Source organism: Streptomyces sp. NPDC059788 (assembly GCF_042732265.1).
In the GTDB taxonomy this organism is placed as follows: domain Bacteria; phylum Actinomycetota; class Actinomycetes; order Streptomycetales; family Streptomycetaceae; genus Streptomyces.
Map to the genome: position 1 here is coordinate 57,672 of NZ_JBHWHY010000017.1, position 111,695 is coordinate 169,366.

Genomic DNA, 111,695 nt, shown 5'->3' on the forward strand with positions numbered 1-111,695 from the left:
ATCGGGCAGGGAGCAGGACGGCAGCAGGCCGGCCAGGTCGAGCATCGTGCCGCCGGGGTCGCGGGCCTCGGCGAGGCCGTCGGTGTAGAGCAGCAGGCGGTCGCCGGGTGTCAGCTCCACCTCCTGGACGCGGGGCAGCGGGAGCAGCCCGATGGGGGTGGTCGGCTCGGAGGGGTGGAGTAAGACGGGCGGGCCGGCGGCGGGCATGTGCAGGGGCGGGTGGTGGCCGCAGTTGACCAGCCGGAGCCGGCCGGGGGATATCTCGGCGATCACGGCGGTGATGAAGTCCTCCGGACCGAGGTCGTCGATCAGCCGCCGGTCGACCTCCTCGGCCACCTCGGCGAGGTTGCTGCGGGTGTAGGCGCAGTCGCGGAAGTGCCCTATGGCCGCGGCGGACAGGCGGACGGCCTCCAGGCCCTTGCCGCGCACGTCGCCGATCAGCACCCGCAGTCCGCTCGGGGTGTCGGCGAAGGCGTAGAGGTCGCCGCCGATGACGGCGCGGGGCGCCGCGGAGCGGTAGCGGGCGCAGACCGAGGCCCCGCTGACCCGGAACGAGGTCGGCCGCAGGATGGCGCGCTGGGCGGCGGCCGCGACCCCGGCGAGCTGGCTGTCCAGGGCGGCCTGCCGGTCGGAGGCCCAGGTCGCGTAGGCCGCGGCGGCGGCCAGCACGGTCAGGGACAGCAGCTGGTCGGTGCGGCCCAGGGTGTGCTCGTGTCCGGCGACGGCCACGCCCAGGAGCAGTGAGGCGAACGAGACCAGGGCCGTGCACCCGCCTTCGAGTCTCGTGGCGGCCACCAGCGGGCCGGTCAGCAGCAGCCCGGTCAGGCTGACCTCCGGTCCCAGTGCCAGGTCGCAGACCGCGACGGCGGCTCCGGCCAAGGCCGTGAGCAGCAGCAGGGCGCCCTGTCGGACTTCGCGCATGTCCTCCCCTTCCCCCACGGCCGAGGCGGCTTCGCCCGGCCCGGCCGGTCGCTACCGCGCGTCGCGGTTACTGTATGTATTCAGATGCGAGGTGATCCCCCGGGCTCTCGGTGGCCCGGCGGTCGCCCCGGATCGACACCCGAAGCGGCCTGTACACGGTTTTACCCAGCTGCTGGCCAGCGAGAACCTCCCGTCCCGTCATATGGTCACATCGGCGTCGAACCGCAGGTGACCGGCCATCCCGAGCGTCGAAGACCGGCCACTTCGATTACAGAGAGTAACAGAAAGATGATCCGCGAGGAAGCGCTCCGTGGCGTCCGGCGGCACCGGGAAAAGGGGCGGGCGGGAGCGGGAGGGGGAACACCGGTTCGCCCCGAGCCGTACTCATCAGGGATGATGTCCTAGGAGCCGCATCCTGACCGGTGCCGGTTCGGAGCTGACTCCCCACCCGCCCGAGCAGTGAATCCGCAGGTGAGAGAGCCAGTATGAAGTTTCTGAACGATGCCAAGCCGCCGTACGACCTGACGTACGACGATGTGTTCATGGTGCCCGGCCGCTCCGCGGTGGGCTCCCGTCAGGGCGTGGACCTGGCGGCGCCGGACGGCACCGGCACGACCATCCCGCTGGTGGTCGCCAACATGACCGCGATCGCCGGCCGCCGGATGGCCGAGACGGTCGCCCGCCGCGGTGGCATGGTCGTCATCCCGCAGGACATCCCGATCGAGGTCATCACCGACGTCGTGGGCTGGGTCAAGCGCCGCCACCTGGTCCTGGACACGCCGATCGTGCTGTCCCCGGTCGCCACCGTCGCCGACGCCCTGTCGCTGCTGCCCAAGCGGGCGCACGGCGCCGGGATCGTCGTCGAGGGCGGCCGCCCCGTCGGCATCGTCACCGAGCACGACCTGGCCGGCGTGGACCGCTTCACCCAGGTCTCCGAGGTCATGTCCAAGGACCTGCTGGTCCTGGACGCGGACATCGACCCGCGCGAGGCGTTCAACCAGCTCGACGCCGCCAACCGCAAGCTGGCCCCGGCGGTCGACGCGGACGGGATGCTGGCCGGCATCCTGACCCGCAAGGGCGCCCTGCGCGCGACCCTCTACACGCCCGCCACCGACGCCGACGGCAAGCTGCGCATCGCCGCGGCCGTGGGCATCAACGGCGACGTGGCGGGCAAGGCCAAGGCGCTGCTGGCGGCCGGCGTGGACACGCTCGTCGTGGACACCGCGCACGGCCACCAGGAGTCGATGATCAGCGCGGTCAAGGCCGTACGGGCGCTGGACCCGCAGGTGCCGATCGTGGCCGGCAACATCGTCGCCGCCGCGGGTGTGCGCGACCTGATCGAGGCCGGCGCGGACATCATCAAGGTCGGTGTGGGTCCGGGCGCCATGTGCACCACCCGCATGATGACCGGTGTGGGCCGCCCGCAGTTCTCCGCCGTCCTGGAGTGCGCCGCCGAGGCGAAGAAGTACGGCAAGCACGTCTGGGCGGACGGCGGCGTGCGCCACCCGCGCGACGTGGCGATGGCGCTGGCCGCCGGCGCGTCCAACGTCATGATCGGCTCGTGGTTCGCCGGTACGTACGAGTCGCCCGGCGACCTCCAGCACACCGCCGACGGCCGCCCGTACAAGGAGAGCTTCGGCATGGCCTCGGCGCGTGCGGTCCGCAACCGTACGAGTGAGGAGTCGGCGTACGACCGGGCGCGCAAGGGCCTGTTCGAGGAGGGCATCTCCACCTCGCGGATGTTCGTCGACCCGGCCCGCCCCGGCGTCGAGGACCTGATCGACTCGATCATCGCGGGCGTCCGCAGCTCCTGCACGTACGCGGGCGCCGCCTCGCTGGCGGAGTTCGCGGACAAGGCCGTCGTCGGCGTGCAGAGCGCCGCCGGCTACGCGGAGGGCAAGCCGCTGCACGCCAGCTGGAGCTGATTCGCCGCCCGGCAGGGCGACCATGCGTCCGGCCCCGTACCGAAACGTTTCGGTACGGGGCCGGACGCGTTTGCGGGCCAGGTGGGCGAGAACGCCCAACCGGTGAGATTTGTCGTTTGTGCGCAACGAACGACCGAACCGGGACCAGGCGCGCAACAAAAGTTCACGGTTGCGCAAGGAACCTGCATTACGGCAGCTCACACGCGCCCCGTACAGTCATGCGCTGTACGTGGAGTGGCGGAGACCGCCTGCTCGGCGGTCTCCCCTTCCTTTGACGCGGGTTGTTTCGGCCTACCCGCGCACGGGGACCGCTGTCGGTCGTCCGCCCACCTTGACCGGCAGCGATGAAGGAGCCACCCCTGTGTTGGAGCACGGCGCAGCACCGCCCTCGGCGGGCAGCGATCCCCGGCCCCCCTCTTCCTCGGTGGGCCTCGGCGCCCGGCTGATGCGGCGCAAGCCCGTCGAGCGGCTGGTGGCCGAGGGCGGCCAGGGCGAGGGCGGTACCCTCCGCCGCTCGCTGGGCATGTGGCAGCTGACCATGATCAGCATCGGGGCGACGCTGGGCACCGGCATCTTCGTCATCCTCGGCGAGGCCGTGCCCAAGGCCGGCCCGGCCGTGATCATCTCGTTCGTCATCGCCGGCGTCACCGCCCTGTTCTCCGCGCTGTCCTACGCGGAGCTGGCGGGCTCCATCCCGGTCGCCGGCTCGTCGTACTCCTACGCCTACGCCACCCTCGGCGAGCTGGTCGCCTGGGTCTGCGGCTGGTGTCTGATCCTGGAGTACGGCGTCTCGGTCGCGGCGGTCGCCGTCGGCTGGGGCCAGTACCTCAACGAGCTGCTGTCCGGCACGATCGGCGTCACCATCCCGGCCGCGCTGTCCGCGCCGCCCGGCGACGGCGGGATCTTCAACCTCCCGGCGCTGATCGTCGTGCTGCTCGCCATGGTCTTCCTGCTGGGCGGCGCCAAGGAGAGCGCCCGCGCCAACGCCATCATGGTGACCATCAAGATCATCGCGCTGCTGCTGTTCTGCGGCGTCGCCATCCAGGGCATCTCCTCCGGCAACTACTCCAACTTCATGCCGCTGGGCATCGCCGGCGTCAGCGGCGCCGGAGCCACCCTCTTCTTCTCCTACATCGGCTTCGACGCCGCCTCCACCGCGGGCGAGGAGGCCAAGAACCCGCAGCGCGACCTGCCGCGCGCGATCATGCTGTCGCTGATCATCGTCACCACGCTGTACTGCCTGGTCGCGGCGGTCGCCGTGGGCGCCAAACCGTGGCAGAACTTCGAGGGCTCGGAGGCCGCGCTCGCCGGGATCATGAAGGAGGTCACCGGCCAGAGCTTCTGGGCCGTGCTGCTGGCCGCCGGTGCCGTCATCGCCATCGCCAGTGTCGTGCTGACGGTGCTGTACGGGCAGACCCGCATCCTGTTCGCGATGTCCCGCGACGGCCTGGTGCCGAAGGTGTTCTCCAAGGTCCACCCGAAGACCGGCGCCCCGCGCGCCAACACCGTGATCGTCTCGCTGTTCTGCGGCATCCTGGCCGCCGCCGTCCCGCTCGGCCAGCTCGCCGACGCGACCAGCATCGGCACGCTCTTCGCCTTCGGGCTGGTCAACATCGCGGTGATCGTGCTGCGCTTCACCAAGCCGGACATGCCGCGCACCTTCCGTACGCCGCTGGCGCCGGTCTTCCCGGCGATCGGTTTCCTGCTCTGCCTGTACATGATGAGCAGCCTCGGCCCGGTCACCTGGGTGGTCTTCGGTGTCTGGATGGCCGTCGGGCTCGTGGTCTACTTCGTCTACGGCTTGCGCCGCTCCCGATTGGCCACCGCAGAGAAGTGATCCACCCGCAGTGCGACAGATGAACGAACTCGACCAGCGCATCGTGCACGCCCTGGCGCAGGACGCCCGGCGCTCCTACGCCGACATCGGGACGGAGGTCGGGCTCTCCGCCCCGGCGGTCAAACGCCGGGTGGACCGGCTGCGTGCCGAGGGCGCCATCACCGGGTTCACGGTACGGGTCGACCCGGCGGCGCTGGGCTGGGAGACCGAGGGGTTCATCGAGTTGTTCTGCCGCCGCAACACCTCGCCGGACTCCATCCACCGGGGTCTGTCGCGTTATCCGGAAGTGGCGTCCGCCTCCACCGTCACCGGTGAGGCGGACGCCATCGTCCAGGTCTTCGCCTCCGACATGCGGCACTTCGAACGGGTGCTGGAGCGCATCGCGGGCGAGCCGTTCGTGGAACGCACGAAGTCGGTCCTGGTCCTCTCGCCGCTGCTGCGGCGCTTCAGCTCGGGGTCACCGGGCTGAAGCGGTCACCGGTCTGGGGCCGTCACCGGACCGATGCGGTCACCGGGCCGGGGCGGGCCGCCCGCCGTCAGCCGTTCAGCCAGGCCAGCGTGCCGCCCAGGACGAACAGGGCGCAGATGCCGAGGTTGACGAGCTTGTAGGAGAGGAAGACCGCGGCGAACTCCCGGATGGTGGCGCTCGGCCAGAAGTAGGCGGCCGTGGGGGCGCCGACGACCTGGCCGTCGACGCCCGCGCGGCGGGCCAGGATGGCGGCGCGCAGCACGTGGTAGTTGTTCGTGACGATCACGCAGCGGTGGCCCGGCACCGCCCGCTCCATGATCTTCTTGCTGAACGCCAGGTTCTCCTCCGTGGTCCCGGACTCCTCCTCGCACACGATCCGGTCCTCGGGGAATCCCCGCTCGACCAGGTACGCGGCCATCGCCCGGGACTCCGGGAGCTGTTCGTCCGGGCCCTGGCCGCCGGAGGCCAGCAGCACCGGCGGGTTGCCGCGCCGCGCCTGGCGCTCGTACACCGCACGGCCCCGCTCCAGCCGGCTTGCCAGCAGCGGCGGTACGCGTGTGCCGCCGATCAGCCCGGAGCCCAGCACCACCACGAAGTCGGCGTCGCGGCGCACCCGCAGCCGCCCGTAGAGGAACGCGTAGCCGACGAAGCACAGGAAGAGGAAGGACACGTAGCCGACGAGCAGCATCGTCGTGCCGGCGATCACGATCAGGGTGCGCGATCCGGTGCCGACGGCCGCGATCAGCAGCGCGATGACCGCGAAGACCCCGAGCCCGGCCAGCAGTGACAGCAGGTTCGCCAGGCTCCGGCCCTCCTTGCGGACCATCTTCACGCCGTTGAGGATCAGGAAGACCCCGAGGACGAGGACGCCGAGCGTGGGCAGCAGCAGGATGAGCACGGTGACCGCGACGGCAGCCGACGTCGGCATCCGTTGCACCTGCATGAGCAGGGCCGGAACCAGGAAGACGGCGGTCAGGCCCAGGTAGACGGCGTTGCTGAAGCGGCGCCGGTCGCGCAGCACACCAATGGCGAACAGGACGAAGAACAGGGCCGGTAGGGCGTACGCGAGCATGGGCACATCGTAGAGACAAGGCGATCATGCGTCCGGAGCCGCCTGTGAATGACCCGCCCGCCGCCGTGCCTGGCCGCGGGCCGGTGTGCGAAGAGCGACCGAGGCGTCAGCTCACCGGCCGGTCCCACGGGACGACCGTGAAGTCACCGCTTTCCACGGTCTCGAACGGCGCCGAACTGGCGCAGCGGGGCAGTTCCTTCGTGGACGCCGGGCCCGGTGTCGCGGCCCAGCTGTAGCCCAGGCGGTCGGTGCGGGCCCGGTCGTGGACGGAGAACCCGGGCGTCTCGTCCTTGCGGAAGCGCGCGTCGAAGGAGAAGCGGACGTCGTCGCCGTCCGCGCGGCGGAGCTTCGCCGACCCGTTCAGCCAGGGGTCCTCCTGGGGCCGCGCGGCGGCGCTCTGCGCGGCGGTGGCGCGGCCCGCCGGGTGGGCCGCGTCGGGCGGCGGCGCGGCGAGCGCGGGGCCGACCGCCCCCGCCGCCAGCAGGACCGCCACCGAGACGGCGAGGAGGCGGAGGCGTCTGCGGGCGGTGGTGCGGGTGCCGATGGCGCTGAGGTTGCGGACAGAACGGTTCATGGCGGACCTTCCCCGACCAAAATCGTGAGCGTTCACCCGGCCTTCCCGGGCGCCTCATACGATGCCGCCCGGCCGTGCGCGCCACATCGCGCCCAGGGCCGACCCCCGCTCCGCCGCGCGGGGGAACACCGTGCACCCGGGACGTACCCGGGGCGCGGAGGCCGTCCGGACACGGCTCCACGCGACCCGCGCCGCCCGCCGCGCCGCTCGACGCAACGAATCGCCGCACAGTCCGTACAACACGCAACGAAATATCCGTCCGCACGCAATGGTGACGCCTTGTACGGGTGGTTCGGCGGACCGTACCGTCTAGGCGTCCCGCCGATCGCCGGGCCGCCCGCGCCGCCGCAGTGCCCGGGCAGGCCACCCGATCACCCGTCACGTCTCCTCCGAGGGGTCCCATGTCGTCGCTGCGCACCGCCCTGCTCCAGAGTTCGGGACGGCCCGGCGACGTCGCGCACAACCTGCGGGCCGTCGAGGACGCGGCGCGCGACGCGGCGGCGGGCGGCGCCGGGCTGCTGGTCTGCCCGGAGCTGTTCCTGACCGGCTACGCCATCGGCGCGGACCTGCACCGGCTCGCCGAGCCCGCCGACGGCCCGGCCGCCCGGGCGATCGCCCGGATCGCCGCCGAGCACGGCATCGCGGTGCTCTACGGCTACCCCGAGCGCGACGGCGCGGCGGTGTACAACACGGCCCAGCTGATCGACTCCGAGGGCCGGATCCTGGCGAACTACCGCAAGACCCACCTCTTCGGCTGTTTCGAGCGTGACTGGTTCACCCCCGGCGACGACCCGGTCGTCCAGGCCGAGCTGGGCGGTCTGCGCATCGGCCTGATGATCTGCTACGACGTGGAGTTCCCGGAGAACGTCCGCGCCCACGCGCTGGCCGGCACCGATCTGCTGCTGGTGCCCACCGCCCAGCTGCACCCCTTCCAGTTCGTCGCCGAGTCGCTGGTGCCGGTACGGGCCTTCGAGAGCCAGCTCTACATCGCCTACGTCAACCGGGTCGGCCCGGAAGGCGACTTCGAGTTCGTCGGGCTGAGCTGCCTGGCCGGCCCGGACGGCACCGTGCGCGCCCGCGCCGGCCGCGGCGAGGAACTGGTGCTCGCCGAGGTCGACGCGGCTCTCCTGAAGCGGTCGCGGGAGGACAACCCGTACCTCGCCGACCGGCGCCCCGGCCTCTACGGCTCGCTGACCTGACCCCCGCCTGAAGGACCCCCGCAGCGGCGCCACGGCGCCGCCCCCACGCCTGCCCGCGCGCACCCCTGCCGGCGCGCACCCGAGCCCCCCTCACGTACCGCCTGCAAGGAGCCCGAACCGATGACCGTGCCCACCGCCGCCCACCACGCGGACGCCCAGCCGCCCATCACCATGTTCGGGCCGGACTTCCCGTACGCCTACGACGACTTCCTCGCCCACCCGGCGGGGCTCGGCCAGGTGCCCGCGACCGAGCACGGCAAGGAGGTCGCCGTCATCGGCGGCGGCCTGTCCGGCATCATCACGGCCTACGAGCTGATGAAGATGGGCCTCAGGCCCGTCGTCTACGAGGCGGACCGGATCGGCGGCCGGCTGCGCACCGTCGGCTTCGAGGGCTGCGACCCGGAGCTGACCGCGGAGATGGGCGCGATGCGCTTCCCGCCGTCCTCCACCGCCCTCCAGCACTACATCGACCTCGTGGGCCTGAAGACGAAGCCCTTCCCCAACCCGCTCGCGCCGGACACCCCCTCGACGGTCGTCGACCTCAAGGGCGAGTCGCACTACGCGCGCACCGTCGAGGACCTGCCCGAGGTCTACACCCAGGTCATGGACGCCTGGAACGCCTGCCTGGAGGAGGGCGCGGACTTCTCCGACATGAACCGCGCCATCCGCGAGCGCGACGTCCCGCGCATCCGGGAGATCTGGGCGCGGCTCGTCGAGAAGCTGGACAACCAGACCTTCTACGGCTACCTCTGCGACTCCACCGCCTTCAAGTCCTTCCGGCACCGCGAGATCTTCGGCCAGGTCGGCTTCGGCACCGGCGGCTGGGACACCGACTTCCCCAACTCCATCCTGGAGATCCTGCGCGTCGTCTACACCGAGGCCGACGACCATCACCGCGGCATCGTCGGCGGCAGCCAGCAGCTGCCGCTGCGCCTGTGGGAGCGCGCGCCGGAGAAGATCGTCCACTGGGCGCCGGGCACCTCGCTGTCCGCCCTGCACGACGGCACGCCGCGCCCCGCGGTCACCCGGCTGCACCGTACGGCCGGCAACCGCATCACCGTCACCGACGCCGACGGCGACATCCGTACGTACGAGGCGGCCGTGTTCACCGCGCAGTCCTGGCTGCTGCTGTCGAAGATCGCCTGCGACGACGCGCTGTTCCCCATCGACCACTGGACGGCGATGGAGCGCACCCACTACATGGAGTCCTCCAAGCTGTTCGTGCCGGTGGACCGGCCGTTCTGGCTGGACAAGGACGAGGACACGGGGCGGGACGTGATGAGCATGACGCTCACCGACCGGATGACCCGCGGCACCTACCTGCTCGACGACGGACCCGACAAGCCGGCTGTCATCTGCCTCTCCTACACGTGGTGCGACGACAGCCTCAAGTGGCTGCCGCTGAACGCCAACGACCGTATGGAGGTCATGCTCAAGTCGCTCTCGGAGATCTATCCGAAGGTCGACATCAGGAAGCACATCATCGGCAACCCGGTGACCGTCTCCTGGGAGAACGAGCCGTACTTCATGGGCGCGTTCAAGGCCAACCTGCCCGGCCACTACCGCTACCAGCGGCGCCTGTTCACCCACTTCATGCAGGACCGGCTGCCCGAGGACAAGCGTGGCCTCTTCCTCGCCGGTGACGACATCTCCTGGACGGCCGGCTGGGCCGAGGGCGCCGTGCAGACCGCGCTGAACGCGGTGTGGGGCGTGATGACGCAGTTCGGCGGCAGCACGGACGCGGGCAACCCCGGGCCGGGCGACGTGTACGACGAGATCGCGCCGGTCGAGCTGCCGGAGGACTGACCCGGGCACATCGGGCACCCGGGCCGCGTACGGCACGCCGTACGCGGCCCGTCAGCCCAGCGGCGTCAGCAGACAGCGGCCGACCAGGCCCACGCCCGAGCCGAGCCGCTCGGCGAACTCACCGGCCGTCTCCGGCAGGCCGCGCAGGCTCCACAGCACCCGCGCCGCCGCCCAGGCGCCGTCCCTGGCCATCTCCAGGCTCCAGGAACCGGCGAGATGGGTGAGCGGGTCGGCGACGTCGAGCAGGTCGGGGCCGGGCATCAGGCTCTCCCGGATGCGCTCCTCCATGCCCTCCAGGAGGTCGCCGACGCGCTCGAAGTCCGCCGCCAGCGCGGCCGGTTCGCACTCCAGGGCGCGGCAGGTGTCCACGACGGCCAGCGCCAGGTCGTGCCCGATGTGGGCGTTGATCCCCGCCAGCGCGAACTGCAGCGGCCGTACGCCCGGGTGGCGGCGCAGCTGGAACAGCGGGCGCCAGCAGGCCGGTACGGTCAGGCCGGCGCCCGCCGCGTCCACCGCGGCGAGGTAGCGCCGGGCGAAGAGCGCGTCCAGCTCGCCCGCCGCCGACGGGTCCTGGAAGCCGCCGGCGGGGAGGCGGCGGGCGATCTCCTCGGTGACCGACAGATACACCCGGTTGAACACCGCGATGCCGTCGGCGGCGGAGAGCGTGGCGTCCAGCACGCGCATCCGGGCCAGGACCGCGGCCACGGGGGCCGACGGCTTGGGGGCCGGCCCGGCCGCGGGGACCGGCCGGAACGGGTCCGCGGCCGCCTGCGCCGCCGGGCCGTCCGGGGCCTGCTGAGTCGTCGTCATGCGCACAGCGTGACAGCAGGACACCGACCGGAGAGGCGACCCGGGGGCGGATGACCGGATCGGGGTAACGCGCGGTGCCTCCTTGCCCGTACGGCACCGGCCCGCTGATCACTGTTCAGTCAAAACACCACCACCGGTCGTCCGGATTGAATATTTTCAGCCTTCAACGAAGCGGTCCGACCTGCCGAAGGGCCGCCACGCAACGGAGGATGAAGATGTCCGGAAGACTTGCTGCCGCCCTGTCCGCCTCGGCCATGACGGTGACCGCACTGGTGGCCGCCGCCGCTCCGGCGCAGGCCGCCCCCGCGGACAAGGCCAAGGTGCTGGCCGGCTGGACGCAGACCGGTGCCGGCAGCTACGGCAACTGGGTGGCGGCCCGGGGCGACCAGGCGAAGTGGGCGGCGTACAAGTTCGACTGGAGCACCGACTACTGCTCCAAGTCGCCGGACAACCCCTTCGGCTTCCCCTTCGAGACCTCGTGCGCGCGCCACGACTTCGGCTACCGCAACTACAAGAAGGCCGGCACCTTCCCGGCGAACAAGCCGCGCCTGGACAGCGCGCTGTACGAGGACCTCAAGCGGGTCTGCGCCAAGTACAGCGGCGCGAAGAAGACTTCGTGCAACGCGCTCGCGTGGACGTACTACCAGGCGGTCAAGAAGCTCGGCTGAGCCGGGTGCTCAGCCCGTCGGCTCCGACTTCCCCGGCTTCGCCGGATTCTTCGGGGCCGACGGCTCGCCGGGCGCCGTGTCCTCGTCGTACGCGCTGGTGCCCTCGTCGAGCAGCGGCCCCTGCCGCTTCAGGTGGGCGGGGGCCAGCGCGCGCAGCACGTGGTAGCCGGAGAGCACCACGATCGTGCCGAGCGCGATGCCGCCCAGCTCGAAGTTCTCGCTGATCTTCAGGCTGACACCGCCGATGCCGATGATGACGCCCGCGGCGACGGGCACCAGGTTCAGCGGATTGCGCAGGTCCACCTTGTTGTGCACCCAGATCTGCGCGCCGAGCAGGCCGATCATGCCGTACAGGATGACGGTGATGCCGCCCAGCACGCCGCCGGGGATCGCGGCCACCACCGCGCCGAACTTCGGGCACAGGCCGAAGAGCAGCGCGAAACCGGCCGCCGCCCAGTAGGCCGCGGTGGAGTAGACGCGGGTCGCCGCCATCACGCCGATGTTCTCGGAGTAGGTGGTGTTGGGCGGGCCGCCGAGCGCGGTGGAGAGCATCGAGCCGGCGCCGTCGGCGGAGATCGCGGTGCCCAGCTTGTCGTCGAGCGGGTCGCCGGTCATCTCGCCGACCGCCTTGACGTGCCCGGCGTTCTCCGCGACCAGCGCGATCACCACGGGCAGGGCGACCAGGACCGCGGACCACTGGAAGGACGGCGCGTGGAAGGACGGCAGGCCGATCCAGTCGGCCTTGGCGACGCCCGACAGGTCCAGGCGCCAGTGGTCGGTGAGCTGCCCGGCGCCGTTCGCCGAGTGGATCTTCCCGAAGACCAGGTCGAGGACCCAGGAGATGCCGTACCCGAAGACCAGCCCCAGGAAGATCGCGATCCGCGACCAGAAGCCGCGCAGACAGACTACGGCCAGCCCGGTGAAGAGCATGGTCAGCAGCGCCACCCACTGGTCCTGCGGCCAGTACGTGCTGGCCGTCACCGGCGCCAGGTTGAAGCCGATGAGCATCACGACCGCGCCGGTGACCACCGGCGGCATCGCCGCGTGGATGATCCGCGCGCCGAACCGTCGGACCGCGAGGCCGACGAGGAAGAGCGCGGCGCCGACGACGAAGACCGCGCCGGTGACGGTGGCGCTGCTGCCGCCCTGCGCGCGGATCACGGCGGCGACGCCGACGAAGGAGAGCGAGCAGCCGAGGTAGGACGGCACCCGGCCGCGGGTCGCCAGCAGGAAGATGGCGGTCGAGACGCCCGACATCATGATGGCGAGGTTCGGGTCCAGGCCCATCAGGACCGGCGCGACGAAGCTGGCGCCGAACATGGCGACCACGTGCTGCGCGCCGAGGCCGGCGGTACGCGGCCAGGACAGCCGTTCGTCCGGTCTGACGACGGCTCCGGGGGCGGGGGTGCGCCCGTCGCCGTGCACGGTCCAGCGCACACCGAGGCCCATGAGTGCTCCACTTCTTCACATACGTCGCAGGGGGTCGGCCGGGCGGGGCGCCGGCCGGGCCATGTTAGGTCGGCCGCGGGGCCGGCCCGGGCGGCCCGTCCGTCCGGGGGCGGTGCCGACCGCCCCCGGCGGCCGGAGCATTTTAAGCAGCCGCTTACGATGGCCGTGTTCACTTCTTGAACAGTCAACAGCATCGGGCAGCGCCCGCAGCAGAACCAGGAGCACCAACCCGTGAGCGTCGAAGCCCTTGAGGCCGCCCCCGCCGTCCCCTACGGACAGCTGGTCCCCGTCACCGTGCACTTCGACGACCTCGACGCGCTCGGCATGCTCCACAACTCGCGCTACCCGCTGCTCGTCGAGCGCGCCTGGGCCGAGTTCTGGCACGGCCGCGGCTTCGGCTTCGACGGGGACTGGGCGGCGGCCGGCGACATGTGCAACGTCATCAAGGAGATGAAGGTCTCGTACGAGCAGCCGGTCACCCGGCCCGGCTACTACGCCGCCCACCTGTGGGTCGAGCGCCTGGGCCGCACGGGCCTGACGTACGGCTTCCGGCTCTGCTCCGCCGACGGCGAGCAGACCTACGCGCACGGCCACCGCGTCCTGGTGCGCGTCGACCCGCAGGCACTGCGGCCCACCCCCTGGTCGGACCACGCCCGCTCGATAGCGACGGAACTGCTGCACCCGGAGGCGCAGGCCGTCTGAGCGGGCGGGCGCCCCGGCTCAGGGGGGCCGGGCCGGAGGGGTGCCGCTCAGAAGCGCTCCAGGTCGCCGGCCGGTAGCGCGTCGCGCCCGGCGGCGCCGCGGCCCGGCACCCGCAGCACCCCCGCGCCCACGAACAGCCCGCAGGCCAGCACCGTCACCAGCACGAACGAGCCGGTCAGCGAGGTGGCCTGGGCGATGGAGCCGATCGCCGAGGGGGCGATGAGCCCCGAGGTGTACGTGATGGTGGCGACGCCCGCGATGGCCTGGCTGGGCGCCGGGCCGCTGCGGCCCGCCGCCGCGAACGCCAGCGGCACCACCACGGCGATGCCCAGCCCGATCAGCGCGAAGCCCGCCAGGGCCATCGCCGGGTGCCGGGCCAGCACGATCAGGACGCCGCCCGCCGCGGCGAGCACCCCGCTGACCCGTACGGTGCGCACCGGTCCGAAGCGCGCGACCACCCGGTCGCCCGCCAGCCGGGCGACGGCCATGGTGCACGAGAAGGCGGTGGTGGACGCCGCCGCCAGGCCCGCGTCGGTGCCCAGCACGTCCCGCAGGTAGACCGCCGACCAGTCCAGGCTGGCGCCCTCGGCGAAGACCGCGCAGAACCCGATCGCGCCGATGATCAGCGCCGACTTCGGGGGCAGCGCGAAGCGCGGCGGCGGGTGCTCGTCCGGGGTGCTGCGCAGGTCCAGTACGCCCTGGCAGGCGGCGTAGCCCAGGACGGTCGTGACCGCCGCGGCGACGGCCAGGTGCAGCCGGGCGTCGGTGGCGGCGTGTGCCGCCGCGGTGCCGGCCGCCGAGCCGAGCAGGGCGCCCACGCTCCACATGCCGTGCAGCCCCGACATGATCGGCTTGCCGAGCCGGTCCTCGGTCTCCACCCCCAGCGCGTTCATCGCCACGTCCGCCATGCCCGCGGTGGCGCCGTACACCAGCAGCGCGCCGCACAGGCCGTACAGGTTGGGAGAGAGGGCGGGAAGGGCGAGCGAGAGAGTCCACGCGGCGAGCAGCAGGCGCAGTGCGGCGCGGGCCCCGAGGCGGTGGCTGATCCGGCCGGCCAGCGGCATGGCGAGGGACGCGCCGATCGCGGGGAAGGCCAGGGCGAGGCCCAGCTGTCCCGCGCTGATCTGGGCGTGGTCCTGAATCCACGGCACGCGGGTGGCGAAGCTGCCGGTCACCGAGCCGTGGATCAGGAAGACCACCGCGACGGACCAGCGGGCACGCCGCAACCGGCCCGGAGCACCCTGCTGAGCTGCGGATTCATCGGGGGCTGGAGCGGGCGGGGGAGCCGCGTCGGGAACGCCTGTGCCATCCATGGGCGGTAAACTATCAGGAAGCCTGCCTGATAATAAGGCGTTCACATCGATCACACCGCGACGATCCCCGCACGGGGGTCTGGAAGGATTCGGGCATGGACGAGACGCGCGGAGCCGCTCCCGGCCGTACCGCCTCCCCGGCCGTACGCGCCACCCCGCGCACCGCCTCGCCGAGCACCGCGCGGGCCATCAACGACCGCCTGGCCCTGCAGCTCCTCCAGGCCGAGGGGCCGCTGACCGCCGGTGAGCTGAAGACGGGCACCGGCCTGTCCCGGCCGACCGTCGCCGACCTCGTCGAGCGCCTCCGGGCCGCCGGACTGATCACGGTGGTCGGCGAGTCGGGCGCGCGGCGGCGCGGACCCAACGCGCGGCTGTACGGCATCGTCGCCGGCCGCGCCCACCTCGCCGCGGTGGACCTGCGCACGCACAGCGCCACCCTCGCGGTCGCCGACCTGCTCGGCCGGGTGCTGGCCGAGACCGCCGTCCCGGTCGGCCCTGACGCGGACCCCAGTCAGGCGGCGGCGAACGGCGTGGCCGCGCTGGAGAAGCTGCTCGGTGAGGCCGGTGCCGCACGGCCGCACGTCGTCGCCGTCGGCGCGCCCGGCCTCGTCGATCCGGCCACCGGACGGTTCGGCGGAACAGAATGGGTGCCCGCCTGGCACGCCGCGCTCGTCACGGCGTTCGGCGACCGGCCCGCGGCGCCCGTCCTGCTGGAGAACGAGGTCAACCTCGCCGCCATCGCCGAGCAGCGCGACGGCGCCGCGCGCGACCGCGACACCTACGTCCTGCTCTGGCTCGGCCACGGCACCGGCGCCGCCGTCGTCCTGGACGGCCGGCTGCGCCGCGGCGCCTCGGGCGGCACCGGTGAGATCGGCTTCCTGCCCGTACCGGGCACGGGCGCGCTGCCCACGGCCGCGGGCTGCGACGGCGGCTTCCACTCGCTGGCGGGCTCCGCGGCGGTGTGCCGGCTGGCCGCCGAGCACGGCATCGCGGCGGGCCCGGGCCAGGACCGGCCCGGTCCGGGCGACGCCGACGAGGGCAGCGCACCCGCGGCCGAGGCGATGGTGCGTGCCGCCGTCGGTGCGGGCGAGGCCGGTGCCGCCTTCCTCGACGCGCTGGCCGCCCGGGTCGCCATCGGGGCCGCCGCGGTCTGCGCCGTACTGGACCCCGGCTGTGTCGTACTCGGCGGCGAGACCGGCCGCGCGGGCGGCGACGCGCTGGCCGGACGGGTCGCGGAGCACCTCGCGCGGATGTCCCCGCTGCGCACCGAGGTACGCGCGGGGACGGTCGGCGGCCGGGCCGTGCTGCGGGGCGCGGTGCTCGCGGCGATGGACACCGCCCAGGACGACCTGTTCGGGCCTGCTGCCTGAGCGAGGAACTGCCTGCGAAGGCTTCTCCCTACCGCCCTCCCGTCACCCTTGCCCCGCCCCGCTCCGCCAGGAAGTCCCCGTAGCCCACCGTGCCGAGCGTGCCCGTGCCGCCGGTCACCGGAATCGTCGTCATCGCGATCAGTCCTCGGACAGGGGTGAGGGTTTCGGAACGCGGGCACGGCGGGGCCCGTCACCACGGGGACGGGGCGGCGCGCCGGAGCGTGACATTCACACCGCGCCCTGTGAGCCACTCCACAGCTCGCCGCCCGCATGGCCGACGATCAGACGTGGCAGACTGAAGCCGTACTGAATTGACATACGCAGCGCACTCCGGGGTCGGTGAAAGTCCGAACCGGCGGTAACAGTCCGCGACCCGGTCGCCTCCAGCGACCGGTTGAGCAGGTGGAATTCCTGCACCGACGGTTAAAGTCCGGATGGGAGGCAGTGCGCGGCGGGCGAGCAGCGGTATACCGCCGCCGGCGGTCGTCCTCGTGTTCCACGAAGGCGGCCCTCCTTTCCGGCTTCGGTGTCCCCGTTGTTGCGTTCCCGTTTTCCTGTCCTCGTGACAGCCCCGGAGTCCGTGCCCTGAGTGGCAGGAGGACCCGGTGGCCACCCCAGCCCCCGCGCAGACCGCGGCGATGCGCCGAGCCATCCAGCTTGCCGCCCGCGGCCTCGGGCACACCAGCCCCAATCCCGTCGTCGGCTGTGTCGTCCTGGACGCCGCCGGGCACGTCGTGGGGGAGGGCTGGCACGAACGGGCCGGCGGCCCGCACGCCGAGGTCAACGCGCTGCGCGAGGCGGGCGAACGGGCCAGAGGCGGCAGCGCCTTCGTCACCCTGGAACCCTGCAACCACACCGGCCGTACCGGCCCCTGCGCCCAGGCCCTCGTCGAGGCGGGCGTCGCCCGGGTGCACTACGCCGTCCCGGACCCGACCCCCACCGCCACCGGCGGCGCCGCGACCCTCGCGGCGGCCGGTCTGGAGGTCGAGGGCGGCCTGCTCGCCGACGAGGCCGCCGCGGGCAACGAGGCCTGGCTCACCGCCGTACTGCGCCGCCGCCCCTTCGTCCTGTGGAAGTACGCCGCCACGCTCGACGGCCGGATCGCCGCCGCCGACGGCACCAGCCGCTGGATCACCTCGGCCGAGTCCCGCGCCGACGTCCACCGGCTGCGGGCCCGGGCCGACGCGGTGATCGTCGGGTCCGGCACCGCCCGCGCCGACGACCCGCACCTCGGCGCGCGGCTCGCGGGACTGGCCGACACCGAGGTCAGCCAGCCGCTGCGGGTCGTGGTCGACACCGCCGCCGCCGTCGTCAAGCCCGGCGCCCGCGTCCTGGACGGCACCGCGCCCACGCTCGTCGCGGTCGCCGACGACGCCGACGCCGGCCACCTCGAAGGACTCGCCCCGATCGTCCGGCTGCCCCGCGCCGCGGACGGCACCGGCCTGCACATCCCCGCCCTGCTCGCCGCGCTGTACGAGCGCGACGTCCGCTCGGTGCTCCTGGAAGGCGGCCCCACCCTGGCCGGGTCCTTCCTCGCCGCGCAGGCCGTCGACAAGGTCGTCGGCTATCTCGCGCCCGTCCTGCTCGGCGCCGGACCCGCCGCCCTCGGCGACGCCGGAATCGGCACGATCGACCAGGCGTTGCGCCTCGATGTGACCGACACCGCCCGGCTCGGCGCCGACCTGCGCATCACCGCCACCCCAGCCCGCCACACCCTGAACGAGGAGAACTGACGTGTTCACCGGAATCGTCGAAGAACTGGGTGAGGTCGCCGCCGTCGAGAACCTGGGCGACAGCTCCCGGTTCACCCTGCGCGGCCCGCTCGTCACCGAGGACGCGAAGCACGGCGACTCGATCGCCGTCAACGGCGTCTGCCTGACCGTCGTGGACACCGGCGAGGGCACCTTCACCGCCGATGTGATGGCCGAGACGCTGCACCGCTCCAGCCTCGGCGCGCTCGCCCCGGGCTCCCGCGTCAACCTGGAACGCCCGATGGCCCTCGGCGGGCGCCTAGGCGGCCACCTCGTGCAGGGGCACGTGGACGGCACCGGCACGATCGTTTCGCGGACACCCGGTGAGCACTGGGAGATCGTCGAGGTCGCGCTCCCCGGCCGGCTCGCCCGATACGTCGTGGAGAAAGGCTCCATCACCGTCGACGGGGTGAGCCTGACGGTCGTCGACGCGGCGGACGACCACTTCACCATCAGCCTCATCCCCACCACCCTCGCCCTGACCACCCTCGGCCTCAAGCAGCCGGGCGACCCGGTCAACCTGGAGGTCGACGTGCTGGCGAAGTACGTCGAACGGCTGCTGGGGCAGGGCCGGGGCACCGCGGCGGCCGTCGCGGCCGTGGAAGAGAGCCTGCGGTGAACCTCCTCGGCTGGCTCAACGGCCCGGCGTTCACCGCCTTCGGCCAGCAGGTCATCTGGTCCGACATGATCGGCAACAGCGTCGGGCTGGCCGCCCTCGCCTTCGGCTGGCGCCGCTCCATATGGACCTGGCCCGCCCAGTTCCTCTCCGGCCTGATCCTCGTCTCCGCGTACGCCTACGCCCACCTCAGCGGCGGCGTCGGCAAACAGCTGCTCGTCATCGGCGTCGCGCTGTGGGGCTGGCGGCAGTGGCAGCGCGGCCGGCAGCAGGCCCAGGACGGCTCCATCGCCGTGCGCTTCGCCACCTGGCGCGAGCGCGGACTCCTGATCGCCGGCACCGCCGTCGGCACCGTCGCCGTCGGCTCCTTGTTCACCCTGCTGCCGCAGCTGTCCTGGAACCCCTGGCCCGACGCGTACATCTTCGTCGGCACCCTCGCGGCGATGGTCGCCCAGGCCCGCGGCCTGGTCGAGTTCTGGTTCGCCTGGCTCCTCGTCGACATCGTGGGCGTCCCCCTCGCCTTCAGCAGCGGCCTGGCCTTCTCCGGCCTGGTCTACGTCGTCTACCTCGGCCTCGTGCTGTGGGGTATGCGCGACTGGTGGCTGCGCTCCCGCACGAACCCGCAGCCCGTCCTGGAAGGAGCGGCGGCATGACCGCACTGCAGAGCTGGTACGACCCCGACGGCGCCGTCGCACGAGACGCCCTGGCCCTGGACCCCGTCGAGCGGGCCGTCGCCGACATCGCCGCCGGCCGCCCCGTCGTGGTCGTGGACGACGAGAGCCGGGAGAACGAGGGCGACCTCGTCGTCGCCGCCGAACGGGTCACCCCCGAGATCCTCGCCTTCATGATGAGCGAGTGCCGCGGCCTGATCTGCGCCCCCATGGAGGGCGCCGAACTGGACCGCCTCGCGCTGCCGCAGATGGTCGAGCACAACACCGAGTCGATGCGCACCGCGTTCACCGTCTCGGTCGACGCCACCGCCGCGCACGGCGTCAGCACCGGCATCTCCGCCGCCGACCGCGCCACCACCTTGCGCCTGCTCGCCTCCGGCGAGGCCGCCCCCGCCGACTTCGTGCGCCCCGGCCACATCTTCCCGCTGCGCGCCCGCGACGGCGGCGTGCTGGTCCGCAACGGCCACACCGAGGCCGGCGTGGACCTCGCCCGGCTGGCCGGGCTGCGGCCCGCCGCCGCGATCGTCGAGATCGCCGGCGAGGACGGCACGATGCTGCGGCTGCCGGAGCTGGTGCCGTTCGCCCGCAAGCACGGCCTGTCGATCATCTCCATCGAGGACCTGATCGCCTACCGCCTCGGCTCCGAGCCCACCGTCCGGCGCGAGGCCGAGACCCGGCTGCCCACCCGCCACGGCGAGTTCACCGCGTACGGCTACCGCTCCACCGTCGACGGCGTCGAGCACATCGCGCTGGTCGCCGGCGAGATCGGTGACGGCGAGGACGTCCTCGTACGGGTCCACTCCGAGTGCCTGACCGGCGACATCTTCCACTCGCTGCGCTGCGACTGCGGCCCCCAGCTGGAGGAGTCGCTGCGCCGGATCTCCGAGGCCGGCCGCGGCGTGGTGATCTACCTGCGCGGCCACGAGGGACGCGGCATCGGACTGATGTCCAAGCTGCGCGCCTACGAACTCCAGGAGCGCGGCCGCGACACCCTCGACGCCAACCTGGAACTGGGCCTGCCGGCCGACGCCCGGGACTACGGCGCCGGCGCCCAGGTGCTGGCCGACCTCGGCGTGCGGTCGCTGCGCCTGATGACCAACAACCCGGAGAAGACCGACGCGCTCGTCCGGCACGGCCTCAAGGTCACCGGCCGCGAGCCGATGCCCGTACAGGCGGGCGAACACAACCTGCGGTACCTGCGCACCAAGCGGGACCGGATGGGGCACGACCTGCCCTGGCTCGACGCGGAGCGCGCGTCGGCCTGCGGCAACCAGTAGCACCGCGGCCGGACCCCGGCCGCCCCACCACGTACGTACCCGAGCACCGGACCACGAGGAGAGACGTGAGCGGCAAAGGCGCACCCGAACTGTCCGTGAAGAACTGTGGCGACCTGCGGGTGGCCGTCATCGCCGCCCAGTGGCACGAGAAGGTGATGGACGGCCTCGTGGACGGCGCCCTGCGCGCCCTGTCCGAGCTGGGCATCGACGAGCCGACGCTGCTGCGCGTGCCCGGCAGCTTCGAGCTGCCGGTGGTCGCCAAGGTGCTGGCCGGCCGCGGCTACGACGCGATCGTGGCGCTCGGCGTCGTCATCCGCGGCGGCACCCCGCACTTCGACTACGTGTGCCAGGGCGTCACCCAGGGCCTGACGCAGGTCAGCGTCGACACCGGCGTACCGATCGGGTTCGGCGTGCTGACCTGCGACACCGAGGAGCAGGCCCTGGACCGGGCCGGAATCTTCGGCTCCACCGAGGACAAGGGCCACGAGGCGGTGACCGCGGCCGTCGCCACCGCCGCGACGCTGCGCACCGTCGCCGAGCCCTGGCGCTGAGCGGGGCCGGGCGACCGCGTAGGGTGGGTCACATCATGTCCAAGAAGACGTTCGAGGAGCTCTTCGCCGAGCTCCAGCAGAAGGCCGCCACCGGCGACCCCGCCACCTCCCGCACCGCCGAACTGGTCCACTCCGGCGTCCATGCGATCGGCAAGAAGGTCGTCGAGGAGGCCGCCGAGGTCTGGATGGCCGCGGAGTACGAGTCCGACGAGGCCGCCGCCGAGGAGATCTCCCAGCTCCTGTACCACCTTCAGGTGATGATGGTCGCCAAGGGCATCTCCCTCGACGACGTCTACGCCCATCTCTGAGCCGTCGCCCGGCCCCCGTACGACCGCACCACACCACTTTTCTGTCACCCCTCGCACGAAAGAAGTCGCCCTCATGCTGCGCATCGCCGTCCCGAACAAGGGTTCACTGTCCGAGCCTGCGTCGGCGATGCTCCATGAGGCCGGCTACCGCCAGCGCAAGGACCGCAGGGAACTGGTCCTGGTCGACGCGGAGAACGAGGTCGAGTTCTTCTTCCTGCGCCCGCGCGACATCGCGGTGTACGTCGGCTCCGGCAAGCTGGACATCGGCATCACCGGCCGGGACCTGCTGCTCGACTCCGGCGCCAAGGCGGAGGAGATCATGCAGCTCGGCTTCGCCGGCTCGACCTTCCGCTACGCCACCCGTCCGGGCACGGCCAAGGAGGTCACCGACTTCGGCGGCATGACGGTCGCCACGTCCTTCTCCGGACTGGTCACCCAGCACCTCGCCGACCACGGAGTCGACGCCTCCGTCGTCCACCTGGACGGCGCCGTGGAGACCGCCATCCAGCTCGGCGTCGCCGAGATCATCGCCGATGTCGTGGAGACCGGCACCACCCTGCGCAACGCGGGGCTGGAGATCATCGGCGAGCCGATCCTGAAGTCCGAGGCGGTCGTCATCCGCGGCAAGGGCGCCCCCGAGGACGACCCGAAGGTCCGCCAGTTCCTCCGCCGTATGCAGGGCGTCCTGGTCGCCCGGCGCTACGTGATGATGGACTACGACATCCGCGTGGAGCACGTCGAGAAGGCCGTCGCCCTCACCCCGGGCCTGGAGTCGCCGACCGTCTCCCCGCTGCACCACGAGGGCTGGGTCGCGGTCCGCTCGATGGTCCCCTCCAAGGACGCCCAGCGCATCATGGACGAGCTGTACGAGCTCGGCGCACGCGCCATCCTGACCACCGGCATCCACGCCTGCCGCCTCTGACCCAGCGGCCGGCCGCCGCCGACGGGCGGCGGCCACACCCGCCGCCGGCCCGCGCCGACGGCCCGTACGAAAGAGCCCAGCGACGTGTCCGCGCCCGCCTCCGCGCCCCTGCCCGCCCTCCCGGTGACCTTCCGGCCGGCCCGTACCAGGGCCGTCCTGTACGGCGTCGGCATCGCCCAGCTCGCCGTGCTGACGGTGATCGCCTTCCTGCTGCCGAAGCTGGGCGGCGGCGAGCGGATCAGCTTCGTGTTCACCGGCCTGATCGTGCTCGGCGTGCTCCTGCTGCTCGCCCGCCCCAAGGTGGTCGCGCGGGAGGAGGGCCTGACCGTCGTCAACCTGACCACCAGGCGCGAGCTGGCCTGGGCCCAGGTGCTGCGGGTCAACCTGCGCCAGGGCGACGCCTGGGTGCACCTCGACCTCGCCGACGGCACCAGCCTGCCCGCGATGGGCATCCAGCCCGGCATCGCGCGCGACCAGGCCATCCGGGACGCCCGTACGCTGCGGGCGCTCGCCGAGAACCACGGCACCGGCAACCAACCGGCCCGGTGACCCTGCCCGCACCCCGGCCCTGCTGATTACCCTGGTGCCCAGGGCGCGCCCCGCGCCCCGCCCCACCAGCGGGCCCCTGCCACCTGAGGAGTGACTCCCTCCAGCAATGGACGGATCGTCCGGTAGTACCTGCGCCGCCCCTCCACCGGAACCCCCGCACCGCCGGGAATCCCTCTCCACGGAGGCGGCGGCATGACCGCCACACTGCTGCTGCTCGCGGCGGCACTCGTCCTCATCCTCGCCAACGGCTTCTTCGTCGCCGCCGAGTTCGGCCTGGTGACCGTGGAGAAGGCCGAGGCCGAACGGGCCGCGTCCGAAGGCGACCGGCGCGCCCGCACCGTCGTCGGCGCACTGCGCGAACTCTCCTTCCAGCTCTCCGGCACCCAGCTCGGCATCACCATCACCTCCCTGGTGGTCGGCATGCTCGCCGAGCCCGCCCTCGCCCGCCTGCTGTCCGCGCCGCTGGCCGCCACCGGGCTGCCGGCCGGCGCCGTGCCCGGCGCCGCCGTCGTGATCGGGATGCTGCTGGCCTCCGCCGTGCAGATGGTCCTCGGCGAGCTGGTGCCCAAGAACTGGGCGGTCTCCAAGCCGCTCCAGGTCGCCCGCTTCGTCGCCGGCCCGCAGGGCGCCTTCTCGCGGTTCTTCCGCCCGGTGATCTCCCTGCTGAACACCGTCGCCAACCGGCTCGTACGGGCCCTGGGCGTGGAGCCGACCGACGAGCTGGCCTCCGCCCGCACCCCCGGCGAACTGGTCTCGCTCGCCCACCACTCGGCCCGCGCCGGGGTGATCGAGCAGGACACCGCCGACCTGTTCGTGCGGACCCTGTCCCTCGGCGGGCTGACCGCGGAGAACGTGATGACCCCCCGGGTACGGGTCAGCGCCCTGCAGGCGTCCGCGACCGCCGAGGACGTCCTCAACCTCACCCGCGCCACCGGCCTGTCCCGCTTCCCCGTCTACCGCACCAGACTCGACGAGGTCGTGGGCATGGTGCACCTCAAGGACGCCCTCGCGGTGCCCGAGCACGAGCGGCTGCGCACCCCGGCGGCCCGGATCGCCGTACCGCCGCTCCTGGTTCCGGCGACGCTGGCGGTGCAGCCGCTGCTGGAGCGGCTGCGCAGCGAACAGCCGATAGCCGTCGTGGTCGACGAGTACGGCGGCACGGCCGGCGTCGTCACCCTGGAGGACATCGTCGAGGAACTGGTCGGCGAGGTCCGCGACGAGCACGACCGGATCGACCTGCCCGAGCTGGCCCAGGCGCCGCCCGAGGAGGGCCGCCCCGCCTGGGACGCCGACGGCGGCTGCCGGGTGGACACCCTGCGGCGGATCGGCCTCGACACGCCCGGCGGCCCGTACGAGACCGTGGCGGGCCTGGTGGCCCACATACTCGGGCGGGTGCCCGCCCCCGGCGACACCGCCGAGCTGGACGGCTGGCGGCTGCGGGTGCGGCTGGTGTCCCACCACCGCGCCGAGCGGGTCCGGATCATACGGACCGCGGGCGCCGCGGCGCCCGTCCCGCTGCTCGCGGAGGTGGCCCGGTGAGCTTCCTGCAACTCCTCTTCGCCGCCTTCCTGGTCCTGGTCAACGGCTTCTTCGTGGGCGCCGAGTTCGCGCTCGTCTCGGTGCGCCGCAGCCAGATCGAGCCGCTGGCCACCGCGGGCTCCAAACGGGCCCGCCGGGTCCTGCACGGCCTGGAGAACCTGCCGCAGATGATGGCGGCGGCCCAGTTCGGCATCACCGTCTGCTCCCTGACCCTCGGCGCGGTCGCCGAACCGACCGTCGCCCGCCTCCTGGAGCCCCTCTTCCACGCGGCGCACCTGCCCGGTCCGCTGATCCACCCCCTCGGCTACGTCATAGCCCTGGCCGCGGTGGTCTTCCTGCACCTCGTCATCGGCGAGATGGTCCCGAAGAACCTGGCGATGGCCGCGCCGGAGAAGACCGCGCTGTGGTTCAGCCCCGGTCTGGTCGCCTTCGCCCGGCTGTGCCGCCCGGTCACCGCGCTGCTCGGGGCCTGCGCGCGCGGTGTCCTGCGGCTGTTCCGCGTCGAGCCGAAGGACGAGGTCGAGGCGGTCTTCACGAGCGAGCAGCTCACCCACCTCGTCGAGGACTCCAAGCAGGCGGGCCTGCTGGCCCCGGCCGAGCAGGAGCGTCTGTCCGACGCGCTGGAGCTGGGCAGCCGCCCGGTCACCGACGTCCTCCTGGACCCGGCCGGGCTGGTCACCGTCGATCCGGCGGTCACCCCGCGCCGGGTCGAGGAGCTGACCGTCAAGACCGGCTACTCCCGCTTCCCGGTGTCCGCGCCCGGCGGCGCCTACATGGGCTATCTGCACGTCAAGGACGTACTGGACCTGGAGGAGGGCGACCGTGCGGTGCCGCAGCACATCTGGCACCCGATGACGACGCTGCGCGCCGAACTCCCCCTGGACGACGCGCTGACCGCCATGCGCCGGTCCGCCTCCCACCTGGCCGCCGTCGCCGACGCGACCGGGCGGGTGCTCGGGCTGGTCGCGCTGGAAGACGTCCTGGAGAAGCTGGTGGGGGAGGTGCGCGACCCGGCGCACCGCCAGGAGCTGCCGCCCGTACCGCAGTTCGGCGGCGCCCGGACGGCCGAGGTGCCGGGCGACCGGCTCTCCGGACCGCGCACCGGGCCGGACCCGGCCCGGGAGGACCGCGCGCTGGCGAGGTGAGCCGTCCGTGCCGGAAGGTGTGAGCCCGCGGTGGTCCGCGGGCTCTCGCCGTTCGCGGCCGGTTCGGGCCCGGTTGTGGCGCCGGCCGCTCTTTCCTTACGCCGAATACAGGTGACTGGCGAGTAGAATTGCCTTACGGCGTAAGGGCGGCGAGGAGGGACGGCATGGCCGAGGGGCAGAAGCGGGCGCGCGGCGCACGGGCGGGGCTGAGCCGGGAGCGGGTGCTCGACGCGGCGCTCGCGCTGATCGACCGCGACGGGCTCCCCGCCCTGTCGATGCGCCGCCTCGGCGCCGAACTGGGCGTGGAAGCCATGACGCTCTATCACTACGTCCCGAACAAGGACGCCTTGCTGGACGGCCTGGTGGAGCGGGTGTTCGAGAGCGCCGCTCCGCTCACCGCCGACGGCGGGCGCTGGCAGGCCGCGCTGGAGGAGTACGCCGGGTCCCTCCGGGACACGCTGCTGCGCCACCCCGGCGTACTGCCGCTGGCGATGAGCCGGCCCGCGGTCACACCGCAGACCCTCGGCACTGTGGAGCACGGCCTGCGGATGCTGCGGGACGCGGGCTTCCCGCTCGGCCGCGCGCTGGACGTGCTGAACGCCCTCACCGTGTTCGTCATCGGGCACACCGCCGTGGAGGCGGCCACCGCGCGCGCCGACGCACCGGGCGCGCCCGGCTCAACGGCGTATCTTGCGCAGTTGGACGTCGAGCGCTTCCCGCTGCTCGTCGAGGCCGGGCGGGGCGGCCACGGGGCGGACGACGCGGCGCGCTTCCGCTACGCCGTCCGGGCCCTGCTCGCGGGCTTCGACGCCACGCCGCGGTAGGGCGCCCGCGCCACCCGGTGCCCCGGCGGGTCAGAGCGGCGGCGGTGCCTCCGGTCCCGGACCGGTGGCCGGGCCGCGGCCGGAGAGGACCTCGCCGTACGCCTGCATCAGGTCCGGCAGCCGCAGGGTCGCCAGGTCGTCGCGGGACGGGGTGCCGGGCCAGGTGGACAGCCGCAGATCGCGGTAGGCGCAGCTCTTCTCGTACAGCGTGCGCAGGAAGCGGCCGTTGCCCAGCTCGTCGATCCAGCCCTGGTCGACGACGTGGGCGCTGATGCTGCGCAGTTCCTCCAGCGACTCCTGGTCCCAGTGGTCGCCGTTCTCGGCGGCCAGCACCTCGCCGATGGCGGTCAGCTCCAGCGGCCGGTAGCTGGGGAAGTCCACGCGGGAGGTGAAGCGGGAGGACAGGCCGGGGTTGGCGGCCAGCAGGCGGTCCATGCCCTCCGGGTAGCCGGCGAGGATGACGACGAGGCGGTCACGGTTGTCCTCGGCCCGCTTGAGGAGCACCTGGAGGGCCTCGTCGCCGTACGCGTCGCCCTTGCTGTACGCCGAGTTCGACAGGCTGTACGCCTCGTCCACGAACAGCACCCCGCCCAGCGCCGAGTCGATCAGCTCGTTCGCCTTCACGGCGGTCTGTCCCAGGAACTCGCCGACCAGGTCGGCCCGTTGCGCCTCGACGAGGTGGTCCCCGCCCAGCAGACCGAGCGCGTAAAATACCCGGCCGAGTATCCGGGCCACGGTGGTCTTGCCGGTGCCGGACGGCCCGGAGAAGACGAAGTGTCGTTTCGGCGGCTGTACCGGAAGGCCCTGGCCGGCGCGCAGCCGCGCCATCCGCAACTGCGCCGACAGCGCCCTGACCTGACGCTTCACCGGTTCCAGCCCGACCATCCGCTCCAGTTCCGCGAGCGCCTTCTCCAGCAGCACCGGATCGGACGGGCCGGCGGGCAGCTGGTCGGCGCCGCGCGGGCCGGACGTGGCCTTCTCCCGTACGGCGGGGCCCGCGTCCCCCGGTGAACCGCCCGCCAGGTCGCCGTCCGGGCCCTCCGGCTCGGTCGCGGCCAGCAGCTCCCGCCCGTCCACCGGGTCGAGCGGGGACAGCGGGTCGAGATCGCCGCCGGCCTCCTGGCCGAAGCCGGCGGCGGAGACGGCCGCGAGGTCCGTGCCCTCCTCCAGGCCGTCCCCGTCGGCTATGGCCGCGAGCCGCGCCGAGGTGTCCATGAACGCCGGGTCGACCCGGTGCACCGAGCGGTACAGCGGCAGTGCCGCGGCGCTGCGGCCGGTGCCCTCGTGGGCGCGGGCGAGCCAGTACCGCAGCTCCTTGCGCTGCGGCTGCTCGCTGCGGCAGCGCATCAGGGCGGCCGACAGCAGCGGCTCGGCCTGCCCGTACATCTCCTGGCGCACCCGCGCCATGCCGCCGAACAGCCCGGCCTCGATACCCAGCAGCGGATCGTCGAGCAGCGGCTCGGTGTGCCGTACGAGCTGGTCCCAGTCCTTGACGAGATAGGCGCGGCAGGCGTGCAGGAAGCGCACCTGCGGATCGGTGTCCACCGGCGGGCAGCCGGCCAACGCCTGGTCCAGCTCGCCGACATGGCGGCCGTCGAGCCAGTGCGAGGCGTGCGCCAGCAGCAGGTCGCGGCCGGTCTCCAGTACGGGCTGCACCCACCAGCCCAGCCAGTACCAGGAATTGAGTGTGCGTCGGTGCCGGGCGCGCTGTTCCCCGAAACGGTCGCGGTGCCGGTGCATCCGTAGCAGCGCGGTCGAGGTGTCCGCACGCAGCGCGTGCAGGCCGAGCCAGCCGTCGGCCATCGTCGGATCCATCCGCACCGCGGCCCGGAACTCCTCCTCGGCCTGCGGGTACGCGCCTACCGTGTAGGCGTCCACCGCGCGCAGCCAGGCGAGTTCGGCCGGGGCGTGTGTGCCCTGCGTGCCGAAATCCATCACGTCCCCCACAAAACGTCCCCCGTGGTGTGCCGCCGGGCGAGTGCCAGGCCGCAGCGTGTTCGATCGAACTGCCGTGCCCGCTGCGGCAGTTGCGTGTCGCCCCGGGCTCTTCGGCTGCGTCCTTCGGTGGCACGGACTCGCATCGTACCCGCGGTATCGGTGCAGGCCGAAGGGGGCGGTACGGGGGAAGGCGAGGCTCCGCGGCGCGAAGAAAGCGGTGACATAGGGTGAGGAGCGGACGGTGCGCGGCGCGCGATGAGCGCCCGGCACAGAACGAAGCCCCCGATCACGGGGGAACAACCGGGGGCTTCGCGTCTGCGGGCGGTCCGTCAGAACCGCACATTGAGAACGTAAGTCCTGTACGCCCCCCAGGTCAAGCCGAGTTGAGGCAGTCGGCGATACGCGTACGGCGACGATCTGCGTACCGCCTGTGGTTCGTCACGTACGGTGATAATTCAGGGGGTACCGGCCGTCCCACCCGGCCCCGGCAGCACCTCGTAACCCTCGGTTCCCGCACGTACCAGCAGTCCGGCGTGCGGACGCGACGGGTCCGCCGAGAAATGGGCACGCTCCGCCAAAATCCAGTCATCCCAGAACGCGTTGAGTTCCGGGCCGTCCCGCAGTCGTCCCCGTTCCCAGGAGTGACCTGCCGTCAGGTCCATCCACAGCAGGCACGCCAGATACGGGCGCAGCGCGCGGCGGCCCGCGCCGACGCCCTCCACGACGACGGCGTGCGCCGGTGCCAGCTCCCGGCGCACGGTGAACTCCCTGCGCACCCAGTCGTAGACCCGGTACCGCGCCCGCTCCCCGCGGGACAGCGGCTCCAGGACCTCGGCCCGCAGCCGCGCCGTCCAGTCGAACAGCTCCTCGTGGGTCGCGACGTCGTCCAGACGGACCACCGGCGCGCCGCCGAGCGCCGCGGCCAGGTGCCGCGCGAACGTGCTCTTGCCGGACCCGGCGTGCCCGTCCACCGCGATCAGCCGCACCGGGCCGCAGGACGGGGGCAGCGCGCGCAGCCGGTCCGCGAGGCCGCTCAGACCGCTCGGGGTGTCCGGCCCGGACGGGAACGGCCGGAACGGCTCTTGACTCACGCTGCTGCCTGTCTGACGGGACCGCTGGGACGCGGCAAGATTACCGGTACGGGGCTTTCGCGCCCGCGGCCCGGCCGGGCCGCGGGCCCCGGCCCGTGGGGCCGGGCGCGCCCGCGCACATGCCCCGGCTGCCGCAAACAGCTGATCCCTGCCGCGACGCGCGACGAACGGCTGGCCGAAGGGTGTACGCAGGGGCAATAGTTGAGCTCCACCGTTCTCCTGGCTCAATCCATCGCATCCGACTGGGGGACTCCACCATGAGCAGACCCACGCCCCGGCGCACCGTCCTGGCCGCCGCCCTCGCCGTCGCGGCGGGCACGGCCACCCCCTTGGCGCACGCCGCCTCCCCTTCCGCACCGTCCGCCGCACCGAAGGCGAAGCGTCTCGTGGACTACCGAGCCTGGCACACCGCAGCCGACTGGAACCAGGGCGTCGCGAACGGCACCCGCGTCGTCGACGGGCGCCGCCCCGGCGTGCTGCTCGACCGCCCGGCCGGCTCCGCCGACTACCGCGACCCGCACACCGGTACGACCGCCACCTGGGAGTACGCCGTCTGGACGTCCCCATCGCGCACCCTCAAGGTCCCGTCCACGGAGGCCGTCGTCTCCTGGAACGCCCAGACCCCGGCCGGCACCTGGATCGCCGTCGAGCTGCGCGGCACGTACGGCGACGGCGTCCGCACCCCGTGGTACGTGATGGGCCGCTGGGCCGCCGGCGACGGCGACATCCGCCGTACGTCCGTCGACGGCCAGAAGGACGGCCGGAGCAGCATCTCCACCGACACCTTCGCGATCGACAATCCGGCGGGCGGCCTGCGGCTGGTCTCGTACGAACTGCGGGTCACGCTCTACCGGAAGCCCGGTACGACGCTCACGCCCACGGTCTGGCGCCTGGGCCTGATGGGGTCCGACATCCCCGACCGCTTCGACGTGCCGGCCTCCAAGCCGGGGGTCGCGACCGGCCGCGAGCTGGTCGTGCCGCGGTACTCCCAGGAGACCCACAAGGGGCAGTACCCGGAGTACGACAACGGGGGCGAGGCGTGGTGCAGCCCCACCTCCTCCCAGATGATCATCGAGTACTGGGGCCGCAAGCCCACCGCCGACGACCTGGCCTGGGTCAACCCCGCCTACGCCGACCCCCAGGTCTGCCACGCCGCCCGCTTCACCTTCGACTACCAGTACGAGGGCTGCGGCAACTGGCCCTTCAACAGCGCCTACGCGGCCACGTACCGGGACATGGAGGGCGTCGTCACCCGGCTGCGCACCCTCTCCGACGCCGAGACGCTGGTCCAGGCCGGCATCCCGGTGATCACCTCGCAGTCCTTCCTGGCCCCCGAACTGACCGGCGCGGGCTACGGCACGGCCGGCCACCTGATGACCGTCATCGGCTTCACCAGGACCGGCGACGTCGTCGCCAACGACCCCAACTCGCCGACCAACGCCGCGGTCCGCCGCGTCTACAAGCGCCGGGAGTTCGAGAACATCTGGCTGCGGACCAAGCGCAAGAACGCCGAAGGCAAGGTCGTCAGCGGCACCGGCGGCATCTGCTATGTGTACTTCCCCACCGAGGTCACCGCCGCCCAGCGCCACGCCCTCGCCACGGTCGGCATCTGCTGAGCCCGCCGCCCCGCCCGGCTCCGGAGCGCCGCCCCGTTGTCCGTCCGCCGTCTACCGGTCGGGCGAAACCTGTGGCGCAATGGAACGGGCGGGGCCGACGGGGCCCCTGCTGTCAGGAGACGGGGGAGGGGTCAAGATGTCCGTCGTGGTGTGTTCGCTGCTCTGGGACGCGGCCAAGCACGGGGCCGACACGCAGAAGATCTCGTACGACAGTGACGGGTACCACCTGGTGCGCTTCCCGTACGCCGCGGACGCCGAGTCGTACGACCCGTGGAAGATGCACGACCCGGCCAACGGCGGCGGCGCGCCCTCGGTGTTCCCCGACGCGCGGTCGGGGCTGATCTGGCCCAGCCACGAGGGCTGGGGCCTGCTGTCCGCGATGGTGTTCTGGGCCGCGGACGAGCGGCCGAACGAGTACCGGGCACGCTTCGTGCGCGATCCGCTCGGGCCCGGCTACGACTCGACGGGCACCACGGACACGTGGAAGACCGGGGGCGGCCAGTACAAGACGTACCTGTGGCAGATGTTCGTGCACCCGGGGACGCCGGTCGGGCTGAAGATCTCCGCGCGCGGTTCCGGCGACACCAAGGTGCCCGCCGCGATCACGCACGCCCAGTTCAAGCTGGCCATTCACACGGAGGTGCTGCGGCCGTAGGACGGGCGGGAGGGAGCACGGGTCAGCCCACCAGCTCCAGGGCGGGGCGCAGACCGGCCGGGCGCTCGGTCACCGGCAGGTGGTCGACGGGCAGATAGCCGCAGCCCAGGGCCGTCGCGCCGCCGTCCGCCGTCCGGTCGTCGCCCACCATCAGGACATCCGTGGGGGCGAGCCCCAGCTCCTCGCACGCGATCTCGAACAGCCTCGGGTCCGGCTTCTGGACGCCGTGTTCGTACGACAGGACGTGGCTGTCCACGAAGCGGTCGAGTCCGTGCGCGCGGAGCACCGGCCGCAGGTCCCAGCCGATGTTGCTGACCACGCCGGTGCGGATGCCCCGCCGCCGCAGTTCGGCCAGGACTTCGGCGGCGTCCGGGTACGGCGCCCACGCGGCGGGTGCCATGTGGCGCGCGTACAGCGCGTCGTACAGCCGGTCGTCGGGCAGCGGCACCTGCCGGGCCAGCCCGGTGTACAGCTCGCGGTGCCGGCCGGCGCTGCGGTCCCGTTCCTCCCAGAGGGCGGCCAGGCCGGGCGGCAGGCGCACCGGCGAGGAGCCGCCGGGCAGCGCGCCGGCGCGGCTCAGCTCCGCCGCGAGCCGGACGACGTCCTCCTGCGCCAGGTCCGTCCCGGTCTCGGCCAGCACCGCCCGCAACCAGCTCTCCGGCGATTCGATCCGCATCAGCGTTCCGGAGAAGTCGAAGAGCACACCCTTGATCGTCATACCGTCATCTTGTCTTGTCGGAGGCCCGCCGTCATCGCCGCGTCCCGTACCGGCGGGCGTACGCGACCGCCGCGACCGCCACCAGGGCCCCGCCCAGCAGCCAGCCGCCGACCACGTCGGACGCCCAGTGGACCCCCAGGTAGACGCGGGTGAGGCCGACGCCCGCCGCGGACCCGCCGACCAGGGCCGCGGCGGCCCACCGCCACCGCCGGGGCGCTCCGTACAGCCGCAGCAGCCACAACGCCAGGCCGCCCGCGACCGCCGCCGTCATCGCATGGCCCGAGGGGAAGGCCGCGTAGTGCGCGGAGTCCACCGGGTCGGGCCACACCGGACGGTGGCGGCCGACCACGGCCTTCAGCACTTGCTGCAGCGCCGTGCCCACGGCCGCCGTGACCGCCACCCAGCACCCGAGCACCCACTGCCCGCGGCGCAGCAGCGCGACGACCGCGACCGCCAGAAGGGCGCGCAGGGTCCACGGGTCCCAGACCCAGTCGGAGAAGACCTTGTTGGCCTGCGTCAGGCCGGGGTCGGTGACAGCCGTGTGGTGCAGGGACGTGGCGATGGCCCCGTCGAGAGCGAGCAGAGGGCTCCAGTGGGCGGCCACAAGGGCCAGCAGGGCGGCGAAGGGGAGGAACAGGAGGAGGGAGACGGGGACGGAACAGGGCGGCGAGGGGGACTTGGGCGGCGTGGGCGAGGGTGTGGGCGTGGGCATGGGGGCATCCTCGCGGAGAGGGGCGGGGAGGAGCGGCGAAGTCTCCGTACGAGGGTGCGCTCGTACGTCCGCGCGTCCCCGACCGCGTACGCTTCCCCGGCTCGGTACGCCGTCCGCGTCAGTACGTCAGCGCGCTCAGCCCCGGCATGAACGTCACCAGCAGCGGGACCGCCGGGACCAGCGCCGCGACCGCCGTCATCCGCAGCCGCCGGCCGGGCGTGAGGCGCGGGGCGGGGGCCAGCAGCCGGTGCACCCGGTGCGGGACCTGCGCGCACTGGGCGGGGCACGGTCCGAACACCCCGCGGTCCTCGTTGAGTTCGACGAGGGCCAGCGCGATCGTCAGCCGCCCGAAGCGCCGCGAGGCCACGTCGTCGGCGGCCAACTCGACCAGCCGGTGCACCTGGTCGCGGAACGCCGCGAAGACCGGCACCTGCGGGAAGCCGGCCGCGAGCGCCGAGGCGCAGTGCAGCAGCACATCGTGGCGGGCCCGCGCATGCCCCTGCTCGTGGGCGATCAGCGCATCGAGTTGACGGCCCTTCAGGCGGCGCAACGCCGAGGTGGTGATGACCAGTTGGGCGGCGTGCCCGTGCAGCCACCACGCCTCGGGGCGGTCGCCTTCGAGGACGACCAGCCGGTCGGCGGACGGCTTCTCGCCGGGCAGCAGCGGGGAGCGCCGCAGCAGGTCGGTGCGCCGCTGCCGCCGCCGGGCGCGGGCACCGCGCACCTCGCGGGTGAGCATGACGGCCGTCCACGCGCCGCCGCCCGCGAGCAACGCGGCCAGCACGCCCGACCAGGGGCCGTACGCCTTGAGCGCGTACGCCTCGACGACGACGCGCGGCGCATGGCCGAAGAGGTGGCTGCGTACGGCCTCCCAGGCGGCGGCGCCGCAGAGCGACATCGCCAGGACGCAGCACAGCAGGACGGCGGCGACCACGCACTGCCACACCCACAGGGCGAGCACCGGTTCGCGGTCGGGCCAGTCGGCGCGGGCCATCAGGCGCGGCGCCATCGCCGCAGCCAGCGCGCCGAGCATCATCAGCGCGAGGGGGACCATCATGAGCGTCAGCCTATGAGCGCGCGGCTACCGGGAGGTACGGAACTGCGCCGGAAGTGACGTATACCACCGACGTCCGAGGCGGACGCCACTCGGGAAACCGCTGTCGCGCGCCCGCCGGTGGCTGTGCAGCCCGGTAGACGGCTGTCGCGCATCTGCCGACTGCGCTGCCGGGTGGACCGCTCCGCCAAGCCGCCCTGGCGAGCCGCTCCCGTCAAAGAGCCAGCAGCATCGCGAACATGCCGATGCCCATCGCCACCCGGCACGCGCCCACCACCTCCGGCCACGCGGCCCGCACCGGGTCCGCCGCGCCGCCGTCCGCCGCGTTCGGGGGCGCCGGTGCCAGCCGTACGCCGGCGGCGACGACGTACACGGCGTAATACGCCAGCAGCAGCGCCGTGAACACCGGCACACCGGCGGGACCCATGGAACCCGTGTCTTCCACGGACCCGGTGTGCGCCGCGTGTCCGCCGCCGGACGGCCCGCCGCCGGGGACGGACACCATCGCCAGGGACATGTAGACCATCGCCGCCGCGCCGACCGCGTGGTGGGGGTGCCTGCGCAGCAGCGCCCACAGGCCCGCCGTGCCGAAGACACCCGCGAACACCCAGGGCGCCCAGAGCGGCTGTGCCACGGCGGAGGCGGGCACCGCCATCGCCGCCATGCCCAGCCCCATCAGCGCCTCGCCGCGCGCTTCCCGCTGCTGCGCGGCCGTACCGCGCCGCACACTCGACAGGCAGTACGCGCCCGCTCCGGCACACAGCAGCACCAGCAGCCAGCCGACCCATGGCGGTCCGTGCACGGCGTCCTCCCCGAGAGCCCGTACGGCGGTCGCAGGCGGGACGCGCACACAGCGCGCTCGTCGGCGCGCGGCCCGGTACAGCGGCATCGTGCCCCGCGGGCGGGCCGCGGACGCGCGCCGGAAACTCTGCATCGGGGAGCGCACGGGCGCAAGAGGGGAGCGTGTGCGGAAGGGAAACCGCACGGGAGGTCCGGGCCGGGAGGCCGGGACCTCCGGCCGTGGGGCGGCGGCCGGGCGCCGCAGTGTTTCAGACGCCGGACCGGTCAGATTCCGGACCGGTCAGATTCCGGGCCGGTACCTCAGCGGGTGGTCGGCGGGGACCTCCGTCAGGACGATCCGGTGCCCGTCCGGGTCCGCGATCCACATCTCCACCAGGCCCCACGGCTCCTTGACCGGCGGGCGCAGGATCTCCACGCCGCGGGCCGCCAGTTCCTCGTGCGCGGCGGCGGCGTCGGGGACCTGGAGCCACAGCTGGAGCGTGGCCGTAGGGGGCTCTGGCGAGCGGCCGGAGACCTCCAGGAAGCCGCCGCCGAGAAAGAAGACCGTGCCGCGTTCCGGGCCGGTACCGAATTCGCGGTAGATCTCCAGACCCAGCGCGCGGCCGTAGAACTCCCGCGACCGCTCCGGGTCGGACGGCCGCACCAGCACCCTGCTGCTCAGTACATGCACCATGCTGCGGACCCTACGCCGCCGGGCGCCGAGGATCACGTGTGCGGGCGGGCCGGAACCCGTCCGCGTAAGCCGTTGAACGGTAAAGGGGGTCGGGTGGCGCCTCGGTCCGCCTTGTTAGCCTCCGGTACGGCCGTTTCGTGCGTGGCGTGCCCGCGCCCGCACCGCCGCGCCGCACGCCACCGGAGAGGACGCCCGCCCATGACGACCGTCGAGCTGACCTACAGAGCCGCCACCGAGGCCGATGTCCCGGCGGTCGTCGAGCTGATCGAGTCCGCCTACCGCGGCGACGCGAGCCGGGTCGGCTGGACCACCGAGGCGGACCTGCTGGAGGGGCAGCGCACCGACCCGGAGGCCGTCGTGGCCGTCGTGCGCGACGCGAACAGCCGGCTGCTGCTCGCCGAGAGCGCGGGGGAGACCGTCGCCTGCTGCCAGCTCGAACACCGCGGCGACCACGTCTACTTCGGGATGTTCGCGGTCCGGCCGAAGCTCCAGGGCGGCGGCTTCGGCAAGGTCGTCATGGCCGAGGCGGAGCGCACCGCCCGTACGGAGTGGGACGCCGCCGAGATGCGGATGACCGTCATCCGGCAGCGCGACGATCTGATCGCCTGGTACGAGCGCCGCGGGTACCGGCGTACCGGCCGGATGCTGCCGTTCCCGTACGGCGACGAGCGGTTCGGCATCCCGCAGCGCGCGGACCTGGAGTTCGAGCTGCTGGTCAAGCCGCTCGTCTAGCTCCGGCGGCTCCGGCGGCTCCGGCGGCGCGTCCGGGGCGCCGGATGGCCGCGGGGCCGGGGCAGCCGCCCGCCGCTTCGCGCCGCCCGGCTGCCCCGGCCCCGCGGACCGACCCGCTCCGGCTCAGGCCGTGAACCGCACCGCCCGCCGGATCTCCGGGAAGTCCGTCACCACCCCGTCCAGCCCGAGACCGCGGCTGAGCCGCAGCTGGTCGTGGGTGTTGACGGTCCAGCCGAGGACGCGCAGGCCCGCGCCGTGCGCCCGTTCCACCAGCTCCAGGGTGAGCCGGCGGATGTCGAGGGAGAGCGCCGAGGCGCCCACGGAGAGCGCGCGGTCCACCACATCGATGCCGTAGTGCTCGGCGACCAGCGCGGTCCGTACGCCGGGCAGCAGCTCGGTGACCGTGGCCAGCGCCTCGTCGTGGAAGGAGATCACCTCGACCCGCGCGGTCAGGTCCCGGGCGCGCACCACGTCCACCAGGGCACGGGCGGCGGCCACGTCCTTGATCTCCGCCTGGAGCGGCGCCCGCACCGCGTCCACGATCTCCTCGAACACCGGCACCCGCTCGCCGTCGCCGGCGTCCAGGTCGCGCAGCTCGGCCAGGGTGCGGTCGGCGACCGGCCCCGTCCCGTCGGTCGTGCGGTCCACGTCCGCGTCGTGCATGACCACGAGCGCGCCGTCCTTGCTCAGGTGCAGGTCCAGCTCGATGACGTCGAGACCTTCGCGTTCGGCGCGGACGAACGAGCGCAGGGTGTTCTCCGGCTCGACGCCCATCATCCCGCGGTGTCCGATGGTGAGAAAGGACAAGGCTGCCTCGTTTCTGTCGGGGGTGCCGGTGGAGCTCGGCAGAGCTGGTGGGAACTCGGCGGGGCCGGTGTCGGCCGTGGGTCACGGCCGCCGGACCCGTGCCGGGAGCGCGGGCCCACCGGCTGCTCTCTCGAAACGGCGCACAGCCTAACGGGCGGCCCGCACGGCCGATCCGATGTCGGACAGCGCCGTGAGGTGGCCGGAACGGGGGCTTGCGGGGCCCGGGGCGGGACCTGCCGGGACCGTGGGAAACCTGGGCGTTCCGGGGGCTCGTGGCGGCCCGCGGCCCGGCGCCGGGGGCGCGCCGGGGGCCTGCGTCCCGTCCGCCTGGGGTGTCCGCCCGGATGTCGGTTCACTCGCGCGTGGGCGAGTCTTCCGCACGCTGACGAGGCGGGCCGGCGGGGGTGGCCGGGGCGGTGCCCGGGGCGGGCCGCAGAGACGGGAACCGGTCAGGTGTGGTGTCCGGGTGCCGGGGAGGGGCGGGGGCGGCGCGAGGGGCCCGAGTGGCCTCCCGGCCCAGTTGGCGGGCCCGTCCGCCGTAGGTGCGTACGGCTGCGCCTGTGACCGCGGGTTACGGAAGCGGTTCGCCGAGCGGACGGATTTCGACCGGATCTCGACCGGATGTGCGCGCCTGTCGACTGGGGCCCGGCGGCCCGCCGTCATCTCCGGCCCCCGGCGGCGGCTCCCTCGCGGATGAGGGGATCGTTCCGGGGTACGAGCTGGAGGATGCGCGGCAGGCATGGACCCGCCACACAGAAACTCGCGCCTCCCCTCCGAAGGGCAGGAAAAAGATTCGTGACCATGGGGGTTTAGCCGAAGATTTTCCTCTGGAGGTCTTGAGAACGCGAAGCCCCCCTGGATACCGTGTCCGCACAACAGGATCTCCTGCCGGAGGGTAGTCATGACGGAAATTCTTTCGCCTGTGGGTGCCCAGGCGGGCGCCGCGACCGCAGAGCGTGTGGTCTCGCACCCGGCGTGGCCGGTGCTCAAGGACGCCATCGAGGCCATCCGCCCGTGGCAGTCCAAGGACGGCTCGATCGACCTCGCCGCCGAGGGCGCGCCCGCCGCCGACGCCGTCCGGCAGGAGGTCGAGCGCGCGATATCGGCCATCGGGGAGCTGGCGCCGCTCCTCCCGCACGACGCCGCCTACCACCAGGCGCTCGTCGCGGACCTGCGCCGCTGGGCCGACGGCGGCTTCGCCGTGCCGGACTTCCTCGACTCGCTGCTGGCCTTCCAGCCCGCGCAGGCGCGCGCCGACGGCCTCCAGCACCTGGTCGTCTTCCCCATGTACACGCAAAACGGCAACCCGGACCGCAACTTCGAGGCGGTCGTGCTGCGGATGGTCTGGCCCGAGTGGCTGGCCGAACTGGAGCGCACCCGCTACGACAACCCGCTGTTCTGCGGCATCACCTTCGAGGACTTCACCGGCGGCTACGACACCAACTCCGCCGTCCTGTTCCCGGAGACCATCGCCGTGCGCGAGGCGCCCGAGCGCTTCACGTGGGGCGGTATCTTCTGCGACCGCGAGGCCGCCCGCTTCCGGCGGGTCAGCGAGGCCGCCGTCGAGACGCTGGGCGTCGAACTGCCCGCCGACCTCCGCGAGATGCTCGCCGACCAGGACCGCTGCCAGCAGGCGTTCGTGCTCTGGGACATGGTCCACGACCGCACCCACAGCCACGGCGACCTGCCCTTCGACCCCTTCATGATCAAGCAGCGGCAGCCGTTCTGGATGTACGGCCTGGAGGAGCTGCGCTGCGACCTGACCGCCTTCAAGGAGGCCGTCAAGCTGGAGTCCGAGGGCTTCGGCCAGGCCCGCGACGTGCAGTACGCGGTCATCTTCGACCGGCTGTTCCGCTTCCCGGTCACCGGCGACCGGGTGCGCAACTACGACGGCCTCGGCGGCCAGCTGCTCTTCGCCTACCTGCACCGGCACGACGTCGTACGCTGGACGGACAACACCCTCCACATCGACTGGGAGCGGGCCCCGCAGGTCACCAACCAGCTGTGCGGCGAGATCGAGAAGCTCTACCGGGACGGCATCGACCGCCCCAAGCTGGTCCACTGGTTCGCCGCCTACGACCTCGTCTCGACCTATCTCGCGCCGCACCCCGGCTCCGTCTGGGCCAAGGGACCGGACGCGCTCGACCTCGACAAGCCGCCGCGCAAGCTCGTCGACGACGTCCTGCCGGACGAGTTTCCGCTCAGCATGTTCTACGAGGCCCTCGCCAAGAAACTGCGCGGCGTGATTGCCTCCACCAAGGGCATCACCGCCGACAGCGACGCGCTGGCGGCAGTGTGAGGGCCGGCGGTACCCAGAGCAGGCCGGAGCACGAGGAGACGAGGATCATGAGCACTGCGACGAACGGCCAGGGGGCACTGGAAGGCGCGGTCATCGCGGTCGCCGGGGCGGCCGGGCCGGCGGGGCGGGCGACGCTGCTGCGGCTGGCCGAGGCCGGCGCCACCGTGGTCGCGGCCGACGCGGACGCGGCGCGGCTGGCGGAGGCCGTGGACGCCGCGCGGTACGCGCACGGCGGCGCCACCGTCACCGGCGACACCGTGGACCTGCTGGACCTGGAAGCGACCCGGGGCTGGGCGGACCGCACGGAGAAGGAGTTCGGCCGCGTCGACGGCCTGGTGCACCTGGTCGGCGGCTGGCGCGGGTCCGCGTCGTTCGCGGAGACCGACCTCGCGGACTGGGACCTGCTGGAGAAACTGCTCATCCGCACGGTCCAGCACACCTCGCTCGCCTTCGAGGGCCCGCTGGGACGGTCCGGCAACGGCCGGTTCCTGCTGGTCAGCGCGGCGGGCGCGAGCAAGCCCACCGCCGGGAACGCCGCGTACGCCGCCTCCAAGGCAGCCGCCGAGGCGTGGACGCTGGCCCTCGGCGACGCCTTCCGCAAGGCCGGGGGAGAGGACGGCCCCAAGGCGGCGGCTGCCATCCTGGTGGTCAAGGCGCTCGTCAACGACCAGATGCGCGCCGAGCGCCCGAATGCCAAGTTCGCGGGCTTCACGGACGTCAAGGACCTGGCCCAGGCCGTCAGCGGCGTCTGGGAGCGGCCCGCCCAGGAAGTGAATGGACAGCGTCTGTGGCTGACCCCCGAAGCGTGACCGAACAGCAGACCGACGCCCGGCGGCGCCACGACCTGTCGGTGCGCGGCTTCGCCAGCGACAACTACGCGGGCGCCCACCCGGAGGTGCTGGCGGCCCTCGCCCTCGCCAACGGCGGCCATCAGGTCGCCTACGGCGAGGACGAGTACACCGAGCACCTCCAGCGGACCATCCGCAGCCACTTCGGGCAGACCGCCGAGGCGTTCCCGGTCTTCAACGGCACCGGCGCCAACGTCGTCGCCCTCCAGGCGCTGACCGACCGCTGGGGCGCGGTGATCTGCGCCGACAGCGCGCACATCCATGTGGACGAGTGCGGCGCGCCGGAGCGGGTCGGCGGGCTGAAGCTGCTGACCGTACCGACCGAGGACGGCAAGCTCACCCCCGAGCTGATCGACCGCGAGGCGTACGGCTGGGACGACGAGCACCGCGCCATGCCGCAGGTCGTCTCGATCACCCAGAACACCGAGCTGGGCACGGTCTACACCCCCGACGAGGTGCGGGCCATCTGCGAGCACGCCCACGAGCGCAACATGCTGGTGCACCTGGACGGGGCGCGGATCGCCAACGCGGCGGCGTCACTGGACGTACCGATGCGGGCGTTCACGAACGCGGTCGGCGTGGACCTGCTCTCCCTCGGCGGCACGAAGAACGGGGCGCTGTTCGGCGAGGCCGTGGTGGTCATCAACCCGGACGCGGTGCGGGCCCTGAAGCACATACGCAAGATGTCCATGCAGCTGGCCTCCAAGATGCGCTTCATATCCGTGCAGCTGGAGGCGCTGCTCGCACGCGACCTGTGGCTGCGCAACGCCCGCCACGCCAACACCATGGCCCAGCGGCTCGCCGCCGGCGTCCGCGAGATCGACGGCGTGGAGATCCTCTACCCCGTCCAGGCCAACGCCGTCTTCGCCCGCCTGCCGCACGACGTCACCGAGCGGCTCCAGAAGCGCTACCGCTTCTACTTCTGGGACGAGGCGGCGGGCGACGTCCGCTGGATGTGCTCCTTCGACACGACGGAGGAGGACGTGGACGGCATGCTCGCCGCCCTGCGCGAGGAGATGGGCCGCTGAGACGGCGCCCGCTCCACGGCCGGCGGCCGACCGGGTAACTGTTGAATATGTATGCGCCCGACCGGAAAAGATTGCCTTCCGGTCGGGCGTACGGCTACCCTCGCGGCTCACGGAGCTGATCTGGTACGGGGCCGCCGGGGCAACGAGCCGTCGACGCGCACTTCTTCCTCGATCCCGAGCGGCCGGCCCGGCCCGTCCGGTCGGAGTTCAATGAAGTGGACTGTCCGGTGCTGTTTGCTGAACCGTACCGGGCTGTGCTCCAATGCCTGCGGGAGGCCGCCGACCGGCCTCACCTGTGGCAGCTCCCCACCGCCCTAGCACTCCCCGAGGCACGCCGACCATGACTCTCACCCTGCACGTCTCCGACGAGGTGCGTACGCTCGCGCCCGGCTTCGGCCATGTCGCCATCGAGGCCCACGGACTGACCAACGGACCCAGCGACGAGGCCGGTTCGGCCCTGCTCGACGCCGCCACCCGGCGGCTCACGGAGCGGCTGGACGGCCGCGCCCCGCAGGACGACCCGCACATAGCCGCCTGGCGCGCCGCCTACACCGCCTTCGGCACTAAGCCGTCCCGTACCCGCAACTCCGCCGAGGCACTGGCCAAGCGCGCCCTCGCGGACGGCGGACTGCCCCGTATCAACCGCCTCGTCGACATCTACAACGCCATCAGCGTGGCCCACCTGATCCCCGTCGGCGGCGAGGACCTGGACCACATCAAGGGCGACATGCGGCTCGTACGGGCCACCGGCACGGAACCGTTCGTCACCGCGGCCGGCGGCGAACAGGTCGTCGAACACCCCGAGCCCGGCGAGGTCGTGTGGTGCGACGACGAGGGCGTGACCTGCCGCCGCTGGAACTGGCGCCAGGGCGTGCGCACGCGGCTCACCGACTCCTCCGTCAACGCGCTGTTTTTGCTGGAGCGGATGGCGCCGATGACCGCCGCCGAGCTGACGGCGGCGGGTGCCGAACTCGCCGAGGCGCTGGAGAAGGCCTGCCCCGACGCGCGCGTCGAGGTGCGGGAGCCGCGGTTCTTCGACTGAGCCGCAAGTCCGGCGGCGCGCACGGGCTCCCGGAGCCCGGCCTCCGAGGCCGCGCCGTCGCCGGGAGGCTAGGCGGTCGCCCCGGGTGCCGGAGCCGTGCCGCCGAGGTGCGCCGGGACCCACCAGGTGTCGTCCGGACCCTTGGGGCGCACCGGGTACGCGCGCTGCGCCGCCTCCAGCAGGTCCTGCACGCGGGACCGCAGCCGGTCGGTGATCTTCTCGGTGTGCTCGTCCGGCGAGGCCTCGACCGGCTCGCCGACCCGGATGGTGATGGGGAAGTGGTTGCGGCCCAGGTCCCGCTTGTGCCCCTTGGTCCACAGCCGCTGGGTGCCCCACAGCGCCATCGGCAGCAGCGGCACCCCCGCCTCCTGCGCCAGCCGGGCCGCGCCCGACTTGAACGTCTTCAGCGTGAAGGACTCCGAGATCGTCGCCTCCGGGAACACCCCGATGATCTCGCCGCCGCGCAGCGCGCTGAGCGCGTGCTTGTAGGCGTGCACACCCTGCGCGCGGTCCACGGGGATGTGCTTCATCGCGCGCATCAGCGGACCCGACACCTTGTGCCGGAAGACCGACTCCTTGGCCATGAAGCGCACCAGGCGCTTGGCGGGGCGGGCGGCCAGGCCGCAGAAGATGAAGTCCAGGTATCCGATGTGGTTGCTCACCAGCACCGCGCCGCCGCGCCGGGGGATGTTGTCCGCCCCGGCGATGTCGAACTTCAGATCGAGCGCCTTGAATGCCGCGCGGGCGGCGCCGATGACGGGCGGGTAGACGAGCTCTGCCATGTCGGGGACCCCTTTTCTGTGCCTGGGGAGGGTTCTCCCGGCGAAGAAGTTACGCAGCCGTAAGTATGCGGCTTTCGGGAGATCGTGCCCGATCAGCGGCCTTGGGGCTACCGTACGGCACCCCGCTGCCGGGAGATTCTCGTCACGTGCTGGTCGCCTCGTGCGCTTGCCCTCCCGGGCAGAAGGTACACCTGGCCCCCGTACGGCGGGAATGAATGTGCGCGGGCGGGCGCTGCACCCGTCGAGGACAGGACCGAGGACAGGACTGGTGGCGCGTGGCGCCGCGCCCGTGCGGCGGGCGCGGCCCGGTGTTCGCCCGCCCGCCGTGACGGGAGGCCGAAGGGTGCGAGGGCAGGACGTGGGGAGGCGGCTGGGTGCCGCCGAGGTGGGCGCCGAACTGGGGGAGCGGGCCACGCTCGTCCAGTTCTCCAGTGCCTTCTGCCAGCCCTGCCGGGCCACCCGGCGCACCCTGGCCGAGGTGGCGGGCATGGTGGACGGCGTGGCCCATGTGGAGATCGACGCGGAGGCACACCTGGACCTGGTGCGGACGCTGCGCGTCCGGCGCACGCCCACGGTGCTGGTGCTCGACGCGGACGGCGCGGTGGTGCGCCGCGCGGCCGGGCAGCCCCGCAAGGCCGATGTCATCGCAGCCCTGGGGGACGCCGTCCGTGACTGACCTGCCCGTGACCGGTCTGCCGGTGACCGATCCTCTCGCGACCGGCCTGCCCGTGACCGGTCCACCCGTGTTCGATCTTTCCGTGATTGATCTCCCAGAAGTCCGGCGGCACTTGACTGCCCGGCGCACGCGTCGTCAGTGTGTGACGTCATGCGGCCAGGCCTCCTTCTTCACGGACCCGTGTACGCGCACCTCCGGCGCACCGTCGGCGTGCGCTGTCCCCGCGCGTGAGCAGCGACGACCTCGACCGCGCCGGTGACGGCGCCGTTCCGGCCCGTACACCACGGCAGAAGGACACCTCCATGACGGCACCGGCCGACCTCGGTACGCCCCGATCCGCCACTCCCGACCTCCTGCGCTCCGTCTTCCGGCAGCACGCCGCCGGCGTCGCCGTGATCACCGCGCCCGGCATCCGCCCCGTGGGCTTCACCGCCACCTCGCTGACCTCGGTGGCCGCCGAGCCGCCGCTGATCTCGTTCGGCATCAGCACCGGCTCCTCCAGCTGGCCGGCGGTCTCCTCGGCCGGGCACATCGGCGTCCACATACTCGGCGAGCACCAGGAAGAGCTGGCCGCCACCTTCGCGCGCAGCGGCGCCGACCGCTTCGCGCCGCCGACCTCCTGGCGTCCCGGCCCGCACGGCGTGCCGCTGCTGGACGGTGTGCTGGCCTGGCTGGTCTGCGAGGTGGTGGCCCGGGTGCCCGCCGGCGACCACCGCCTCGTACTGGGTCAGGTCGTCGACGGCGACCCGGAGGGCTACGCCGGGACCGCCGGCCGCAGCCGCCCGCTCCTGTACCACGAGGGCCGCTTCAACGCGCTGCGCGACTGAGCCCGCTCCGGGGCGGCGCGCGGTGCTCTCAACGCTCCGCGCGGCCCGCCGGTTCCGCTGTCGACGCTCTTCGGCCCCACCCGTATCCGTTGGCAACGTCACAGTTCAACGGCCTTGATATCGGGGAATGTGGTGGGTGTACTGGCGAGTAATATTTCGGTCGGCGCGGGGAACCCATCCGGCCGGAAGCTGCCCCAACAGGCGCCTATGCTGCCAGCACAAGGCAGTTCTGAAGAGTCGAAGCAGGTAGGAGAGCCGGCGTGAGCCTGAGGATCGTTGTCTGTGTGAAGTACGTGCCCGACGCCACCGGCGACCGGCACTTCGCCGAGGACCTGACCGTCGACCGCGACGACGTGGACGGCCTGCTCTCGGAGCTCGACGAGTACGCGGTCGAGCAGGCCCTGCAGATCAAGGAAGCCGCCGACGACGCGGAGATCACGGTCCTGACCGTCGGCCCCGAGGACGCCAACGACGCGCTGCGCAAGGCCCTGTCGATGGGCGCCGACAAGGCCGTGCACGTCGAGGACGACGATCTGCACGGCACCGACGCGCTCGGCACCTCCCTCGTGCTCGCCAAGGCCGTCGAGAAGACCGGCTACGACCTGGTCGTCTGCGGCATGGCCTCCACCGACGGCACCATGGGCGTGCTGCCCGCGCTGCTCGCCGAGCGCCTGGGCGTACCGCAGGTGACCCAGCTGTCCGAGGTCTCCGTCGAGGACGGCGTCGTCAAGGGCCGCCGGGACGGTGACACCGCCACCGAGCAGCTGGAGGCGTCGCTGCCCGCCGTCGTGTCGGTCACCGACCAGTCCGGCGAGGCGCGTTACCCGTCCTTCAAGGGCATCATGGCCGCCAAGAAGAAGCCGGTGGAGTCCCTGGACCTGGACGACCTGGACATCGAGGCGGACGAGGTCGGCCTGGCGGGCGCCTGGACCAAGGTCGACGAGGCGGCCGAGCGTCCGGCCCGCACCGCGGGCACGATCGTCAAGGACGAGGGCGAGGGCGGCAAGCAGCTCGCCGAGTTCCTCGCGGGCCAGAAGTTCATCTGAGCCCCCGGAACCCCGTCCTCCCCACCGCCCGCACTTTTCCCGCAGGAGAGCAATCCCATGGCTGAAGTCCTTGTCTACGTCGACCACGTGGACGGCGCCGTCCGCAAGCCCACCCTCGAACTGCTCACCCTCGCCCGCCGCATCGGCGAGCCGGTGGCCGTGCACCTCGGCCCCGGTGCCGACACCGCCGCCGCCACGCTCGCCGAGCACGGCGCGGTGAAGGTCCTGGCCGCCGACGCGCCGGAATTCGCCGACTACCTGGTCGCGCCGAAGGTCGACGCGCTCCAGGCCGCCTACGAGGCCGTCTCCCCGGCCGCCGTGCTGCTGCCGTCCTCCGCCGAGGGCAAGGAGATCGGTGCCCGCCTCGCGGTCCGCATCGGCTCCGGCATCATCACCGACGCCGTCGACCTGGAGGCCGGCGACGAGGGCCCGGTGGCCACCCAGTCCGTCTTCGCGGCCTCGTACACCACCAAGTCCCGCATCACCAAGGGCACCCCGGTCATCACCGTCAAGCCCAACTCCGCCGCCCCGGAGGCCGCGCCGGCCGCCGGTACGGTCGAGCAGCTCGCGGTGACCGTCGCCGAGACCTCCAAGGGCACCAAGGTCGTCTCGCGCACCCCGCGCGAGTCCACCGGCCGCCCGGACCTGACCGAGGCCGCGATCGTGGTCTCCGGTGGCCGCGGCGTCAACGGCGCCGAGAACTTCCCGGTCATCGAGGCGCTCGCCGACTCGCTCGGCGCGGCCGTCGGCGCCTCGCGCGCCGCGGTGGACGCGGGCTGGTACCCGCACACCAACCAGGTCGGCCAGACCGGCAAGTCCGTCTCGCCGCAGCTGTACATCGCGGCGGGCATCTCCGGCGCGATCCAGCACCGCGCCGGTATGCAGACCTCGAAGACCATCGTCGCCATCAACAAGGACGCCGAGGCGCCGATCTTCGACCTGGTCGACTACGGCGTAGTCGGCGACCTGTTCGAGGTCGTCCCCGCGCTCACCGACGAGGTCAAGACCCGCAAGGGCTGATCCGGCGGGGCACGGTGGGGCCGCGCCACGCCGGTGACGAGCCCAGGGCCCGTACGCACCCGCGTACGGGCCCTGGGCCTTTCGCGTACGGGGTCTGCGTCGGGTGCGCGGGGGCGCCGGCTGTTCATCGATCAATCAGTCGGTCGATGGTGGAGGGGAGCCGGCGGATGACGTCCCGCTGCTATTCGTCCGTCACCCCGTCGATCCGTTCGCGCAGCAGGTCCGCGTGGCCGTTGTGGCGGGCGTATTCCTCGATCATGTGGACGTATACCCACCGGAGGCTGATCGTCCGGCCGTCCGGCATGGGGAAGGTGTCGTCGAGTTTGCGGTGGGCCACGGCCAGGTCGGCGGCCTCGTACTCGGCGCGGAGTGTGGTCAGTGCCTGCTCGGCTCCGGCGGGCTCGATTACCTCGAAGTCGGCGTCCGGCTGTTCCTCGGTGAAGTAGAGGTTGCCGATCTTCTGGCCCGCGGCGCGCTGCCGGAACCAGGCGCGTTCCACGTCGGCCATGTGCCGGACGAGGCCGAGCAGGGTCAGGTTCGACGGTTCGGCGCTCGCCAGGGTGAGCTGTTCAGGTGTGAGGCCTGCGCACTTGCTGAGCAGGGTGTCGCGGTGCCGGTCCAGCCAGCCCTGGAGCATCGCGCGCTCGTCGGCCACGTACGGCTCGGAACGGCGGGCGACGTGTGGTGCGGTCCATGTCATGCCGGAGAGTTTCACCCGGCATGGGCGGGGGATGCCACGGGTTTATCCCGTTGATCCAGCGCGTTGATCCCATGCGTTCATGGCGCCGCTGGGGAAACCGCTGTGGTTGTTGTGGTTTCAGGGGGCGCAGAGGGGATCGTAGGGGACGTCGGGCAGCAGTTCGCGCCAGCGCCCGGGTCCGGCCCTGCCCACCAGCGGGCAGATGCTCCTGGCCACCCGGCCCGCGTCCAGGTCCCACAGGCGTACGGAGCCGTCCGCGCCGGTGCTCGCCAGTGTCCTGCCGTCCGGCGCGTAGGCCACCGACCACACCACGTCGGTGTGCCCGGTCAGCGTGGCGACCTGCGTACGGGCGGCCGTGTCCCAGAGCCGTACGGTGCCGTCGAAGCCGACCGTGGCCAACTGCCGCCCGCGCGGCGCGAAGGCGATGTCGCGCACCGACCCCGTGTGGCCGCGCAGTACCCCGGCGCCGCGGTGCCGCCGCAGGTCCCACAGGCGGACCGTACGGTCGTTGCCCGCTGAGGCGAGCGTGCGCCCGTCGGCACTGAAGGCCACTGCCCACACCGCGCCCGTGTGCCCGCGCAGAACGGCGAGCGGGCGGCGTGTAACGGTGTCCCAGAGCCGTACCGTGCAGTCGTCGCTCGCGCTGGCCAGCAGCCGCCCGTCCGGGCTGAACGCCACGCCGTTGACGAAGTCCTCATGGCCGGTCAGGACAGTGGAGCCGCCCCGTGCGAGGTCCCACAGCCGGACCGTGCCGTCCTCGCTGGCCCCCGCAAGCAGCCGCCCGTCGGGGGAGGGGGCCACGCCGAACACCGATCCGCGCGACCCCGTGAGGAGCCTTCTCAGGGCGCCGCTCGCCGCGTCCCACAGTCGTACGGTCCCGTCGGCGCCGGCGGTCGCGTACGTCCGGCCGTCGCGGCTGTAGGCCAGACCCCGCACCGGTCCGTGGTGGGCGCGCAGCGGTGGCCCGAGCTGTGTACGGGACCGTACGTCCCACCGCTGGACCGAGCCGTCGGCGCCCGCCGCGGCCAGCTGCCGTCCGCCCGGTGCGAAGGCGACCGCGGACCGGCCCGAGACGGGCCGGGCGGTCAGCGCCGCGCCGACCGGGTCCCACAGGGTCAGCGTCCGGTCGAAGCTGCCGGTGGCGAGCGTGCGGCCGTCCGGGGAGAAGGCGGCGGTGAGCACGTAGTCGCTGTGGCCGGTGAAGGCGGCGACGGGGCGCTGGGTGGCGACCTCCCACAGGCGGGTGGACCCGTCCCCGGAGGCGGACGCGAGGGTGTTGCCGTCGGGGCAGAACGCCAGCGCGTTGATGTCGTCGTTGTGGCCGGTGAGCCGTCCGGTGACGGTCATCCGGCGGGTGTCGTACAGCGTGACCGTGCGGTCCGTGCCGCCGACGGCCAGCGTCGCGCTGTCGGGGCTGAAGGCCACGGCGACGGCACCGTCGCCGTGCCCGGCGCGGTCGGCCAGGACGGTGGGGGAGGCGGGGCGGTCGGCGTCGGACCGGGCACTGCCGGGGGCGGACGCGGTCACCGAGGGCGGCAGCCGCCACACCCGCACTCGGCCGTTGCCGTCCCCGCGGGCCAGCAGCCGCCCGTCCGGGCTGAACGCCACCTTGCCGGTCGCGGCGCCCCCGAGGCCGGGCAGACGGATCGTCGGCCGCATCCGGGGGGCGTCCCACAGGGTCACGCTGCCGCCGGGGCCGGTGGCCGCGAGGAGGTGCCGGCGGGGGGTTCCTGCCGGGGTCGACGGCCTTGACGGGCCTGCCGTCCCTGACGGGCCCGACGAGTCCGACGGACCCGCCGCCCCTCCCGGACCCGCCGGGGCGAAGGCCACCTCGCCGCCCGGTCCGTCGCCGGGCACCGTGATGGCCGGGGTGCGGCGGTCGGCGTCCCGTACTCGTACCGAGCCGTCCGCGGCGCCCGCCGCCAGCAGGTGGCCGTCCGGGCTGAAGGCCACTCCGCGGATACGCGCCGAACCCGCCCGGATCGCGGTGCCCAGCGCGCGGCGGGTGCGCGGGTCCCACAGCCGGACCGTCCCGTCCGTACTGCCGGCGGCCAGCAGCCGCCCGGCGGGGCTGAACGCGGCGGCGTTCACCGGTCCCCGATGCCCCGTCAGACGGCCCGAGAACGGCCGGGCCTGGGTGCTCAGCAGCGCGCTGCGGGAGGCGGGGGAGGGGCGCAGCCGGTACGCCTCGGCGGCGAGCAGTATGGCCGCCTCGGGCTGGCCGGTGGCCACCTGGCCGGAGCGCGCGGCCAGTTCACCGGCGTACGCGTCGCGGCGGCCCGATTCCGCCGTACGCCACTGCTGGACCGCCAGCACGCCCGCGCACACGGCGAGGACGAGCAGTACGGCCAGGGTGCCCGCGAGCCTGCGGCGGCGGCGCACCCGGCGGCGACCGGCCTGCGCGGCGGCCGCCTCGCACGCCAGCGAGGCGTGCAGGAACTCCTCCTCCAGCGGGCTGAGTCCGGCGTTCTCCCCTTGCTGTCCGGCCCATTCGCGGGCCACCGCCAGCCGCGTGCCCCGGTACAGCCCCGCCGTTTCGCGCCCCTCCCGCTTCCATGCCGCGGCCGCCTCCGAGAGCCGCTGGTGGACGACGAGCCCGGCCCGGTCGGCCCGGATCCAGCCGCGCAGCCGCGGCCAGGCCCGCAGCAGCGCCTCGTGGGTGATCTCCACGGTGTCCGCGTCGAGGGTCAGCAGCCGGGCGCGTACGAAGACGTCGATGACGGCGGCGGTCTTCTCCGGGGCCGGCAGGTGCTCCAGCAGGCGCTCGTGCGGGACGCGTCGGCGCGTCTCGCCCGCGATCTCGCCGACCTGCACCAGCCGCAGCAGCACCTGTCGTGCCGCCCGCCGCTCGGCCGGGTCCAGTCCGGCGTGCACCCGCTCGGCGGTGGTGGCGACGGCGCCGTGCAGGCCGCCGGTCAGGCGGTACCCGGCGACGGTGAGGGTGCGGCCGCTGCGCTGCTGCCAGGTGGCGAGCAGGGCGTGCGCCAGCAGGGGCAGCGCTCCGCCGGCCACCGGTCCGTCGTCCTCGTGGATGCCGAGGTCGGACAGGAGCAGTTCTTCGAGCCCCGGTTCGAGCTCCAGCGCGGCCTCCCGCGCGGGCCGGGTGATGGCCGCGCGTACCTCCGGTACGGACATGGGGCGCAGCGCGAAGATCCCGGCGGAGAGGGCCGGGGCGAGCGGGGGGTGGTCCAGGCACGCTCCGTAGAAGTCGGCGCGTACGCAGAGGACCACGGCGCACGGGGCGTGCCGGGCGGCCGCGCACAGGGCCGCGACGAAGGCGCGCCGCTCGTGGGGGTCCTCGCAGGCGGTGAACACCTCCTCGAACTGGTCGACGACGAGGACCAGACGCGGGTGGGGGCCGAGGGCGGCGCGGACGGCGGCGGCGCACCGTTCGGGTGCCTCGGCCAGTTGCCCGGCCAGTGCCTCTTCCTCGGCCAGTTGCTCGGCCGTGTTGTCGGGGGCGGTGGGCCTGTTGGGGAGGGTGGTGGCGGTGTCGGGCAGGGCCAGCGCCGAGGCCAGTTCGGTGAGGGGGTGCGCGCCGGGCGTCAGGACGCGGACCGGCCAGTGCCGGGAGCCGGGCAGGGCGCCCGCGCGCAGGGCGGGCAGCAGGCCGGCCCGGAGCAGGGAGGACTTGCCGGCGCCGGACGGGGCCGCCAGGACCAGCGGCCCCGCGGCGTCCAAGCGCTCGGCGAGGCGGCCGACGAGCGCGGCGGTGGCGCGTTCCCTGCCGAAGAACCAGGGGGCGTCCTCGGCGGTGTAGGCGGCCAGCCCCGGATACGGGCAGTGGTCGCCGGGCGTGCGGTTGGCCAGCAGCCGGGTGAGCTCGCCCCGCGCGCTCAGGGCCGCGTCGCAGCGACGGGCGACGTCCTCGGTCGGCGGCTTCTCACCGTTCTCGATCTTGCTGAGATAGCCCTTGCTGTAGTGCACCAGCTGCGCCAGGGTCCGGAGGGAGACCTCCTTCTCCTGCCGCAGCCGTCGCAGCGCGTTCCCGAACTCCTGCGGCATACACGTCCCCCACGCCTAGTGCGGGCGGCCGGGTCGCCCGGGCCGCCCGCACCGCGACGGTGATGCTACGCACGGGCGTTCCGGTCCGGCCGGTGAAGCCGGGGAGAACAACCGAAAGGGGTGAAACGGAATGACCCGCCGCGCGGGCGCACGGCGCACGCCACGGGGAAAGCTCCCCTTCGAGCGAGTGTCCCGGTGGTCCCGTATGTCTCCGCGGCCCGTACCGGAGGGGTGTTGACCTGCGATCTCGGCCCGGATAGCTTCGCTCTACGGATTGTTGATTCCGTAAAGCGGAAAAATGGGCAGCCCATGGGATGGGCGCGAGCGCTGGGAGGGTGCCGGATGGGGCAGCACGAGACGGTGGCGACGAGTCTCGCGGACACCGTACGCGAGGAGATCGGAGCCGCTCTCGCGGCGGTCGACGCGGACCTCGCGCAGCGCTACCCGGGCGACCCCGGCACCCGCCAGCCGGTCCACACGGTCTACGTCCCCGGTGACGCGTTCACCGCCGGCACCATCCGCGCATGGGGCGACGCCGCCCTCGCCGCGCTCGACGAACACGCCCCGGACGCCGAGGCGTTCGCCGGAGTCCTGGGCATCCCGGACGACCTCGCCGTCCCGGTGTACGAGCGGATACGGGCCAAACTGGAGCGCGAGCCCGTCGAGGATCTGCGCATCGACTTCGAGGACGGTTACGGCCCACGCCCGGACGCCGAGGAGGACGCGGCCGCCGCCCGCGCCGCCGCCCTCGTCGCGGCCGCCTACCGGGACGGCACCGCCGCGCCCTGCATGGGCATCCGCATGAAGTGCATGGAGGCCGCCGTCCGCGACCGCGGCATCCGCACCCTCGACATCTTCCTGACCGGCCTGCTGGCGGCCGGCGGCCTCCCGGACGGCCTGGTGCTGACCCTGCCCAAGGTCACCTACCCCGAGCAGGTCACCGCGATGGTGCGGCTGCTGGAGGCGTTCGAGGAGACGCACGGCCTGCCCGCCGGGCGGATCGGCTTCGAGATCCAGATCGAGACCACCCAGTCCATCCTGGGTGCCGACGGCCGCGCCACCGTCGCCCGCATGATCGAGGCCGCCGAGGGCCGCGCCACCTCCCTGCACTACGGAACCTTCGACTACAGCGCCTCCTGCGGCGTCAGCGCCGCCCACCAGTCCCTCGACCACCCGGTGGCCGACCACGCCAAGGCCGTCATGCAGGTCGCCGCCGCCGGCACCGGCGTCCGTCTCTCCGACGGCTCGACCAACGTCCTCCCGGTCGGCGCGACCACCCGGGTCCACGACGCCTGGCGGCTGCACCACGGCCTCGTGCGCCGCTCCCTGGCCCGCGCGTACTACCAGGGCTGGGACATGCACCCGGCCCACCTGCCCACCCGCTACGCCGCCGTCTACGCCTTCTACCGCGAGGGCCTGGAGCAGGCCGCGGCCCGGCTGGCCGCGTACGTGGCCAAGGCGGGCGGCGACGTGATGGACGAGCCCGCGACCGCCAAGGCGCTCAGCGGCTACCTGCTGCGCGGCCTGGACTGCGGCGCCGTCGACATCGCCGAGGTCGCCCGCCTGACCGGCCTCACCCGCGCCGACATCGACGGCCTGGCGGGCCGGCCGACGCGGACCGCCTGACCTCGGGCCTCAGGGCGGGGCACTTCGCCACGCGGCGTACGCACACGGCGTGCGCCGCGTCGCCGTATCCGCCCCGTCCGGCTTGCGACTGCCCGTCGACGACTGCCGGTTGGCGGAAAAACAAAAGGCAAGGAGTCTCCCACTCCCTGCCACTCTCAACTTATAGCGCACAGGGGGGCTTGCGGCAAGGCCCCGGTCGTACCGCAGAATCTCTGGCCTAGGCCAGAACCTGCGGAAATGGGGGATACACGACGTGCGTGTGTTGTTGTCGGTGTATGGGGTGTGCGGTGACGGCGAGGAGGCGCAGGGGCCCGCACTGCGGTCGCGAGCGCCCGGCACCGGGCCGCGGGCAGCCACCCGGCAGACCTCCGCAGGCGCGGCCCAGGATCGGAGCTGACGCCATGAACCCCCTCACCACCACCAGCGTGTTCGACCTTTCCGACCGCCTGGCAGCCAAGGCCGACCCGAAGCTGACGGCGGCCGACGAGCGGCACTTCGCGGCCATCGCGGAGAGCCTGGACCGGACGATCACCGAACTGTCCGAGCAGCTCGACGCCGAACTCAAGGCGCCCGGCGGCATCGGCCGACAGGCGATGGACCGCGACGTGGAGGTCCGCCGGCTGACCGGACGGCTGCGCGCCCTGCGCCGTTTCGGCCTCGACCTGTGCCTCGGCCGCATGGTCGGCGAGGACGGCACCGAGCCCGTGTACGTCGGACGGCTCGGCCTCACCGACAGCTCGGGCCGCCGGCTGCTCGTCGACTGGCGGACGCCCGCGGCCGAGCCGTTCTTCGGCGCCACCCACGCCGACCCGATGGGGCTGACCAGCCGCCGCCGGTACCGCTGGACCCGCGGCCGGATCGGCGACTACTGGGACGAGGTCTTCACCGCCGACGGGCTCGAAGGGCACGCCGCGCTGGACGACCACTCCGCCTTCATCGCCAGCCTGGGCGGCACCCGCTCGGCACGGATGCGGGACGTGCTCGGCACCATCCAGGCCGACCAGGACGCCATCATCCGGGCGGGGTCCCGCGGCGCCCTCGTCGTCGACGGCGGACCGGGCACGGGCAAGACCGTCGTCGCCCTGCACCGCTCCGCCTACCTCCTCCACTCCGACCCCCGCCTCGGGCACCGACGCGGCGGTGTGCTGGTCGTCGGCCCGCACCGGCCCTACCTGGCCTACGTGGACGACGTCCTGCCCAGCCTCGGCGAGGAAGGCGTGCAGACCTGCGTCGTACGGGACCTCGTCGCCGAGGGGGCCGAAGCGGCGGACGAGAGCGACCCGGAGGTGGCCCGCCTGAAGTCGTCCGCGGACATGGTGAAGGCCGTCGAGAAGGCCGTCGGGATCTACGAGGAACCGCCCACCAGGGGGATGACGGTCTCGACCGACTGGGGCGACGTGCGGCTGAGCGCCGACGACTGGGCCGAGGCGTTCGATGCGCCGGACCCCGGCACGCCGCACAACGAGGCACGCGAGCAGATATGGGAAGAGCTCGCCGCGATCCTGCTGGACAAGCTCGACGGCGACGTCCCGGGCCAGGCCTTCCAGCGGTCGCTGCGCCACGACGCGGAACTCGTCACGGCCCTGCACCGCGCGTGGCCGCTGCTCGAAGCCGCCGACCTGGTCTCGGACCTGTGGACGGTCCCCGCCTACCTGCGGCTGTGCGCTCCCTGGCTCGGTGCCGACGAGGTGCGCAGGCTCCAGCGCAAGGACGCGCCGCAGGCCTGGACGGTGTCCGACCTGCCGCTCCTGGACGCGGCACGGCAGCGGCTCGGCGACCCGGAGGCGGCCCGGCGCAAGCGCCGGCACGCGGCCGTCCTCGCCGCCCAGCGCGAGCGCATGACGCAGGTCGTCGACAACCTGATCGAGGCCGCGTCCGCCTCCGGCGCCGACCTCGACGACGGCGAGGGCCTGGTGACGATGTTGCGCGGCCAGGACGCCCAGGTCAGCCTGGTCGACGAGGCCGAACTGAGCACCGTGGAACCGGACCTGCTCGCCGGCCCGTTCGCACACATCGTCGTGGACGAGGCACAGGAACTGACCGACGCGGAGTGGCAGATGCTGCTGCTGCGCTGCCCGTCCCGGAGCTTCACCGTCGTCGGCGACCGCGCCCAGGCCCGGCACGGGTTCACCGAGTCGTGGCGCGAACGCCTCGAACGGGTCGGGCTGGACCGGATCGGCCTGGCCTCGCTGAGCATCAACTACCGGACGCCGGAAGAGGTCATGGCGGAGGCCGAGCCGGTCATCAGGGCCGCCCTCCCGGACGCCAACGTGCCGACCTCGATCCGCGGCAGCGGCATCCCGGTCGTCCACGGCTCCGTCACCGAACGGGACACGGTCCTCGACGACTGGCTCGCCGCGCACGACGACGGCATCGCCTGCGTCATCGGCGACCCCACATTCCGGGCGACGCCCCGCGTCCGCTCGCTCTCCCCGGAACTGGCGAAGGGGCTGGAGTTCGACCTGGTCGTTCTCGTCGATCCGGAGGACTTCGGCGAGGGCGTCCAGGGCGCGGTGGACCGCTATGTGGCGATGTCCCGGGCGACGCGGCAACTCGTGATTCTCACCAGCTCGTAGGGCGGCAGGGGTGGGAGCCTCGGTTCGAGCGTGCCGGGCCGGTGCCGGAGGGCGCCAACGGCGCGTACGACGTATAGGCGCGCCGTTCCGCCCTCCGGACACGCCGTTACGCGCCGTACCGCGGCGGACGCGACGCATTGCCCGGCCGCGCCCTACCACCCCAGCTGTGCCGTAGCCCTCAGCCGTCCGAGGGCGGCGGCAGTTCGCCCGAGCCGCGGGGGATGAGGCGGGTCGGGATGTTCTGGCGCTGCGGGGGGAGTTCGGCGCCGTCGAGGCGGCGGAAGAGCATCGTGGCGGCGGTACGGCCGAGGCGCGCGGCGTCCTGGGCGACGACCGTGATCGCGGGGGAGACCAGGTCGGCGAGTTCGAAGTCGTCGAAGCCCACCAGGGCGACCGGGCGCGGGCGTTCGGCGAGCACCCGTACCGCGGTGACCGTGACCCGGTTGTTGCCCGCGAACAGGGCCGTGACCGGTCGCGGCCCGTCCAGCATCGCGGTGGCCGCGAAGCGTACCCGGTCCGGGGCGGTCGACCCGAGGGAGACCCACGACTCGTCGACGTCCAGCCCGGCGCCGGCCATCGCCGTACGGTAGCCGCGCAGCCGCTCCACGGCGGTGTGGATGCGCGGCTGGTCGCCGATGAAGCCGATGCGGCGGTGGCCGTGCGCGATCAGGTGGGCCACCGCGTCGCGGGCGCCGCCGAAGCTGTCGGACAGCACCGTGTCCGCCTCGATCCGGCCCGCCGGGCGGTCCACGAAGACGGTGGCGACGCCCGCCGCGATCTCCGGCTCCAGATAGCGGTGGTCGTCCCCGGCCGGGATGATCACCAGGCCGTCCACCCGGCGCGCGCACAGGGCGAGCACCAGCTCCTGTTCGCGCACCGGGTCCTCGGCGCTGGACCCGTTGATCAGCAGCGCGCCGTGGTCCCGGGCGACCTCTTCGACGGCGCGGCTGAGCGGCCCGTAGAAGGGGTCGGCGAGGTCCTCCAGGACCAGACCGATGCTGGCGGTGCGGCCCTTGCGCAGAATGCGCGCGGAGTCGTTGCGGCGGAAGCCGAGGGCGGTGATGGCGTCCTGGACGCGGCGTTCGGTGTCGGGTGTGACGCCGGGCTCGCCGTTGACCACCCGGGAGACCGTCTTCAGGCCGACGCCCGCCCGGGCCGCGACGTCCTTCATCGTCGGCCGGCTGCCGTAGCGGCGGGAGGTGCCCCGGGCGGTGTCGGTCACGGTGCGCGGTCCTGATTCTGTCGGCTGTGGTGGGTGCCGGCGGGGCGGCGGCCGGGTGGTCCTGGTGCGGCCTCGGCTGCGGTCCCCGCTCCGGTTGTTGCTGGAGAGACGGACGAGGTGGGTGTGGCGGTTCCCGGTCCGGTACGCGGATGATGGACGTGGCGGTGTCCGAGCGGCCGGTGCGTGGGGCCGGCCGGGCGGTGCCGTCCGCCGGTGCCGTGCGGCGGTGCGCGGTACGGCGTCGAGCATAACCTCTGGACAACGTTGTCAAATGACACGAGACTGGCGTTCCCGCGCCGGGGCCACGCACCCCGGCCCATGCGCCCACCAGGAGATTCGACACCGATGCAGACGGACCTGAGCGCAGCGCTGGACATCGGCGGCACCAAGATCGCCGGAGCGCTGGTGGACGAGCGCGGCAGCCTGCTCGTCCGCACCACCCGGCCCACCCCTGCCGACGGGGACGGCGCCACGGTGCTGGGCGCGCTGGCGGAGGTCGTGGGCGAGCTGACCGCGCGCCCCGAGTGGGCCAGGGTGGCGGCCGTCGGCATCGGCAGCGCGGGCCCGGTGGACGTCCGGCGCGGCACGGTCAGCCCGGTCAACATCCCAGGCTGGCGGGACTTCCCGGTGGTCGCAGAGGTGCGGGCGCTGGTCGGCGCGCGCCCGGTCGTGCTGGTGGGCGACGGCGCGGCCATGACCGCCGCCGAACACTGGCAGGGCGCCGCCCGCGGCTACGCGAACGCCCTGTGCATGGTGGTCTCCACGGGTGTCGGGGGCGGCCTGGTCCTCAACGGCCAGTTGCACCCGGGCCTCACCGGAAACGCCGGCCACATCGGCCACATCAGCGTGGACCTCGACGGCGACCCGTGCCCGTGCGGCGCCCGCGGCTGCGTCGAGCGCCTCGCCAGCGGCCCCAATATCGCCCGCCGCGCCCTCGAAAACGGCTGGCGGCCCGGCCCCGACGGGGACACCAGCGCCGCCGCCGTGGCCGTGGCGGCCCGTGCGGGTGACCCGGTGGCCCGTCACTCGTTCGAGCGGGCCGCCCAGGCCCTGGCCGCCGGCATCGCGGCCACCGCCGCGCTGGTCGAGATCGAGATCGTGGTGATCGGCGGCGGCGTGGCGGGCGCCGGTGACACCCTCTTCGTCCCCCTGCGCCGCGCCCTGCGCGACTACGCGACGCTGTCCTTCGTCCGGGATATCGCGGTCGTACCGGCCCAGATGGGGACGGACGCCGGCGTGGTGGGCGCCGCGGCCGCCGCCGCGCAACAGTCCCGTCTCGATGCCTTCGCCCCCACGGTCTGAGGGGGTCCGACGGGCTGCCCGCCCCCTTAGGCTGGCGCCGACCATGACAGGGGACGAGTGGGGCGAACGGGGCGAGTGGCGTGGACGGCGGGAACGGGCCCGGGGGCGTGGGCGACGGCAAGGACGGTGGCGGTGCGCGTGAAGGGGGCTCCGGGGCAGGGGAGTTGACCGGGCGGCTGCTCGGCGGGCGCTACCGGGTCACCGGGCAGATCGGCCGCGGCGGCATGGGCGTCGTCTGCCGGGCGGTGGACGAGGTGCTGGGCCGGGAGGTCGCCGTCAAGGTGCTGCGCGCCTACACCGACGCGTCCGCGCCGGAACTGGCCGACCTGCGCACCCGGATGCAGCGCGAGGCGCGGGCCGCGGCCCGCATCCGGCACTCCGGCGTGGTCACCGTGCACGACGTGATCGACGAGGACGGCCGGCCGGTCATCGTCATGGAACTGGTCGACGGGCCGTCGCTGGACGACGCGCTCGACCGGGGCGGCCCCATCGATCCGCGCGAGATCGCCGCCATCGGCGCCAAGGTGATGGACGCGCTGGACGCCGCCCACCAGGTGGGCGTGCTGCACCGCGACGTCAAGCCCGGCAACGTCCTGCTGGAGGGCTGGGAGCGGCGTGCGGGCCGCCCGGACGCCGGGGTGGGCCGTGTGGTGCTCACCGACTTCGGTATCGCCAGCATCGAGGCGCCGGACGACGGGGCGAGCACCCACCTCACCCGCAGCGGCGAACTCGTCGGCTCGCTCGACTACCTGCCGCCCGAGCGGGCCCAGGGGCAGCCGCCCTCCCCGGCCTCGGACATCTGGTCGCTGGGCATGACGCTGTACGCGGCGGTGGAGGGCGGCGGCGTGCCGTTCCGCCGTACGTCGGTGTGGTCGACCCTGACGGCGATCGTCTCCGAACCACTGCCCGAGCCGCGCCGCGCCGGGCCGCTGACGCCGGTGCTGCACGCGCTGATGGCCAAGGACCCGGCCGCCCGGCCGAGCGCGGCCGAGGCGCGGGCGCTGCTGGCGGCGGTCGCCGACGGGCGCGACACCATGCGGCTGGGCACGCCGCGGACGCCGACCGCGCCGGACGTGTGGGCGTCACCGCCGCCCGCCCCGGGAACCGCGGGCGGGGCGGCCGGCCCCGCGCCTACCGGGCCGGTCGGCGGGCAGCCTCCCGCCGGGCCGGTCCCCGCGGGTGACCTGGGGGAGCGGGAGACCAACGCCGTACCGGTAGCGGGTGCCGCCGCGCCCCCGGCGGGCCGCGGGCGCCGTACCACCGTCCTCGCCGCCGCCGCTGTGGCCGCCGTCCTGCTGGCCGGTGGCGGAGTGACGTACGGGCTGATGGCCCGGGACTCCGGCGGTACGGTCGCGCAGCGGCTGCCCACCGCGCCCTCGGAGGAGCAGGCCGCGAAGGCGGGCGCGTCGGGCGCGCCGAAGGAGATTGGGGACGCGAAGGCGGGCGGGAAGGCGACGGGGGACGGCGCGGGGGAGCGGAGCTCGGCTTCCGCCACCCCTGGCGCGCCGTCGCGGGGAACCGGGTCAGGGAAGCCCGAGCGGGGCGGCGGTGACACCGGCAGGACGGGGGGCGGCGGTGCGGCGGTCGGCGGTACGGGAGGCGACGGCGGGCACGGCGGCACGGGCGGCTCCGCGTCCGGTGGCACCTCCGGCCCGGGGGGCGGCGGTGCCACCGGTGGCAGCGGCGGCGACCAGGGGCCCAGCTCCTGCGCGCCGATCGGCGGCGGCAAGGTCAACTGCGAGGTGTGGCGCGGCGCCGCCTCGTACACCAGCTCGTTCCAGCACGTCGGCACCTTGAACATGGGCACCAACTACTTCTTCTGCCAGGCGAATCTGGGCCGCCGGGAGACGTACGGCCGCTGGACGAACACCTGGTGGGCGAAGACGGACGACGACAGCGGCAATTCCGGGGTCTACGTCAGCGTCGTCTACCTCAAGGGCGGCAAGAACGACGCGCCCGTCCCCGGCCTGCCGACCTGCTGACCCGCACCGGGCCGGTCGGCAGGCCGGGGGACCGGGCGGGTCCGGCGGCCTCCCGCCCGGCCGGTGCGCGGCGCTTCGGCTCTCAGCAGGTGAACTTGGCGTCGGCCCAGTCGGCGTGGTCGTAGAAGAAGCCGTCACCGGCGTCCTGGACGACCAGCCGTACGGTGCCCGCCCCGGACACCGCGGCGTCGAGGGCCTTCGCCGGGTCCTTGCCGGTCAGCTTGCCGCTCTCGGCGACCCGCTGCCCGTCGGCCCACACCTCGAAGGTGACCGACCCCTGGTCGCCCGTCTCGTCGTCGACGCCGACCTGTGCGCCGAACGCCGAGCACCGGCCGCCCGTGTAGTACGTGATCTCGCTGTTCGCGTGGGCGCCCAGCCCCTTGGCGTACGGCACGCCGCCGATGCGGATCGGTGTGCCGTCACCGGCCTGGGGGCCGCCCACGCTCGTGTCCTTCTCCACCGGCCCGTACCCGTTGGTGGCGGTGATCCAGGTCAGGTCGCTGGCGTACGAGGTCCCGGCGGGCGGCGGCTGGACGGCGGCGACCGGGAGCGGCAGCGTCTGGGTGACCCGCTGCCCGCGCGGTGAGCGGTAGTCGGTGGTCAGCGTCAGCTCGTGGGTACCGGGTTTCGTCCCCGCCAGCGGTGAGATCTTCCAGGCGGTGGCCAGTTCCCTGCCCGGCGGCAGGGAGTGCGTCCCGGTGGGCGTGAGCGGCTCGACGCGCCAGCCCTGCGGGCCCTTGAGGTCGATCCGTACGTCCAGTGCGGGGGTCCGGCCCAGGTTGCGGGTGAGGGTGGCGACGCGGGCCTCCTTGCCGACCTCTATCGGGGCGACGGGGCCGGTGCCGCTGTCGAGGGCCGGCGGGAGGTGCGGCCACTGGCGGTCGGCGGCGACGCGGTACAGCAGCGTGCCGTGCGCCGGTACGGTCGCGGCGATCTCGCCCGCGGTGTGGGTGTCCTCGCCCTTCCACAAGTCGCGCAGCCGGTAGCCGTTCGCCTTCGGCAGGCCCGCCTCCTCGGCCGTCGTGGAGACGGACTGCGGCTGGTCGGACTCGTTGAACAGCGCCACGGCCCGGTCGCCGTTCGCCAGCGGCTTGCTCAGCACCCAGCGGCCGCCCTCGGACTTCAGGACCTGGGCCTGCTTGCCCAGCGGGTCCTGGTCGAGCGCGACGACCTCGCGGTTGTCGAGGATGTCGAACGTCGCCTGGGAGGCCTTGCGCAGGTCGGTGCCGATCAGCAGCGGCGCGGCCATCATCGACCACAGGGAGAAGTGGCTGCGGTACTCGGTGTCCGTCATGCCGCCGTTGCCGACCTCCAGCATGTCCGGGTCGTTCCAGTGGCCGGGACCGGCGTACGGCGCCAGCGGCGCGTTCGCCTTGAAGATCGAGACCATGCTGTCCCATGCGTCGCTGATGTCACCGGTGGTGCGCCACAGGTGCCCGACGTCCGCCGCCCACTCCCACGGCTTGTTCTCGCCCCACTCGCAGATGCTGTAGACGATGGGGCGGCCCGTCGCCTTCAGGGCGTCGCGCATGGTGATGTAGCGCTTCTTCGCGTCCACTCCCTGGTTGTTGCAGTTGTCGTATTTCAGGTAGTCCACTCCCCAGTCGGCGAACTGCCGGGCGTCGGAGTACTCATGGCCCAGCGCGCCGGGCATCGCCTGTGCACACGTCGTGGTGCCGGCGCTGGTGTAGACGCCGAACTTCAGGCCCTTGGAGTGGATGTAGTCGGCCAGGGCCTTGAGGCCGTTGGGGAAGCGGGCGGTGTCCGGGACCAGTTTGCCGTCGGCGTCGCGGTCCTTCTTGGCCCAGCAGTCGTCGAGGTTCACGTACTCGTAGCCGGCGGCCTTGAGGCCCTTCGAGACGAAGAGGTCGGCGATCGACTTGATCATCGTCTCGTTGAAGTCGGCCCCGCAGCGGGTGGAGTTCCAGTTGTTGAAGCCCATCGGAGGCGTCCTGGCCAGGCCGTCGGGCAGGCGCGGGGCAGGGGAAGCGGGTGTTCCGGCGGCGGGTGCGGTGGCGGGCGGGGCGTCGGCGGTGTCGGCTGTACGGGCCGTGGCGGGCAGGGCCGTCACCCCTGCCGCGCACAGGAACGCCGCGGACAGCGCTCCTACGACTCTTCGCCGGGCGCGGCGGGGGGTGAGGGGGGTGTGCGGGCGCATGATTCGCGTCCTCCGTTCTCGGAGAGTGCAGTGAAGTCATGTACCAGTCAATTGCGAGTGTTTACGGTAAGGCTTGTTGGACTGTGTTGGAAGGCAAAAGGCGGCGGTCCGGGAGCGGCCCGCAAAAAGCCTTGACTGGCCACCCCGTTGGGAGTGAGATCCCAGCACTCGCGTTCGGTTCTGTTCGGTTCCATCGCCGAGAAGGGGGAGACATGGTCCAGTCATCGGGCAACGGTCCGGGCGGGTGCGCGCACCGGGCGGTACGCGGGGTGACCCGGCGGTCCCTGCTGCGGGGCGCGGCGGCCGGCGCGGGGGCGGTCGCGGTGCCGGCGCTGCTCACCGCGTGCGGCGACGGGCCGGGCGACGGCGTCACCCTGGGATCCAACGCCTCCGACGCCGTGCCCAAACGCGCGTACGCCGACGCCTTCGCCGCGTACGAGAAGAAGTCGAAGAAGCCGGTGAAGGTCAACACCGTCAACCACGAGAACTTCCAGGAGAACATCAACCGCTACCTCCAGGGCAGGCCCGACGACGTCTTCACATGGTTCGCCGGCTACCGGATGCAGTACTTCGCGCGAAAGGGCCTGCTCGCCGACATCAGTGATCTCTGGAGGAAGTTCGACGGGTTCTCCGACGCGGTGCGGAAACAGTCCACGGGCGAGGACGGCAAGCAGTACTTCGTGCCGTACTACTACTACCCGTGGGCGGTCTTCCACCGGAAGAGCGTTTTCCGGACGCGGGGTTACGAGATCCCGGAGAACTTCGATCAATACCGCGCGCTCGCCCGGCAGATGCAGAAGGACGGCCTCACCCCATTCGCCTTCGGCGACAAGGAGGGCTGGCCCGCCATGGGCACCTTCGACTACCTCGACATGCGGGCCAACGGTTACGACTTCCACATCGCCCTGATGCGCGGCGAGAAATCCTGGACGAGCCCGCAGGTACGGCAGGTCTTCGATCTGTGGCGGGGCCTGCTGCCGTACCACCAAAAAGGCGCGAACGGCCGGACGTGGCAGGAGGCGGCCCAGTCCCTCCAGCGCAAGCAGAGCGGTATGACGGTGCTCGGACTGCCGCACCCCGGCCAGCAGTTCACCGCCGAGAACCGCGCGGACCTGGACTTCTTCCCCTTCCCCGAGATCGATCCGGCATTCGGGCGGCAAGCGGTCGAGGCGCCGGTGGACGGGTTCCTGATGGCGAGGAAGGCCCGGAACCGGGAGGCGGCCGGGGACCTGCTGGCATTCCTCGCCACACCACAGGCCGAGCTGGCCTATCTGAAGCGGGACCCGAACAACGTCGCGGTGAACAGCGGGGCCGGCACACAGACGTACGACGCCCTGCAGAAGAAGGCCGTCCGGCTGGTGGCCGGCGCACGGCAGATATCGCAGTTCATGGACCGCGACACCCGCCCCGATTTCGCCTCGACCGTACTGATCCAGGCGATCCAGCAGTTCATCGGCGACCCCGACGACATCGACGGCCTGGTGAACGGCATCGAACGGCAGAAGAAGCGGATATTCGCCGCGGACTGACGCCGTGACCACCACGACCCGTACGAGCGACGGGAAACCGCGAACCATGCCCGAGACCGTGGCCCGCCGCGCCGGGCGCCGGGGCCCGCGCCGCCACACCCGGCGCGACCTGGTCGTCCTGTGCCTGCTGCTCGGCCTGCCGATCCTCCTCGACCTCGCCCTGGTCTGGGGCCCCACGCTGGCCTCCGTCGGCCTGTCCTTCACCACCTGGGACGGCGTCGGCGACATCGAATGGGCCGGCCTGGGCAACTACGCGCACCTCTTCTCCGACTACCCGCCGTTCTGGCCGGCGGTCCGCAACAACCTCCTGTGGCTCGCCGCCCTCGGCCTGCTCGCCACGCCGTTCGGCCTGCTGCTCGCCGTCCTCATCGACCGCGGCGTGCGGTTCGGCCGCTTCTACCAGTCCACGCTGTACATGCCGGTGGTGCTCTCGCTCGCCGTCGTCGGCTTCATCGCCCAGCTGATCCTCTCCCGGGACCAGGGCGCCCTGAACGCCCTGCTGGGCAACGCCGACCGGCCGGTGGACTGGCTCGGCGACCCGGACCTCAACATCTGGATGATCCTGCTCGCCGCCTGCTGGCGGCACACCGGATACGTGATGATCCTCTACCTCGCCGGGCTGAAGTCCGTGGACCCGACGCTCAAGGAGGCCGCGGCCATCGACGGGGCCACCGAGCGGCAGGCGTTCTTCCGGGTCGTGCTGCCGGCGCTGCGCCCGGTGAACGTCATCGTCGGCGTCATCACCGTCATCGAGGCCCTGCGCGCCTTCGACATCGTCTACGCCGTCAACAAGGGCCGCAACGGACTGGAACTGCTGTCCGTGCTGGTGACGGACAACATCGTGGGGGAGGCGAGCCGGATCGGCTTCGGGTCGGCCATCGCCGTCGTCCTGCTGCTGGTCTCCCTCGGGTTCATCGTCACCTATCTCGTCCAGGAACTGCGGGGGGAGGAGCGTCGATGACCGTGCCCGCCGTACGGGCTGTGCGACCCCCGGCAGGCCCCGCGGGACCGGCGGGCGGCGCGGGGCGCGCCCGGCGCCGTGGCGGCCGCTGGGGCGTGCACGTCTTTCTGCTCGCCGTCTCGCTGGCCTTCCTCGCACCGCTGCTGCTGGCCGTCTACGCGTCGCTGCGCCCGTACGAGGAGACCGCCAGGGACGGCTATTTCTCCCTGCCGGGCCGGCTGTCCTTCGACTATTACCGTCAGGCGTTCACCGACTCCGGCATGGGCCGGTATTTCCTGAACACGCTGGTGATCGCGGTGCCGGGCGTGCTGATCACGCTCTTCCTGGCGTCCTTCACGGCCTTCGCGGTGGCCCGGCTGCGGCTGCGCGGCTCCATGCTCCTGCTCATGGTCTTCACGGCCGGCAACCTGCTGCCGCAACAGGTCATCGTCACCCCGCTCTACGTGCTCTTCACCAAGGTGCCGCTGCCGTACTGGATGTCCGAATCGCTGACGCTGTACGACTCGCTCTGGGCCGTGCTCGCCGTACAGGTCGCCTTCCAGCTCGGCTTCTGCGTCTTCGTGCTGGCGAATTTCATGCGGACCCTGCCGCCGGAAATCCTGGAGGCCGCGATCGTCGACGGCGCCGGGGTGTGGACGCGCTACCGGCATGTGACACTGCCGCTGTGCAGGCCCGCCCTCGCCGCCCTGGGCACCCTGCAATTCACCTGGATGTACAACGACTTCCTGTGGGGCCTGGTCTTCCTCTCCGACGGGGACAAACTCCCGGTCACCTCGGCCCTGAACAATCTGCGCGGGCAGTTCTTCACCGACTACAACCTGCTGGCGGCGGGCTCCGTCCTCGTCGCCCTGCCCACCATCATCGTCTTCCTGCTCCTGCAACGGCACTTCATCGCGGGCCTGACCCTCGGTGCGAACAAGGGGTGACGGGCGGGGCCGCGCCCCCGTGCGCCCGTGCGCGGGAAATGGCGGTGCGCGCACTCTTGCCGGGCACCGCCGGGGCGGCGACGCTCCGGCTACGTGCCGAGCGGGAAAAGGGGAGCGTCATGACCAATGCTCAGATGTGGGCCCTGATCGTGGGTTTCGCGTCGCCGATGCTCATCTCCGTCATCAACCAGCCGCAATGGAGCCCCGCGGCCAGAACCCTGGTGCAGGTGGTGGTCTCGGTGCTGGTGGGGCTGGGAAGCGCGCTCTTCGCCGGGGACTTCGCCGGAAAGGACGTGGTGACCAGCATCCTGGTCGCCGCCGTGGCCGCGATCAGCGCGTACAAGGGGGTCTTCAAACCTTCCGGGATCGCGCCGAAGGTGGAAAAGGCCACGTCTGCGGCAGCGCGCGGATAGCCCCGGTCCCGCAAAAGTTTCCGTGGCAGGGTGTTACGGGCAACTCACTGGGGTCTAGGGACAAGGGGGCAATGTGATCGTCTGGCTGAACGGCGCGTCCGGTGCGGGAAAGTCCGCCGCGGCCCGGCACCTGCTGGACCTGCTTCCCGGAAGCACGCTCTTCGACCCCGAACTGGTCGGCAGCGAGCTGCGGCTGATGCTGCCCGCCGCACGGCTGGAGCGGATCGTCGACTACCAGGACCTGCCGTCCTGGCGCCGGCTCGTCGTGGACACGGCAGCCGCCCTGCTCAACGAGGTGCCGGGGCCGCTCATCACCCCCATGCCGCTGCTGCGCCAGGAGTACCGGGACGAGATATTCGGCGGCCTCGCCTCACGCCGGGTGCCGGTGCGGCACGTTCTGCTGCACGCGGAGGAAACGATCCTCCGCGAGCGCGGCGGGGACCCGGCGGGCGACCCGGCCGCGTGGCGGCGAAGCCTCGCGCACCTGGAGTCGTACGAGGACGCGCTCGGCTGGCTCAAGCAGGACGCGCACGTCATCGACACCGCCCGGCTGACACCCCGGGAGACCGCACAGCGGGTCGCGGAAGCGGTCCGCGCGGGCGCCGGGGCCTGCGACATCGTGCAGACACCGGAGCCCACGGCGGAGACCCTGGCGGCCGGTGTGCTGCTCTTCGACGACGCCGACCGGGTGCTGCTGGTGGACCCGACGTACAAGCCGGGCTGGGAGTTCCCGGGCGGTGTCGTGGAGCCGGGTGAGCCGCCGGCCCGCGCGGGGCTGCGCGAGGTCACCGAGGAACTGGGCATCCGGCTGGAGAGCGCGCCCCGGCTGCTGGTACTGGACTGGGAACCGCCCAAGCCGCCCGGCTTCGGCGGACTGCGCATGCTCTTCGACGGCGGGCGGCTGGCCGGCGAGCAGATACGCGACCTGTTGTTGCCGGGACCCGAGCTGCGGGGCTGGCGGTTCGCCACCGAGGACGAGGCGGCGGACATGCTGCCCCCGGTGCGCTGGAACCGGCTCCGCTGGGCCCTGCGCGCACGCGAACAGGGGCGCCCGCTCAATCTTGAGGCGGGCGTCCCTGTCGGATGAGGCGGCGGCGCCGGCCGGAGGTGGCGGGAGTGCCCCCGGCCGGCGCCGGTGCCGTACGGGCACTCAGCTGCCGGCGGCCTCGTACTGCCGCGCGTACCGCTGGAGGAACAGCGCCTCGGCGAGCGAGAGGCGCTCCAGTTCCTCCGGCGAGACGCTCTCGTTGACCGCGTGGATCTGTGCCTCGGGCTCGCTGAGTCCGATGAGCAGGATCTCGGCCTCCGGGTAGAGCGCGGCCAGGGTGTTGCACAGCGGGATCGAACCGCCCATACCGGACGTCTGCATCTCCGTGCCGTCGTACGCCTCGCGCATCGCCTCCGCCATCGACGCGTACGCCGGGCTGGCGGTGTCCGCACGGAACGGCTGGCCCTGCCCGATCTGCTCGACGGTCACCCGCGCGCCCCACGGGGCGGCCTTCTCCAGGTGGGCGGTGAGCAGCTCGGACGCCTTGACCGCGTCGGTGCCCGGCGGGACGCGCAGGCTCACCAGCGCCCGCGCGCCCGCCTGCACGGAGGGCGTGGCGCCGACCACCGGCGGGCAGTCGATGCCCAGTACGGTCACGGCCGGGCGGGCCCAGATGCGGTCGGCGACCGTACCGCTGCCGGTCAGGCCGACGCCGTCGAGCACCTTGGCGTCCTTGCGGAACTCCTCCTCCGGATACTGCAGGCCCTCCCAGCTCGCGTCCGCCTCCAGCCCGTCGACGGTCGTCGAGCCGTCCTCGGCGCGCAGCGAGTCCAGCACCCGGATCAGCGCCGCCAGCGCGTCCGGCGCCGCCCCGCCGAACTGGCCGGAGTGCAGGTTGCCCGCCAGGGTGTCGACCTGGACGCGGACCAGCGTCATACCGCGCAGCGTCGCCGTCACCGTCGGCAGGCCGACACGGAAGTTGCCGGTGTCGCCGATGACGATGGTGTCGGCGGTCAGCAGCTCGGGGTGGGCCTCGGCGTACTGCTCCAGACCGCCGGTGCCCTGCTCCTCCGAGCCCTCCACGATCACCTTGACGTTGACCGGGACGCCGCCGTGCTCCTTCAGCGCCCGCAGCGCCGTCAGGTGCATGATCAGGCCGCCCTTGCAGTCCGCGGCGCCGCGCCCGTACCAGCGGCCGTCCCGCTCGGTCAGCTCGAACGGCGGCGATATCCAGGCGGCCTCGTCCAGCGGCGGCTGCACGTCGTAGTGCGCGTACAGCAGCACGGTCGGCGCGCCGGCCGGGCCCGGCAGGAAGCCGTACACGGACTGGGTGCCATCAGGAGTGTCCAGGAGCGCCACATCCGTGAAGCCCTCGGACCGCAGCGCGCCCGCCACCCACTCCGCGGCGGCCTCGCATTCGCTCCGGGGGAACTGCGCCGGATCGGCGACCGACTTGAAGGCCACCAGTTCGGCCAGCTCGGTCCTGGCCCGGGACTGCAACGAGGCGACGGTGTGCGCGAGCGGGCTGTCAGGCATGGAACGCTCCTTGTGGGCGCGGCGTTGTACACGTGGGTCACGTGCCGGTCCGTCCGGTTCTACCGCACCGGACCAACCGTACGTACGGGCGATTGTGGGGCCGATCTTCCCACAGGAAGGCCGCCCGGCGGTGCGCCGTAGGATGCGGGCGGTACGCGCAGCAAGGCATCGAACGGGAGCAGAAGCACAGGTGAGCAGCGACAGCGCAGCCGAGGAGAACCAGCAGGTGTGGGACGTCGTGGTGGTGGGCGCGGGGCCCGCCGGAGCCTCGGCCGCCTATGCCGCGGCATGTACGGGACGCCGGGTGCTGCTCCTGGAGAAAGCCGAACTGCCCCGCTACAAGACCTGCGGCGGCGGCATCATCGGACCGTCCCGCGACGCGCTGCCGCCGGGTTTCGACCTGCCGCTGCGCGACCGGGTCCACGCGGTGACGTTCTCCCTGAACGGGAAGCTGGCCCGCACCCGCCGCTCCAAGAACATGCTGTTCGGGCTGATCAACCGCCCCGATTTCGACGCACAGCTGGTCAAGACCGCCCAGGACGCCGGCGCCGAACTGCGCACGGGCGTCACGGTCTCCCGCGTCGAACAGCACGGCTCGGCGGTGCCGGACCGGCGGACCGTCGCCGTGGTCCTCGGCGACGGCGAGGTGGTGCTGGCCCGCTCGGTGGTCGGCGCGGACGGCAGCGCCAGCCGGATAGGCGCCCACGTCGGCGTGAAGATGGACCAGGTCGACCTGGGCCTGGAGGCCGAGATCCCGGTGCCGTCGACGGTCGCCGAGGACTGGGCCGGGCGGGTGCTCGTGGACTGGGGACCGATCCCCGGCAGCTACGGCTGGGTCTTCCCCAAGGGCGACACCCTCACCGTCGGTGTGATCTCGGCCCGCGGCGAGGGCGCCGCGACCAAGCGCTACCTGGACGACTTCATCGGCCGGCTCGGCCTCGCGGGCTTCGAGCCGAGCATCTCCTCCGGGCATCTGACCCGCTGCCGCGCCGACGACTCGCCGCTCTCCCGCGGCCGGGTCCTGGTGTGCGGTGACGCCGCCGGGCTGCTGGAGCCGTGGACCCGCGAGGGCATCTCCTTCGCGCTGCGCTCGGGGCGGCTCGCGGGGGAGTGGGCGGCTCGCGTCTCGGAGGCGCACGACGCGGTGGACGCGCGGCGCCAGGCCCTGAACTACGCCTTCGCGATCAAGGCCGGGCTCGGCGTCGAGATGGGCGTCGGCCGCCGGATGCTCAGCCTCTTCTCCCGCCGCCCCGGCATGATCCACGCGGCGCTGACCGGCTTCCGCCCGGCCTGGCAGGCCTTCGCGAAGATCGTCCGAGGCACGACGACCCTGGCCGAGATCGTCCGGACGCATCCGGTGGCGCGGCGGGCGCTGGGGGCCATGGATCGGCCGTAGCCGTAGCCGTAGCCGTAGCCGTAGCCGTAGCCGGAGTGGGGTGGGAGGCGGGGCGGTGGCCGTTGCCGGAGCCGGGCGGCGGGCTGGTTGGAGCCGGAGCGGCGGGTCGGCGGGGTCCTTCGGGGCCTGCCTAGGGCGTGACGAGTGTGAGCCTGAAGACCGGGTGGGCGGGTGCCGCCGCGAGGAGTTCCGCGTCGGTGGACCCGGCGTTCAGTCCGCCGAAGTACGGCTTCACCTCCCAGCCCCAGCGCTTGAGGTAGGCGCGCAGCAGTTCCGGGGTCCGGGCGGCGGGCAGTTCCTCGGCCGTGAAGCGCCGCCTGCGCCGGCCGACGCGCAGCTCGCCCCCGCCCGCCGCCCGCAGGTTGCGCACCCACGCCGACTCGCCACGGGCGGAGACCAGGTAGTGGCTGCCCCGGTACGTCAGCGGGTTGACCGGTACGTGCCGCCACTCGCCGCTGGTGCGTCCGCGCACCGCCAGGTCCGCCGCCCCGGCGAAGCTGACACCGCGGCGGGCGAGCCCGCCGACCAGACTGTTGAGACGGGCGGTGAGACGACCTGGTTTGTCGTGGGCAGGGGTGGCTGTCATCGGGCGGCCTCCGTGGTCGGCGGCGGAAGCACGGCTTCCGCCTCAGGGGCTTGCTCCGGTTCGGGGCACTCGTCCCGGTGTGCGGGCGGTGCCCGGTATCGAGCAGTGTGGGCGATGCCGCGCCCGCCCGCTACTCCCCTCGGAGTACACCTGGTCACCACGCCGGGCCGACGCCCCCGTACGGTGCCCCGGTCTAGCGTGGCGGCATGGACAACGGACGGCCGCCGTGGGCGCGGTCCTGCCACGGCCCGCGCCGGGACGGGAAGCGTTCGGACGGCGCGCGTCGGGATGGGGCGCGGCCGGGCGGCCGGTGGCCGGGCGGCCCGCGTCGGGCCGGGGTGCGTCCGGACGGCCGGTTGCCGGGTGGTCCGCCTCGGTACGGGTGGCGGCCGGACGGCCTGCGCCCCGGCCGGTGGCGGCCGGCGTACGGCGATCGCGGCCCCGCCGGGCGGCCCGGTGGCCGGCTGCCCTGGGTCTCGACGCTCTGGTTCACCGTGTTCGTGCTGGTCGGGACGCGGTTCGCCGGGCGGCACCAGCACGGCCGCGCCGACCTCGACCCGCTCGCGTACGCGCTGCTGATCGCGGGCGCGGCCCTGCTCCTCCTGCGCCACCGCTGTCCGCGCACCGTCGCCCTCGGCACCGCGCTCGCGTCCGCCGCCTACCTCGCCGCCGGATATCCGTACGGCCCGGTCCTGCTCGTCATCGCCTTCGGCTGCTTCGCGGGCATCGTCGCCGGGCAGCGCACGGCCGCCTGGGCCGCCGTCGGCCTGGTCTGGGCGAGCCATCTGCTGGTCGGCCACTGGCTCTACCGCTGGCTGCCGCCGCCGGGCGACACCCCCGCGCCCTGGGGAGAGCAGCTGTTCGTCACGGTCCTGGTCGTGGCGGTCGTGGCGGTCTCCGAGCTGGCGCGGGTACGCCGTGAGCAGGTCGTACGGGCGCGGGCCGAACGGCTGGCCGCCGAGCGGCGGCGGGCCGACGAGGAACGGCTGCGGATCGCCCGCGAACTGCACGACGTCCTCGCGCACAGCATCTCCGTCATCAACGTCCAGGCGGGCGTCGGCCTCGCCCTGCTGGACGACGATCCCGAGCAGGCGCGCACCGCTCTGACCACCATCAAGGCCGCCAGCAAGGAGGCGCTGGGCGAGGTCCGGCAGGTCCTGGACACGCTGCGGACGCCCGGCGACGCCCCGCGCGCCCCGGCGCCGGGCCTGGACCGGCTGCCCGAACTGTGCGAACAGGCCGAGGGGGCCGGGCTCACGGTGCGGGTCACCGAGCAGGGCTCCCGAACCGGGCTCGCACCGGGCGCCGATCTCGCCGCCTTCCGGATCGTCCAGGAGGCGCTGACCAACATCGTCCGGCACTCCGGGGCCCGGACCGCCCGGGTCCGGCTCGGCCGCCGCGGCGACACGCTGGAGATCACGGTCGACGACGACGGGCCCGCGACCGCCGCCGGGCGCGCCGGGGACTTCTCCGGGGGCGGCAACGGCCTGGTCGGGATGCGGGAGCGGGCCGCGGCGCTCGGCGGCACCGTCGAGGCGGGGCCGCGCCCGGACGGCGGGTTCCGGGTGCGCGCCCGCCTCCCGCTGCGCCCCGCGACACCCGCCGCGCCCCCGGAGCCGGGGCGGCCCGGCGCCGCACACGCTACGGATACGGTGAGGGCACAGGCCAACGAGGAGGAGTCGTGATCCGGGTACTGCTCGCCGACGACCAGCTGCTGGTCCGTGCCGGATTCCGGGCCCTGCTGGACGCCCAGCCCGATATCGAGGTCGTCGGTGAGGCGGCGGACGGCGAGGAGGCGCTGATCGCCCTTCGCGACCTGCGGCCCGACACCGTCCTGATGGATATCCGGATGCCGGTGCTGGACGGGCTCGCCGCCACCCGCCAGATCACCGAGGACCCCCGGCTGTCGGCCGTGAAGGTCGTCATGCTCACCACCTTCGAGCTGGACGAATACGTCTTCGAGGCGATCCGCTGCGGCGCCTCGGGCTTTCTGGTCAAGGACACCGAACCGGAGGAACTCCTGCGGGCCGTACGCGCCGTGGTCGAGGGCGACGCGCTGCTCTCGCCCGGGGTCACCCGCCGGCTGATCGCCGAGTTCGCCGCCCGCTCCAAGGAACCGGCCGCGGACGGCACACTGGCCGCGCTCACCGAGCGGGAGCGGGAGGTGATGGCGCTCGTCGGCATCGGGATGTCGAACGAGGAGATCGCCCGCCGTCTGGTCGTCAGCCCGCTGACCGCCAAGACCCACGTCAGCCGCACCATGGTCAAGCTCGGCGCGCGGGACCGGGCCCAACTGGTCGTGCTCGCGTACGAGACGGGGCTCGTGCGCCCGGGGTGGCTCGGGTAGCGGCCCGCCGGAGGCACGCTTCCCGCCCGGTGCCCTGCCCGCCCTATGCGGAGCGCCGCCCGGCGAAGCGGCGCAGGACGCGCACCACCCGCCAGACGAACGCGACTCCCGCGGCGCTCCCGGCCGCCGCCAGCAGGACCCCTGTCCAGGTCCGGCCCGGGTCCACGAACAGCAGGGGGCTCACGACGACGCCGAAAGCGAGAGCGGCCACGAACACGCCGGTCAGCAGGGCGAAGCCGATCTCGACGGTCATCGCGTCGCGGTCGGCCTGGGAGCGGGTCGGAGACATGGTGACAGTGTGTCATGTGGTGCCCTGTGTTTCGAGGTTGTCCGGCGATCTGGCCCCGGCCCGCGCCGCGTGCGGCGGTCGTCAGATGCCCGAGCGCTCCGGCCACAGCTGTGCCAGGGCGGTGTCGCCCGTGACCGTGAGGTCGTCCAGCGGGCGGCGGTTCCACAGCGCGAGATACAGGTCGGGGGCGGGGCCCTCGACCGTGCAGTCCGGCGTGGCACCTCCCGGCGCTTCGGCACCGCCCGCCGCGGCGCCCGGTATCCGCTCCGCGCGCAGCGGCGCGTCCGACAGCCGCACCGTCCAGGCCGCGTCGGCCGCCCCGGTGCCGGTGGCCCGTATCAGGAGTGTCTTCGGCGCTTCCGTACGCATCGAGCTGTGGTCCCGCGCGTGCATGAGGAGCAGTTCGTCGATGCCGTCGACGGCGAAGGCGGGCGCGGAAGGGGTGAGGCCGGCGCCGAGCGCCGCCTCGGCGTCGGCGCGGTGCACCGCCGTCTCGTGTGCCTGGCGCCGCGCCCAGAAGGCCAAGGGGGAGGACGCGGGCATGAAGGTCCAGCAGGACAGGTCCGCCGGGGCCGAGCGCAGCGCCCGCACCAGCGTCCGGCAGCCGTCGCGCAGCCAGCCGGCCAGCTGCTCGTCGGTCAGCTCCGGGGTCTCGGGCGGCGGGACCGGCTGCTGGTGTCCGTGCTCGACGAAGCCCGTCGCCCAGCGGTGCACCCGGCCGGTGTGGATGAGCAGGTCCCGCACCCGCCACTGCGGGCAGGTCGGCACCGGCGCGTCGGCACCGGCCTTCTCGGCGGCGTCCGCGAGCAGTTGGCCGTCCCGGTCCAGGGACTCGGTGAAGTCAGTGATCTCCATGCCGCTGAGTGTGCCAGCCCCCACTGACAATGGCGCCGCGCGTGCTCGGCCGTCCGCGCAGCCCGCGGTGGACCAGTCCGAGCAGCAGCGCGTTGACCAGCGCGGCGACGGCCAGCGTCAGGATCAGGTACCACTGCGGCGAGCCGGTGCCGCCCCACAGCGCGTCACCGGCGAGCCACATCGGGAACACCGTGGGCGCGGTGAGCAAAGCCGCCCATATGCCGGCGAACGAGGCGTCCTCGTGCTGTACGAAGGCCGTGTCCACCACGGCGAACAGCACCGCCGCGACCACCAGGGCCAAGTAGACCAGCGAAACCGGATTGCCGAACATCAGCCGCGCGGGCCCGCGCAGCCGGGGTGTGACGTTCATGCGGTCCCCCAGGTGTCGGGGTGGCCGGACGGTGTCCGCGCACGCGTCCCGCGCGCCGGCGCCCTCCGGCCGGATGCCCTGGCCCAATCCGTGACCAAGTAGCCAATTATGGTCCGCAGACGGCCCCTTCCGGCAGGTCGGGTACCCGGCATCCGCGTATCGATTCTCGCGTACGGGGCCGTACGTACGGTGCGGTAGCCGTACCGGGACGCGGCCGGTACGCACCGCCCCGCGCACGGCCGTACGCGGGGCGGCGCGCCCGTGGTGAGCGGCCGCGAGAGGGGCGCCGCGGACCCCGGAAGGGTGGCCCGTATTTTGTTCACCGCCGGTACAAAGCAAGAATGGGAACGTGACCCACACTCGGACAACCCGGCTGGAGCGGGGCCGCAGCGCCCTCGGACCCGCACTGGAGCTCGTACACACCGGGCGCGCGCCCACCCGTGCCGTCCTGACCTCGGAACTCGGCGTGACCCGGGCGACCGCGGGCGCGGTCGCGGCGGAGCTGGAAGCGCTCGGGCTCATCGTCGTCGACTCCCGCCCGACCGCCTCGGCGGGGTCCCAAGGCCGCCCGTCCCACCGGCTGTTCCTCGACGAGAACGGCCCGGTCGTGCTCGCCGGGCAGATCCACGCCGACGGCTTCCGCGTCGCACTGGTCGGCCTCGGCGGGCGGATCGTGGCCACCGTCAGCGGCTGCGGCACCATCCCCGCCGACCCGGCCCATGTGCTGGCCGAAGCGGTCGCGGCGGGCTCCGGGCTGCTCGCGGAGACCGGACGGCGCTGCCTCGGCGCGGCGCTCGCCATCCCGTCCGCCGTCGCCGAGCCCGAGGGCGAGGCGCTCAACCCGCTGCACCTGGCCTGGCCTTCGGGCGCCCCCGTACGCCGTCTCTTCCGGCGCGCCCTCGCCGAGGCCGGCATCCCCGGGGTCACCGAGGCGGTCGGCTTCACGGGCAACGACGTCAACCTCGCCGCCCTGGCCGAACACCGGCACGGCGCCGGCCGCGGCGCCCGCGACCTGCTGTGCGTCGCCTCCGGGCACCGGGGGGTCGGCGGCGCGCTGGTGCTGGACGGCCGGTTGCACAGCGGCAGTTCGGGCCTGGCCCTGGAAGTGGGTCACCTGACCGTCAATCCGCAGGGCGCGCCCTGCCACTGCGGCAGCCGTGGCTGCCTGGACGTCGAGGCGGACCCGCTCGCCTTCCTCGGCGCCGCCGGCCGCGCCCCGGGCCCCGAGGGCTCCCTCCTGCGGCAGGCCACCGACCTGCTCCGCGAGGAGTACCGGGACCCGTCCGTACGGGCCGCCGCCGACCTGCTGATCGACCGGCTGGGCCTGGGCATCGCCGGCCTCGTCAACATCCTCAACCCCGACCGCGTCATCCTCGGCGGGCTGCACCGCGAACTCCTGGGCGCCGACCCGGAACGGCTGCGGGCCGTGGTCGCCGACCGCGGCCTGTGGGGCCGCAGCGGCGGCGTACCGATTCTGCCGTGCACGCTCGACCACAACAGCCTGGTCGGCGCGGCGGAGCTGGCCTGGCAGCCGGTACTGGACGACCCACTGGTGGTCCTCGAAGGGGAGGACGCCGGAGCCGGCTGACCGCCGCGGCGGCACGCCGACGGCCCCGGCCGCGGCGTACGCGACCCGGCCGCGGCCCGTCAGTCCCCGGCCGGACCGCCGCGCCACACCGGCGCGGCCCGTCGGCCGACGGCGGTCTCGAAAGCGGCGCGGGCCAGCAGCCGCGTCGAGTCCAGCGTCGGCAGCGGTGAGACCTCCGGTGTCACCAGGAGGGGAATCTCCGTGCACACGAGGGCGACCGCGTCGCAGCCACGGGCCGCCAGCCGCCGGATGACGCGTACGTATTCCCGGCGCGCGGACTCGGTGAACACACCGTTCACCAACTGACCGAAGATGATCTCGTTGACGGTACGGCGGTCCGCCACGTCCGGCACTTCGGCCGCGATGCCGTTCGAGCCCAGCGCGTCCCCGTAGAGCGGGCCCTCCATCGTGTACACGGTCCCCAGGACGCCGACGCGCCGGTGCTCGTCACGGGCGGCGCGTTCGGCGACCACCTCGGCGATGTGCAGTCCGGGCAGCGGCAGTTCCGCGCCGGGCAGCCCGAGCGCCATGTGGGCGGTGTTGTCCGGGCAGACGAAGTAGTCCGCGCCCGCGCGGGCGAGCCGCGCCATGCTCTCGGCGAGCGTCGCCCGGATGGCCCGGTGGTCACCGGCGTCCCAGGCGGCCATGCTCCGGGCCATGCTGATGCAGTCCAGGGTCACGTCCGGATGCTCGTGCGCCCCCAGTTCGGCGAAGCCCTCCTGGCAGAACGCCCGGAAGCACAGCGCCGCCCCTTCGGTGCTGTGCGCGAGGATGCCCAGGTGTTTCACGGTGCCTCCAGAGACCGACGGCCGCGACAGCCGCCATTGTCGCCCGCCCCGGCGGCGCGCGATGGTCCGTGCACCGGCGTACAGGCAACCGTTCACGCCAGTCCGCGCACCGGCGTACGGGCATCAGCGAGCGACGGCCTGCACACCGGCGTACGGGTGCCCGCGCACGATGGTCCGCGCACCAACGTCACGCCTGCCACGCTGCGGCGAACGCGCGGGCCGGGTTCGCCGTGAAGACGCGCCGCACCAGCGCGTCGCCCAGGGCGTGTTCGAGCCGTGGGCGCAGGCGGCGCAGCAGGTACGGCATACCGGGTCCGCCGTCGACCGACCGGGCCGCCGCGGTCGTCGTGTCCCCGCCGAGCAGCAGCCGGTCCCCGTACCCGGCGTCCGCGAGCGCGGCCAGCGCGTCCGGCAGCCGCCAGTCCGTGGCGTGGTGAGCGCGGGACGGCCCGTCGAAGGCCAGGTAGGCCCCGGCAGCGGCGGCCTGCCGGTGGACGACGAGGTCGGGCGAGCGGTTCAGGTGCCCCAGGACCACCCGCTCCGGCGGTACCCCCAACGCGCCGCACAGCAGGTCCAGGACGTCCAGGGCGCCGGTGCCCAACTCCAGGTGGACGCCGATGGTGGCGCCGGTGGCGTGGTGGGCCTCGGCCGCCGCGGTCATGGTGTACCGGGCGTGCGCGTCCAGGCCGTGGAACCCGCCGGCGACTTTGATCATCCCGGCGCGCGGTCGCGCGGCGGCTCCGGAGGCCTCGGGAGCTCCGGCCGCCGCGGCGGCGCCGGTCGCGTCCGTACCGCCGGAGCCGCCGCTCCACCTGCCGATCCCCACCGTCAGCTCCGCCACGAACAGTCCGGCCAGGTCCACCGGGCCCGCGCCGCTTGCCCGCAACCGCTCCAGCACCTCGGGCGCGTAATGCCCCGCCTGGTGCAGGCCCGTCGCCGCGACGATCCGCACCCCCGACTCCGCCGCGAGCCCCGGGAGTTCACCGGCGCGCCGCCCCATTCCGTACGGCGTCCACTGGATCACCGTGCCGCCGCCCGCCTCCCGGAAGGCCCGCAGTTCGGCCGCCGCCGCGCCGGTGTCGGCCAGTTCCTGTCCGGGCAGCAGCGGGCTGCGCAGGAACAGGTGGTCGTGGGCGTCGCAGACGCCCAGCGCGGCGGGGGTGACGTCCCCCGCGACCGTACGGACGGTGAATTCGGCCTGCCCGGTCATCCCTGCGCTCCGTTCATCCCTGTGCTCCGTTCGTCCCTGTGCTCCGATCACGCGTTCCGGTCACCCCTGTGCTCCGGTCGGCAGGCGCTCCGCCTCCGGCGCGGACAGGTGCAGTACCTGAAAGCGCTCCCCGTCCGTCTCCGACTCGGGCGCGGTGCCCTCCCAGAGGGTGAAGCGCACCAGTTCCCAGTGCCGGGGGTCGAGGGCGAGCGCGGTGCTGTGCACCCCGTCCGTACGGGCCAGCCGCCGCAGCCCGGCCATCGCCTCCTCGACGGCGGTGGCCGGATCGGTGCCCTCGTCGAGGGTCTGCGTACGGCGGACGAAGGAGCCTGGGGCCGCTCCGGCCGACGGTCCCCGCTCGTGGTGGACGCCCATCCAGTGCCGCACCACCGGGCGGCCGAAGTCGCGGATCACACCGCGGAAGCCCGGACCGAGCAGGAAGCGGTGCATCGCGGCGGCGTCGGCCCAGAGGTAGAACGGCGCATATTGATTGACGTGCGAACCGTCGACGCCGCGCTCCCGTATGCCGTACGCCTTGATCCCGAGCCCCGCGCAGGTGTCGAGGAGATGGCCCCGGGTCCGCACCCGGTCGCGGATGATGCCCATGTCGTAGTCGGCGGGCAGGGTGACGGCGTACTGCAGGGCGTGCACGGGTGCTCCAAGCGGGTGCGGGGAACGGCTGGGCGGTGGATCACGCGGACCGGGTGGTGCGTGCCGCGAGCAGGGACAGCACGCCGTGCACGGCGGTGTCGAAGGGGTCGGGCGATCCGGCGGCGCGGGCCAGCACGTAGCCGCCCTGCACGGTCGCGACGACGGTGGCGGCGGTCCCTTCCGGGTCCAGGTCCGCGTCGAACTCGCCGCGGTCCCGCCCCTCGCGGAGGATTGCGGCGATCCGGCCGCGCAGCCAGTCCAGCGTCTCGAACACCGGCTGCCGCAGCGCCGGGTCGGCGATGACGTCCGGGTCCATGGTCAGCCGGCCCACCGGGCAGCCGCGCAGCACGTCACGCTCGCGCAGCAGGTAGGCCCGCACCCGGTCGTACGCGCCGCCGTCGCCGGAGAGGACGGTCTCGGCGGTGGCGCGCATGGTCTCCGCGGTACGGCGGATGGCGGCGAGGGCGAGGTCGGACTTGCCGGTGAAGTGGTGGTACATGCTGCCCTGTCCGACCCCGGCGCGCTGCAGGATCGCCTTCGGGCTGGTGCCGGTGAAGCCGCGCTCCCAGAGGAGTTCCCGGGTGCTCTCGATGAGGCGTTCGGAGGTGGTCATGCGACCAATGTACATACCAGTAGTTACAGAGATCAATCGGGGTGGCGACGAGAGGCGGTGCGAGATGGTGCTGGGCGGGGCGGCGGGAGGCGGCCGGACCGATGGTCCACCACCCGCCCGCGTACTTCCCCGGTGGTACGTGAGGTGCCGTCAGCCGTACGACGACCGGCGGCCCCCGGCGGGCCAGGCTCGGAAGGAAGAACGCAACGGCCGTGCCGGCCCCGTCCGCACATCCGGGCGCCGGGCCCGCGCGGCATCTGCCGACAAGGAGCTGACCTGTCATGTTCGAGCTCGCGCACCCGTGGAACGGCGGCGGCCCCGGCCCCTGGTTCCTCTTCTTCCCGCTGTTCTGGGCGGCCGTCGTGTTCGGTGTGATCACGCTGCTGCGACGCACCGTGTGGCGTGGGCGCGGCCCCCGGAGGCCGTTCGGCGGCCCTCCGGGTGCCGGCCCCGCACCGGCGGGCCGTGCCGACCCGTCGCCCATCGACCTGCTCGCCCGGCGCTTCGCGACGGGGGAGATCGACGAGGACGAGTACTGGCGCCGGCTGTCCGTCCTGGAGGAGCGGTTCGGCACCGGACCGAAGGGCGGCACGGCATGACGGTCTGCGCCGTCGCCACCGCGTGAGGGGCGACGGCGCGCCAGGCACCGCACACGTTCGTCGGGTGCGCGTCCGCACGGCGCGCACTTTCCGCCGGTACACGTCCGCACGGCGCGCACCACTTGCCGTCGACCACCGCCCCGCACGGCGGACCCGCCCGCTGACCGGACCCCTTCAACCGACCCCGGCACCCCGTACCCGGGAACGGGTGTCCACCGGTGTGCGCAGGGGCGTTTCGGCCGATGTGAGCGCCGGTTCGCGCGTCGTCACGCCGCGGGCGCACGACGAGCGCCCCGCCGGCCCCGGGCGTACGGTCTGCTCGGGCGCGAGTGTCGGCGCGGGGAGCGTGAACCAGACGACCTTGCCGCCGCCGTCGGGCCGCACGCCCCAGCTCTCGCTGAGGGCCGCGATCAGCGACAGCCCGCGGCCCTCGGTGTCGAGGGCGCCGGCCTTCTGTACCCGGGGCAGCCGCGGGTCCAGATCGCGCACCGAGACCGTCAGCTGGTCCAGGAGGACGAGCAGTTCCACGGTGCACTGCTTACTGGGTACGGCGTGCTGGTGCACGTTGGCCAGCAGCTCGGTCACACCGAGCGCCGCCGGGTCTATCAAGGCGTCGAGACGCCAGTAACGGAGCTGCGCCGATACGATTCTGCGCACCTGGCCGATCCGTGCCGGAACGGCCTGCAGCTCCACCGTGCAGTGTCTGCTGGGCTGCCTGATCACGACCACGACTCCCTGATGAGGTCGGGCGCCCTCGTACGTCGGGGGCGAAGATCGGATCCAGCGATGCCGCCTTCCACCACAGTGTCACCGCTGGTGAACCCTCAGTGATACGAGTCCAGGGTCGTCCCACCAGTGCGCTCCCGCAACCGCACCGTCCCCCGAGGGACCCTCTCAAGCGCGGGCGGAGCGTGCCGCGCGTACGGCATCCAGGAAGCGGTCCGGGGTGCCCAGCGTCAGCGAATAACGGTGCCCGTTCAAGGTGGCCAGCGCCCGGTCACGGGCCGCGAACAGCGGTTTGTGCGCCTGGACGGCCTGCACCGGCGCGCTGTCTATCTCGGTGCCGTAGCTCGTCAGCAGGGCCAGCCTGCCGTCCTTGATGACGACCTGGCCCGCCCGGGTGAGCGACCGGAGCAGCCATCTCTCTATGCGCACCCCGGTGGCGTTGAATTCGGGCTCCGCCATGGCGACGACCTCCTCAGCGCGTCGGGCGTGCGGTCTCCACTCGCCCACTGGTGCGCAGTCTGCCTGCGTCGTGCCCCGTACACCAGTACCCCTTGGCCAAAGCTCGTCCCACCACCGGTCCCAGGTGCTCCTGGTGCTCCTTGGGGTTGCCCAAAGGGATGTTTATGCAGGTGAGAAGCGTGTGGCAGGTGGTTATAGTCGGAACCGGCCCGGCGTCCCGCGCGGGCTCCGTACGACGTCGGGGAGCGCGCCGATGAGCACCGCACAGTCACCACACAGCCCCGCCGACCGGGTGTCCGGGAGCGGCGGCCCGATGCCGACCGTGGACGTCGACCGCAGCGATCCGGCCTACCGGGCGTGGCTGAAAGAAGCCGTGCGCAAGGTGCAGGCGGACGCCAACCGGACGGCCGACACCCATCTGCTGCGCTTCCCGCTGCCGGAGGCGTGGGGCATCGACCTGTACCTGAAGGACGAGTCGACGCACCCCACCGGCAGCCTCAAGCACCGGCTGGCCCGTTCGCTGTTCCTCTACGGCCTGTGCAACGGCTGGATTCGCCCCGGCAAGCCCGTCATCGAGTCCTCCAGCGGCTCCACCGCGGTCTCCGAGGCGTACTTCGCCGGGCTGATCGGGGTGCCGTTCATCGCGGTGATGCCCGCCACGACCAGCCGTGAGAAGACCCGGCTGATCGAGTTCCACGGCGGCACCTGCCACCTCGTGGACGACCCGCGGACCGTCTACGCGGTCTCCGCCGAACTCGCCGCCGAGTCCGGCGGGCACTACATGGATCAGTTCACCTACGCCGAACGGGCGACGGACTGGCGGGGCAACAACAACATCGCCGAGTCGATCTACCAGCAGCTGCGGCTGGAGCGCTATCCGGAGCCCGCCTGGATCGTCGCCACCGCGGGCACCGGCGGCACCTCGGCGACCATCGCCCGCTACGTGCACTACATGCAGTACGACACCCGCATCTGCGTGCCCGACCCGGAGAACTCCTGTTTCTTCGACGGCTGGCGCACCGGAGACGCGAAGACCGACTGCGCCACCGCCTCCCGGATCGAGGGCATCGGCCGGCCGCGGATGGAGCCCAGCTTCGTGCCCGGCGCCATCGACCGGATGATGAAGGTCCCGGACGCGGCGAGCGTGGCGGCCGTACGGGCTCTGGAGCGGGCCATCGGGCGCAAGGCGGGCGGCTCGACGGGCACCGGCCTGTGGAGCGCGCTGAAGATCGTCGCGGAGATGGTGGCCGAGGGGCGCACCGGCTCCGTCGTCACGCTGCTCTGCGACCCGGGCGACCGCTACCTGGACAAGTACTACTCGGACAGCTGGCTGGAGGAACAGGGCCTGGACATCGCGCCGTACACGGCGACGATCGACAGTTTCCTGGCCACCGGCGTCTGGCCCGACTGAGCGCCGCACGCCCCGGCGGCACGCCCCCGGGCGCAGGCCCCCGGCCGTACCGCCCGGCAGCCGTACGCCCCGGCCGCCCCGGCCGCCCCGCCCCTCAGAGATCCGTGCCGTCGCCCGGCTCGCCCGCGACGACCAGCTCCGGCGGCAGCTCCGCGATCTCCTCGCGCGCCTGGTCCGGCAGTCCGCGGTCGGTCACCAGCACGTCCACGTCCTCCAGCGAGGCGAACGAACTGAGGCCGACCGTGCCCCACTTGGTGTGGTCGGCGACCACCACGACCCGGCGGGCGGAGCGGACGAAGTGGCGGTTGGTCTCCGCCTCGGCGAGGTTGGGCGTGGACAGCCCGGCCTCCACGGATATGCCGTGCACGCCGAGGAAGAGCACGTCGAAGTGGAGGGAGCGGATCGCGGCGTCCGCCACCGGCCCCACCAGGGTGTCCGAGGGTGTACGGACCCCGCCGGTCAGCACCACCGTCGCGGCGCCCGGCCGGGGCGCCGGACCGCCGGCCGCCGCCCGCTGCGCGTTGTAGAACACGTCGGCGACCCGCACCGAGTTGGTGACGACCGTCAGATCCGGTACGTCCAGCAGCTGCTGGGCCAGGGCGAACGCGGTGGTGCCGCCCGCCAGGGCGATCGCGCCGCCCGGCGCCGCCATCTGGGCTGCCGCCTTGGCGATGTCCTCCTTGGCGCTCAGCTCCAGCCCCGACTTGGCCTCGAAGCCCGGCTCGTGACTGCTCGGCTCGCTGACCGGGACGGCCCCGCCGTGCACCTTCTCCACCATGCCCTGCCGGGCGAGGGCGTCCAGGTCGCGCCGGACCGTCATGTCCGAGACGTTGAGCCTGCGGGTCAGCTCGTTCACGCGGACGCCGCCGCGCCGTCTGACCTCGTCGAGGATCAGAGCGCGACGCTGCTCCGCGAGGAGGTTCTGGTTGTCGCTCACCCCGGCCTGTCCCTTCCGCCCGGCTGCCGTTTCGCCCTCATCCTCGCACGCGGGCGCGGCGGCATCCGCCCCGCCGTGGTGGGGTGCGCGCCCGGGTAACCGGGAAGGGAGGAGAAGCGGACACGCGAGGGGCGTGCGCGGGGAATCGCGGATGCCTGGTTGAAGATGACATGACAGCGGTTGCCGCCGCCGGGTACCGTGCGGCGCCGACCGGCGACACCGTACGGCATCGGGGGAAAGACCAGTGGACACCGGCAGCGGCACCCACCCGGCGACTCCGGACGGGCCGGACACGGCCCCGGACCCGCCCGGCAACTCCCAGGACGGCGCACCAACCGGCAAGCGGCAACTCGCCCTGGAACTCCTCGTGCACGGCGTCGGCGGCACCACGCCCGAGAGGATGCTCGGCGACCCGCGCACCGTCCTGGTCACCGGCGACGACACCGCCGCCGTGTACCGGCGGGCCGTCGACGCCGACGCCGAACAGCGCCCGGACGACTACCGCACCGAACCGGTCCGCGAGGCGTACTGCTGGTGCAACCTCACCTCCGGCAACGGCGCCCGCGCCCTGTGGCTCGTCCTGCTGCCCTTCATGGTCGCCAACCTCGCCCACTGGATGCGCCCCGCCGCCCCGTCCCGCCACCGGGGCCATCACGTCTACGACATCCTCGTCCGCCTCCTGGCGCTCAGCCTCACCGTCCTGCTCGCCGCCGCGGCCTGCGAAGTGGCCCTGGACCTGACGGCCTGGCAGTGCGCGGGCAGCGCCGCCTGCGCGGCGGGCAAGTCCTGGATGGGCTTCCTCAGTCCCGAACAGGGCGGCGCGTGGAGCGGGCCGGGCCGTCGCATCGTGATCGCCGCCCTCTTCCCGCTGCTGATCGTCGGCTTCCTGTGGTGGCTCTCCCGCCGTACGTGGAGCGCGTACGAGTCCGCCTCGCCGCCGCCGCGCCGCCCCGGCACCTCCCGCGACGTGCCGCCCGCCCAGCGCCCCGCGCTGACCCGCCGCGGCTTCTGGTACGGCCGCCGGGTGGTGGCCAGGCTGCGCGCCGCGCACACGGCCGCGGGGCTGCTCACCATCGCCGCCGCGCTCCTCGTGGCCGCGGTCGACTTCGACCGGCGTACGGGCGGCGGCCCGCTGCCCGCCTTCGGCCGGGTCCTGCTCGCGCTGGTCCTGCTGCTGGCGGCGCTCACCGTCTGGGTCGTGTGCCGCACCGCGCGCTCCGAGGCCGAACCGGACGAACACCGCGACCGGTTCCTGGTCAGGGCGCTGCCGTTCGCCGCGCTCACCGCGCTCGTCCTCTGCGCCGTCCACACGGCCTGGGCGCGGCCCGGCTGGGTCAGCGGCGACCGGCTGCCCGGCAGCGGCGCCTTCGGCGGCCTCGTCGTCTTCCAGGGCCTGCTGGTCCTCGGCCTCGTCGTCACCGCGGGCCTGCTCCAGAACGCCGCCCGCCGGCACGGTCACGGCGACGGCCGCGCGGCGCTGAAAGGCCTGCACGGCGCGGCCGTCGCCCTGCTGGGCTGCGCGCTGGGCGGAGTGCTCACCGGAGGCGCGGCCCAGCGGCTGGGGGACTGGCTGGACGGCGGCGCCACCCCCGGCGGGCCGGGCGCCCCGATCGCCGGTCCGCCCGTCCTGCTGTCCTGGCAGGCGTCGGTGCTCCCCGTCCTCCTGGTGGTCGTCGCGGCCTTCGCCGTACTGGCCGGTGTCCAGATGGCGCTGGTACGCCGCAAGGTCGAACCGGACATCCCCGGCCTGTACGACAAGCAGGAACGGCCCGACGAGCAGCGGGCGCGCCGCATCGCCGGCACCATCGCGCGGGCCGGGCTCACCGACTCGGCGCCGGTCCTGGTCGGCGCCGTCTGCCTGGTCACCCTCGTCCTCGGCGCCGGAGCCGTGGCCGGCGCCTGGCTCACCGACCGCGCGCCCGGCCGGGCCACGGAGCACGCCCCGGTGCTCGTCCACACGGCCGCCGCGACGGCCGAATCGCTCGGCTCCTGGCTGATGGGAGCCGGGGTGCTGCTGCTCGCGGTGATGGGCTGGCGCGCCTACCGCGACCGCTCCACCCGCCGTACCGTCGGCATCCTGTGGGACGTCGGCACGTTCTGGCCGCGCGCCGCCCACCCCTTCGCCCCGCCCTGCTACGCCGAGCGCGCCGTGCCCGACCTGACATGGCGGATGGCCACCTGGACCGAGAGCAACGACGGCCACCTGGTCATCTCCGGCCACTCCCAGGGCAGCGTGCTGGCGGCGGCGGCCGTCTGGCAGCTGGACCTGGTCACCCGCAGCCGCGTCGCGCTGCTCACGTACGGATCGCCGCTGGAGCGCCTGTACGGACGGTGGTTCCCCGCCTGTTTCGGTCCGGAGGCGCTGACCGGGCTGCACCGCGAGATGGACGACTGGCGCAACCTGTGGCGGCTGACCGACCCCATCGGCGGGCCCGTGCGGCTCACATGTGCGGACGGCCCGGCCATCGACCTGGGCCCGCTGCGCGACCCGCTCGCCTTCGGGCGGACCCTGCACCACCCGCTGCCCGCCCAGATCCTGGGGCACGGCGACTACCAGTCCGACCCGGTGTTCGAGGAGACCCGCGCCGAACTGATCGCCCGGCTCGGGGCCTGCCTGCCGGGGCAGCGCGCCGAACCGGAGCCGCCCGCAGGTGCCTGACGACCCGTCAGCCACCCGGCCTCCCGGCTCACGGGAGGTCGGGCAGGTCCTCCGCGTACAGCAGGGTGAGAGCGTCGGTGTCCGGGTCGGGCAGCAGAGCGACCCGGCCCGCGTGCCGCTCGACCATCGCCTCGAACGTCTGCCGCGCGGTCCGGCCGTTGCCGAACGAAGGGCCCTTGGGGAGCGCGGTGAAGTACTTCAGCAGTGCTTCGGCCGCGCCGTCGGCCAGCCGGTATTCGTGCTCCTCGCTCTGCTGCTCGACGATCCGCAGCAGGTCCTCCGGCGCGTAGTCGCCGAAGGTGATGGTGCGTGAGAAGCGGGACGCCACACCCGGGTTGACGGCGAGGAAGCGCTCCATCTCGGCCGTGTACCCGGCCACGATCACCACCACCGCCTCGCGGTGGTCCTCCATCAGCTTCACCAGTGTGTCGATCGCCTCGCGCCCGAAGTCCCGCCCGGAGTCCTCCGGCGAGAGCGCGTACGCCTCGTCGATGAACAGCACCCCGCCGCGCGCCCGGTCGAACGCCTCCTGTGTACGGATCGCCGTGGAGCCGATGTGCTCGCCGACCAGGTCCACCCGGGACACCTCCACCAGGTGCCCGCGCTCCAGCACGGCCAGCGAGGCCAGGATCTCGCCGTAGAGCCGGGCCACGGTGGTCTTGCCGGTGCCGGGGGAGCCCGTGAAGACCAGGTGGCGGCGGACCGAGGCGGCCTTGAGCCCGGCCTCCTGGCGGCGGCGCCCCACCTCGATCATGTTGATCAGGCTGCGCACCTCGCGCTTGACGCTCTCCAGGCCGACCAGCTTGTCCAGTTCGCCGAGCACCTCGTCGGAAGGGCGGCTCGCGGCGGCCTCGTCGGGAACCGGGGCGGGCGGCGCCGGCTCCGCGCTCGGCGCCGGTACGCCGCCGAGCAGCCCGGCGTTGCCGAGCAGCCCCGCCGTCTGCGTCGCCGGCACGCCCGCCGGGGCCCGCACCGCCGCGACCGGCACCGCGGCCTCGCCCACCGCGCGGCTCTCGTCACTGGTGCAGTCCCGCACGGTCGGGCCGCCCGTGTACCCCTCGCCCTGCGCGGCCGCGCCGTCCGCGAACTCGTACCCACCGCGCGCGCACCGCTCGGTACGGCAGCGCGTCAGCGTCGTACGGCAGCCGTCGATGATGTGGAACCCGTACCCCGAACTCCCCGTCACCCGGCAGGCGTCGAAGGTCCCGCGCCCCTCCGCCGAGACATAGAAACCCGCCTCGACCGGCGACGCGACCGTGCAGCGCTCGACGGTGGGGTCGGCGCCCTTGGTCACGATCACGCCGGTCTGCGCGGCGTCGATGGTGCAGTTGGCGAGCGTGCCGCCGCTGCCGTGGTCGCGGAACCAGGCACCGGTCGCCGCCTCCCGGATGCGGCAGTCGTCGAGCTGCACGGTCGCGCCGTCGCTCACCGACACTGCGGTGTTGCGCACCTGGGACAGGTCGGAGTCCACCACGTCCGCGCGCGAGCCCCGGTCCAGCACGAACAGCGCGTCCGGCACGTCGTGCACCCGCGTCGCGTCCAGTACGGCGGTGGCGCCGTCGCTGACCCACACCGCCGGGTAGTCGCCCGTACTGTCGTGGATCTCGCACTGGTTGGCGTCCACACGGGTGCCCGGGTCCCACACGGACAGCCCGTTGCGGCCGAAGCGGCGCACCGTGCTGCGGGTCAGCGTCAGCACCGACCGGGACCGCAGGTCCACCGCGTTCTCCGGGATGTCGTGGATGTCGCAGTCGGCGAGCGTGAGCACCGCGTCGGTGTCCAGGGTGATGCCGTCGGCCGAGGTGCGGTGCACCGAGCAGTCGGTCAGCTGGCCGCTCGCCCGCGACGCCACCTGCACCCCCGCGCCCTTGATCTCGTACAGCTCGCAGCCGAACGCCTCCACGCCGCTGCCCTCGCCGTCGACCGACAGACCGGCGCCCGAGGCGTGCCGCACCCGGCAGTTCTCCAGCCGCGGGTGCGCGCCGCCGCGCACCGCGATCCCGGACTGCCCCGCGGCCACCACCTCGCACTCCTCGAAGATGCCGCCCGCGTCGTCCAGCACGCTGATGCCCACCCCGCCGGGATTGTCGACCGTGCAGCGGCGCACGGTCGGGCGCGCGCCGCCGCGCACCTCGATGCCGGACGCGGAACGCGTCACCACCCGCAGCCCGTCCAGCTCCGGCGCCCCGTCCTCCACCAGCACCGCGGGCACGGTCGAGTCCTGCCCCTCCAGCTGGAGGTCCTGGACCGTCGCGGAGGCCCGCACGGTCAGCGCCACGCCGTCGGCGGGCGCGATCCGCACCGACCCGCGCGCGCCCTCGGGCCCCCGGAGCGTCACCGCGCGCAGCAGCACCAGGTTCTCGCGGTACGTACCGGCGCCCACCGTCAGCACATCGCCGTCCCCGGCGGCGTCCAGGGCCGCGGCCAGCGAGCTGTACTCGCCCGTGCGGCGCCGCCACCGCGATGTGCCCGTGTGCGTCACCTGGACCGAGCCCTGTGCCATGGCGCTGTCGTGCCCCCACCTCGTGCGGCTGTTACCGGCCCGGCAGTTGTACGTCCGCGTATGTCCGCGTTCGTGTGCCCGGGACCCCAGCCGGGAGGCTGGCCGCTCCACCGTAGCGCGCCCGGCGGGCCCCGGATGACATGGTCAGCCTGTATGTGCGGGAGTGCCCGGACCGTCCGTACGGACCGGCCGCGCGCGGGTCCGGCAGCCGCCCGGGGCGAGGCGCCATGGCCCCCGACCCTGTCCGCCGCGGCCGTTCAGCTGCCCGCTCCGGCCCGGCCCCAGTCCTGGCCCGCGCGCTCCCACGCCCGCTCCCAGCGCCGGTACCGGCACACCAGCATCCGCCGCACCACCAGCCGCCGGCCGCCTTCGGCCGCGCCCGCCGCGACAGCCGCCGCGCCCAGCCCCGCGAGCACGGCGTGCGCCCCGGCGGTGCCCGCGTCCATCGGCCGCGGCACGACCTGCCCCCGGCCGTCGGTCCAGATCCGGAACCGCCCGCCCTGCTGCACGGTGCGCGGCGCGGCGACCTGGCCGCTGTGCCCGCTGCCGTCCCGCGCGGTCCAGTGGGCGTCCACCCGGCGATGCATGTCGCGCGCGGCGGAGGCCTCCGGGTCGGAGTCCACGGCGGCGCGCGGCACGGCCCGGTCCGCCGTCGCCCAGACCTGGTGCCGTTCCTGCGCCTGCGTCCGTACGGACCGCAGCAGCGCGCCCTTCGCGGCGCTCCCCGCGGCGCAGCCCGCGACGATGCCGCCCACCGCGATCAGCAGGGCGGCGGCCAGCGCCACCCACGCCTCCAGGAGGTCGGTCGTCCGGCGCAGCGGATTGCGCCGCCACTGCCACAGTCCCGCGATGACTCGTACCACGTCGTGCCCCCTCTCCGTGTCCGCAGGTACCTCGGTGCGGCGCGGGTCATGCACGGACGGGGCGAACGGGGAGCGAAAGCACCGGCCGAGGCCGCCCGGTCCCCGGGTGGACGAGGGAGCCGGGCCGCGTACGGTGCGGGCCGCGTGCGGCCCTCCCTCACCTGAGGGGCGCGAACCGTAACGCCGGGTGCGCGACCTTCAGCCGCCCCCGGCGGCGGCCGACACTGTATCCCGGCGTGAGGGAGGCCCCGCGATGGATCACCGACAGGTCGGCCGGCTCATGAACACCGAGGTCGTCAAGGCGCGTTACAACACGTCGTTCAGGGAAGTCGTCAACCTGCTCAGCAGGCACCGCAAGACGGGACTGCCCGTCGTGGACGCCGACGGCAAGGTCCTGGGCGTCATCTCCGAGACGGACCTGATGTTCCGCCAGGCCGCGCAGGACATACTGCAGAACCGCTGGTACAACCGCCGCCGGCTGACCGGCAGCGCCCGCGCGGCCCGGGCCAGGCAGCGCAGTCTGCGGGCGGGCCAGCTGATGACCTCGCCGCCGGTGACGATCGGCCCTCACCAGACCGTCACCGAGGCCGCCCGGCTGATGGTGGCCGGCAAGCTGGACCGGCTGCCGGTCGTCGACGCGGAGGGCCGGCTGTGCGGCCTGGTGACCCGCAGCGACCTGCTGAAGGTCTTCCTGCGCCCGGACGAGGAGATCCGCGAGGAGCTGATCACCGATGTCCTGGTGCGCACCCTCGGCCTCAAGCCCGGCGCGGTCAGCGTGTCCGTACGGGCCGGGGTGGTCACGCTGTCCGGGCGGCTGGCGCGCAGCAGCGAGGTGGCCGTGGCGGTGCGGCTGGCGGGGCGCATCGACGGGGTCGTCGCGGTGGTGGACGCACTGGGGTACGAGCACGACGACGCGGCCGAGCAGCACGGCGAGCAGATCGTGCGCGACCGGGCGCAGGAGTGGCTGCGGGACTGCGAGTAACGGCCATCGGGAGAATGGGGCGGGCGCCCCGGCGCGTCCGGTGCGTACGGTTCGCGCCCCTGCTGACGCCACCGCGCCCGCGCGCTCGTCACCACGCGCGCCCGTCACCGCGTCCGCGCGTGCCTCACTGCACCCGTACCGCCAGGGTGACCTCGGCGCCCCGGGCCTCGGGTGCGCCCCCGTTGCCCTCGCGGACCACGAACCGGTCCGCCACCAGGCGCGCGAGCCACAGCCCGCGCCCGTGGTGTGCTCCGTCGAGCCCCGGCAGCAGTTCGGGGATCACGGTTTCGCTGAAGCCGGGACCGGAGTCGCTGATACGGCACTCCAGTTCGTCACCGATGCGGCGCAGCACCAGCCGTCCCGAGCCGCCCGCGTGTTCCACGGCGTTGCCCGCGATCTCGTCCACGGCGAGGACGAACTCCCCGCGCCGCGGCTCCGCCAGGCCCTCGCGGACCGCGCACTCCTCCACCAGCAGCCGCAGCTGCGGCAGCAGCCGTGCGGTGAAGCGCCGTTGCAGCAGACAGGTGGTGCTCCGCATATCGACCGGTCCGTCCTCGGACATGGCCGGTTCCGGGGTCAGCACGGCCGTACCACCTCCGTCGTGGTCAGCCGGCGCACCGCGCCCGCGCCGAGCCGGTGCAGCGTACGGGCCTGCACGTGGTCGCAGCGAATCTCGACGAGGTCGTGGTCTTCAGCCTGGTCGGCGAGCCCGATCAGCGCGCCGGCGCAGCCGGCCGACAACAGGTGCAGCCGGGTCAGGTCGACGGTGAGCCGGCGGACGCCGCAGGTGCCGGACAGCGCCAGTTCCAGGGCGGTGGTGAACGCGTGGCGGGCCCTGGCGTCCGCGTCGCCGATGAAGCGCACGCTGCCGTCCGCGCCGCGCACCGACTGCAGGGTGCCCAGCCGGTCCAGCAGGCTGCGCGGGTGCGCCCGGTCCATCGCGTGCAGCACCTCGCGGCCGAACCAGCGGCGGTCGTAGGCGCAGATCTCGCTGTACGGCCGCCCGTCGAACAGGGCGTCCGCGTGTGTCTCACGGTGCATCATCACCCGCACGTCGGCGTTCAGGTCGGGCACCCACCGCATGTCGATGAAGGCCCGCAGGCCGGTGAAGCCCTCGTCGGCGGCCCGTGACGTCTCCGAGTGCAGCCGGCCGATCTGCCGCTCCGGTGTGAACCGCAGGTCCGGGCGGATCAGGCCGCGCATACTGCTCAGCACCAACTGCCCCCGTTCACGGGCCGTCACGGTGCTGCGTCCGGTGAAGTCGAGCCGGGCCAGCACCTCGGCCTCCGGGAGCCATGGATCGGGGAAGAGCATGACCTTCTCGCCCTGGGCGAGGCCGAGCCGGACGAAGGCGGTCATGACCTCCCAGCGCACCTCGTCATCGTCGTAGCTCACAAAGGCGTGGTCCCCGGGACGCATGTGCTGCACCGGAATGAGACGGTCTCCGGGCGGTTCCCAGGACGGCATCGGCACCTAGACACTCCCCACGGCCCCCGCTGGCGGTTTCGCCGTGCGCTCACTGTAGGCAGCCGGACACGCGCCCGCAATGCGGCCCCGCGTTCCACGGACCGGGGCGTGGCCGGGCGGCGGCGGACGGGGCGTCAGGTGTGTGGCGTACGGGACTCAGGCGCGTGGACGGCGGGCGAGCACCTCGAAGGGGTCGCCGACGCGCAGGGTGCCGGTGCCCTCCGGGATCAGGTTCTGGCCGAAGACAAGCTGGTCACCGAAGCGGCGGTGGCGGGCCAGGGTGCGCAGCGGCTCTTTGCCGCGCTGCCCGGTCCGCTGGTCGGTGGTGGTCATCACGCACCGGCCGCACGGTTTCACCACGCGGAAGACGACTTCTCCGATACGTATCCGCTGCCACTCGTCCTCGTCCCAGGGCGCGGTGCCGTCCACCACGACGTTCGGCCGGAAGCGGTCCATCGGCAGGGGGCTTTCCTCGGCGTGACCGCCCTGGGCGACCAGGGAATTGAGGGCGTCGAGCGAGGAGGTGGTGGTGACGAGCAGCGGGAAGCCGTCGGCGAAGCTGACGGTCTCGCCCGGCCGTGCGTACGCGGGGTCGGCGGGCCGCCGGCCGGCCGGGTCGTCCAGGTGCACCAGTTCCACGGCCGCGCCCAGGAAGCCGCTGAACCACTCGGCGGCGGCGCCGGACGCGGGCACCGCTTCGACCTTGTCCCCCCACACCTCGACCGTGACCGTCGCGCCGGGCTCCGGCACCTCGACGGTCAGCGGCGGCAGGTCCGGTGCCGTCAGGCGCAGCGCGCCGCCCGGCAGTTCCTCGGCGGCGGCCGTGGCCAGCCGCGGCCGGGCGCGCTGGGTGACGAACCGGCGCCCGGCGTCGACGAGCATCCAGCGGCGGTCCCCGGCGAGCCCCCACGGTTCCACGACCGCCTCGCCGGGTCCCGAACCTGCGACGGATTTGACCGGATACCGGTGGATGGCCTGGAGGAAAGGGTTCAGCACACCCTCATCCTGCCAGGCCCCTGCGGCGGCCCCGTCACCGGTGCCGCCCGGTCGCGCAGGACCGGCTTCTCCGCCCGCGTACGGATCGTCCAGGTCAGTACCCGCGGGGGTACTGCTGGCGGCCGCCGTACGGATCGTCGTACGGGGACGGCGCGGGCCGCGGGGCGACCGGGCCGGCCGGGCGCATCGCGTCGTATCCCGTGCCGCCGTTCCCGGCGGGGCGCTGGGGCTGTTGCTGCGGGGCCGGGTAGCCGCGCGGGCCCGCCGCCTGCTGCGGGATGTACGGCGCCGGGGCGCTCTGCAGCGGGGCGACCGGCTGGGCCGCGGCGCCCGGATAGCCCTGGCCGGAATACGGCTGGGAGGGCGCGGCGGGAAGCGCGGGCAGCGCCGACGGCAGGGCCGGCATGTACGACGAGCCCGTGTCATAGGACAACTCGACCCGGATCGGGGCAATCTGCGGGGTGCCGCGCTCGGCGACGAGGGAGTCGTAGATCGGGGTGTCCGGGAAGGACGGCGAAGCGTAGTAGCCGCCGCCGTAGGTAGAGCGGGGGGAGGTCATACCTCTTAAGTTAAGCCCACGATGTGCCGGTTGGGGAGCCTGAAAAGAGGGTTGTTTCACGTGTCGCGTGCAGCCTCCGATCCACAATGTGAGCGAACTTGGCAAAATCGGTCGCGATCGCCCGTAGGGATCGTGTAAAGGCCGTGTCCACATCAGATGAACGGCGGACATTTTTCGGCAAGTAGGTTGGAACCTGCCACGGTGAAGGAGGGCGCCGCACGGGGGCCCGGCGAGCGATGCGAGAGGAAGGCGCCACGATGTCGATGCCCAAGGGGAGCAATGTCGCCGTACCGGCCACGTCGGTACGGCTGGAACTGGGCTGGCGCACCGGACCCGGCACCCCGGACGTGGACGCCTCCGCGTTGCTGCTGACCACGGCCGGACGGGTCCGCGACGACGCCGACTTCGTCTTCTACAACCAGCCCGCGCACGCCTCGGGAGCCGTCCGCCACGAGGGCAAGCGGCCCGCCGGGGGCACCGTGACCGACAGCCTGGCCGTCGACCTGGCCCGGCTGGAGCCCGCCGTGGACAAGGTGGTGCTCGCCGCCTCGGCCGACGGGGGCGCCTTCGGCCGGGTCGCCGGGCTGTGCATCCGGGTGCTCGACGCGGCAGGCGGCGCCGAACTGGCCCGCTTCGACAGCCAGGACGCCACCTCCGAGACCGCTTTCGTGCTCGGGGAGCTGTACCGCAGGCAGGGCGCCTGGAAGTTCCGGGCGGTCGGGCAGGGGTACGACACCGGGCTGGCCGGGCTGGCCACGGACTTCGGCATCAGCGTGGAGGAGGAGCCCCCGGCCGCCGCCCCGGCCCCGCCGCCCGCCGCCCCGGCCCCTCCGGCCTTCACCCCGGCCGCTCCGCCCGCCGCGCCTTACGCCCCGCCCGCCCCGCCCACCGGATACCCCGCCCCGCCCACCGGGCAACCGGCGGCGTCAATTCCGCCCCCGTACGGGGCGCCCGCGCCGCCGCCCGCGCCCGCGCCGCCCGTGAGCCTGTCGAAGGTCACCCTCACGAAGGAGGCCCCGGCCGTCTCCTTGACGAAGCAGGGCGGCACCTCGGGCGCGATGCGGGTGAACCTGAACTGGCAGCAGGCCGGTAAACCCGCCGCCCGCCTGGGCAAGAAGCTGGGCCGCAAGACCATGGAGGCGCTCGGCGCCCGCGGCGCGCTGCTGCCGCAGTCCGGCGACCTGGACCTCGACCTGTGCGCGCTGTACGAACTCACCGACGGCAGCGCGGGCGTGGTCCACCCCATCGGCGGCAATTTCGGCGCGCTGCACACCCCGCCGTACATCCAGCTCGACCAGGACGACCGCACCGGCGCCGTCGCGGCGGGCGAGAACCTGACGGTCAATCTGGACCACCAGGACCGCATCCGGCGCATCCTCGTCTTCGTGACCGTCTACGCGGGCGCCCGGAGCTTTCGAGGGGCTGCACGCCACGGTCACGCTCCAGCCGCAGTACGGCGCCCCCGTCGACTTCTCGCTGGACGAGTGCACCGTCCCGTCCAACGTCTGCGCCCTCGCCCTGATCACCAACACCGGCAGCGAGCTGGTCGTGCGGCGCGAGGCCCGCTACCTGGTGCCCGCGCCGGGCGTCAGCCCGCAGCGCACCGTCGACGAGGCCTATGGCTGGGGACTGAACTGGTCCCCGGCCAGCAAGTGAGCGCCGCTCAGGACGCTCCGGGCGCCCCGTACGTCCGGCCCTTCCAGGCGGCCCCGCGCCCCCGGTAGTGCTGGACGGCGGAGTCGACCGTCATCAGCAGATAGAGCAGCGCGGTGCACGGCAGCAGCGGCGCGAGCCACAGCGGCTGCCGGTAGTAGCGCAGCATCGGCAGGTACGTACCGGCCATCACCGCCCACGCCGCGCCGCCCAGCGCCGCGGCCGTCGCGCTGCCGGCCGCGAGACCGGCCGCCAGCGCGACGGGCGGCGCCAGGTAGACCAGCGCGAGCCCGGCCACCGTCCCCGCCAGCAGCAGCGGGTTGTGCCGCAGCTGGGCGTACGCGCTGCGCGAGACCATCCGCCACAGCGAGCCCAGACCCGTGTACGGGCGCACACTCTCCACCCGGTCGCCCAGCCCCAGCCAGATCCGGCCGCCCGCCCGCCGCACGGCCCTGGCCAGCGTCACGTCGTCGATCACCGCGTGCCGGATGCTGTCGGGGACACCGGCCCGCTCGGCCACCGCACGCCGCAGCAGCACACAGCCCCCGGCCGCGGCGGCGGTGCGCGCCCCCGGCCGGTTCACCCATCGGAAGGGATACAGCTGCGCGAAGAAGTAGACGAAGGCCGGGACGATCAGCCGCTCCCAGAGCGACACCACCCGCAGCCGCGCCATCTGCGACACCAGGTCGAGATCGGCCGAGCGCGCCGCGGCCACCAACTCGCGCAGGCTGTCCGGGGTGTGCGCGATGTCCGCGTCCGTCAGCAGCACGTACTCCGCGTCACCGCGCTCCCGGACGAACGCCATGCCGTGCCGTACCGCCCACAGCTTGCCCGTCCAGCCCGGCTCCGGCTCGCCGGGCGCGGTGACGGTCAGCGGCAGCCCGCCCTGACCGGCGGCCAGTTCCCGGGCCAGCGCGCCCGTGCCGTCCGTACTGCCGTCGTCGACGAGGACCACCTCGGCCCGCCCCGGGTACTTCTGCGCCAGCAGGGACGGCAGGCTCACCGGCAGCACGGCGGCCTCGTCCCGCGCCGGGACGATCACGGCGACCGGCGGCCAGCGCTCCGGGTCCTCGCGCGCGGGCAGCCGTACGTCCGTACGCCAGAAGAAGCCCTGCGCCAGCGCCAGCCACACCCAGGCCGCCAGCGACCCGGCACCGATCCACTCCATCGCTCCCACGCCCGCAGTCTGCCGCACCGGCCCCCGCCGCGGCCGGAACCCGCCGGACCGGCCCGCGGACGCGACGTACAGGGATCACCGGTATGACAAGCGCGGCCCGCCCCGGCGTAAAGTGTCCGGGTGAAGATCGCGCTCATGGACTCCGGTACCGGCCTGCTCGCGGCGGCCGCCGCGGTACGGCGGCTGCGGCCCGACGCCGACCTGGTGCTCTCCTGCGACCCGGACGGGATGCCCTGGGGCCCCCGCCCGCCGCACGACGTCGCGGCGCACGCGCTCGCCGTCGCGCGGGCCGCGGCGGCGCACCGGCCGGACGCCCTGATCGTCGCCTGCAACACCGCCTCCGTGCACGCGCTGCCCGCCCTGCGGGCCGAGCTGGAGCCCGGACTGCCGGTCATCGGCACCGTCCCGGCCATCAAGCCCGCAGCGGCCACCGGCGGCCCCGTCGCCATCTGGGCCACCCCGGCCACCACCGGCAGCCCGTACCAGCGCGACCTGATCGAGCGGTTCGCCTCCGGTGTCGAGGTCACCGGCGTGCCCTGCCCCGGTCTCGCCGACGCCGTGGAGAGCGCCGACGAGGCCGCGATCGACGCCGCCGTGGCGGCCGCCGCCGCGCACACGCCAAGTGACGTACGGACCGTCGTCCTCGGCTGCACCCACTACGAACTGGTCGCCGAGCGCATCCGCGCCGCCCTCCAGCAGCCCGGCGCCCCCGCACTCGTCCTGCTCGGCTCCGCCGAGGCGGTCGCCGCCCAGGCGCTGCGCCGCATCGGGGCGGACCCGGCCCCCTCGGCCGGACCCGCCGGCAGCGTCACCGTCCTCCTGAGCGGACGGCCGGGACACCTTCCCGAGGCCGCGCTCGCCTACGACGAGGGACGACTCCTGTCCGGCGCCGCACAGACCGGTGAACCCGCCCGCCACTGAGGCCCCGCCCGTGCGCGCGACACGCTGCCAGGGCGGGCAAAGACGCGTACGCTGCGTCTCATGAGGGACCACCCCCAAGAGGGGGCAGCAGCCCCCGGCGAGCACGGCGTCCCCGACGGCGACGGCGCGGGCTCCGGCAGTCACCTGGACCCCGCGGACCTCCCCGAGGTGTGGAGCGGACGCGCGACCAACCGGGTGCAGTGGCTCCTGGCGGGCATCGGCGCGGCCTGCATGGCGCTCGGCATCGAGCTGGCCGTGGACAGCGCCTGGACGTCCGGCCTGGCGCCGCTCCTGATGTCGGTGGTGGGCTGCGTCCTGGCCGGACTGCTGGTGCTCTTCGGCACCCTCGCCTTCGTCCATGTGGCCGTACGGGTCGACAAGGACTGCCTTGAGGTGCGGTGCGGGCACATGGGGCTGCCCCGCCGCCGCATCCCCCTCGAACACGTCGTCGGTGCGGACTTCGCGCCGCGGGTCACCCCGCGCCACTGGGGCGGCTGGGGCTACCGCTGGCGCCCCGAGCAGGGCACGGCCGTGGTCGTGCGCCGGGGCGAGGCCGTGGTGCTCCGGCTCGGCGACGGCCGCAGCTTCACGGTCACGGTCGACGACGCCGAGAACGCGGTGCGCTGCATCCGCGGCAGATGCGGCACGGACAAGGACCGGGCCGCGGGCACCTGAGCCGGCGCGGAGCCCGTACCGCCCGCGCCCCGGGCCCGGAGCGCGGTCCGCGCCCCCGCCTCCGGGTGGTCGTTAGGGTGCGGGTATGGCGACACCTGACTTCATCCGTGACATCCGGGCCGGAATCGGCCACCAGCTCCTGTGGCTGCCGGGCGTGAGCGCCGTGGTCTTCGACGAGCGCGGCCGGGTGCTGCTCGGCCGCAGAGTGGACAACGGCATGTGGTCGATCATCGGCGGTATTCCGGAGCCGGGGGAGCAGCCGGCCGAGACCGCGGTGCGCGAGGTCTTCGAGGAGACGGCGGTGCACGTGGTGCCCGAGCGGGTGATCCTCGTCGAGGCACTGCAGCGGGTCCGCTACCCCAACGGCGACGAGTGCCAGTTCATGGACACGTCCCTGCGCTGCCGCGCGGTCGGCGGCGAGGCGGCCGTCAACGACGACGAGTCGCTGGAGGTGGGCTGGTTCGCGCTGGACGCCCTGCCGGAGCTGGAGGAGTTCGCGGTGGCGCGGATCAAGATGGCCCTGGACGACGGACCGGCGTGGTTCGCGGGGATCGACCAGGCGTGACCGAGGCCGCGTACAGCGGCCCGGTGCGGCCCGTCACACCCGGGCCCACGGGTAGCGGATCGAGGTCTGCGACTCCTCGCCCCCGCCGGGCAGCTCCGGGATCTCCGGCATCCCGGACTGGCCGGGGTCGCCCGGCGACTGCCCGGGACCGTCCGGGGGAGCGGAGCGGCCCGCTTCCTCGGTGTGCATCTGCTGCCGGCCGCCGTCCTTGCGGCAGCTGCTCAGCCAGGTGCCGGTGGGCCCGCTCTCGTACTGGCACTCCCAGCCCTGCACCGTCAGCGACGGCCGGTCCGCGTCCGCCTTGCGGAAGAACTCCGCCATCACGCTCCGTGCCTCGCCGCAGCCCGCGGTCGGCCCGGCGCCGGGACCGGAGAACAGCCGCGCGGTCAGGCCCTCGCCCATCGCGTCGGGCAGCGCGCCGCAGTCCAGCGGCTGGCCCGGAACGGCGGAGCCGGACCCGCCCGGCTCGGACGGGCTCGCTCCGCCGCTCGCCTCCGGGCCGCCGGACGGACCGCCCTTGAGGCTCTTCGTGGGGCTCGCGCCCGGGGCGGAGCCGGAGGCGGCGGACGAGGCCGCGGTGTCGTCCGGTCCGCTGCCGCCGCACGCGGCGACGGTGAGGGCGAGCAGTGCGGTCGGTACGGCGATGAGCCGGCGCATGTCGAACTCCTTCGGCCGCGGGTCACGCAGGCGGGGACGCTCCGCCGTACGGACGCTAGGAGCCCCGCGCGCGGGCTGCGATCCGGAACGGGCGAACGGGTGAACGCCGGGCCCGCCGTCCGCCCCGTCCGCCGCCGCCTCAGCCGAGGCGTTCGATGTGCATCCGGGCCGTGGTGCCCGGGTAGAACGATGTGGTGCCGACGGCCCAGTAACCGGCCGTGCCCGGAATCCGCGTCAGGTCCGTCATCAGCGCCGTCTCCGGCATTTCAGGGCCGCGCTCGCCCACCCAGGACGCGCCGTCCCAGCGCAGGTAGTGCGAGCGTTTCTGGTCCCAGAAGTCCCAGCCGGTGATCCGGTCGGGACGGCCCCGCCCGTCCCCGGTGATCGAGCTGAGCAGGCCGACGGAGTACGGCGCCTTCACCGGCGACCAGCGGGCGCCGTCCCAGTGCTCGAAGTGGACGCCGGGCGGCTTCCCGGGCGGGCCGCCCACTCCGTAGCCGAAACCGGTCAGCCAGATGTCGTCGTGGGCCACCGGGAGCAGCCCGGAGACCGTCGCACGGATGCCGGTGGTGTGCGGGAGGACGGTCCAGGCGCCGTCCCAGCGCGCGATGACGTCGCCGTACACCCAGACCTCCCCGCCGGGCGTCACGTGGACGTGTCCGGGGGTGGGGGCCGCGGCGTCCGGCAGCGGTGCGCACCAGCGCCATCGGCGGCCGTCCCAGTGCAGCAGCCCGGCGCGGTCACCGTGCCGCCCCGAGGCCCACGCCCGGCCGTCCGGTGTGGCCGCGACGTCGGTGACGGTGGTGCCGGTGCTGCCCTGGCCCGGGTACGGCGTCTTCTGCCAGGCCGAGCCGTCCCAGGCCAGCAGCAGACCGCCGGCGCCGACCGCCCAGGCCGTACGGGCGTCGGCGGCCGTGACCGCGGTCAGGGCACCGGCGGAGGACAGCTGCCCCAGGTCCGTACGCGACCAGGCGCTACCGTCCCAGCGGACCGCGAGAGCCGTCCCGTCGCCGCTGCCCATTGCCTCCACGCCGACGGCCCACGCGAGACCGGGCCCGGCGGCGGCCACGCCGTACAGCCGGGCGCCCGGCCGCGCGTCGGGCACCGGGACGGCTGTCCAGGCGGGAACCGGGGCGGGAGCGGAGGCGGCGGAGGGCGCCGCGGCGGTCGCCGGGCCCGCGGTGGCGGTGAGACCGAGGCCCGCGGCCGCCGTGCCCGCGAGACCGCCGACGAAGCTGCGTCTTCGCATGAGTGCGTCCTTGGAGTCGAGGAGGGTCCGGGACTGCGGGGGACACCTTGGCCCCGGGCGCCGGAGAGGTCAATGGACGCGGTGGGACGACCGCGCGGGAACGGCCGGTGCCCGTGCGGCCGGTGGCGGGACGACGCCCCGCGCTACCGGTAGCCGCCTCCGGATGCGGCCCCTGCCCGGCTGCGGCAGCGTGGTGCTGTCCCACCAACCGGACCGAGGGAGCAGGACATGGGCGACGACCGGAGCGCCATGGACAAGGCCAAGGGCAAGGCCAAGGAGATGGCAGGCAAGGCCACCGGCGACGACCGGCTGAAGGGCGAGGGCCGCACCGACCAGGCCAAGGGCAAGGCCAAGGACGCGATGGACGAGGCCAAGGGCAACGTCCAGGGGATGCGGGACTCCCTCAAGGACAAGGGCGACAGCAAGGACTGACCTGGACGGGCGCCCGCGGCGCCCCGGCCCGTACCCCGTCCTCCGCACACCGGTGCGGTCGGCGGGGTGACCCGCGCGCCGGGACAGTCGTTGTGCACGGCATGATCAAAAAGATTGCCGCAGCGGCCCTCCTGGCGGGCTCGGTCGCCACCACGGCACCGACCGCCGCCCAGGCCGCCGGAATTCCCCAAGTCCTGAGCCGGACCACCGCGTCGACCGCGGAACTCGTCTCCCAGCTGCCGCACATCCACGGCCTGAGGCCGCCGCCCGCGTTCGCCTTCCAGCAGGCCGGCGGGAAGTAGCCGCCCGCGTCAGGGCTTGCGCGCCACGGCCGCGTACGAGGCGGCCTCGGCGTCCCCGACCTGCGTCGCCTCGCGCGGGTCGTCCGGGCGCCAGAGGTGCGACAGGGTGATGCCCGGCTCCAGCAGTTCCCAGCCCTCGAAGAAGCGGGCGAACCCGGCCTCCGTGCGGTACGCCACGGACGTGCCCGCCGCCGCGTAGATGTCCGAGATCCGGGCCATCGCGCCGGGCGCGAAGTCGGCCGTGGCGTGGGTCATGGCCAGAGTGCTGCCACTGGGCAGGGCCGCCTTGAGGCGCTCGACGACGCGGTGCGCCCGGTCCTGCCCGTCGTCCGGCACGAAGTGCATCAGGGCGTTCAGGCTCAGCGCGACCGGGCGGCCGAGGTCGAAGGTCTCGCGGACCCGCGGCGCGGTGACGATGCCGTCCGGATCGGTGACGTCCGCCTGGAGGTAGGCGGTGCGTCCCTGCGGCGTGCTGCGCAGCAGGGCCGCGGCGTGCGCCAGCACGATCGGGTCGTTGTCCGTGTAGACCACGCGGGCGTCCGGCGCGATGCCCTGGGCGATCTCGTGGAGGTTGGGCGGGGTGGGGATGCCGGTGCCGATGTCCAGGAACTGGCGCAGGCCCGCCCGCGCCAGGGCACGCGTCGCGCGGTGCATGAACTCCCGGTTGACGCGCGCGGCGACCGCCGCCGACGGGAAGACCTCCAGCACGTCGGCCGCGGCGGCGCGGTCGGCCAGGAAGTTGGTCCGGCCGCCGAGGAAGTAGTCGTAGATGCGCGCCGAGTGGGCCCGGTCGAGCTGCAGGTCCACCACCGGTTCGCCGTGCTGCTCGCCCATCGCGGTCCGCCTCCCCTCGTACGGCTGCCGCGGGAGCACTACCCGCGGCGTCCCCGGTCATGCCGCGGGCGCGTGCCCCGCGCCCGGCCGCCTCCAAGTAAGCACGGGAACGCTTCCGGTGAGATTTCTTCGGGGCCGGTGCCACAACGGGGCGGGTTTTCCGCTTCATTGGAAGAGAGGGCCCGCCCTCCCGCTGATGCCGGGGCCTGCCGGCCTCCCGGACCGCGGCGAACGGAACGAGGAGTCACGTGAGCACGTACCGGGACAGCCCCTCGCCGCGCGGCCCCGGCCCCGGGCGGTACCGCCGGAGGGGGCGGTCATGACCCGTGACCTGCAGCGGTCCGCCGGCCCGTTGTGCCGGGCCGGCCGGCGGACGGCCGCCGCCTTCGAGGCGTTCCACGAGACGCACTACCGCAAATGGCTGGCCTACGCCTATCTGCACACCGGCGGCGAGGACGCGGCCCTGGAGGTCACCGGCGCCGCCTACCAGCGATTACGCCTGTGCTGGCCGTACGCGCTCAAACAGTCCTCGGTGGATTCCTACGCCTGGGCCGTCCTCAAGGAGTCCGTCGTCGACTGGCTCTGCCGGAACCGGCGCACCACGGCCCTGACGCAGAGCGCCGCCTTCGCCGTCGTCACCCGCGCCCTGCTGCGCGAGTGCCAGCAGCAGTTCGCCCTGCTGGAGAGCCAGCTGGGGCTGTACGAGGCGATCGCGCGGCTCCCCGAGCGCCAGTGCGACGTGATCGTACTGCGCCATGTCGTCGGCTACTCCGACGGCCAGATCGCCGCACTGCTCGGCGTCGACGAGGCCACCGTCCGCTCCCACGCGAGCCGGGGCAAGCGCAGGCTCGCCGCCGCACTGGGCATCGCACCGGGCCCCACGAAGGGAAAGTGATCATGCCGCACACCCGACGGCCCGGCCGGGACACCGTCGAATCCCTGCTGGCAGCCGCCGCCGACGTACTCGCCGAGTCCTACGGCGCCTACGACACCGTGGCGGCGCGCGACCGGCTCACCGGCGACACCTGCGAGGGCGCGGGGCCCGCGTACCCGCCCGGCCCCCGCCCGGACGCCCCGGCGCCCACCGCCTACCCGAGCGCCCACGACGAGGCCACCCACGAACTGGACCTGGCCTGCGCCCTGGTGGTCAACGCCGCCGCGGCGGCGGACAGCCTGGCCCGGCTGGTCGACGACCACCGGATCGACCCCGAAGGCGCCCTGGTCTTCGCCTGCCTGCTGCACATCACCGGGCGCGCCGAGGCCGCCGACTTCTGGTGGCGGTTCGGTGCCGGCGGCGGCAGCCGCACCGCGGCCTACTGCCTGTACCTCTCCCACCGCCGGCACGGCGAGTTCCGCGACGCCGCCTACTGGCGTACGCAGGCCGCCCACGACCCGGACGAGGAACCGCCGCCGCCCGCCGACTTCGACGCCGGGAAACTGCTGCCGGACGCCGCCCGGCACGCCCTGCTCGTCCAGTGGCACAGCGGCCTCGCGCCCACCCTGCCCGCGGCCCTGGAGAACGTCATCAACCAACTCACCGTCGCGGACGACGACGAGGACTTCGGAGAGATCCCCCGCCCGTCGCCGACCCTGGTGGACGACCTCCGCCGGTGACCCTCCGCCGGTGACCGCGGCCGGAGGTGGGTCCGGGGCGATCCGAAGGACACGGCCGCGGTCCGCCGCGCCGGGGCGGACGCCGCATGGACGCGGCGGTCCGCGGCCGTCACCATCGAGACCGACGGCACCTCCCGGCACCCGGCGGAAAGGCGTCCCGCATGCACCGCAGTACGGCCACGGATCACGGCACGGCAGCCGCCCCCCTTCCCGAGCGCGCCGACGTCGTGATCATCGGCGGTGGTGTGCTCGGCGCGAGCATCGCGTTCCACCTCGCGGAGGCGGGAGTGACCGGCGTACTGCTGCTGGAGCGCGACCGGCCCGCCGCCGGCTCCTCGGGCAAACCCATCGGCGGCGTACGCGCCCAGTTCTCCGACCCGCTCAACATCCGCATCGGGCGGCGCAGCCTGGAGGCGTGGCGCGCGTTCGGCGAGCGGCCCGGCGCGGACATCGGGTTCGAGAGCGCCGGGTACCTCTTCCTGCTCGGCGACGACGCCGAACTCGCCCTCTTCGAAGAAGGGGTGGCGGCGCAGAACGCGCTCGGCGTGCCCAGCCGGATCACCGGCCCGGCCGAGGCCGCCGCGCTGTGCCCGTACCTCGACCCGGACAGCATCGTCGCCGCCGCCCACTGCCCCACCGACGGCTACGCGCTGCCCGGCGCCGCGGTGACCGGCTACCTGCGCGCGGCCGTCCGGCGCGGCGCCGCCGTCCGTACGCACTGCCCCGTCACCGCGATCGACACCGAAGGCGGCGCCCTCGAAGCGGTACGGACACCGCGCGGCACCGTACGCACCACCACGGTGATCTGCTGCGCGGGCGCCTGGTCGGCTGAGGTCGGCGCGATGGCAGGCGTACGGCTGCCCGTCACACCGCTGCGCCGGCAGATCGCCTTCACCGGGCCGCTGGACGCGCCGCCGCCCCGCATCCCTTTCACCCTCGACTTCACCTCCACGGCCTACTTCCACAACGACGGCGCGGGCGGGCTGCTGCTGGGCATGTCCGATCCGCGCCAGGAGCCCGGATTCGGGCGGGAGTTCAGCCGGGAGTGGCTGGCGCCCTTCCGCGAGGCCGCCGGCCGCCGGGCACCCGCCCTGGCCGACATGCCGGTCGCCCACGGCTGGGCCGGCCTGTACGAGACCACCCCCGACAACAACGCCCTCATCGGCGAGGCCGCGGACGTCCCCCGCTTCCTGTACGCCACCGGCTTCTCCGGCCACGGCTTCCTCCAGGCCCCCGCCGTGGGGGAGCTGGTCCGCGACCTCTACCTGCGCCGGGAGCCGTTCCTCGACATCGGCCCGCTGGCGGCCACCCGGTTCGACGGCCGGGCGGCGGACGCGGCCGAGGGCAGTGCGGGGCGCGGCAGTCCGGGGCGCGGCGGCGCCCGCCCGGAGGCACACATCATCTGACGCCCGGCAACGCTCGGAGGACCGCATGATTGCCACCTGGCGGCTGCGCGCCGCCTTCGCCCGCCGGCTGTCCGGCATGTACGGCACCGAAGTCCCCGCCTACACCACCCTTCTGGAGGTGACGGGCGAGGTGAACGACGAGGCCGCGCGCCACGGCCCGGAAGGGCGCCGGGAGGCGCGCCGGGTCGCCGTGGAGCGGCACGGCGCCATCCGCGTGGGCACGCCCCGCGAACTGCGCCAGGCCGCCCAGGTGTTCGCCGCGCTGGGGATGCACCCGGTGGGCTTCTACGACCTGCGGGACGCCACGGGCGGGGTACCGGTGGTCTCCACCGCCTTCCGGCCCGTCGAGCCGGAGGAACTCGCCCGCAACCCCTTCCGCGTCTTCACCTCCCTGCTCGTCACCGCCGACCGCCGGTTCTTCGACGCCGGACTCCAGGCCAGGCTGGAGGCCTTCCTGGACCGCCGCACCCTCTTCCCGCCCGAACTGCTCACGCTCGCCGGACGCGCCGAACGCGAACACGGCCTCGTACCGGAGCAGGCGGAACGCTTCCTCACCCTGGCGGTCGCCGCGTTCGAACTGTCCCCCGAGCCGGTGGACCGCGCCTGGTACACCGAACTCGCCCGCGTCTCCGCGGTCGCCGCCGACATCGGCGGGGTGACCAGCACCCACATCAACCACCTGACACCCCGCGTGCTGGACATCGACGCCCTCTACCGGCGCATGGCGGACCGCGGCATCACGATGATCGACGAGATCCAGGGGCCGCCCCGCTGGGACGGGCCCGACGTCCTGCTGCGCCAGACCTCCTTCCGCGCGCTGGACGAACCCCGCGCCTTCCGCGAACCGGACGGCACCGTCACCACCGGCGCGCTCCGGGTCCGGTTCGGCGAGGTCGAGGCGCGCGGCATCGCGCTGAGCCGCGCCGGACGCGCCCGCTACGACGCGCTCACCACCGAAACGGACCGGCGGCTCGCCGAGCAGGGGACCGGCGGCCCGGCCGACCGCCAGGACGTGGCCCGCGCCCTCTGGGAGGACGGCTTCCCGCGCTCGGAACACCGGCTGGCCGCCGAAGGGCTGGGCTGCTTCACCTACGCCCCGGCAGCCGCCCGCCCCCGCGACGGACGGCGCCCGCCCGCCGACCTCGCCGGACTGCTGGACCACGGCTGGCTGACCGCCCGCCCGATCGTCTACGAGGACTTCCTGCCCCGCTCGGCCGCCGGGATCTTCAACTCCAACCTGACCGGGCACGGCACACGGGACGCTGCCCGTACCGGAACGCACTACGACGAACACCGGCTCGCCGAAGTCATCGGGCGCCCCGTACACGACCCCTTCCGGATCTATGCCGCCCAGCAGGGCGACTCGCTGCGGCAGGCACTGGACGCCCTGGGCGCGGCCGAGGCCCGCCGCAACCTGTGCCCCTCCTGACCGCCGCCCACCGCCCCCGACCGCATGCCCCCGAGCCCCGAAGGAGCCACTCCGCCGTGAGCACCCCCGCCCAGCTCCCCACCACCGACGAACTCCGCGACCTGGCCGCCGACCGGCTGCGCCGCTGCGGCGTCGCCACCGTCCCGCAGGGCAGCGGAATCACCGCCCGTACGCCGCTCACCGGTGGCGTCCTGTACCGGCTGCCCGCCGCCACCGCGGAGGAGGCCGACGAGGCCGTCGCCGCCGCCGAGGCGGCGTTCCGCGTCTGGCGCACCGTCCCCGCGCCGCGACGGGGCGCGCTGGTCAAGCGGTTCGGCGAGCTCCTCACCGCCCACCAGGACGCACTCGCCGACCTGGTCACCATCGAGGCCGGCAAGATCCGCTCCGAAGCGCTCGGCGAGGTACGCGAGATGACCGACGTCTGCGACTTCGCCGTCGGGCTCTCCCGGCAGCTCTACGGGCGCACGATGGCCTGCGAACGCCCCGGCCACCGCCTCACGGAGACCTGGCACCCGCTGGGCGTGACCGGTGTGCTCTCCGCCTTCAACTTCCCCGTCGCCGTCTGGTCCTGGAACACCGCCGTCGCCCTGGTCTGCGGCGACCCGGTCGTGTGGAAGCCCTCCGAACAGACCCCGCTGACCGCCCTGGCCTGCGACGCCCTGCTGGCCCGCGCGATCGCCGACACGGGCGCGCCCACCGCCCTGCACCGGCTGCTCCTCGGCGGCCGGGAGACCGGCGCGCTGCTCGCCGACGATCCGCGCGTCGCGCTGCTCAGCGCCACCGGCTCGGTCCGGATGGGGCGCGAGGTGGCACCGCGGGTGGCCGCCCGCTTCGGCCGCTGCCTGCTGGAACTCGGCGGGAACAACGCCGCCGTGGTGACCGCGTCCGCCGACCTCGACCTGGCCGTACGCGGCATCGTCTTCTCCGCCGCCGGGACCGCGGGCCAGCGCTGTACGACCCTGCGCCGGCTGATCGTGCACGAGGACGTCGCGGACCGCCTGACGGAGAAGATCGTGCACGCCTACGAGCAGCTGCCGGTCGGCAACCCCCTCGACGACACCACCCTCGTCGGCCCGCTGGTCGGCCCCGCCGCCCACGCCGCCATGACCAAGGCCCTGGACGCCGCGCGGGACGACGGCGGCACCGTACTCACCGGCGGCGAACCGCACTTCGCCGATCAGGCCCCGGACGCCGCCTATGTACGCCCCGCGGTCGTCCGGATGCCGGCGCAGACGGACATCGTCCGCGCGGAGACCTTCGCGCCCATCCTGTACGTCCTGACCTACCGCACCTTCGAGGAGGCCGTCGCCCTGCACAACGGCGTGCCCCAGGGCCTGTCGTCCAGCATCTTCACCCGCGACCAGCGGGAGGCCGAGCGCTTCCTGGCCGCCGACGGCTCCGACTGCGGCATCGCCAACGTCAACATCGGTACGTCGGGCGCGGAGATCGGCGGCGCGTTCGGCGGCGAGAAGGAGACCGGCGGCGGCCGGGAGTCCGGCTCCGACGCCTGGCGCTCGTACATGCGCCGGGCCACCAACACCGTGAACTACTCGGACTCCCTGCCGCTCGCCCAGGGCGTCACCTTCCTGTGATCCCGGGACGGGCGTGCGCCCCGCGCGTCAGTTGAGGGTGCGGGCGGGCAGCAGCCGGTCGATCACGACGAAGCGTTCTTCGAGCGGCGCGAGGCGCAGCAGCCTGCGCACCACGGGGCGCGGGCAGAGCAGCACCAGCCGGCCCCCGCGGCCGGTCACCCGCTCGCGCAGCCGGCACAGCATGGCCAGGCCGCTGCAGTCCATGAAGGTGACCTGGCAGAGATTCACCACGACCATGCCGGGCCGGGGTGGCAGCGCCTCGCCGAGGACGGGCTGCAGGGTCAGCGTCAGGGCGAGGTCCAGCTCACCCCTGAGCGCGACCACGAACTGGTCGCCGACCATGTAGGTGTGCAATGCCGCGTCGGCGATGCGTTCCATCATGTCGCTCCCCCACCGGATGCGCAGGCCGCAGAGCGGCTCCTGAGCCGTGGCACCGGGGACTGGGGTGCGGGAAAACGGTAGCGGGACCCGTCCGGGGAGAATCGATCAGGCAAGCCTGTGTCCCTCGAACGGGTGAAGACTTGCGTTGCCTCTTGACGAGTGCGGCGGATCGCGACATGCGTCCCGGGCCGGGCGCCCTGACAGGCGGCGCCCGGCCCGGGACGGCACACGATCAGGACTGCGGCGGCTGGTCCTGGCCCTGATCCCGGCCGAGCTGGTCTCTGAGCTTGTCCTGGGCCGTGTCGACCTGGCCGCTGTACTTGCCCTGGGTCTTCTCGTCGACGAAGTCGCCGGCCTTGTCGACGCCCTTGCCGGCCTGGTCCTCGTGGCCCTTGAGCATCTGCTTGAGCTTGTCCATCACGGACATGAGTCGTCCTCCTCGCCACTCGCGCCCCCACACATCCAGGGTCGCCGCGTCCGGCCGGATCCGCATCCGGGGTGGCGCCCGGCGGCCTCCGCCGGGCCCGCGCCGGCCCCTAGGAGGAGGAGCCCTGCAGCCGGCGTACGGGGATGAGGCAGTGCGCGGAGCTCTTGATGACGCCCTCGTCGCCCGCGAAGGCCCGCAGCATGTCCTCGCTGACCGGGCCGCCGGGCGTGGCCTGCGGCCACGGGCGGGTCGCGAACATGCCGTACACCTGGCCCCGGTGATCGGCCGCGGCCAGCCACTCCGGCGGTACCGGGCACTGCGCGCTGAAGATCGGCATCGTCAGCACCGCCCGGCCGGCCTCGACGATCAGTGTGAGCGGGAGGCCGGGGGTGCGGGAGGCGTCCTGGAGCTCGCCGCCGACCAGCAGCCCGGCCTGGCTGAGCATGGTGCCCATGGCCTCCGACCCGGCCTCCGGGCCGTCCTTGCCGTCTCCGAGGGAGTAGGCGAGCAGGAAGGGCACATCGTGACCGTCCTCGGGGTGCGCTCCGCTCCAGCCGATCATCATGAGCGTGCCCAGCTGGCTGTGCGGAAGGTTGCCGGCAGTGGTCTGGGATGTGGTCATGGCGGGCACCTTAGTGACCTCGAAGAGCCGTCGTACGCGCGCTTCACCCGGTTGGCGGAGCCTCCCCGGCATCCCAGCCGAACGGGTTCCGGCCGGTCACCCGTACCGGCGACCGCGGACACCCCGTACGGCCGCGGGAGCGGCGGCCGGTTCGCGCGCCGTCCGTACGGGCACCATGACGGCAGGCCCGGCGGCGGTGCGGGACGCGGTGTCCCCGGCGCGGACACGGTGCCGGAGGGGAGCGCGGGCCGATGGAGCTTTCCGAGGTGGAATACCACGACCCCGACGACGCGTCGGGCAAGGAGGCCATGGCCGACTACGCCCGGCTGGCCTGCGAACTGACCGGCATGGAGCCCAGATACGGCGTTCCGGCGCTGGTCACGATCGCCCGGCGGGAGTCCGCGTACAACCACCCGCGCTGGCGGGTGAACACCACCGACGGCAACGCCTGGGGCCCGGTCATGGCCGACGGGCACCCGCGCAACTGCTCGCGCGGCGCCACCCAGTGCGTCCCGCCGACCTTCGCCGCGTACCACCTGTGCGGCACCGCCCGGACGCCGTACGACGTGGTGTCCTGCATGAGCGCGACGATCGGGTACGTCCGCGACCGCTACGGCGTCGACGAGTCCGGCTCGAACTTCGCGGAGCGGGTGCAGCAGGCCGACCCGACCCGGCCGCCGAAGGGGTACTGAAGCACCACGCGGGCCGTACCGCGCCCGCGGTAACGCCTCCTGGCCGCGCACGGCTCAGGCGATGGCGCCCTCCGTCCAGGCGCGGGCGAGGATCTCGTCCACGGTCTGCCCGACGGTCTGCTCCGAGGTGTCCAGCCACAGCCCGATCGGCGGGGTGTGCTCGCGCAGCGCCGAGTCGAGGTCGCGCACGCTCCAGTGCGGCCCGTACGCCGTCTTGGGCCGCCCCGCCTCCCGCTTCTCGACCGCCGCCGGGTCCGGGGCCAGCACGACCACGGCCAGCGGGCGGGTCCTGATGTGCTCGGCCATCTCGGTCAGGTGCTCGCCGAGCAGGATGTCCTGGGCGATCACGGTGAACCCGGCCTGCGCGTACTGGTCGGCGCAGGCGGCCGTCAGCCGGTGCCGCAGCCGCAGCTGGGCGAGGGCCGTCCCGCCCGCGTCCGGCGTCATCTCCGCCCGCCCCTGGACGACCATGCGCCGGAACGTGTCCCCGCGCAGGTGCACCGACCGCGTCAGCCGCTCGGCGAGCGCCTGCGCCACGGTGGACTTCCCGGCGGCCTGAATGCCGGTCAGGACCACGACCCCGGGGCCGAGCCACGGCCCCTGGGGCGCGGCGGGAGCGCTGTCGGTGGAGTGTGCCGTCATGGGCCGTCCGCCTTTCCGGAGAGGCGCTGCGGGGGAGCGCGGGGTGGTGTGCCGGGTGGTGCGGGAGTGGGCTGAAGTCCGAAATGCCGTTCCGTCCGGGCATCGTAGTGCCGTGCCGATCATGCCCGAACAGCTGATACACCACGGATTTCGCCGCACTATTGACGGCCGGTGGCGGACTCGCCGGTCCGCCGGACCGCCGACGGGTGTTCCGGCCGTCGGCCGGGGTCACCCCGCCGCGGTCAGTCCGTCGAGCATGCGGTTCAGGAGCCGGTCGAAGGTGGCGTCGGGGGAGGCGGCGCCGCCCGGTGCCGTCAGGGCCGCGGCGACCCGGGGGCAGGTGTCCGTGACGGCGGGGGAGCGCAGGTAGCGGGCCTGCGCGTCGTGGAAGGCGCGGCCGGTGCTGCCGGCCGCCTCTTCCTGGGCGAGTTCGTGGGTGACATGGCTCGCCACGAAACCGGAGAGCAGGCTGAAGACCTCCAGCCCCGCCGGGCCGTCCAGCCCGGCGGGCGCGAGGGCGGCGAGCGCGTACTCCAGGGCGGCGAGGGTGTTCGGGCCGAACGTCCGCCGCGCGGGCAGGGCTTCGGGCAGCCACGGGTGGCGCCGCATGATCGCGCGCTGTTCGTGGCAGAGGTGCCGCAGGTCGGCCCGCCAGTCGCCGGACGGCCCGGACGGCAGCGTGTGGCCGCCGCCGACCTCGTCGATCATCAGCTCCAGCAGCGTCTCCTTGTTGGGGACGTAGCTGTAGAGCGACATGGTGCCGGCCCCGATCCGGGACGCGACCGCGCGCATCGTGACCGCGCCGAGCCCTTCGGCGTCGGCGAGGGCGACGGCCGCGGTGGTGATCTCGGCGCGGCTGTGCGCCGGCGGGCGTCCGCGCCGCGGCCGTTCGGCCGGGGTCCACAGCGCCTCCGGATCGACCCCGGCGGCCCCGCCGGATGTGCCTGTACGGGTCACGGAAACCTCTCTCTGCCGTCCGCCGCCCATCCAATCATCCGCTATTCTCGTACGACG

Annotated in this window: 105 protein-coding genes and 1 riboswitch (1 of these 106 only partly in view); of the genes, 59 read left to right on the forward strand and 46 right to left on the reverse strand. The window is 73.6% G+C overall.

Features of this window, described 5'->3' with window-relative positions; genetic code table 11:
• Positions 1–921, reverse strand: partial view of a PP2C family protein-serine/threonine phosphatase gene (locus tag ACFV57_RS16630; protein WP_385231735.1) — the 5' portion only. 222 nt of this gene lie to the left of the window's left edge; 921 of the gene's 1,143 nt are visible here — the first part of the coding sequence; the start codon lies at positions 919–921; the stop codon falls past the left edge of the window.
• Positions 922–1,406: 485 nt separating this feature from the next.
• Between ACFV57_RS16630 and ACFV57_RS16635 the strand changes: the two genes are divergently transcribed.
• The 3 genes from ACFV57_RS16635 (at position 1,407) to ACFV57_RS16645 (ending at position 5,152) form a co-directional block, all read left to right on the forward strand.
• A complete protein-coding gene (locus ACFV57_RS16635; protein ID WP_385231737.1) occupies positions 1,407–2,846 on the forward strand; it encodes a GuaB1 family IMP dehydrogenase-related protein in 1,440 nt (479 codons plus the stop codon).
• A 361-nt stretch (positions 2,847–3,207) separates the two neighbouring features.
• Positions 3,208–4,683 (forward strand): amino acid permease, encoded by a 1,476-nt coding sequence (locus tag ACFV57_RS16640; protein WP_385231740.1) that lies wholly within the window; start codon positions 3,208–3,210, stop codon positions 4,681–4,683.
• A gap of 19 nt (positions 4,684–4,702) precedes the next feature.
• Entirely contained in the window at positions 4,703–5,152 is a 450-nt protein-coding gene (locus ACFV57_RS16645) for an Lrp/AsnC family transcriptional regulator (RefSeq protein WP_385231743.1), read from the forward strand.
• 67 nt (positions 5,153–5,219) lie between these two features.
• On the opposite strand, the gene ACFV57_RS16650 is transcribed toward ACFV57_RS16645, so the two are convergent.
• Together ACFV57_RS16650 and ACFV57_RS16655 are read right to left on the reverse strand one after the other, a co-directional pair.
• A complete protein-coding gene (locus ACFV57_RS16650; RefSeq protein WP_385231746.1) occupies positions 5,220–6,224 on the reverse strand; it encodes a YdcF family protein in 1,005 nt (334 codons plus the stop codon).
• Positions 6,225–6,330: 106 nt separating this feature from the next.
• The gene (locus tag ACFV57_RS16655; RefSeq protein WP_385231749.1) at positions 6,331–6,798 is read right to left on the reverse strand and encodes a hypothetical protein; all 468 of its coding nucleotides are present in this window, start codon (positions 6,796–6,798) and stop codon (positions 6,331–6,333) included.
• Between the two features lie 401 nt (positions 6,799–7,199).
• Between ACFV57_RS16655 and ACFV57_RS16660 the strand changes: the two genes are divergently transcribed.
• Entirely contained in the window at positions 7,200–7,997 is a 798-nt protein-coding gene (locus tag ACFV57_RS16660; protein ID WP_385231752.1) for a carbon-nitrogen hydrolase family protein, read from the forward strand.
• A 120-nt stretch (positions 7,998–8,117) separates the two neighbouring features.
• On the forward strand, positions 8,118–9,803 hold the full coding sequence (locus tag ACFV57_RS16665) for a flavin monoamine oxidase family protein (protein WP_385231755.1): 1,686 nt from the start codon (positions 8,118–8,120) through the stop codon (positions 9,801–9,803).
• Positions 9,804–9,854: 51 nt separating this feature from the next.
• On the opposite strand, the gene ACFV57_RS16670 is transcribed toward ACFV57_RS16665, so the two are convergent.
• On the reverse strand, positions 9,855–10,613 hold the full coding sequence (locus ACFV57_RS16670; RefSeq protein WP_385231758.1) for a DUF5995 family protein: 759 nt from the start codon (positions 10,611–10,613) through the stop codon (positions 9,855–9,857).
• Between the two features lie 215 nt (positions 10,614–10,828).
• Between ACFV57_RS16670 and ACFV57_RS16675 the strand changes: the two genes are divergently transcribed.
• Positions 10,829–11,281: a phospholipase gene (locus ACFV57_RS16675; protein WP_385231761.1), complete on the forward strand. Its 453-nt coding sequence runs from the start codon at positions 10,829–10,831 to the stop codon at positions 11,279–11,281.
• 9 nt (positions 11,282–11,290) lie between these two features.
• Here ACFV57_RS16675 and ACFV57_RS16680 read toward each other — a convergent pair whose 3' ends face one another.
• Positions 11,291–12,730: a uracil-xanthine permease family protein gene (locus ACFV57_RS16680; RefSeq protein WP_385231764.1), complete on the reverse strand. Its 1,440-nt coding sequence runs from the start codon at positions 12,728–12,730 to the stop codon at positions 11,291–11,293.
• Positions 12,731–12,961: 231 nt separating this feature from the next.
• Between ACFV57_RS16680 and ACFV57_RS16685 the strand changes: the two genes are divergently transcribed.
• Complete coding sequence (locus tag ACFV57_RS16685; protein ID WP_385231767.1) at positions 12,962–13,432, forward strand: acyl-CoA thioesterase; 471 nt, start codon at positions 12,962–12,964, stop codon at positions 13,430–13,432.
• 47 nt (positions 13,433–13,479) lie between these two features.
• Here the strand turns inward: ACFV57_RS16685 and ACFV57_RS16690 are convergent, their stop codons facing one another.
• Positions 13,480–14,745, reverse strand: coding sequence for an MFS transporter (locus ACFV57_RS16690; RefSeq protein ID WP_385231770.1), 1,266 nt, complete (start codon positions 14,743–14,745; stop codon positions 13,480–13,482).
• A gap of 95 nt (positions 14,746–14,840) precedes the next feature.
• On the opposite strand from ACFV57_RS16690, the gene ACFV57_RS16695 reads away from it, so the two are divergent.
• The 12 genes from ACFV57_RS16695 to ACFV57_RS16750 all read left to right on the forward strand — a co-directional run bounded on the left by ACFV57_RS16695 (position 14,841) and on the right by ACFV57_RS16750 (position 26,268).
• The gene (locus ACFV57_RS16695) at positions 14,841–16,115 is read left to right on the forward strand and encodes an ROK family transcriptional regulator (RefSeq protein WP_385231773.1); all 1,275 of its coding nucleotides are present in this window, start codon (positions 14,841–14,843) and stop codon (positions 16,113–16,115) included.
• 321 nt (positions 16,116–16,436) lie between these two features.
• A riboswitch (FMN riboswitch) is annotated at positions 16,437–16,567 on the forward strand.
• Between the two features lie 153 nt (positions 16,568–16,720).
• A complete protein-coding gene (gene ribD, locus ACFV57_RS16700) occupies positions 16,721–17,848 on the forward strand; it encodes a bifunctional diaminohydroxyphosphoribosylaminopyrimidine deaminase/5-amino-6-(5-phosphoribosylamino)uracil reductase RibD (RefSeq protein WP_385231776.1) in 1,128 nt (375 codons plus the stop codon).
• 1 nt (position 17,849) lies between these two features.
• On the forward strand, positions 17,850–18,485 hold the full coding sequence (locus ACFV57_RS16705) for a riboflavin synthase (RefSeq protein ID WP_385231779.1): 636 nt from the start codon (positions 17,850–17,852) through the stop codon (positions 18,483–18,485).
• Positions 18,482–19,135 carry a nicotinamide riboside transporter PnuC gene (locus ACFV57_RS16710; RefSeq protein WP_385231782.1) on the forward strand — a complete coding sequence of 218 codons (654 nt, stop codon included), beginning with the start codon at positions 18,482–18,484 and terminating at the stop codon, positions 19,133–19,135. Before ACFV57_RS16705 ends, ACFV57_RS16710 begins: the two co-directional genes overlap by 4 nt.
• Entirely contained in the window at positions 19,132–20,430 is a 1,299-nt protein-coding gene (locus ACFV57_RS16715) for a bifunctional 3,4-dihydroxy-2-butanone-4-phosphate synthase/GTP cyclohydrolase II (protein WP_385231785.1), read from the forward strand. The genes ACFV57_RS16710 and ACFV57_RS16715 overlap by 4 nt, the downstream gene beginning before the upstream one ends.
• Before the next feature lie 65 nt (positions 20,431–20,495).
• Positions 20,496–20,981 (forward strand): 6,7-dimethyl-8-ribityllumazine synthase, encoded by a 486-nt coding sequence (gene ribH / locus ACFV57_RS16720; protein ID WP_003986918.1) that lies wholly within the window; start codon positions 20,496–20,498, stop codon positions 20,979–20,981.
• A 35-nt stretch (positions 20,982–21,016) separates the two neighbouring features.
• On the forward strand, positions 21,017–21,289 hold the full coding sequence (locus tag ACFV57_RS16725) for a phosphoribosyl-ATP diphosphatase (protein ID WP_385231788.1): 273 nt from the start codon (positions 21,017–21,019) through the stop codon (positions 21,287–21,289).
• Positions 21,290–21,362: 73 nt separating this feature from the next.
• Entirely contained in the window at positions 21,363–22,211 is an 849-nt protein-coding gene (gene hisG, locus ACFV57_RS16730) for an ATP phosphoribosyltransferase (RefSeq protein ID WP_385231791.1), read from the forward strand.
• Positions 22,212–22,295: 84 nt separating this feature from the next.
• A complete protein-coding gene (locus tag ACFV57_RS16735; RefSeq protein ID WP_385231794.1) occupies positions 22,296–22,760 on the forward strand; it encodes a PH domain-containing protein in 465 nt (154 codons plus the stop codon).
• A 192-nt stretch (positions 22,761–22,952) separates the two neighbouring features.
• Positions 22,953–24,299, forward strand: coding sequence for a hemolysin family protein (locus tag ACFV57_RS16740; protein WP_385231797.1), 1,347 nt, complete (start codon positions 22,953–22,955; stop codon positions 24,297–24,299).
• Positions 24,296–25,444 (forward strand): hemolysin family protein, encoded by a 1,149-nt coding sequence (locus tag ACFV57_RS16745; protein ID WP_385231800.1) that lies wholly within the window; start codon positions 24,296–24,298, stop codon positions 25,442–25,444. The genes ACFV57_RS16740 and ACFV57_RS16745 overlap by 4 nt, the downstream gene beginning before the upstream one ends.
• A gap of 164 nt (positions 25,445–25,608) precedes the next feature.
• Positions 25,609–26,268: a TetR/AcrR family transcriptional regulator C-terminal domain-containing protein gene (locus ACFV57_RS16750; protein ID WP_385231803.1), complete on the forward strand. Its 660-nt coding sequence runs from the start codon at positions 25,609–25,611 to the stop codon at positions 26,266–26,268.
• Between the two features lie 30 nt (positions 26,269–26,298).
• Here the strand turns inward: ACFV57_RS16750 and ACFV57_RS16755 are convergent, their stop codons facing one another.
• The gene (locus ACFV57_RS16755) at positions 26,299–28,203 is read right to left on the reverse strand and encodes an AAA family ATPase (protein ID WP_385231806.1); all 1,905 of its coding nucleotides are present in this window, start codon (positions 28,201–28,203) and stop codon (positions 26,299–26,301) included.
• 458 nt (positions 28,204–28,661) lie between these two features.
• Positions 28,662–29,297: a uridine kinase gene (locus tag ACFV57_RS16760; protein WP_385231809.1), complete on the reverse strand. Its 636-nt coding sequence runs from the start codon at positions 29,295–29,297 to the stop codon at positions 28,662–28,664.
• A 257-nt stretch (positions 29,298–29,554) separates the two neighbouring features.
• On the opposite strand from ACFV57_RS16760, the gene ACFV57_RS16765 reads away from it, so the two are divergent.
• On the forward strand, positions 29,555–30,913 hold the full coding sequence (locus ACFV57_RS16765) for a peptidase C39 family protein (protein ID WP_385231812.1): 1,359 nt from the start codon (positions 29,555–29,557) through the stop codon (positions 30,911–30,913).
• A gap of 136 nt (positions 30,914–31,049) precedes the next feature.
• Complete coding sequence (locus ACFV57_RS16770) at positions 31,050–31,568, forward strand: hypothetical protein (RefSeq protein WP_385231815.1); 519 nt, start codon at positions 31,050–31,052, stop codon at positions 31,566–31,568.
• Between the two features lie 22 nt (positions 31,569–31,590).
• Here ACFV57_RS16770 and ACFV57_RS16775 read toward each other — a convergent pair whose 3' ends face one another.
• From ACFV57_RS16775 to ACFV57_RS16795, 5 genes are all read right to left on the reverse strand, one after another.
• Complete coding sequence (locus ACFV57_RS16775) at positions 31,591–32,286, reverse strand: HAD family hydrolase (RefSeq protein ID WP_385231818.1); 696 nt, start codon at positions 32,284–32,286, stop codon at positions 31,591–31,593.
• Between the two features lie 31 nt (positions 32,287–32,317).
• A complete protein-coding gene (locus tag ACFV57_RS16780) occupies positions 32,318–32,998 on the reverse strand; it encodes a phosphatase PAP2 family protein (RefSeq protein ID WP_385231821.1) in 681 nt (226 codons plus the stop codon).
• Between the two features lie 118 nt (positions 32,999–33,116).
• Positions 33,117–34,055, reverse strand: a complete 939-nt coding sequence (locus ACFV57_RS16785) for a M56 family metallopeptidase (protein WP_385231824.1) — start codon at positions 34,053–34,055, stop codon at positions 33,117–33,119.
• 211 nt (positions 34,056–34,266) lie between these two features.
• Entirely contained in the window at positions 34,267–34,854 is a 588-nt protein-coding gene (locus ACFV57_RS16790; RefSeq protein WP_385231827.1) for a DUF5134 domain-containing protein, read from the reverse strand.
• A gap of 279 nt (positions 34,855–35,133) precedes the next feature.
• Complete coding sequence (locus ACFV57_RS16795; RefSeq protein WP_385231830.1) at positions 35,134–35,526, reverse strand: VOC family protein; 393 nt, start codon at positions 35,524–35,526, stop codon at positions 35,134–35,136.
• A 198-nt stretch (positions 35,527–35,724) separates the two neighbouring features.
• Between ACFV57_RS16795 and ACFV57_RS16800 the strand changes: the two genes are divergently transcribed.
• Positions 35,725–36,258, forward strand: coding sequence for a GNAT family N-acetyltransferase (locus tag ACFV57_RS16800; RefSeq protein ID WP_385231833.1), 534 nt, complete (start codon positions 35,725–35,727; stop codon positions 36,256–36,258).
• Positions 36,259–36,381: 123 nt separating this feature from the next.
• Here ACFV57_RS16800 and ACFV57_RS16805 read toward each other — a convergent pair whose 3' ends face one another.
• Positions 36,382–37,065, reverse strand: a complete 684-nt coding sequence (locus ACFV57_RS16805) for a glycerophosphodiester phosphodiesterase (protein WP_385231836.1) — start codon at positions 37,063–37,065, stop codon at positions 36,382–36,384.
• Between the two features lie 901 nt (positions 37,066–37,966).
• On the opposite strand from ACFV57_RS16805, the gene ACFV57_RS16810 reads away from it, so the two are divergent.
• The 4 genes from ACFV57_RS16810 (at position 37,967) to ACFV57_RS16825 (ending at position 42,282) form a co-directional block, all read left to right on the forward strand.
• Complete coding sequence (locus tag ACFV57_RS16810; RefSeq protein WP_385231839.1) at positions 37,967–39,364, forward strand: DUF6421 family protein; 1,398 nt, start codon at positions 37,967–37,969, stop codon at positions 39,362–39,364.
• Positions 39,365–39,411: 47 nt separating this feature from the next.
• Positions 39,412–40,173, forward strand: coding sequence for an SDR family NAD(P)-dependent oxidoreductase (locus tag ACFV57_RS16815; protein ID WP_385231842.1), 762 nt, complete (start codon positions 39,412–39,414; stop codon positions 40,171–40,173).
• The gene (locus tag ACFV57_RS16820; RefSeq protein WP_385231845.1) at positions 40,152–41,240 is read left to right on the forward strand and encodes a threonine aldolase family protein; all 1,089 of its coding nucleotides are present in this window, start codon (positions 40,152–40,154) and stop codon (positions 41,238–41,240) included. Before ACFV57_RS16815 ends, ACFV57_RS16820 begins: the two co-directional genes overlap by 22 nt.
• 340 nt (positions 41,241–41,580) lie before the next feature.
• Complete coding sequence (locus tag ACFV57_RS16825) at positions 41,581–42,282, forward strand: B3/4 domain-containing protein (RefSeq protein ID WP_385231848.1); 702 nt, start codon at positions 41,581–41,583, stop codon at positions 42,280–42,282.
• A 68-nt stretch (positions 42,283–42,350) separates the two neighbouring features.
• Here the strand turns inward: ACFV57_RS16825 and ACFV57_RS16830 are convergent, their stop codons facing one another.
• Entirely contained in the window at positions 42,351–43,064 is a 714-nt protein-coding gene (locus ACFV57_RS16830) for a lysophospholipid acyltransferase family protein (protein WP_385231851.1), read from the reverse strand.
• Between the two features lie 211 nt (positions 43,065–43,275).
• Here ACFV57_RS16830 and ACFV57_RS16835 point away from each other — a divergent pair, with 211 nt between their 5' ends.
• The 4 genes from ACFV57_RS16835 to ACFV57_RS16850 all read left to right on the forward strand — a co-directional run bounded on the left by ACFV57_RS16835 (position 43,276) and on the right by ACFV57_RS16850 (position 46,633).
• Positions 43,276–43,740, forward strand: coding sequence for a thioredoxin family protein (locus tag ACFV57_RS16835; RefSeq protein WP_385231854.1), 465 nt, complete (start codon positions 43,276–43,278; stop codon positions 43,738–43,740).
• A 302-nt stretch (positions 43,741–44,042) separates the two neighbouring features.
• Positions 44,043–44,567, forward strand: coding sequence for a flavin reductase family protein (locus tag ACFV57_RS16840; RefSeq protein WP_385232068.1), 525 nt, complete (start codon positions 44,043–44,045; stop codon positions 44,565–44,567).
• A gap of 260 nt (positions 44,568–44,827) precedes the next feature.
• The gene (locus tag ACFV57_RS16845; RefSeq protein ID WP_385231857.1) at positions 44,828–45,613 is read left to right on the forward strand and encodes an electron transfer flavoprotein subunit beta/FixA family protein; all 786 of its coding nucleotides are present in this window, start codon (positions 44,828–44,830) and stop codon (positions 45,611–45,613) included.
• Positions 45,614–45,670: 57 nt separating this feature from the next.
• Complete coding sequence (locus ACFV57_RS16850) at positions 45,671–46,633, forward strand: electron transfer flavoprotein subunit alpha/FixB family protein (RefSeq protein WP_385231860.1); 963 nt, start codon at positions 45,671–45,673, stop codon at positions 46,631–46,633.
• A gap of 181 nt (positions 46,634–46,814) precedes the next feature.
• Here the strand turns inward: ACFV57_RS16850 and ACFV57_RS16855 are convergent, their stop codons facing one another.
• Positions 46,815–47,333: a DinB family protein gene (locus tag ACFV57_RS16855; RefSeq protein WP_385231863.1), complete on the reverse strand. Its 519-nt coding sequence runs from the start codon at positions 47,331–47,333 to the stop codon at positions 46,815–46,817.
• 117 nt (positions 47,334–47,450) lie between these two features.
• On the reverse strand, positions 47,451–51,338 hold the full coding sequence (locus ACFV57_RS16860) for a helix-turn-helix domain-containing protein (RefSeq protein ID WP_385231866.1): 3,888 nt from the start codon (positions 51,336–51,338) through the stop codon (positions 47,451–47,453).
• Positions 51,339–51,680: 342 nt separating this feature from the next.
• Here ACFV57_RS16860 and ACFV57_RS16865 point away from each other — a divergent pair, with 342 nt between their 5' ends.
• Both ACFV57_RS16865 and helR read left to right on the forward strand, forming a co-directional pair.
• The gene (locus ACFV57_RS16865) at positions 51,681–52,964 is read left to right on the forward strand and encodes a DUF6986 family protein (protein WP_385231869.1); all 1,284 of its coding nucleotides are present in this window, start codon (positions 51,681–51,683) and stop codon (positions 52,962–52,964) included.
• Positions 52,965–53,365: 401 nt separating this feature from the next.
• Positions 53,366–55,540 carry an RNA polymerase recycling motor ATPase HelR gene (gene helR, locus ACFV57_RS16870; RefSeq protein WP_385231872.1) on the forward strand — a complete coding sequence of 725 codons (2,175 nt, stop codon included), beginning with the start codon at positions 53,366–53,368 and terminating at the stop codon, positions 55,538–55,540.
• Positions 55,541–55,718: 178 nt separating this feature from the next.
• On the opposite strand, the gene ACFV57_RS16875 is transcribed toward helR, so the two are convergent.
• A complete protein-coding gene (locus tag ACFV57_RS16875; RefSeq protein WP_385231875.1) occupies positions 55,719–56,762 on the reverse strand; it encodes a LacI family DNA-binding transcriptional regulator in 1,044 nt (347 codons plus the stop codon).
• Between the two features lie 345 nt (positions 56,763–57,107).
• On the opposite strand from ACFV57_RS16875, the gene ACFV57_RS16880 reads away from it, so the two are divergent.
• Complete coding sequence (locus ACFV57_RS16880) at positions 57,108–58,064, forward strand: ROK family protein (protein WP_385231878.1); 957 nt, start codon at positions 57,108–57,110, stop codon at positions 58,062–58,064.
• 80 nt (positions 58,065–58,144) lie between these two features.
• Complete coding sequence (locus tag ACFV57_RS16885) at positions 58,145–60,046, forward strand: serine/threonine-protein kinase (RefSeq protein WP_385231881.1); 1,902 nt, start codon at positions 58,145–58,147, stop codon at positions 60,044–60,046.
• An 82-nt stretch (positions 60,047–60,128) separates the two neighbouring features.
• On the opposite strand, the gene ACFV57_RS16890 is transcribed toward ACFV57_RS16885, so the two are convergent.
• Complete coding sequence (locus tag ACFV57_RS16890) at positions 60,129–62,204, reverse strand: NPCBM/NEW2 domain-containing protein (RefSeq protein ID WP_385231884.1); 2,076 nt, start codon at positions 62,202–62,204, stop codon at positions 60,129–60,131.
• A gap of 212 nt (positions 62,205–62,416) precedes the next feature.
• Here ACFV57_RS16890 and ACFV57_RS16895 point away from each other — a divergent pair, with 212 nt between their 5' ends.
• From ACFV57_RS16895 to ACFV57_RS16915, 5 genes are all read left to right on the forward strand, one after another.
• Positions 62,417–63,733 carry an ABC transporter substrate-binding protein gene (locus ACFV57_RS16895; RefSeq protein WP_385231887.1) on the forward strand — a complete coding sequence of 439 codons (1,317 nt, stop codon included), beginning with the start codon at positions 62,417–62,419 and terminating at the stop codon, positions 63,731–63,733.
• 46 nt (positions 63,734–63,779) lie between these two features.
• Positions 63,780–64,694, forward strand: a complete 915-nt coding sequence (locus tag ACFV57_RS16900) for a carbohydrate ABC transporter permease (RefSeq protein WP_385231890.1) — start codon at positions 63,780–63,782, stop codon at positions 64,692–64,694.
• The gene (locus tag ACFV57_RS16905) at positions 64,691–65,620 is read left to right on the forward strand and encodes a carbohydrate ABC transporter permease (RefSeq protein ID WP_385231892.1); all 930 of its coding nucleotides are present in this window, start codon (positions 64,691–64,693) and stop codon (positions 65,618–65,620) included. Before ACFV57_RS16900 ends, ACFV57_RS16905 begins: the two co-directional genes overlap by 4 nt.
• A 119-nt stretch (positions 65,621–65,739) precedes the next feature.
• The gene (locus ACFV57_RS16910) at positions 65,740–66,033 is read left to right on the forward strand and encodes a hypothetical protein (protein WP_385231895.1); all 294 of its coding nucleotides are present in this window, start codon (positions 65,740–65,742) and stop codon (positions 66,031–66,033) included.
• Between the two features lie 73 nt (positions 66,034–66,106).
• The gene (locus ACFV57_RS16915) at positions 66,107–67,120 is read left to right on the forward strand and encodes an NUDIX domain-containing protein (RefSeq protein ID WP_385231898.1); all 1,014 of its coding nucleotides are present in this window, start codon (positions 66,107–66,109) and stop codon (positions 67,118–67,120) included.
• A 63-nt stretch (positions 67,121–67,183) separates the two neighbouring features.
• Here ACFV57_RS16915 and ACFV57_RS16920 read toward each other — a convergent pair whose 3' ends face one another.
• Entirely contained in the window at positions 67,184–68,557 is a 1,374-nt protein-coding gene (locus tag ACFV57_RS16920) for a dipeptidase (RefSeq protein WP_385231900.1), read from the reverse strand.
• 190 nt (positions 68,558–68,747) lie between these two features.
• On the opposite strand from ACFV57_RS16920, the gene ACFV57_RS16925 reads away from it, so the two are divergent.
• Complete coding sequence (locus ACFV57_RS16925; RefSeq protein WP_385231903.1) at positions 68,748–69,953, forward strand: geranylgeranyl reductase family protein; 1,206 nt, start codon at positions 68,748–68,750, stop codon at positions 69,951–69,953.
• Positions 69,954–70,083: 130 nt separating this feature from the next.
• Here ACFV57_RS16925 and ACFV57_RS16930 read toward each other — a convergent pair whose 3' ends face one another.
• Positions 70,084–70,539, reverse strand: a complete 456-nt coding sequence (locus tag ACFV57_RS16930) for a nitroreductase/quinone reductase family protein (RefSeq protein WP_385231906.1) — start codon at positions 70,537–70,539, stop codon at positions 70,084–70,086.
• Positions 70,540–70,745: 206 nt separating this feature from the next.
• Between ACFV57_RS16930 and ACFV57_RS16935 the strand changes: the two genes are divergently transcribed.
• Both ACFV57_RS16935 and ACFV57_RS16940 read left to right on the forward strand, forming a co-directional pair.
• Complete coding sequence (locus ACFV57_RS16935) at positions 70,746–72,224, forward strand: sensor histidine kinase (protein WP_385231909.1); 1,479 nt, start codon at positions 70,746–70,748, stop codon at positions 72,222–72,224.
• Positions 72,221–72,886, forward strand: coding sequence for a response regulator (locus tag ACFV57_RS16940; RefSeq protein WP_385231912.1), 666 nt, complete (start codon positions 72,221–72,223; stop codon positions 72,884–72,886). Before ACFV57_RS16935 ends, ACFV57_RS16940 begins: the two co-directional genes overlap by 4 nt.
• 43 nt (positions 72,887–72,929) lie before the next feature.
• Here ACFV57_RS16940 and ACFV57_RS16945 read toward each other — a convergent pair whose 3' ends face one another.
• From ACFV57_RS16945 to ACFV57_RS16955, 3 genes are all read right to left on the reverse strand, one after another.
• A complete protein-coding gene (locus tag ACFV57_RS16945) occupies positions 72,930–73,175 on the reverse strand; it encodes a DUF6332 family protein (protein WP_385231915.1) in 246 nt (81 codons plus the stop codon).
• An 81-nt stretch (positions 73,176–73,256) separates the two neighbouring features.
• Positions 73,257–74,030, reverse strand: coding sequence for a maleylpyruvate isomerase family mycothiol-dependent enzyme (locus tag ACFV57_RS16950; protein WP_385231918.1), 774 nt, complete (start codon positions 74,028–74,030; stop codon positions 73,257–73,259).
• Positions 74,017–74,400, reverse strand: a complete 384-nt coding sequence (locus tag ACFV57_RS16955) for an SCO4225 family membrane protein (RefSeq protein ID WP_385231921.1) — start codon at positions 74,398–74,400, stop codon at positions 74,017–74,019. The genes ACFV57_RS16950 and ACFV57_RS16955 overlap by 14 nt, the downstream gene beginning before the upstream one ends.
• A gap of 349 nt (positions 74,401–74,749) precedes the next feature.
• Here ACFV57_RS16955 and ACFV57_RS16960 point away from each other — a divergent pair, with 349 nt between their 5' ends.
• Positions 74,750–75,988 (forward strand): ROK family protein, encoded by a 1,239-nt coding sequence (locus ACFV57_RS16960; RefSeq protein ID WP_385231924.1) that lies wholly within the window; start codon positions 74,750–74,752, stop codon positions 75,986–75,988.
• A gap of 59 nt (positions 75,989–76,047) precedes the next feature.
• Here ACFV57_RS16960 and ACFV57_RS16965 read toward each other — a convergent pair whose 3' ends face one another.
• From ACFV57_RS16965 to ACFV57_RS16980, 4 genes are all read right to left on the reverse strand, one after another.
• Positions 76,048–76,776 carry an aspartate/glutamate racemase family protein gene (locus ACFV57_RS16965; protein WP_385231927.1) on the reverse strand — a complete coding sequence of 243 codons (729 nt, stop codon included), beginning with the start codon at positions 76,774–76,776 and terminating at the stop codon, positions 76,048–76,050.
• A 187-nt stretch (positions 76,777–76,963) separates the two neighbouring features.
• Positions 76,964–77,986, reverse strand: coding sequence for a phosphotriesterase (locus tag ACFV57_RS16970; RefSeq protein ID WP_385231930.1), 1,023 nt, complete (start codon positions 77,984–77,986; stop codon positions 76,964–76,966).
• A gap of 60 nt (positions 77,987–78,046) precedes the next feature.
• Positions 78,047–78,637, reverse strand: a complete 591-nt coding sequence (locus ACFV57_RS16975; RefSeq protein WP_385231933.1) for a DUF4865 family protein — start codon at positions 78,635–78,637, stop codon at positions 78,047–78,049.
• Positions 78,638–78,677: 40 nt separating this feature from the next.
• Positions 78,678–79,250 carry a TetR/AcrR family transcriptional regulator gene (locus tag ACFV57_RS16980; protein WP_385231936.1) on the reverse strand — a complete coding sequence of 191 codons (573 nt, stop codon included), beginning with the start codon at positions 79,248–79,250 and terminating at the stop codon, positions 78,678–78,680.
• A 281-nt stretch (positions 79,251–79,531) separates the two neighbouring features.
• Here ACFV57_RS16980 and ACFV57_RS16985 point away from each other — a divergent pair, with 281 nt between their 5' ends.
• Positions 79,532–79,849: an SHOCT domain-containing protein gene (locus ACFV57_RS16985; RefSeq protein ID WP_385231939.1), complete on the forward strand. Its 318-nt coding sequence runs from the start codon at positions 79,532–79,534 to the stop codon at positions 79,847–79,849.
• A 174-nt stretch (positions 79,850–80,023) separates the two neighbouring features.
• Here ACFV57_RS16985 and ACFV57_RS16990 read toward each other — a convergent pair whose 3' ends face one another.
• Positions 80,024–80,572, reverse strand: coding sequence for an ATP-binding protein (locus tag ACFV57_RS16990; RefSeq protein WP_385231941.1), 549 nt, complete (start codon positions 80,570–80,572; stop codon positions 80,024–80,026).
• Positions 80,573–80,743: 171 nt separating this feature from the next.
• The gene (locus tag ACFV57_RS16995) at positions 80,744–81,034 is read right to left on the reverse strand and encodes a hypothetical protein (RefSeq protein ID WP_365845020.1); all 291 of its coding nucleotides are present in this window, start codon (positions 81,032–81,034) and stop codon (positions 80,744–80,746) included.
• Between the two features lie 313 nt (positions 81,035–81,347).
• Between ACFV57_RS16995 and ACFV57_RS17000 the strand changes: the two genes are divergently transcribed.
• Positions 81,348–82,445 (forward strand): PLP-dependent cysteine synthase family protein, encoded by a 1,098-nt coding sequence (locus tag ACFV57_RS17000; RefSeq protein WP_385232071.1) that lies wholly within the window; start codon positions 81,348–81,350, stop codon positions 82,443–82,445.
• A gap of 94 nt (positions 82,446–82,539) precedes the next feature.
• On the opposite strand, the gene ACFV57_RS17005 is transcribed toward ACFV57_RS17000, so the two are convergent.
• Positions 82,540–83,382: a DeoR/GlpR family DNA-binding transcription regulator gene (locus ACFV57_RS17005; RefSeq protein ID WP_385231944.1), complete on the reverse strand. Its 843-nt coding sequence runs from the start codon at positions 83,380–83,382 to the stop codon at positions 82,540–82,542.
• A gap of 244 nt (positions 83,383–83,626) precedes the next feature.
• Here ACFV57_RS17005 and ACFV57_RS17010 point away from each other — a divergent pair, with 244 nt between their 5' ends.
• Entirely contained in the window at positions 83,627–86,041 is a 2,415-nt protein-coding gene (locus tag ACFV57_RS17010) for a hypothetical protein (protein ID WP_385231947.1), read from the forward strand.
• A 28-nt stretch (positions 86,042–86,069) separates the two neighbouring features.
• Here ACFV57_RS17010 and ACFV57_RS17015 read toward each other — a convergent pair whose 3' ends face one another.
• Together ACFV57_RS17015 and ACFV57_RS17020 are read right to left on the reverse strand one after the other, a co-directional pair.
• Positions 86,070–88,544 carry a right-handed parallel beta-helix repeat-containing protein gene (locus ACFV57_RS17015; protein WP_385231950.1) on the reverse strand — a complete coding sequence of 825 codons (2,475 nt, stop codon included), beginning with the start codon at positions 88,542–88,544 and terminating at the stop codon, positions 86,070–86,072.
• A gap of 257 nt (positions 88,545–88,801) precedes the next feature.
• The gene (locus ACFV57_RS17020) at positions 88,802–89,407 is read right to left on the reverse strand and encodes a hypothetical protein (RefSeq protein ID WP_385231953.1); all 606 of its coding nucleotides are present in this window, start codon (positions 89,405–89,407) and stop codon (positions 88,802–88,804) included.
• A 253-nt stretch (positions 89,408–89,660) separates the two neighbouring features.
• Here ACFV57_RS17020 and ACFV57_RS17025 point away from each other — a divergent pair, with 253 nt between their 5' ends.
• Positions 89,661–90,389, forward strand: a complete 729-nt coding sequence (locus tag ACFV57_RS17025; protein WP_385231956.1) for a CBS domain-containing protein — start codon at positions 89,661–89,663, stop codon at positions 90,387–90,389.
• Between the two features lie 124 nt (positions 90,390–90,513).
• Here ACFV57_RS17025 and ACFV57_RS17030 read toward each other — a convergent pair whose 3' ends face one another.
• The 4 genes from ACFV57_RS17030 to ACFV57_RS17045 all read right to left on the reverse strand — a co-directional run bounded on the left by ACFV57_RS17030 (position 90,514) and on the right by ACFV57_RS17045 (position 93,411).
• Positions 90,514–90,927 carry an ATP-binding protein gene (locus ACFV57_RS17030; RefSeq protein ID WP_385232074.1) on the reverse strand — a complete coding sequence of 138 codons (414 nt, stop codon included), beginning with the start codon at positions 90,925–90,927 and terminating at the stop codon, positions 90,514–90,516.
• 38 nt (positions 90,928–90,965) lie between these two features.
• A complete protein-coding gene (locus tag ACFV57_RS17035) occupies positions 90,966–91,784 on the reverse strand; it encodes an MEDS domain-containing protein (RefSeq protein WP_385231963.1) in 819 nt (272 codons plus the stop codon).
• A gap of 228 nt (positions 91,785–92,012) precedes the next feature.
• Positions 92,013–92,852, reverse strand: coding sequence for an MOSC domain-containing protein (locus tag ACFV57_RS17040; protein ID WP_385231966.1), 840 nt, complete (start codon positions 92,850–92,852; stop codon positions 92,013–92,015).
• Between the two features lie 94 nt (positions 92,853–92,946).
• Complete coding sequence (locus ACFV57_RS17045) at positions 92,947–93,411, reverse strand: DUF6643 family protein (RefSeq protein ID WP_385231969.1); 465 nt, start codon at positions 93,409–93,411, stop codon at positions 92,947–92,949.
• A gap of 263 nt (positions 93,412–93,674) precedes the next feature.
• Here ACFV57_RS17045 and ACFV57_RS17050 point away from each other — a divergent pair, with 263 nt between their 5' ends.
• Positions 93,675–95,135: a TerD family protein gene (locus ACFV57_RS17050; protein ID WP_385232077.1), complete on the forward strand. Its 1,461-nt coding sequence runs from the start codon at positions 93,675–93,677 to the stop codon at positions 95,133–95,135.
• Here ACFV57_RS17050 and ACFV57_RS17055 read toward each other — a convergent pair.
• Positions 95,075–96,232: a glycosyltransferase gene (locus ACFV57_RS17055; protein WP_385232080.1), complete on the reverse strand. Its 1,158-nt coding sequence runs from the start codon at positions 96,230–96,232 to the stop codon at positions 95,075–95,077. The genes ACFV57_RS17050 and ACFV57_RS17055 overlap by 61 nt on opposite strands.
• 129 nt (positions 96,233–96,361) lie before the next feature.
• On the opposite strand from ACFV57_RS17055, the gene ACFV57_RS17060 reads away from it, so the two are divergent.
• The 3 genes from ACFV57_RS17060 to ACFV57_RS17070 all read left to right on the forward strand — a co-directional run bounded on the left by ACFV57_RS17060 (position 96,362) and on the right by ACFV57_RS17070 (position 98,402).
• Positions 96,362–97,162 (forward strand): glutamate racemase, encoded by an 801-nt coding sequence (locus ACFV57_RS17060; RefSeq protein ID WP_385231972.1) that lies wholly within the window; start codon positions 96,362–96,364, stop codon positions 97,160–97,162.
• 60 nt (positions 97,163–97,222) lie between these two features.
• Complete coding sequence (locus ACFV57_RS17065; protein ID WP_385231975.1) at positions 97,223–97,837, forward strand: hypothetical protein; 615 nt, start codon at positions 97,223–97,225, stop codon at positions 97,835–97,837.
• A gap of 85 nt (positions 97,838–97,922) precedes the next feature.
• Positions 97,923–98,402 (forward strand): NUDIX domain-containing protein, encoded by a 480-nt coding sequence (locus ACFV57_RS17070; RefSeq protein WP_385231978.1) that lies wholly within the window; start codon positions 97,923–97,925, stop codon positions 98,400–98,402.
• Between the two features lie 33 nt (positions 98,403–98,435).
• On the opposite strand, the gene ACFV57_RS17075 is transcribed toward ACFV57_RS17070, so the two are convergent.
• Both ACFV57_RS17075 and ACFV57_RS17080 read right to left on the reverse strand, forming a co-directional pair.
• Positions 98,436–99,059, reverse strand: a complete 624-nt coding sequence (locus ACFV57_RS17075) for a hypothetical protein (protein WP_385231981.1) — start codon at positions 99,057–99,059, stop codon at positions 98,436–98,438.
• 139 nt (positions 99,060–99,198) lie between these two features.
• Positions 99,199–100,308 carry a hypothetical protein gene (locus ACFV57_RS17080; protein ID WP_385231984.1) on the reverse strand — a complete coding sequence of 370 codons (1,110 nt, stop codon included), beginning with the start codon at positions 100,306–100,308 and terminating at the stop codon, positions 99,199–99,201.
• A gap of 228 nt (positions 100,309–100,536) precedes the next feature.
• On the opposite strand from ACFV57_RS17080, the gene ACFV57_RS17085 reads away from it, so the two are divergent.
• The gene (locus ACFV57_RS17085) at positions 100,537–100,740 is read left to right on the forward strand and encodes a CsbD family protein (RefSeq protein WP_385231987.1); all 204 of its coding nucleotides are present in this window, start codon (positions 100,537–100,539) and stop codon (positions 100,738–100,740) included.
• Between the two features lie 101 nt (positions 100,741–100,841).
• Positions 100,842–101,042 carry a hypothetical protein gene (locus ACFV57_RS17090; protein ID WP_385231990.1) on the forward strand — a complete coding sequence of 67 codons (201 nt, stop codon included), beginning with the start codon at positions 100,842–100,844 and terminating at the stop codon, positions 101,040–101,042.
• A 9-nt stretch (positions 101,043–101,051) separates the two neighbouring features.
• On the opposite strand, the gene ACFV57_RS17095 is transcribed toward ACFV57_RS17090, so the two are convergent.
• The gene (locus ACFV57_RS17095) at positions 101,052–101,876 is read right to left on the reverse strand and encodes an SAM-dependent methyltransferase (protein ID WP_385231993.1); all 825 of its coding nucleotides are present in this window, start codon (positions 101,874–101,876) and stop codon (positions 101,052–101,054) included.
• A 319-nt stretch (positions 101,877–102,195) separates the two neighbouring features.
• On the opposite strand from ACFV57_RS17095, the gene ACFV57_RS17100 reads away from it, so the two are divergent.
• The 5 genes from ACFV57_RS17100 to ACFV57_RS17120 all read left to right on the forward strand — a co-directional run bounded on the left by ACFV57_RS17100 (position 102,196) and on the right by ACFV57_RS17120 (position 107,917).
• Positions 102,196–102,771 (forward strand): RNA polymerase sigma factor, encoded by a 576-nt coding sequence (locus ACFV57_RS17100; protein ID WP_385231996.1) that lies wholly within the window; start codon positions 102,196–102,198, stop codon positions 102,769–102,771.
• A gap of 2 nt (positions 102,772–102,773) precedes the next feature.
• Positions 102,774–103,490: a hypothetical protein gene (locus ACFV57_RS17105; protein WP_385231999.1), complete on the forward strand. Its 717-nt coding sequence runs from the start codon at positions 102,774–102,776 to the stop codon at positions 103,488–103,490.
• 161 nt (positions 103,491–103,651) lie between these two features.
• A complete protein-coding gene (locus tag ACFV57_RS17110) occupies positions 103,652–104,896 on the forward strand; it encodes an NAD(P)/FAD-dependent oxidoreductase (protein ID WP_385232002.1) in 1,245 nt (414 codons plus the stop codon).
• A 25-nt stretch (positions 104,897–104,921) separates the two neighbouring features.
• The gene (locus ACFV57_RS17115) at positions 104,922–106,325 is read left to right on the forward strand and encodes a 2-oxoadipate dioxygenase/decarboxylase family protein (RefSeq protein WP_385232005.1); all 1,404 of its coding nucleotides are present in this window, start codon (positions 104,922–104,924) and stop codon (positions 106,323–106,325) included.
• A gap of 56 nt (positions 106,326–106,381) precedes the next feature.
• Positions 106,382–107,917, forward strand: coding sequence for an aldehyde dehydrogenase family protein (locus ACFV57_RS17120; RefSeq protein ID WP_385232008.1), 1,536 nt, complete (start codon positions 106,382–106,384; stop codon positions 107,915–107,917).
• Positions 107,918–107,944: 27 nt separating this feature from the next.
• Here the strand turns inward: ACFV57_RS17120 and ACFV57_RS17125 are convergent, their stop codons facing one another.
• The 3 genes from ACFV57_RS17125 to ACFV57_RS17135 all read right to left on the reverse strand — a co-directional run bounded on the left by ACFV57_RS17125 (position 107,945) and on the right by ACFV57_RS17135 (position 109,347).
• Positions 107,945–108,298 carry an STAS domain-containing protein gene (locus ACFV57_RS17125; RefSeq protein ID WP_385232011.1) on the reverse strand — a complete coding sequence of 118 codons (354 nt, stop codon included), beginning with the start codon at positions 108,296–108,298 and terminating at the stop codon, positions 107,945–107,947.
• A 232-nt stretch (positions 108,299–108,530) separates the two neighbouring features.
• A complete protein-coding gene (locus tag ACFV57_RS17130; RefSeq protein WP_385232014.1) occupies positions 108,531–108,725 on the reverse strand; it encodes an antitoxin in 195 nt (64 codons plus the stop codon).
• Between the two features lie 109 nt (positions 108,726–108,834).
• A complete protein-coding gene (locus ACFV57_RS17135; RefSeq protein ID WP_385232017.1) occupies positions 108,835–109,347 on the reverse strand; it encodes a DUF5949 family protein in 513 nt (170 codons plus the stop codon).
• A gap of 251 nt (positions 109,348–109,598) precedes the next feature.
• Here ACFV57_RS17135 and ACFV57_RS17140 point away from each other — a divergent pair, with 251 nt between their 5' ends.
• Positions 109,599–110,039: a hypothetical protein gene (locus tag ACFV57_RS17140; RefSeq protein WP_385232020.1), complete on the forward strand. Its 441-nt coding sequence runs from the start codon at positions 109,599–109,601 to the stop codon at positions 110,037–110,039.
• Positions 110,040–110,093: 54 nt separating this feature from the next.
• Here the strand turns inward: ACFV57_RS17140 and ACFV57_RS17145 are convergent, their stop codons facing one another.
• Positions 110,094–110,681 carry an AAA family ATPase gene (locus tag ACFV57_RS17145; protein ID WP_385232023.1) on the reverse strand — a complete coding sequence of 196 codons (588 nt, stop codon included), beginning with the start codon at positions 110,679–110,681 and terminating at the stop codon, positions 110,094–110,096.
• A 228-nt stretch (positions 110,682–110,909) separates the two neighbouring features.
• Complete coding sequence (locus ACFV57_RS17150; RefSeq protein ID WP_385232026.1) at positions 110,910–111,638, reverse strand: TetR/AcrR family transcriptional regulator; 729 nt, start codon at positions 111,636–111,638, stop codon at positions 110,910–110,912.
• Positions 111,639–111,695: the final 57 nt, after the last annotated feature.

Bases quoted from the DNA above. Each gene is read 5' to 3' on its own strand.
- ACFV57_RS16635 (WP_385231737.1), top strand. From the start codon at position 1,407: ATGAAGTTTCTGAACGATGCCAAGCCGCCGTACGACCTGACGTACGAC.
- ACFV57_RS16645 (WP_385231743.1), top strand. From the start codon at position 4,703: ATGAACGAACTCGACCAGCGCATCGTGCACGCCCTGGCGCAGGACGCC.
- ACFV57_RS16650 (WP_385231746.1), bottom strand. From the start codon at position 6,224: ATGCTCGCGTACGCCCTACCGGCCCTGTTCTTCGTCCTGTTCGCCATT.
- ACFV57_RS16655 (WP_385231749.1), bottom strand. From the start codon at position 6,798: ATGAACCGTTCTGTCCGCAACCTCAGCGCCATCGGCACCCGCACCACC.
- ACFV57_RS16660 (WP_385231752.1), top strand. From the start codon at position 7,200: ATGTCGTCGCTGCGCACCGCCCTGCTCCAGAGTTCGGGACGGCCCGGC.
- ACFV57_RS16665 (WP_385231755.1), top strand. From the start codon at position 8,118: ATGACCGTGCCCACCGCCGCCCACCACGCGGACGCCCAGCCGCCCATC.
- ACFV57_RS16670 (WP_385231758.1), bottom strand. From the start codon at position 10,613: ATGACGACGACTCAGCAGGCCCCGGACGGCCCGGCGGCGCAGGCGGCC.
- ACFV57_RS16675 (WP_385231761.1), top strand. From the start codon at position 10,829: ATGTCCGGAAGACTTGCTGCCGCCCTGTCCGCCTCGGCCATGACGGTG.
- ACFV57_RS16680 (WP_385231764.1), bottom strand. From the start codon at position 12,730: ATGGGCCTCGGTGTGCGCTGGACCGTGCACGGCGACGGGCGCACCCCC.
- ACFV57_RS16690 (WP_385231770.1), bottom strand. From the start codon at position 14,745: ATGGATGGCACAGGCGTTCCCGACGCGGCTCCCCCGCCCGCTCCAGCC.
- ACFV57_RS16695 (WP_385231773.1), top strand. From the start codon at position 14,841: ATGGACGAGACGCGCGGAGCCGCTCCCGGCCGTACCGCCTCCCCGGCC.
- ACFV57_RS16715 (WP_385231785.1), top strand. From the start codon at position 19,132: ATGACCGCACTGCAGAGCTGGTACGACCCCGACGGCGCCGTCGCACGA.
- ACFV57_RS16725 (WP_385231788.1), top strand. From the start codon at position 21,017: ATGTCCAAGAAGACGTTCGAGGAGCTCTTCGCCGAGCTCCAGCAGAAG.
- hisG (WP_385231791.1), top strand. From the start codon at position 21,363: ATGCTGCGCATCGCCGTCCCGAACAAGGGTTCACTGTCCGAGCCTGCG.
- ACFV57_RS16740 (WP_385231797.1), top strand. From the start codon at position 22,953: ATGACCGCCACACTGCTGCTGCTCGCGGCGGCACTCGTCCTCATCCTC.
- ACFV57_RS16750 (WP_385231803.1), top strand. From the start codon at position 25,609: ATGGCCGAGGGGCAGAAGCGGGCGCGCGGCGCACGGGCGGGGCTGAGC.
- ACFV57_RS16755 (WP_385231806.1), bottom strand. From the start codon at position 28,203: ATGGATTTCGGCACGCAGGGCACACACGCCCCGGCCGAACTCGCCTGG.
- ACFV57_RS16765 (WP_385231812.1), top strand. From the start codon at position 29,555: ATGAGCAGACCCACGCCCCGGCGCACCGTCCTGGCCGCCGCCCTCGCC.
- ACFV57_RS16770 (WP_385231815.1), top strand. From the start codon at position 31,050: ATGTCCGTCGTGGTGTGTTCGCTGCTCTGGGACGCGGCCAAGCACGGG.
- ACFV57_RS16775 (WP_385231818.1), bottom strand. From the start codon at position 32,286: ATGACGATCAAGGGTGTGCTCTTCGACTTCTCCGGAACGCTGATGCGG.
- ACFV57_RS16780 (WP_385231821.1), bottom strand. From the start codon at position 32,998: ATGCCCACGCCCACACCCTCGCCCACGCCGCCCAAGTCCCCCTCGCCG.
- ACFV57_RS16785 (WP_385231824.1), bottom strand. From the start codon at position 34,055: ATGATGGTCCCCCTCGCGCTGATGATGCTCGGCGCGCTGGCTGCGGCG.
- ACFV57_RS16795 (WP_385231830.1), bottom strand. From the start codon at position 35,526: ATGGTGCATGTACTGAGCAGCAGGGTGCTGGTGCGGCCGTCCGACCCG.
- ACFV57_RS16800 (WP_385231833.1), top strand. From the start codon at position 35,725: ATGACGACCGTCGAGCTGACCTACAGAGCCGCCACCGAGGCCGATGTC.
- ACFV57_RS16810 (WP_385231839.1), top strand. From the start codon at position 37,967: ATGACGGAAATTCTTTCGCCTGTGGGTGCCCAGGCGGGCGCCGCGACC.
- ACFV57_RS16815 (WP_385231842.1), top strand. From the start codon at position 39,412: ATGAGCACTGCGACGAACGGCCAGGGGGCACTGGAAGGCGCGGTCATC.
- ACFV57_RS16825 (WP_385231848.1), top strand. From the start codon at position 41,581: ATGACTCTCACCCTGCACGTCTCCGACGAGGTGCGTACGCTCGCGCCC.
- ACFV57_RS16830 (WP_385231851.1), bottom strand. From the start codon at position 43,064: ATGGCAGAGCTCGTCTACCCGCCCGTCATCGGCGCCGCCCGCGCGGCA.
- ACFV57_RS16835 (WP_385231854.1), top strand. From the start codon at position 43,276: ATGAATGTGCGCGGGCGGGCGCTGCACCCGTCGAGGACAGGACCGAGG.
- ACFV57_RS16840 (WP_385232068.1), top strand. From the start codon at position 44,043: ATGACGGCACCGGCCGACCTCGGTACGCCCCGATCCGCCACTCCCGAC.
- ACFV57_RS16850 (WP_385231860.1), top strand. From the start codon at position 45,671: ATGGCTGAAGTCCTTGTCTACGTCGACCACGTGGACGGCGCCGTCCGC.
- ACFV57_RS16855 (WP_385231863.1), bottom strand. From the start codon at position 47,333: ATGACATGGACCGCACCACACGTCGCCCGCCGTTCCGAGCCGTACGTG.
- ACFV57_RS16860 (WP_385231866.1), bottom strand. From the start codon at position 51,338: ATGCCGCAGGAGTTCGGGAACGCGCTGCGACGGCTGCGGCAGGAGAAG.
- ACFV57_RS16865 (WP_385231869.1), top strand. From the start codon at position 51,681: ATGGGGCAGCACGAGACGGTGGCGACGAGTCTCGCGGACACCGTACGC.
- helR (WP_385231872.1), top strand. From the start codon at position 53,366: ATGAACCCCCTCACCACCACCAGCGTGTTCGACCTTTCCGACCGCCTG.
- ACFV57_RS16880 (WP_385231878.1), top strand. From the start codon at position 57,108: ATGCAGACGGACCTGAGCGCAGCGCTGGACATCGGCGGCACCAAGATC.
- ACFV57_RS16890 (WP_385231884.1), bottom strand. From the start codon at position 62,204: ATGCGCCCGCACACCCCCCTCACCCCCCGCCGCGCCCGGCGAAGAGTC.
- ACFV57_RS16895 (WP_385231887.1), top strand. From the start codon at position 62,417: ATGGTCCAGTCATCGGGCAACGGTCCGGGCGGGTGCGCGCACCGGGCG.
- ACFV57_RS16900 (WP_385231890.1), top strand. From the start codon at position 63,780: ATGCCCGAGACCGTGGCCCGCCGCGCCGGGCGCCGGGGCCCGCGCCGC.
- ACFV57_RS16905 (WP_385231892.1), top strand. From the start codon at position 64,691: ATGACCGTGCCCGCCGTACGGGCTGTGCGACCCCCGGCAGGCCCCGCG.
- ACFV57_RS16910 (WP_385231895.1), top strand. From the start codon at position 65,740: ATGACCAATGCTCAGATGTGGGCCCTGATCGTGGGTTTCGCGTCGCCG.
- ACFV57_RS16920 (WP_385231900.1), bottom strand. From the start codon at position 68,557: ATGCCTGACAGCCCGCTCGCGCACACCGTCGCCTCGTTGCAGTCCCGG.
- ACFV57_RS16930 (WP_385231906.1), bottom strand. From the start codon at position 70,539: ATGACAGCCACCCCTGCCCACGACAAACCAGGTCGTCTCACCGCCCGT.
- ACFV57_RS16935 (WP_385231909.1), top strand. From the start codon at position 70,746: ATGGACAACGGACGGCCGCCGTGGGCGCGGTCCTGCCACGGCCCGCGC.
- ACFV57_RS16945 (WP_385231915.1), bottom strand. From the start codon at position 73,175: ATGTCTCCGACCCGCTCCCAGGCCGACCGCGACGCGATGACCGTCGAG.
- ACFV57_RS16950 (WP_385231918.1), bottom strand. From the start codon at position 74,030: ATGGAGATCACTGACTTCACCGAGTCCCTGGACCGGGACGGCCAACTG.
- ACFV57_RS16955 (WP_385231921.1), bottom strand. From the start codon at position 74,400: ATGAACGTCACACCCCGGCTGCGCGGGCCCGCGCGGCTGATGTTCGGC.
- ACFV57_RS16970 (WP_385231930.1), bottom strand. From the start codon at position 77,986: ATGACCGGGCAGGCCGAATTCACCGTCCGTACGGTCGCGGGGGACGTC.
- ACFV57_RS16980 (WP_385231936.1), bottom strand. From the start codon at position 79,250: ATGACCACCTCCGAACGCCTCATCGAGAGCACCCGGGAACTCCTCTGG.
- ACFV57_RS16985 (WP_385231939.1), top strand. From the start codon at position 79,532: ATGTTCGAGCTCGCGCACCCGTGGAACGGCGGCGGCCCCGGCCCCTGG.
- ACFV57_RS16995 (WP_365845020.1), bottom strand. From the start codon at position 81,034: ATGGCGGAGCCCGAATTCAACGCCACCGGGGTGCGCATAGAGAGATGG.
- ACFV57_RS17000 (WP_385232071.1), top strand. From the start codon at position 81,348: ATGCCGACCGTGGACGTCGACCGCAGCGATCCGGCCTACCGGGCGTGG.
- ACFV57_RS17015 (WP_385231950.1), bottom strand. From the start codon at position 88,544: ATGGCACAGGGCTCGGTCCAGGTGACGCACACGGGCACATCGCGGTGG.
- ACFV57_RS17025 (WP_385231956.1), top strand. From the start codon at position 89,661: ATGGATCACCGACAGGTCGGCCGGCTCATGAACACCGAGGTCGTCAAG.
- ACFV57_RS17030 (WP_385232074.1), bottom strand. From the start codon at position 90,927: ATGCGGAGCACCACCTGTCTGCTGCAACGGCGCTTCACCGCACGGCTG.
- ACFV57_RS17045 (WP_385231969.1), bottom strand. From the start codon at position 93,411: ATGACCTCCCCCCGCTCTACCTACGGCGGCGGCTACTACGCTTCGCCG.
- ACFV57_RS17050 (WP_385232077.1), top strand. From the start codon at position 93,675: ATGCCCAAGGGGAGCAATGTCGCCGTACCGGCCACGTCGGTACGGCTG.
- ACFV57_RS17055 (WP_385232080.1), bottom strand. From the start codon at position 96,232: ATGGAGTGGATCGGTGCCGGGTCGCTGGCGGCCTGGGTGTGGCTGGCG.
- ACFV57_RS17065 (WP_385231975.1), top strand. From the start codon at position 97,223: ATGAGGGACCACCCCCAAGAGGGGGCAGCAGCCCCCGGCGAGCACGGC.
- ACFV57_RS17070 (WP_385231978.1), top strand. From the start codon at position 97,923: ATGGCGACACCTGACTTCATCCGTGACATCCGGGCCGGAATCGGCCAC.
- ACFV57_RS17075 (WP_385231981.1), bottom strand. From the start codon at position 99,059: ATGCGCCGGCTCATCGCCGTACCGACCGCACTGCTCGCCCTCACCGTC.
- ACFV57_RS17080 (WP_385231984.1), bottom strand. From the start codon at position 100,308: ATGCGAAGACGCAGCTTCGTCGGCGGTCTCGCGGGCACGGCGGCCGCG.
- ACFV57_RS17085 (WP_385231987.1), top strand. From the start codon at position 100,537: ATGGGCGACGACCGGAGCGCCATGGACAAGGCCAAGGGCAAGGCCAAG.
- ACFV57_RS17090 (WP_385231990.1), top strand. From the start codon at position 100,842: ATGATCAAAAAGATTGCCGCAGCGGCCCTCCTGGCGGGCTCGGTCGCC.
- ACFV57_RS17095 (WP_385231993.1), bottom strand. From the start codon at position 101,876: ATGGGCGAGCAGCACGGCGAACCGGTGGTGGACCTGCAGCTCGACCGG.
- ACFV57_RS17100 (WP_385231996.1), top strand. From the start codon at position 102,196: ATGACCCGTGACCTGCAGCGGTCCGCCGGCCCGTTGTGCCGGGCCGGC.
- ACFV57_RS17105 (WP_385231999.1), top strand. From the start codon at position 102,774: ATGCCGCACACCCGACGGCCCGGCCGGGACACCGTCGAATCCCTGCTG.
- ACFV57_RS17110 (WP_385232002.1), top strand. From the start codon at position 103,652: ATGCACCGCAGTACGGCCACGGATCACGGCACGGCAGCCGCCCCCCTT.
- ACFV57_RS17115 (WP_385232005.1), top strand. From the start codon at position 104,922: ATGATTGCCACCTGGCGGCTGCGCGCCGCCTTCGCCCGCCGGCTGTCC.
- ACFV57_RS17125 (WP_385232011.1), bottom strand. From the start codon at position 108,298: ATGATGGAACGCATCGCCGACGCGGCATTGCACACCTACATGGTCGGC.
- ACFV57_RS17130 (WP_385232014.1), bottom strand. From the start codon at position 108,725: ATGTCCGTGATGGACAAGCTCAAGCAGATGCTCAAGGGCCACGAGGAC.
- ACFV57_RS17135 (WP_385232017.1), bottom strand. From the start codon at position 109,347: ATGACCACATCCCAGACCACTGCCGGCAACCTTCCGCACAGCCAGCTG.
- ACFV57_RS17140 (WP_385232020.1), top strand. From the start codon at position 109,599: ATGGAGCTTTCCGAGGTGGAATACCACGACCCCGACGACGCGTCGGGC.
- ACFV57_RS17145 (WP_385232023.1), bottom strand. From the start codon at position 110,681: ATGACGGCACACTCCACCGACAGCGCTCCCGCCGCGCCCCAGGGGCCG.